Raw genomic sequence first — 112547 nt, 5'->3', positions numbered from 1 at the left:
TCGCAATCAAAAACCAAGACCGCGCCTTGGCGTTCTTTCATCTGGCATTCGTTCTGTCGCGATTGGGCTTCGGATCGGTTGCGGCCGTAAGACACAATGCTGACAGGGCCGCGCACCACGCGATCTTGATGTAGTGCAAAAGGGTTCAATTGATAGACTTGCACAGGCTTTTCCAGCCGCAACAAAGCTGCGTCGTGCGATATATTGGCATAGCTGGACGCCGCGCGTGGATTGAACTTTGGGTGGGCCGCAACCTTGGCCACACGCACATGGGCTGCAGCCTTTCCGTCGCGCAATCCGGCCCTGAAGGTCATGTTTTCAGGTGCGTGGGCCTGTCCTGTGTCCATGTTGTAGACGCAATGGGCGGCGGTCACGACAAGATCATCTTCGATTAAAGTGGCAGAACAGAACCCGCCACCCGCGATGTCCAAACGCCCAACAGCCTGCCAGGCTTGCGCGTTCAGTTCGCTGTCCAGTTTGCGCAATTTCGTGGTTTGTGCGCTGGCACCCGTTGCGGCGATGACCAAGGCCGCGATCCATCCAACCAAGCGCATCATGGTTTGATAAACTTTGCGCCAGTGTCGTTTCGAATGCCGCCAACACGCACACGCCCTGCGTCCGCGGTGGCGATCATTTCGGCTTGCAGGCGTGCCAATGGGGCACCCAAAGCTGTGCCTAAAGACACTTTGTCACCTTTGACTTCTGCTTTGGCGGAAACGACGGACACGATATGCGCCGCACCATTTTCAAAGGTGAAAATGGGGGCTCCGGAAGACCCGAAATCGACAGAACACGACGTCACAAGAACACCTTCCTGCCGGGCCAACACGGTGCAAACTTCTTGCAATGATGGCGCTTCTGCGCGGTCTTTGGCATAGCTGACGACGCCCACCTTATCACCCTTGCGGGGGCGCGCGGCGGTGCCAAACGGGGCAATCTTTGAATTTCGAATGGGGCGGGCCAATTGCAAAAGGGCCAGATCATTGCGCACACGTTCGGATGATACGTCGCCTTCAAACGCATACTCGGGATGCACAACGGCCCGCCGCACATCGCGGTACGCCGACGCGCGACCATTGCGCCACCCTGCTAGAAATTCGATGGTTTGCGGATCGATAGGGGCCCCTGACGCTTTGTCAAACAAGCAGTGGCCTGCCGTCAGAACAAGGTCCGGCGCAATCAATGCACCAGTGCAAAACCCTGTGCCACCAATGTCCAATCGCCCGACAGCTTCCCAGGTTTTGCCTGCATCGGATGTATCGAGGCGGCGCAGCCGTGCATCCTGTGCGAAAGCCGCAGAGGTGATCACCAGAACCATGATGGAAAGAGACATCCAGCGCCGCAAAACCGCTATCCTTTGTTCGTGTTGTCACTGGCTAGCGTCAACTTAAGGCGAAATTAGGGCAAAGTGGTCGGGAATGGTGTGAATAAAGTAAAAAGCGCGGTTACGTCAGGCCGCGCTTGGCACTATCTGAGCATCGGAATTTCCGGCGCTGCATTTGGGCCACGGTCCAGACCCGCTGGACGCGGCCCTCCTGTCGCCCAATCCAGCAATTCAACGGTATGCACCACGGGCACGCCCGCCGCTGACCCGATCTGCATCATGCACCCAATGTTGCCGGCTGCGATTACATCGGGGTTCTTGGCTTCAAGCGTGCGCACTTTGCGTTCTTTCAACTGCTTGGAAATTTCGGGCTGCATCAGATTATAGGTGCCGGCCGACCCGCAACACAGATGCGGATCAGAGGGTTCGACGATGGTGAACCCTGCCTTTTTCAGCAGCGTCTTCGGGTGGGTTTTGATCTGTTGACCGTGTTGCAAGGAACAGGCCGAATGATAGGCTACAACCATGTCCTTATCGGTGCCTGCCTCGATGTCCAAATCCATCAAGACCTCAGAGACATCTTTGGCGATGCCTGCAACTCGCGCGGCATCTGCGGCCAAAGGGTCATTGCGGAACATGTGGCCGTAGTCCTTAACAGTCGTACCACACCCCGATGTGTTGATGACGATGGCGTCCAGCCCGCCATTGTCCATTTCCGCCGCCCAAGCCTTGATGTTTTTGGCGGCGGTCGCGTGGCTTTCTTTCGCTTTGCCCATGTGGTGGGTCAGCGCACCACAGCATCCTGCACCCTCGGCGACCACCACTTCGCAACCCATGCGGGTCAGCAAGCGGATGGTGGCGTCATTGATGTCAGTGTTCAACGCCTTTTGCGCACAGCCCGTCATTAGGGCGACCCGCTTTTTGCGTGGGGCCTGCGCCACAAAGGTCTGGGGATCGTCGTTGCGCGACACGGGCGGGATGTGTTTCGGGGCCATTTCCAACATGGCTTTCAAACGCGGGTCGGGCATAAACCGGGCAAAAGGGCGCCCGATCTTGGCACCCAGCAACGCCACGCGAAAGCGCATCGGATAGGGAAGGATTTGCGCCAAAATCCAACGCAAAACACGGTCGCTTAAGGGGCGTTTGTAGTTGTCTTCAATGTACTCTCGCGCATGATCGACCAGATGCATGTAATGCACACCAGAGGGGCAGGTGGACATGCAGGCCAGACAACTCAGGCAGCGGTCGATGTGCTTGACGGTTTTCTCATCCGGCACACGCTCGTTTTCCAGCATGTCTTTGATCAGGTAGATGCGGCCGCGCGGGCTGTCTAACTCGTCGCCCAACACCTGATATGTGGGACATGTGGCCGTGCAAAATCCGCAATGCACACAGGTGCGCAGGATTTTGTTGGAATGTTCTATGGCAGGGTCTTTGAGCTGCTCTGGTGTAAACATCGTTTGCATATCGTTGCGTCCTTAGCCTGTCATAAAACGGGCTGATGCCAGCCCAAACCACGGCACAGCAGTGCCAAAAGCGCCCAAAACAGCGGTCCAGTTGTGCATTCGCACACTTGGATCCGCCATGCGCAGGCGCTGCACGCCAAGCGCCAAAATTCCCACCCACGCAATCCAGATCAATCCGACGGTGATCCAGGTCAGAGACGGATCGCTGCCCCAGCGCCCTAAAAAGCCAAAGCGTAAGGCAAGGCTGACCAGCAAGGTGCTAAACGAGATGCCCGCCAACAGACGAAATTGCGCCAACGACGGCGCAGGGCGCACCAACCGAAAGAAAATCAACGGGCCCGCGACGAAAACCATCAGGAATATGACGACAAGAGAGTTCACGCGGCCATCAAGCCCGGATTCAAGATGCCTTTGGGATCAAAGCGTTGACGCAACCCTTTGGTCAACATCGCAACGCCAGCCTCTTCGGGATGAAAACGCGGAAATCCGGACCCGCGCACCAAGGTCACATGGCCCTTAAAGCCACGCAGACGGGTCCGCAGGTCTGTGCCTGGCGCCATGCGCAACCAAACAAGGCCACCAGCCCAATCCATAGTCGCCTGTTCTGCCCCTGCAGCGGCGATAACTTGTGCGCCGTCAGAAGGTGCGACCGAAACACGCCAAATGTCACCGTCTTTTTGCTGAAAGCAGACTTGGGCATTTACGTCTTGCCAGATTGCGGAACTGTCTGCGGTGGCGCAGGTGATGTCGGCCCCGAACTGCGCCAGCTGTTTTGTCAATTGCGCGACACGGTATGTCACGGACGCTTCAAACCCCTCTATACGGATCAAGGTGACCGGCGCTGCGGGGTCTTCGGAATGGGCTGCACCGGACACATCGTAAGGAGAGCCCAACGCCGATGCCATCGCTTCAACGGCCATTGCATTGCTGAGGCCGTGGATCATAACGGTGGCCTCGGTTTCAGGGGCCGGCAAGACTTTCAAAGCAACTTCTGTCAGAACACCCAAAGTGCCCCAGCTGCCTGACATCAACTTGACCAAATCATAGCCGGTGACGTTTTTCATCACCCGCCCACCGTTCTTCACGATTTGCCCCATGCCATCCACATAACGCACACCCAAGGCAAAATCGCGGGCAGCACCGACTTGGATACGTCGCGCGCCAGAATTGTTGGTGGCAATAACGCCGCCAATTGTGGGGGTGCCCATGACGCCGGTCAGGCCGCGGTAGTCAATCGGTTCAAAAGGCAGACGCTGGTTTTCAGCGGCCAATGCGGCTTCAACGTCGGCAACGGGGGTTCCGGCCTTCACAACAATGGTCAGTGCGCCGGGTTCATACAGCTCGATGCCACTCATGCTGGCAGTGCTTAAAGCGGCACCTTCCCCTTCAAGCCCGCGGGTGCCACCGCCCTGCACCCAGATTGGCGCATTGGCAGAGGCCACGTAGTCGGCCAGTTCCTGTTCTGTTTGAGGTGTTATCATTTTTCTTTTTTCCAAAAATCCCGAGGGAGATGCGCGGCGCAGGGGGCTGAGGGTGGGGGATCACTCGGCTGCAATCTGCAGTGCTCTGCGGTCTTCTGTAACATTCAAAGGAAACACTTTGGCGGCGTTCAGCAACCACTGGGGATCAAAGACGTCTTTTACCGCCATTTGGGCTTCCAAATCAGCAGGGGCATACTGATAGCCCATCAAGTCGCGCTTCTCGATGCCGACGCCGTGTTCACCCGTCAGGCATCCCCCCGCATCGACGCAAAGTTTCAGAATCTCAGCACCCATTTGCTCGCACAACTCAAGGTCGCCTTCTTTGTTGGCATCGAACAATATCAAGGGGTGCATATTGCCGTCGCCGGCGTGGAAGACGTTGCCGACTTGCAAACCGAATTCGTCGGACAACTCGCCGATGCGACGCAAAACCATTGGCAAAGATGACACAGGGATTGTGCCGTCCAGACACATGTAGTCACTGATTTGTCCAATGGCGCCAAAGGCTGATTTGCGGCCAAGCCAGATTTTTGCGCTTTCTTCCGGGGATTTGCTTTCACGCACTTCCACAGGATCATGACGATTTGCAATATCGACAATAAGGGCCAACTGGTGGTCGATTTCCTGCTCGGACCCTTCGACTTCGATAATCAGCAAAGCATTGCAATCAGGATAACCGGCTTGGGCAAAGTTTTCTGTGGTCTCAATGCACAAGCGGTCCATGAATTCGATGGCCACGGGCAAGACACCGGCTTTGATGATGTCCGAGACACAGGCCCCCGCGACTTCGTTGTCGTTGAACCCGACCAACACAGGACGCGCACCTTCGGGTTTGTGCAAAATGCGCAAGGTGGCTTCGGTCACAACGCCCAATTGGCCTTCGGAGCCACAGACAAGGCCCAGCAAATCCAGACCGGCGGCGTCCAGATGTGCGCCTCCGATTTCGGTCACTGTCCCATCCATCAAAACCATGGTGACGCCCATCAGGTTGTTTGTGGTGACACCATACTTCAAGCAATGTGCGCCGCCAGAATTCATCGCAATGTTGCCTGCAATGGCGCAAGCCAATTGGCTGGAAGGATCAGGGGCGTAAAAGAACCCGTCCTCTTCGACAGCGCCCGTCACGGACAAATTGGTGCGGCCTGTTTGTACGCGTACGTACCGGTCCGCATAGTTGGTTTCCAGAACATCGTTCATTCGCGCGACGCCCAGAATAACGCAGTCTGCTGTTGGCAGGGCGCCGCCAGCCAAAGACGTGCCTGATCCACGGGGGACCACGGGGACGCCTTCCTCATGACAAATGCGCAGTATATCGGACACTTCTTGTGTGCTTGTGGGTAGCACAGCGGCCATAGGCGGGCAGCGATAGGCCGTCAGGGCGTCACATTCGTAGGCGCGGGTTTCCATGGGGTCGTGGATGACCGCATCTTGGGGCAGCACGGATTGCAAACGCTCCACCACACGGGCTTTGCGGGACAATACAGATGCGGATGGAATTGGCATTTCCATGTGGGAATCCTCCAGTTGGTAAAATAATATTACCAATTTTGCGGGATGGCAAGTTTTAAGACGGCGCTGTACACCGCAACCATGACCTGGATTGATCGCATTGCCTTTTTCTCGACATTGGACGTCATCGCTGTCGGATTTCTTTTCAGCGCATGGTTTTTTATCGGAGTGTGGATCGACAACCCGACCAAAGCCAACCCTTCAGTCAGCACACTTATGGCCGGATACAGACGCGAATGGATGCGGCAGATGGTGACACGCGATCCGCGCATCTTTGACGCACAGATCCTTGCCAGTCTGCGCCAGGGCACGGCCTTTTTCGCGTCTACCTCGATGCTTGCTATTGGCGGGACCTTGGCTTTGATCGGGAACGGTGAACGCGTCAGCGGGCTTGCGCGCGAATTGATCCTTGTATCCGATCCTGCGTTTGTCTGGGAAATCAAATTGTTGGTGATTGTGTTCTTTCTAAGCAACGCCTTTCTAAAGTTTGTCTGGTCGAACCGGCTGTTTGGTTACACGGCTGTTTTGGTGGCGTCGGTGCCCAATGATGCGGAAGATTCCCGGGCTATGCCACGTGCGATGCAAGCCGCCGAGATTAGCATAACGGCCGCACGGGGGTTCAATCGTGGCCTGCGCGCCGTCTATTTTGCGATGGCGACAGTGGCTTGGCTGGCGGGCCCGATCACTTTGATTGTGGCCACAACATTCACGTTGGGGGTCATCTACCGCAGAGAATTTGCATCGGCGTCTCGAAAAATTCTGTTGAACACACAAGCGTGACTTTGTCGGGCACTCAATTCTGCTAGGAATATGCCATGAAATACATCCTTGCCGTTCTGGCCCTGACCACAGCCGCCGCAGCAGAGCCGCCGAAAATCACCAAGGTGACAGCCATTGAGCTGGGCGGCACGTGGCGGTTTGACGTGACTATCGCGCATCCCGACACTGGATGGGACCATTATGCGGACGGGTGGCGTGTTCTGGACATGAACGGCAAAGAACTGGGCATGCGGGTTCTGGGCCACCCCCACGTCAATGAACAACCCTTCACCAGATCGTTGTCGGGGGTGGCTGTTCCCGAAGGGACAAGGCAGGTGCAAATTCAGGCCCGGGATTTACCCGGCGGATGGAATGAAACCACCACGATCGTGGACCTCAACTAAACGACTAGGCTCAGGACCCATTAATCTTAATGGGTCCTGAGCCTAAGCAGCGTTTATTCGCCGTAGGGTATCCAGATGTTCTTGACCTCTGTCGCAGCCTCCAAAAAGGCTTTTCCGGCACCGGCAGAGCCAAACCAATCGCGACCCATGCCGTGATTGACCCACGTCCGTTTCAGGTTGGTTGCAGCACCTGTTTCGATTTCTGCGGACAGATCAGAAGCGGAAAATGACCACACGGCATCCACACCCATATGGGTGGCCAATGCCCCGGCCATATCACCATGTGGACCCGTCAGAATGTTCACGACACCCGCAGGCACATCGGATGTGTCCAGCAATTGGTAAAAGTCTGTCGCAATCAGGGGATAGGGTTCCGACGCGGCCAAGATCACGCGGTTGCCCATCGCAATCGCCGGCGCCATGCACGACACCAGCCCCAACAGGGGCGGCGCGTCGGGGCAAAGTGCTCCTATAATGCCTACGGGTTCTTTCATTGCCAAAGCGACGCCCCGAATAGGGACGCCATGCGCTTGCCCATCAAACTTGTCTGCCCAAGCAGCATAGGTGAACAGGCACGAAATAGCGGCATCGACTTCCTTGGTGCCGCCTTTGCCACCTTGTGCGGCATTTAAGGCGTCGGCAAAACCCTCGCGCCGCGCAGATAGGTTTTCGGCCAGATAATACAGGATTTGGGCGCGTAAATGTCCCGTCGTTTTTGCCCAACCTTTGGCTGCGATGGCCGCTTCGACTGCATTGCGCACATCTTTGCGGTTGGCTTGCGGGACATGTCCGATCAGGGTGCCATTCTTGGCGTAGCTGGGGGCAGAGTATCCGCTGTCGGGACGCGTTTGTTTGCCGCCAATATAAAGCTTGGCCGTGCGGTCCAGACCTTCGGGGCCGCCCTTGCCTGTGTTCGGGGATACGGGCTTGAGCGGTTTATGGGGGGACACGTCTTTTGTGTAGGCTCCCAAGCCCTCCCAACCGCCTTCGCGGCCAAATCCGCTGTCGCGCACTCCACCGAACCCTGCGGCCGCGTCAAACATATTGGTGCCATTCACCCATACCACGCCAGCCGCCAGTTTCGGGGCTACATCCAATGCAAGATTGATGTTTTCCGACCAAACAGAGGCCGCAAGACCGTAGCGTGTGTTATTGGCGACCTCGACAGCCTCAGTGGGGGTGCGGAAGGTTGTGGCGACCAGAACCGGACCAAAAATTTCTTCCTGCATAAGCGTGTCTGCGGGATGTAGGCCTGTGATCAGCGTGGGTGGAAAGAAACTTCCGTTGGTTGGCATATCAACAGCGGCCTGATGCATGTGACCGGCAGAGTTGGCGTCGACCATCGCGGTTATGGCATCCAGCTGCGCCGGATCAACAATGGCGCCCACGTCGATGGATTTGTCCAAGGGGTTGCCGATACGCAGCTTGTCCATGCGGGCGCGCAGTTTGGTGTAGAAGGCGTCAGCTACGGGTTCTTGCACCAAAAGGCGTGACCCTGCGCAACACACTTGGCCCTGATTGAACCAGATCGCGTCCACCAAACCTTCGACGGCGGAATCGAGATCTGCGTCATCAAAGACGATGTAGGGTGATTTGCCTCCCAACTCCAATGTCAGGGATTTTCCGGTGCCTGCAGTGGCTTGACGAATGCGGCGGCCCACAGCGGTTGATCCTGTGAATGCGATCTTGTCGACGTCCGCGTTGACGATCATTTCGCCGACATCACCGTAGCCAGTCACGATGTTTACGACACCTTTTGGCACACCAGCTTGCATGCAAATATCGGCAAACAACAAGGCGGTCAGTGATGTATATTCCGCAGGCTTCAAAACCACGGTGTTGCCCATTGCCAAAGCGGGGGCGATTTTCCATGCCAGCATCAAAAGCGGAAAGTTCCAAGGCACAATCTGGCCGCAAACGCCCAAAGCCGCGCGACCTGGTAATTCGCTGTCCATCAACTGGGCCATGCCCGCGTGGTAATAGAAGTGGCGTTGCGCCAAAGGCACGTCTATGTCGCGGCTTTCGCGGATCGGTTTGCCATTGTCCAGCGTTTCAAGAACAGCAAACAAGCGGCTGTGTTTTTGCAAAAGACGGGCGATGGCATAAAGGACACGAGCGCGGCCATGGCCACCCAAAGCGGCCCATTTGGGCTGGGCTTTTCGGGCTGCCGCCACGGCGCGTGTGACGTCTGCGTCGGTTGCTTGGGTTAGGGTTGCAAGCACGTCGCCCGTGGCCGGGTTTTTGCTGTCGAACCCTGCGCCGGGATCTGTGAACGCGCCATCAATGAAATGACCGAATTGTCCGCCTTGATCCACGATCCAAGCCAAAGCTTCGGATGCGTTTTCAGGGGCGGTGCCGTAATCCATGGTTTCAAAAATCTCTTTGACGCTCATTTTCTCAGGTCTTTCGTGTGGTTGGCTGGCGGTTTCTTTGAAAGAAACCGCACCGGAAAAATGCAATTTTTCCGCAGCCTAGCCCATGGGGTTTCGGTATCCGGCAGCATAAGCGCCAGTCAGGTGGTGGTCCAGTTGCCGTTCTATGTCGCCCAACAAAGACGACGCACCGAACCGGAACAGATCAGGTTGAAGCCAGCGGTCGCCAAGTTCTTCCTTGATGAGGGCAAGATATGTGATCGCGTCCTTGGCCTTTGAAATGCCGCCTGCGGGTTTATAGCCTACACGGTATCCTGTGCGATCAAAGTAGTCGCGGATCGCACGCAGCATCACCAGCGTGACCGGCAACGTCGCATTGACGCTTTCCTTGCCCGTGGACGTCTTGATGAAATCGGCCCCCGCCATCATGCACACAAGTGACGCACGCGCCACATTGCGCAGGCTGCCAAGTTCGCCCGTTGCCAAGATGGCTTTTACATGCGCATCACCGCAAGCGTCCCGCATTTGCTTCATTTCATCATAAAGCGCGTGCCAGTTGCCTGTCAGGACATGTCTGCGCGAAATGACAATGTCGATTTCATGGGCACCGGCTGCCACGCTTTCCTTGATCTCTTGCAGGCGCAGATGAAACGGGGACAGCCCTGCTGGAAAGCCTGTCGACACGGCAGCAACCGGAATACCCGTGCCTTGCAACGCCTGCACCGCGGCGGGGATCATCTCGTGATAGACGCAAACCGCGCCAGTTGTTAGCCCGTCCATCCCCAAGGCTTGCAACACTTCGGCCCGCACAGGGTGTTTTGCTTTTGCGCACAATCGTCCCACACGCATTTCAGTGTCGTCGCCCGACAAGGTTGTCAGGTCGATGCAACTGACAGCTTTCAGCAACCAAGCGGCCTGATGTGTCTTTTTCACGGACCGTCGCGCGGGCAATGCCGCGCAGCGCCGTTCAATCGCAGAGGTGTTGGCTTGCACCCGCGCCACCCAATCCAGATCCAGCGCCATCCCCGGATTGCGCGGTTCTGTCACCTGCGGCAAGTGTGCGGTGTGGGTTTGCGTCTGGGCGTGTTCTGATGTGGTCAAAGCCATGGATGGCACCTTTTCCCTTCAGGGTTTGCGGGCGAAACGATCCCTCTCAGGTGGCATGCGTCACCTTTAAGTGCAAGGCGTTGCATAAAAACGCAGCGCGACGTCAGCGGGTTTACCCGAAAAACGCCGCCTGCACAAAATCTGCACAACTGCCCCCCAAACCTTACGCAACCCGCCTGTCATGTCATCCCTCAAAGACGGATCAAAAAGGACAGGGACATGAAATCATTCGCCATAAGAGGTGTGCCACATACCATGCAACAAGATGGTTGGTGGTTGTCGAGCGGCCCAAAGGAACAAAAAACCGACGGCGCGACCATAGACAGCTCAAAATTCGGGGGGTGGTCGCGACTGTTGCTGCTTTTGGTGCTGATTGCCCTTGGGGACATGCTGTTTTGGAAGGTCACGCCCGGCGTGTCGCTGGCAGCCTTCGCTGTCATTCTGGTTCTGGCCGCGCTGTCCCTGATCCAACCTGCTTTGTCAAAGCGTCGGCTGGCGATCATTGGCATGGGCACCGTGTTGGCTGTTTTGCCAGTCATTGAGCTGGTTCAGCCCTTGTCGGTGTTGATTTTGGTTGTTGGTGTGTCAGCTGTTCTCAGCATCGCAGCCGGGGTGCCATGGCACCGCCTGCAGACCGCTACACTGCGGTTTTGGGTTGTGGGGTTCGGACAAACCACGCGGGATATATCGCATGGTGCCACACGTGTCAGCGCCCCGAAATGGAGCACAACCCGTGCCCAGGCCTTTGCGATTGGATGGGCGCTGCCTATCGGTTTTGGTGTGTTGTTTTTGGTTCTGTTTGCACGGGCCAATCCGCTCTTGTCCGACGCGATTGAGGCGCTTGTGCCAAACAGACTGCCGGATCTTGATGTATGGCGCTGGGCGCTTTGGCTGACTGTGGGGGGGATTGCATGGCCTTGCCTGATCCTGTGGCGGTTGAAGGAGCAGTTGCGCCGCGATGGGCCTGCAAATGTTGCGCTGCCAAAGTCGAAACTGATCAACGGTCAGGCTGTTTTGCGGTCCTTGTTGATCTTTAATCTGATGTTTGCGGTTCAAACTGTCACCGATGTCGCGGTTCTGGCCGGGGGCGCTTTGCCCGAAGGCATGAGCTATGCGACCTATGCGCACCGCGGCGCCTACCCTTTGCTGATCACGGCGCTTCTTGCTGGCATTTTCACCATGATCGCCCGACCCTTTGCGAAAGAAATTCCGCTGGTGCGTGTGCTGTTGTTGGTGTGGACGCTGCAAACGCTGGCTTTGGTTCTGGGATCGGCAGTGCGTCTGGACGCATATGTCGATGTTTATGGATTGACCCGTTTGCGGTTGGCCGCTGCCGTCTGGATGGTGCTTGTCGCTGCAGGCCTATGCGTCACGTGGGTGCAGGTGTGGCGGGGCGAGGTCGCGGCATGGATGTTGGTACGTGTTGGTGTTCTGGGGATTTGCGTGTTGTACGGCGCATCGTTGGTCAGCTTTGACAGGGTGATTGCGACGCACAATTTGACCCATGACGTCAAGCTGGACACACATTACCTTTGCACTCTGGGCGAGGCTGCTGCCCCTGTCATTGCGCGCTACACGCTGCGCCAACGCTTTGACGGGTGCCCCGATTACGCGTCTCCCATCACTTTTGTGGCGCAGCCCCGCGACATTCGGGAATGGGGCTTTCGGAATTGGCGGGTGCGCCGTAGTCTGACCGCGAATGCACCTGAAGGCCTGTTACAATGACCCATTCCATTCTGATCGTGGATGATGATCCGGAAATCCGCCAAGTGGTGCGCATCGGCCTGACCCAAGCGGGCCACACCGTAGAAGAGGCAGGCGACGGGGCCGAAGGGCTGGCCAAAGCGCAATCCGGTCGCTTTGATTTGGTGGTGCTGGATATTGGGATGCCGCGCATGGACGGCCTTGAGGTATGCCGCACCCTGCGTCGAACCCACACAACGCCGATCCTTTTCCTAACGGCCCGAAACGATGAAATTGATCGGGTTCTGGGGTTCGAGCTGGGCGGAGACGATTATGTGGTCAAACCTTTTTCGCCACGTGAATTGTCGGCACGCGTGAAAGCCATCCTGAAACGCAGTGGCGCGGTTGATCCTGTGACCGAAGCGCCAAAGGGGGTGCAGCGCGGTTGCTTGACGCTGAATGCGGATCGGCACTTGTGTGCGGTTGCGGGTGTGCCTGTCGCGTTGACGGCACGTGAAATGGCGCTGCTGGCGCATCTTATGGCCCATCCTGACCATGTGTCGGCACGGCCCGCTTTGACGGATGCGATGTATGGCATGAACATCCATGTCAGTGACCGTACAGTTGACAGTCACTTGCGCAATCTGCGCGCCAAACTGTCCGCAGCCGGATGTGCGGATGCAATTGAAACGGTACATGGCGTTGGCGTGCGGATGGGTGCATGCAGCGAATAACACGCAAATGGCGCCCCCCTTTGGCACTGGTGATTGGTGGCGGCCTTGCGGGGGTGCTGATGACCCCGTTGGTCGCAATCGTGTATTACCGTGTTTTTGGCAACATCATGAGCGCCAAGGAAGTGGCCCTTTTGGTGACGCTGATTGCGGTGGTGGCGACCAGTATTCTGGGCTTCTTGTTGTGGCGTTTGGTGCTGCGCCCTGTTTATGCGCTGACACGGCATGCCAGCGCGTTGAAAACCGGACGACGTGATAGCGCTGCCCCCGAACATTTCGGCACGCCTGAATTTCACGCTTTGGGTAAAAGCATCATGGATATGGGCGAAACGCTCCACAATCGTGCGGAATCTATGCGCGCGTATGCCGACCACGTGACACATGAGTTGAAATCGCCACTGACCAGCATTCAAGGGGCGGCCGAGCTTTTGGATGACGCGTCGTTGCCTGAAACAGACCGCGCGGCTTTGACAGCGACTTTGATCACATCCAGCAAACGCATGGCCGCTTTGCTGGATGATTTGAGACACCATGCCAAAGCAAGCCAGCAGGCCGGCCCCGGAGAGGCCGGTTTGCAAGATGCGCTGCCCGTGATGCCGGGTTTGGACATCCGCGTCGAGGGGGCTGATCCGGTGCCAATGCCTTTGGATGATCTAAGTGCGGTTCTTGTGCAGCTGGCGCAAAATGCGGCGGCGCATGGTGCAGATACGCTGGATATCTTGTGGGAAGGCGGACATATGGTCTTGGCGGACAATGGTCGCGGTATTGCGGCAGGCGACCGCGCCCGCGTGTTTGATCCGTTCTTCACCACGCGGCGGCCTGATGGGGGCACAGGCATGGGTCTGAGTATCGTGCGCAGTTTGATCGGGGCGCACGGTGGGCGTATTGAAGTTTTGTCGCCAGAAAACGGTGCCTCATTTTTAATCACATTTGACTGATCTTTTGGGCGCACACCGCAGTGTGAATGAGAATCGTTCGCAAAAACTTGACAAGTTGCAAATGACTCGCATATTCATTCCAAGTAGCCTTGGAGGTCACATGCACACCCGTCGCCAGTTTCTAGCTGCATCAACTGCAGCAATCACCGCCTTCTCGACCACGTCTGCCTATGCTGCAGGGCCGTTGTCAGTTGTTGCGACAACAGGAATGATTGCGGATGCAGTGCGTCGTATTGCGGGCGATGCAGTGACTGTGAAGGCCCTTATGGGACCAGGTGTTGATCCACATGCGTATCGTCAGACACGCAGCGATATTGCGGCCATGGCGCGGGCCGATTTGGTGTTGTGGCACGGATTATACCTTGAAGCGCAAATGGAAGATTTCTTTGGTGATCTGGGACGCAAGCGCATGGTGGTGCCGGTCGCAGAAGGTTTGCCAAAAGATCAATTGCTGGGCCACGACGATTACGAAAACCGTTTTGACCCCCACGTGTGGATGGACCCGTCCATGTGGATTGGCGTTGTGCAAGCTGTTGCCGAGGCTTTGGGGGAAGCCCGCCCTGATCTGGCGGGAACATTTAATGCCAACGCAAACGGCTATATGGAAGAGCTAGAGGTTCTGGCAGCTTATGGCACCGAAACTCTGGCTTTGGTGCCTGAAGAAAAACGCGTTTTGCTGAGCGCCCACGACGCCTTTGGCTATTTCGGGCGGGCCTACGGGTTTGAAGTGATCGGAATTCAAGGGATTTCCACGGAATCCGAAGCCGGTTTGAACCGCATCAGTGCCTTGGTTGATATGTTGGTGGCGCGGAAACTGCCTGCCGCATTTGTCGAAACGTCTGTGTCGGATCGCAATATTCGCGCGTTGATCGAAGGGGCCGCCGCACAGGGCCACACCGTCAAAATCGGTGGCGAACTTTACAGCGATGCCATGGGGCCTGACGGGTCTTACGAAGGCACATACATTGGCATGATCGACCATAACATGACAACGATTGCGGGCGCTTTGGGGGCCACGGTCGATCCCGGTGGAATGTCGGGAAAACTGGGACTGGAAAGCTGATATGAGCGTGGAACTCGCCACTTTGAACGGTCAACAAGCCGACCGAAACGCCCGCAATGACAGCCCTTTGGCTGTGCGGGGGCTGACGGTATCCTATGGTCAGAAACCTGCAGTTTTTTCGGTTGATATGACTGTACGTGCCGGTGCTATGACGGCGATTATTGGACCAAACGGTGCGGGCAAGTCGACGTTGCTTAAGGCGGCTTTGGGTATTTTGCAGCCCCTCGCCGGCACGGTCAGTGTCATGGGCAAAACGGTTGCCGACATGCGTGACAGCATCGCGTATGTGCCGCAACGTGCCAGCGTTGATTGGGATTTCCCCACGCGCGTGATCGACGTGGTCATGATGGGGCTTTACGCCCAGTTGGGACTTTTGGGGCGCGTGCGCCAAAAGCACCGCGATCAGGCGATGGCGTGTTTAACCCGCGTGGGCATGGCTGATTTCGCAAAGCGCCAGATCGGGCAACTGTCTGGCGGGCAACAACAAAGGGTCTTTCTGGCGCGTGCCCTTGTGCAAGATGCAGACTTGTACTTGCTGGATGAACCTTTCGCAGGGGTCGACGCTGCGACGGAAAAAGCCATCATCGATGTTCTGAAAAGCCTGCGCGACGCGGGTAAAACCGTTGTCGTTGTGCACCATGATCTGTCGACAGTGACCGATTACTTTGACGACGTTTTCCTGATCAACACCAAAGCGATTGCGCATGGGTCGGTCGAGACAACGTTTACACAAGAAAACCTCCAAACGACGTATGGTGGGCGTTTGGGCGGTGCACAAATGGACGCTTTGTCTGGTACTTTAGGGTAGTCATGATTTCGGACGCATTGTTATTGGGGCTTGGCTATAACGCCACGCTTGTGACGCTGGGCGCCATGCTGTTGGGTATGGCGGCTGGCGTCGGTGGCACGTTCTTGTTCCTGCGCAAACGCGCCCTTGTCAGTGATGCCGTGTCACACGCGACGCTGCCCGGCGTGGGGCTTGCGTTTATTATCATGGTGGCGCTGGGCGGTGACGGGCGATCTTTGGTGGGGTTGCTATTGGGCGGGGCGGTGTCTGCGGGCATCGGATTGTTGTGTGTCAGTTGGTTGTCCACACGCACGCGGCTGGCCGAAGACGCGGCCATTGGGGCCGTGTTGTCGGTGTTTTTCGGATTTGGCATCGTTATTTTGACCGTGATCCAATCCATGAGCGCGGGACGCCAAGCTGGTTTGGAAGGCTTCCTTTTGGGATCAACCGCTGGAATGTTACGCACCGACGCGATTGTTCTGGCGGGATCGGCGGCGCTGACGTTGTTTCTGGTCTTGGTGCTGCGCAGGCCTTTGACGTTGGCTGCGTTTGATCCCGAGTACGCAAGCGCATCGGGCCGCAACGTGACCCGGATTGATTTGGCTATGATGGGCATCGTTTTGGCGGTGACTGTTGTAGGTTTGAAAATTGTCGGTCTGATCCTGATTGTGGCTTTGCTGATTATTCCGCCTGTCACAGCACGGTTCTGGACGGAACGCACCGATCATGTGGTGCTGATTGCGGGGCTTGCAGGCGGCGTCTCCGGGTATGTTGGTGCCGCAACGTCTGCCGCGCTGCCGAATGTGCCGACGGGTCCTATTATTGTGTTGGCCAGCTTTGCGTTGTTTGCCTTATCGCTTCTGTTTGCGCCCGGTCGCGGTGTTTTGTCTTCGTTTCTACGCCACCGGACGTTCCAAAAACGGGTGCATTTGCGGCAAGGATTGCTTGCGCTGGCCCAGAACCAACCCATTTACGAGGGGCTGACGATGCGTTTGCTGAAGCGGGCCGGTCTGGTTTTGGCCGATGGTGTGCCCACAGACGCAGGTCAGGCGCGGGCGGCCAAGGCCATGCTGGACGAAGCGCGGTGGACAATTGTGCGCGGGGATCAAAGCTATGAGGCCGCAGCAGTTTTGTATGATGGGCTGACAGATCTGGAAACGCTTTTGACAACGGATCAATTGCGCGACGTGGATGCGCAATTGGCGCGCCCGCAAGGGGTCGGGGCATGAGCGGCGCAGAGTTTGTCCCCCTGTCTCTGACCCCGATGCTGATCGGTATTTTTGTGGCGATGGCCTGTGCGCTGCCCGGCAATTTCCTGTTGTTGCGCAGGCAGGCATTAATCGGTGACGCGATCAGCCATGTGGTGTTGCCGGGGATCGTCGTTGCCTTCTTGCTGAGCGGTATGGTCGCGGCGCTTCCCATGTTGTTGGGCGCAGCAGCAGCGGCGGTCATCGCAGTTGCGGCGATAGAAGCGATACAACGGTTGGGCAAGATCGAACCGGGGGCCGCCATGGGGGTTGTGTTCACCACCATGTTCGCAGGCGGGGTGTTGCTTTTGGAGCAGTCCGACACCAGCAGCGTGCATCTGGACGTGGAGCATGCCCTGTTTGGCAACTTGGAAAGTCTGATCTGGCTGGATGCTTTGGGATGGTCGTCGCTGCTGGATCTGGACGCACTTTCCGGGCTGCCGGTTGAGCTGCCGCGTATGGCAGGCACGCTTGTTTTGGTGGGGCTGTTTATCGGTGTATTCTGGCGGCCGCTGAAAATCTCGACCTTTGATGAAGGGTTCGCCCAGACCATTGGTATGCGCACACGGCCTTTGGGGCTGGCTTTGGTGGTCGTTTCCGCCATCGCCGCAGTGGCTGCATTTGATGCAGTGGGATCGATTATCGTGATTGCGATGTTCATATGCCCCCCTGCCGCTGCTCGTATGATGACAAACCGGTTGGAAACCCAGGTGGCGTGGTCGATGTTGTTTGCGCTGCTGGCTGCGGTCGCGGGCTATGTGTTGGCGGGCTACGGGCCGTTGTGGCTGGGGTTTGACGCGTCTGTCAGCGCGGCGGGGATGATCGCGACCATGTCGGGGGTCAACCTTGCGCTGGCGGCAATCCTGGGACCCCACCGCAAACGGTCCTAGAGTCCTGACCCCAGGACCGTGATCGAGGGCGGGTCCCAAGTGTCGGCGCTTGCCAAACGGAGAATTTTCTGGCCCTCTGCCCCCAAGCCAAAAAAGGAGAGCCTGCCATGAAAGACGACAACTTCCTGCGCGCCAATAATGCGCAACACTTGTGGCACCCCATGGGGCACCCGGGCGCGGCAAAAGACAATGCGCCGACGATCATCACAGGGGCCGAGGGCTCTGTCATCAAGGACATCGACGGGCATGAAACGGTGGATGCCGTTGGCGGGTTGTGGTGCGTGAACCTTGGCTATTCCAACGATGTGGTCAAAGATGCCATTGCCAAGCAACTATATGATTTGCCCTATTATTCGGCCTTTGCAGGCACATCCAACCCCACCGCGATCGAGGCGTCTTATGCGGTGCGTGAGTTCTTCGAGGCTGACGGCATGGGGCGGGTGTTCTTCACCTCGGGCGGGTCGGATTCCGTCGAAACCTGCCTGCGTCTTGCGCGGCAATATCACCGCATCAAGGGCGCCCCCAACCGCACCAAATTCCTGTCCTTGAAGAAGGGGTATCACGGCACGCATTTTGGCGGGGCTTCTGTGAATGGAAACAACCGGTTTCGCATCAACTATGAACCGTTGATGCCGGGGTGTTTTCACATGCCCAGCCCATACACGTATCGCAATCCGTACAATGAAACGGATCCCGATGTGTTGGCCCAAAACATTGCAGCTGCCATGGAAGATGAAATTGCGTTCCAAGGCGCAGGCAGCATCGCCGCATTTATCATGGAGCCTATTCAGGGCGCGGGTGGTGTGATTGTTCCTGGGCAGCATTTCATGAAGCTGATGCGCGAAATTTGCGACCGCCACGGAATTTTGATGATTGCGGACGAAGTGATTACAGGCTTTGGACGGTCTGGCGATTGGTCCGGCAGCACCCACTTTGGCGTGCAGCCTGATATGATGTGTTGCGCAAAAGGGATCACTTCGGGGTACTTCCCGGTTGGCGCGGCCTTGATGTCGGAGGCTGTGGCAGAGGTGTTTGAAACATCTGGCGAAGACGGTGCGATTTTCCACGGCTACACCTATTCCGCGCATCCGGTTGGGGCAGCCGCTGTGACAGCTTGTCTGTCTGAAACCTTGCGTTTGGACACAAAGACCAATGCCGGTTTGCGGGGCACACAGCTGTATGATGGATGTGTCAAATTGATGGAGAAATACGATATCATCGGGGACGTCCGCGGTGGGCATGGGTTGATGACAGGGCTTGAACTGGTGTCGGACCGCGGCGCCAAAACCCCCATGGACATGGCCACGATGAAGCGCATTCATGCAGCGGCGTATGATGCGGGCGTTATGGTGCGTTTGGGCGGCAACAACATCTTGATGTCGCCGCCGTTGATCATCACCGAAGATGAAGTGAACCGTGTTTTGACGGGGTTGGATGCGGGCTTTGCAGCGGCGTAATCAGGTGCGGCAAGCCACACCTTACGGCGTCTTTGCAGCCTTTTCAGCGCGTTAACCAAAACACCAGAAAGGCGGGCTAAACCCCGCCTTACCTTGCTGGTCGAATCGCGTCTTTGCATGCTACATATCGGGGCATGGCCGCAATTGACCCCAACATCAGCGAAAACCGCCCCGTAATCCGCCAACTTGACGATGCTGCGATCAATCGCATCGCTGCGGGCGAAGTGGTCGAACGTCCTGCCTCTGCTGTTAAGGAGTTGGTGGAAAACGCGATAGATGCCGGTGCAATGCGCATCACCATCGACGTGGCGGACGGTGGCAAGACCCTGATCCGCGTCACGGATGACGGCTGCGGCATCGCTGGCGATGATTTGCCATTGGCACTGTCACGCCATGCGACATCAAAAATCGACGGATCGGACCTGTTGAACATCCACACTTTTGGCTTTCGGGGCGAAGCCTTGCCATCTTTGGGTGCCGTCGGGCGTTTGAATATCACCTCGCGCGTGCCCGGGGCTGCAGCCTTCGAGATCAATGTCGAAGGTGGACATGTTGGCGACGTGCGACCTGCTGCTTTGAACGCGGGTACCGTGATCACCTTGCGGGATTTGTTCTATGCTACGCCTGCGCGGTTGAAGTTCCTGCGTACTGACCGCGCCGAATCCCAAGCCATTGGGGACGTGATCAAGCGCCTTGCGATGGCCGAGCCATTTGTGCGCTTTGAGCTGCGCGATGTCAGCGGCGACGCCCCCCGCACGACCTTTCGCGCCGAAGCGGAAACAGGGGATATGTTCGACGCGCTGCACGGACGACTGGCCACGGTTTTGGGCCGCGAATTTGCAGACAACAGCCTGAAAATAGACGCAGAGCGTGAGGGGCTGCATCTGACAGGATATGCTGCGTTGCCTACCTACTCGCGTGGTTCAGCCGTGGCGCAGTATCTGTTCGTCAACGGTCGCCCGGTGCGTGACAAGTTGCTGGTGGGTGCGTTGCGTGGGGCCTATTTCGATTTTCTAAGCCGTGATCGTCACCCTGCGGCGGCCCTGTTTCTGGATTGCGACCCGACGCTGGTGGATGTGAATGTGCACCCGGCCAAATCCGAAGTGCGCTTTCGCGATCCGGGGCTGGCGCGTGGATTGATCGTGTCCGCGCTACGACATGCTTTGGCGGATGCTGGGCATCGGGCGTCGACCACTGTTGCGGGTGCCACTTTGGGGGCGATGACACCAGAGACCTCGGCCGGGCGTGTGTATCAGATGGACCGTCCCCACGTTGGGTCGCGTGTCACACCCCACGAGACGCAAGCGCCCGGCTTTGCAGAGATGCGTCAAGATTACAGCGGTCAGGTTATGGCTCCTGACCCTGTGCCAGATGAGGCGCCCCAAGACCTGCCATTGGGCACGGCGCGTGGGCAAGTCCACGAAAACTATATTATCGCCCAAACCGCACATGGCATGGTTATCGTCGATCAACATGCGGCGCATGAGCGGTTGGTTTATGAAAAACTGAAACACCAGATGGCGGAAAACGGGGTTGCAACCCAAGGGCTGCTGATCCCTGAAATCGTTGAACTGTCCGAAGGCGACTGCGCCCGATTGCTGGACGTTGCGGATGACTTGGCGCGCTTTGGATTGGGGATTGAACCCTTCGGTGGCGGTGCGATTGCCGTACGCGAAACGCCTGCAATATTGGGCGAGGTCAACGCGCGTGCGATGATTTTGGATATTCTCGATGAATTGGCGGATCAAGGCAGCTCAAACATGGTGCAGGCCAAGGTAGAAGCGATCCTAAGCCGAGTGGCCTGCCATGGGTCGATCCGGTCTGGCCGCTGGATGCGGGCCGAGGAAATGAATGCGTTGTTACGTGAAATGGAAGCGACCCCGCATTCCGGTCAATGCAACCACGGACGCCCCACCTATGTGGAGCTGAAATTGGCAGACATCGAACGGCTATTCGGGCGCACATGATTGAAATTGCAGGATACGCTATCAGCCTTTCTGACGGCGTGATCTGGGCTGTGTTGGCCATTCCAGTCCTTATTGTGGTTTTGCTTTTTATGGCGGTTTCCGCGGCAAGACGCTCTGCGCGGGCGGCAGAGCCTTTGGCACAGCAGTTGGGCTATCTGGGGCAACATGTGCAGCAGTTGTCTATGGGGCAAGCCCAGTTACAAGGGGGTTTGCAAACGGTGTCTGACACCCAAGCCAACACGCAGACGCAAGTGATCCAAACCATGGAAGCGCGCTTGGCCATGGTTCAACAGCAGATGACGGACCGTCTGGCGGAAAATGCACTGAAATCGGCAAATTCCTTGGCCGAGATGCAAGAACGGATGAACGAAACCCTGCATGGGTCGTCAAAGCAAACGACCACCAGCCTGACGCAGTTGCAAGAACGGTTGGCCGCGATCGACAAGGCACAAGACAACATCACCAAATTGTCCGGGGATGTCCTGAGCCTGCAAGACATCCTAAGCAACAAACAAACACGTGGTGCTTTTGGGGAAATTCAACTGAACGATATTGTCGGCAAAGCGCTGCCCAGCGACAGCTATTCGCTGCAAACGACGCTCAGCAACGGAAAGCGGGCAGATTGCTTGATCAAGCTGCCGAACCCGCCCGGGCCTATTGTGATCGATAGCAAATTCCCTCTCGATGCCTATGAGGCAATGCGCAAAGCAGAGACTGACATTGATCTTAAACAGGCGGTTGCGCGGTTCAAAACCGATGTAAGAAAACACATTTCGGATATTTCCGAAAAATACATCATTGATGGCGAAACAGCGGATGGGGCGTTGATGTTTCTGCCTTCGGAAGCCGTTTATGCAGAACTGCACGCGAATTTCCCCGATCTGGTGCGGGCCGGTTTTGATGCGCGAGTCTGGATCGTGTCGCCCACGACATGCATGGCAACGTTGAACACAATGCGCGCGATCCTGAAAGATGCCCGCATGAAAGAACAGGCAGGGGCCATTCGCACAACTTTGAAACACCTGCACCGTGACGTCGAGATTGTGGTGGAACGTGTGAACAAGCTGAACACACATTTCGGTCAGGCGCGTGCTGATCTGGACGGAATTTCCACGGCGGCGGAACGGGCTGGCAAACGCGCAGCCAAACTCGATAATTTTGATGTCGAAGAGCTTGAAGCCGCGCCTGCAAACGTGGTTCCATTGACGCAGGGCGACGCGTAAGACGGATTAGGAGACGGACATGGACTATTGGATGAAAGAAAAAGGCTACGCTTAACGCGTCACCCAAGATTGCTGCCCATCGCTTTGGCCCGGTCCGTCAACGCCTGCATTGCTTGGATGTAGGGGGCGGGCCCATGGCTGATGCGGGCCACACCCAGTGCTGCAAGCGCTGCGATTGAATGGGTGTCGTCGCTGCGCATGACATTGACGGGCAGGGGGCTGGCGGCACAAATTTGTTCAATCAGGGCAGGGTCCGTGACACCCGGCACAAAGAACCCGTCAGCCCCTGCATCGGCATAAGCCTTTGCGCGGTCGATCAGATCCGGCAAGCGCGTCATCTGGGTTTCAAGGTCACTGCCATCAAACATCAAATCGCAGCGTGCGTTGATAAACAGGTTTTGTTCCACGCCGCGCAATCCATTGATTTTGGACGCTTGCGCCTCGCGTGTTTGAAGCGTTTTGCCACCGATGATGCGGTCTTCGAAATTGATGCCAATCGCTCCGGCCGCAACCAACCTTTGCAGATTTTCAAACAGCCCATTGTCTGTTTGCGCGAAGCCGGCTTCAAAATCGACAGTCAGCGGCAAGCTAATGGCGTCACTGATTTGAATGACAGTTTCAAGGAAACGCGCAAACGGCATGTTTTGCCCGTCTTCGTATCCTTGGGCCTTGGCAACCGCCCAACTGCCCGTTGCGATGGCGGGCGGGTTAGCCTTGGCCACGGCCACTGCGCTGCCTGCGTCCCAAATGTTGCAAAGAACCAAGGGTCGTCCCGGAATGTGCATGGCTTTGAAATCAGTCATAGATATTGCCTTTCAAGGTCGATGAGTTTTCGTTTCCGCCACACGCCGCCGCCATATCCGGTCAGCGCCCCGTCAGCGCCAATCACACGGTGGCAGGGGATTAAAATCGCGATCTGATTTGCGCCGTTGGCCCGTGCCACAGCCCGCGTCGCGGTGGGGCGCTGTATGGTTTCAGCCAAAGCGGCATAGCTTCGGGTGTGCCCCGCCGGAATGGTTTGCAGCGCCCGCCAGACGTCTTTGGTAAAGGGTGTGCCGTGAAGCGCCAAGGGTGTTGTGAATGTAGCATTCTGGCCGCCAAAGTAAGATTGCAACTCTTGTTTGACCTGTTCCAAGGGCGGGGTGCTGCCAATCGCGACACCGGATTTTGTGGATGTCACAAGGCGCTTAAGCTCGGCCGGTAGTGCCTTGCGATCGGCAAATTCCAACAGATGCAAATGCGTGTTGTCCGCTACGCCAATCATGGGGCCGAGTACTGTTTGAAACCAATCGGCTTTCAGCAGTGCCGATTTTTGAAACCCGCCGGGGGGCAGGCCGATCATCGCGGCGAAGGCTTTGCGAAAAGCAGAAGGGCTGTCAAAGCCGGCTTCCAATTGGGCGTCGATGACGCGGCCACCGTCCGCCAATGTGGTGAAGCCTGCTTGCAGTCTACGTGCGCGGGCAAGATCAAGAAAAGTCGTGCCAAAATGCCGCTTAAAGGCGCGCCGAATGGTAGAGGGATCATGCCCAAGTGCCTTCACATCAGTCTCGGACCAGCGCCGCGTGGGGGCGTTGTCCAATCGTGTCAACAAATCCTGCACTGCCGGATCGTCCGGCACCAAAGCGTGCATGGGATGGCACCGATTACAGGGACGAAAGCCCGCGTCGATGCAGGCGGTCGGGCTGTCGTGGAAACTGCAGTTTTCGGCTTTGGGTTTGCGGGCAGGGCACGTCAGGCGGCAAAATACGCCAGTTGATCGCACGCCAACAAATGCCCGCCCGTCATAGGCGGGATCACGGGCAATCAGTGCGTCATACAATGTGGCGTCTGAGGGAAGTGTAAACAGCATGAAAGAAGCCTAGACCAAGGGCCCAGGCTTCGCCGCCCCAAATCGGGCGTTTATTCAAATTTTCTCAAGTACGTTAGATGCGCAGGAACCTTTGGGCGATTTTCGGTAGCAAACCTTTGAATTCCAGCGGCGCATCTGTCACGGCCAGACAGATACAGTCTTCGTGAATGTCGGCCACCGGCGTGTGGAAATGATCGCTGTCTGCCGTTTCGACATCACCGCGTGCAAAGTAGTCGTCATCGTCCTGAAAAGCACCCTGCAAGACCATAGTCATTTCAGTGCCTTTATGACCATGGTCAGGCATCGCAGCCCCCGCGGGAATGAACAAAAGCCGCGCAGACGCGTCTTTGGAGGTCGGTAAAATGGCTTGCTTGACGCCAAGGCCAACCGGTTTCCAACGGATCTGATCCAAATCACCGCCGACGTAATCCTGCAGCGGTGCTGGCAACATACCTTTGGGGCGTGTGACTTTGATTTCCTCTGTCGGACCACCGGCGATCAGCGCCATGGTGGCGGCGAACGATGCCGTATCCATGGCGATGTCGACATCTGGCGTGTCCAGAACTTCGCCGCCTACGGCGTCAAAGCTAGCCAGATGCGCACGGCACGTATCACACAAAGACAAATGCGTGGCGACCATCAGATTGAAAGCCTCTGGCAGGGTGCCTGCGGAATAGGCCATCAGGATGTCGTCGGTCAGGTGGTGTTTGATGTTACTCATCGTTTTAACCATTCATTTCAATACGTGGCGCAAGCGTTCCAGCGCCAACCTAATTCGCGATTTGATCGTGCCAAGGGGCAGACCGGTTTCAGCGGCAATTTCACTGTGGGACAGATCCCCGAAATACGCCTTTTGTATTAAATCCCGCTGTGCTGCGGGCAGGTCGGCCAAGGCGCGACCCAGTAATTCGCTTTCTTGCTGCAACGCCAAAACGTCGGCTTGATCGGGTTCCTCTTCGGGACCCCATGTCAGTTCCTCAGGCTCTGGTCGGCGCTGTTTGCGCAGCACGTCGATCTTTCGGTTCCGGGCGATGGTAAAAATCCATGTCGCCACGGACGCCCGGCTTGGGTCGAACATATGCGCTTTGTGCCAACAGGTCGCCATGACCTCTTGGGCGCATTCTTCGGCCAAGGATGCGTCTGACCCCGACTTGATCAGGAACCCTTTCACGCGGGGCGCAAAATGGGCGTAAAGCTCGGCGAAGGCCGCTTTGTCCTGATTGTCGCGGATGCGGGTCAAGTGTGAGACCCACAACAAACGCTTTTTTGTTTTGTCTTCGTTGTTCACACGCACTTCGCCTGTCACAGCCCCACGGGCCATTGGTCGATAGGATGACGGTGTCGGTTCCGCCACCGATGAAGTTTGTAAACCCGCTAACATGACAAAGATACGAGGCCCACATCCAATTGGATCACATATAGATTTTTGCGTTTTTTTGCATCCATTCGTGGCGTTGATGCGTACATCTATGTAAATCTGGCTAGACACATTGCCGCAGCGCAGAAGAAAGACCAACTGAATGCCCTTTGAAAACGCCCCGCCCGCCCCTAAGTCGCATCGTCGCAAAGTTGCTGTTATAGGCGCTGGTATTTCAGGCATGGGCGCTGCTTACATGTTAAGCGAGACGTCGGATGTGACGCTGTTCGAGGCCGAAAACCGCATAGGTGGTCATGCCCGCACACGCATGGCGGGGCCGAACATGGACCAACCCGTCGATACCGGGTTCATCGTCTTCAATTATGCCAACTATCCGCACATGGCGCAGCTTTTTGATGAACTTGATGTGCCGGTTGTGAAAAGCAACATGAGCTTTGGGGCGTCTATCGGTGGCGGTCGGTTCGAATACGCATTGGCCAGCCTCAATGGTTTGTTCGCCCAACGCAAAAATGCGTTGAACCCAAAGTTTCTGGGGATGATACGCGACATTTTCAGGTTCAACAAAAATGCGTTGCGCGTCGCCCAAGACCGCAGTCTCAGCGTCGGAGACTTTCTAAAAGTTTTGGGCACAGGCGATTACTTTCGCGACTATTACCTGCTGCCGCTGTCTGGTGCCATCTGGTCGACACCGACCCAGAAGATCATGGACTTTCCGGCCCACGCCATGATCCAGTTCTTTGAAAACCACGCATTGCTGGGCGCCACGGGACAACATCAGTGGTACACTGTTGAAGGTGGTTCGATCGAATATGTGCGCCGCCTTGAGGCCGCGATGCTGGGACGCGGTGTCGACATTCAACTGTCTGCCCCCATTCAATCTGTGCAACGCATCGATTCCGGTGTGCGCATTAAAGCGCAGGGCGTCGACTGGGCTGAGTTCGACGATGTGGTGTTTGCCACCCATTCCGACGATACATTGGCAATACTGGGCGATGATGCAGGTGCAGGCGAACGCGCGGCGCTGGGTTCAATCAAATACCAGCCAAACGACATCGTTTTACATTCTGACGAAAGCATCATGCCACACCGCCGGGCCACATGGTCGTCCTGGGTTTACACCGAAGACGCGACTGTGCAGGACGATACCATTGATCTGACGTATTGGATGAATTCGCTACAACCCATCAAGCTGGATCAGAATTTCTTTGTGACGCTCAACACCAAGCGACACATCGACCCCGATTTGATTTATGACCAAGTCACCTTGCGCCATCCGGTCTATGATGCAGCGGCATTGGCAGCGCAAGACGCGGTGCGTGCTATGAACGGTGACAACAACACATGGTTTTGTGGGGCTTGGATGCGTCATGGATTTCACGAAGACGGCTTGGACAGTGCGGTAAACGTGGTTCGTGCTATGCAAGCCCGTGATACGTTGGCTTTGGCGGCCGAGTGACCCGCGGCATTGATCATATTTCAGGCCAGACGTTTCATGGCCGCAAAGGCGACGTGGACAACGCGTTTCGCTATTCCATCGACTATGTGCTGCTGGATGCAGAGGCCGCATTGGACACGCCGTCCTTGTTCAAGCGCAACGGGCGTGGCGTTGCAGGTCTTCATGACAGCGATCATGGCGGCCCGCCCAAACACGGGCGCGGGGCGCGGTGGGTTCGCGATGTGCTTGAGGCGCACCAGATCAATGGTGTCGCTCGCATCGAACTTTTGGCCCAGCCCCGTTTCTTGGGGCATGTGTTCAATCCGGTGAGCTTCTGGCTGTGTCGTCGTGGGCAAGACGACGCGCTGATTGCGGTGATCGCGGAAGTGACCAACACCTTTGGCGTGCGTCACTCCTATCTGGTGCATCACCCCGACATGCGCCCGATTGCCCCTGAAGACCGGTTGGGGGCGGTCAAAATCCTGCATGTGTCGCCCTTTCAGCCCGTTGAGGGCGGTTACGAATTTCGCTTTGACATTACAGAAGACCGTATCGGTATCTGGATCGACTATTCGCGTGCTGGCGGCGGTTTGATTGCCACGCTGACAGGCAAACGCCGCCCCTTATCCAACGCCAGCATTTTGCGTGCCTTGCTGCGTCGTCCCTTTGGGTCGCGCCGTGTTCTGGCGCTGATCCATTGGCAAGCCATCAAGCTTTGGGTGAAAAAAGCAACCTTCAGACGGTCACCGGAACCACCGAAACAAGAGGTGTCGCGGGGATGACCTCAACCTCTGATCATGTCACTGAACGCAGCCCGCTGCGCTTGCCGTCTTACGCTGTGTTTGCAGCGCTTTTGGCGGCGGCGGGATTGCCGATTTATATCCATGCGCCGAAGTTCTATGTCGATGAGTACGGCGTGTCTTTGGCCGCTTTGGGGGCCGTTTTGTTCGGCTTGCGCTTGCTGGATGTGGTGCAAGACCCGCTGTTCGGGCGGGTGTCAGAAAAACTGCGTGACCGGCGCGCGCTGGCCGTTGGGATTGGCTGCGCGGTGATGGGCGGTGCGATGGTTGGCCTGTTCGCGGTCACGCCGCCGATTGCGCCGCTGATCTGGTTCGGTTTGATGCTGACGCTGGTGTTTTCGGGGTTTTCCTTTTTGACCATCAATTTCTATGCACAAGGCGTCATTAAGGCCGACCAACTGGGGGGCAACGGACACTTGCGTTTGGCGCGGTGGCGCGAAACCGGTGCTTTGCTGGGGGTGTGTGCCGCCGCGATTGCCCCTGTTGTGTTGGGTGGCGTGATTGGTGCCCCCTTCGCGGGATTTGCAGTGGGATTTGCGGTTTGGGCGGTGTTGTCTGTGGTGATGATGCAGCACGAATGGGATTCCGGCACCGCGGCGCGGTCGTCGGGGTTTCGCGTGGTGTTGCAAGACACAGTGGCGCGGCGGCTTTTGCTGATCGCTATGGTGAATGCCGCACCTGTCGCCGTCAGTTCCACGCTTTTCCTGTTCTTTGTGGAAAGCAGGCTGGATGCGCCCGGGCTGGAAGGGCCATTGCTGTTGTTGTTTTTCCTGTCGGCCGCACTGGCATCCCCGATCTGGAGCTTTCTAGCGGAACGGATTGGCGCAAAGCAGGCGCTGCTGTTTTCGATGGTCGTGTCGATCGTGTCGCTGGGATGTGCGATGTTTCTGGGCGCGGGTGATTGGCCATATTTTGCAGTGATCTGCGTTGTGTCGGGGGCAGCCCTTGGGGCAGATTTGACGCTTTTGCCTGCAATCTTTTCCAAACGAATGGCCAAGATTTCGCCCTCTGCCGCCGAAGGCTTCGGGCTTTGGGCGTTTGTGTCGAAATTTACCTTGGCCTTTGCCGCTGTCACCCTTTTGCCCGCGTTGGACGCGGTGGGGTTTCAAAGCGGTACAGCGACCAATTCAGTGCAAGCCCTTGGTTTGCTTTCCCTACTTTATGCGGCTGTGCCCTGTGCGCTTAAGGCCGTCGCAGTGCTGCTTTTGGCAGCCACCAACCTCGAGGAGACCTGACAGATGGACGGTATTTTCTACGTGATTGCAGGGGTGGCTATTGTGCTGCTTTTGAACTGGGTGCGACAGCGCTATGCAAGTTTTGTGGCGCAAAGCCCCGATGACTATGCGCAAGACGATACGCAATTTGATGTGCGCCAACACCTGAATGGCCCGATTGTGTGCGAAGGGGTCATCTACGGCCCGCTTGGTCGCGTCACCAGCCGGTTTGTTGGCGAATTTGATTGCGAATGGACCGGAAATTCAGGGGTGATGCGCGAACATTTCCGCTATCATGACGGATCCACGCAAGACCGTCAGTGGAACCTGTCTTTGGGCAACGACGGGCGCATCAAAGCCACGGCCTCTGATGTGGTGGGCGAAGGCATGGGGGTGCAATTGGGCGCTTCTGTGCAGCTGAAATACCGCTTCCAATTGCCAGACAGCGCGGGAGGCCATGTTTTGGACACCGTAGACTGGATGTATCTGGCGCCGAATGGAACCATCGTGAACCGGTCGCAGTTCCGTAAGTTCGGGATCAAGGTTGCAGAGCTGGTGGCCACGATGCGTCCCGCAGAACAAACCATCAAGGAGGCGGCATGACATCCGAGTGGCAAGGCAAACGATATTGGTTGGTGGGCGCAAGCGACGGGCTGGGTGAAGCTTTGGCGCGCCTTCTCAGCAGGTCCGGCTCAGAGGTTGTGCTCTCTGCGCGTTCTGAAGACAAACTGGCAGCGATCGTCGCGGATTTGCCAGGCAAAGCGTCTGTTCAGGTCATGGACATTTCAGACGATGACAGCGTCAAGTCGGCGGCAAAGGCTGTGGGGGACGTGGACGGCGTCGTGCTTCTGGCCGGTGTTTACTGGCCGTTTGGTGCAAAAGACTGGAACGCCGACCAAGCCACTGCAATGGCAGACATCAACTTTACAGGCTTTGTGCGTGTCTTGGGGCAGGTTGTGCCGCAGATGGTTTCCAAAGATGCAGGGCACATCGTCATTACCTCAAGCCTGACGGGGTTCCGCGGCTTGCCCGGCAGCATTGGCTACACCGCGTCAAAAGCGGCAACAATGTCTTTGGCGGAATGTATGTATGCCGATTTGCGTAAAACGGGTGTGCGTGTTCAAGTCTGCAATCCGGGCTTCATCAAAACGCAACTGACCGACAAGAATGATTTCAACATGCCCTTCATCATGGAAACCGACATGGCGGCGCGCGAGATGTTTGAACACATGAACGACACTGCGTTCAAAAAGAGCTTTCCAAGGCTCTTTTCGCTGGTGTTTCGGGGCGCGAATTTCTTGCCGGACTGGCTGTATTACCGCATCTTTTCCTAAAGCCCGCAAAGCATCGCAATCAAAAGTCGACAGCGATGCCTTTGCGTTCCCAATCCCCAAAGCGCACGGGTTCCGGCCCGTCACGCCCACCCAGTTCTGTGGGCAAATCAAGACCTGCGTCGGCTTTGCGGCGGGCTTCGGCCTCGGCCAAAGCGCGTTTGGCGGCGTCTGGCAGGGCCTTTTGGGTTTTGCTGTCTTCGCTCATGGGGTGGGTTCCTTTGCGGCTGTCCCCTTGATATACGCCGGGTCTTGGCGGGGGCAACCCGTGACACATGACATATAAGGGTTGAGAAATGTCTGACACAGGTGTGCAAGCGCGGCGGGCGGCCGTTTACGTGTTGGATCAGGTCTTGGGCGAAGGGCGATTGATGTCCGAGGTGCTTGGCGCAGGTACACTGGACAAGCTGGACGCAAGCGATCGCGCCCGTGCGCAACGCCTTGCAACCCAAACGCTGCGCGGGCTGGAACGTGCGGATCGTGTTCTACAAAAACACCTGCAACGCACGCCCCCCTTGATGGTGCACAATGCCCTGCGCGTCGGCGCGGTAGAACTGTGTCAGGGCGAAGCGGCACACGGCGTTGTCAATGCGATGGTTGAGCTGGTGTCCAAACACAAGCGCTACGGCAAAATGAAAGGTCTGACCAATGCGGTGCTGCGCAAGGTTGCGGCAAAAGGGCCAGAAGAGTGGGGCAAACTGCGCGCCCCGCGCTTGCCCAAATGGCTGCGTGGTCCGCTTGCAGACGCTTGGGGGGCAGAGGCAATGGGGCACATCGAACAAGCCCATTTTGCAGGGGCGCCGTTGGATGTGACTGTGAATGGTGACGCACAGGCATGGGCTGAAAAACTGGGCGGCTCCGTTTTACCCACGGGGTCCGTGCGCGTTACAGATGCGCGTCAGGTTTCTGCAATGGAAGGCTACGACGCGGGCATATGGTGGGTGCAAGACGCAGCAGCCGCAATCCCCGCGCAGGTGCTTGCGCCGCAATCGGGGATGCAGGCGCTGGACCTATGTGCGGCCCCCGGTGGCAAAACCATGCAGATGGCGGCCATGGGCGCAGAGGTGACATGTGTAGATATTTCCAAAGGTCGCATGGCGCGGGTGCAGGAAAACCTGACCCGCACCGGCCTGAAGGCCCGCGTCGTTGTGCAGGATGCTTTGACGCTGGACGGGAAATATGATGCGATTTTGCTGGATGCGCCGTGTTCGGCCACAGGCACAATCCGTCGTCATCCGGACTTGCCACATGCCAAGGACGGATCGGAATTCGGGGCTTTGATTGATCTGCAAGCGCAGCTTTTGGACCATGCCGCAACACTTCTAAAGCCGGGCGGACGACTGGTCTTTTGCACCTGTTCATTGTTACCGGACGAAGGCGAAGTGCAAATCGAAGAGGCGCTTGAACGTCATGCCGACCTGTCCATTGATCGTGACGCATTGAAGGTGGATGGTGTCGATCCAAGCTGGACGACCCAAGAAGGCGGGTTGCGTTTACGTCCCGATTTCTGGACGGATCAGGGTGGCATGGACGGGTTCTACATCGCGGCGCTTCGCAAGGCGTGATCCAATCCCTGCCGATGCAAAAAATCAGGCACACGAAAATCAGTGACTTAAATTTGATCGCCAGCTAAAGTGCAGCCAAACGCCATCAGAGCGTGAAAAGGCAGAGCACTATGTCCAACCCAAACGGTTTTAAGGCCCGCAAGGCCCGTTTGCTCAATCGCGTTCATGCGCGGTTGGCGTCGCGTGCGGTGGCGGCCAAAGGTTTTACATCGTCGCCCGAACCCCGCACCATTGGCAGCTTTGCCCGTGGGCGACAGCTGATTGCGGGCAATTACCTGTTTGCGGGATATCTGATCGAAGCCCCCGACGCGTCGCTTTGGCAGTTGAACACCCCTGATCCGGCCTATGATGCAGAGATGCACGGGTCTGCATGGATGGACGATCTGGCCGCTGTTGGGGACGCAAAAGCGCGCAGCAAAGCACAAGCGTGGATATGGGACTGGATACAGCGCTATGGGCGTGGCTCTGGCCCCGGATGGACGCCTGATCTGACGGGGCGGCGTTTGATCCGATGGATCAATCATGCGCTCTTTTTGTTAAGCGGTCAGGATGGGCAGGCCTCCGAGGCATTTTATCGGTCTTTGGCACAGCAAACGCAGTTCTTGTCCAAGCGCTGGCACAGCGCCAGCCCCGGCTTGCCCCGTTTTGAGGCGCTGACAGGATTGATCCATGCAGGGCTGTCGTTGCAGGGCAAGGAAGCGTTGGCGGCCCCCGCCATCAAGGCTTTGGCCCGCGAATGTCGCAACCAAATCGATGATCAAGGCGGATTGCCCACCCGCAATCCCGAAGAATTGCTGGACGTGTTCATGTTGCTGACATGGGCTGCGGCGGTGGTTTCGGAATCAGGGCAAGACGTGCCCGAAGCCCATACCGCAGCCATCGCGCGGATCGCACCCACGTTGCGGACCCTGCGCCATGCCGACGGTGGTTTGGCGCGGTTCCATGGCGGTGGGCGCGGTATGGAAGGGTGGCTGGATCACGCTTTGGCATCTGCAGGGGTGAAAGCGGTGCAAGTGGACGGGCTTGCCATGGGATTTGCGCGACTGTCGGCAGGGCGCACGTCGGTGATCGTGGATGCAAGCCTGCCGCCCAAAGGCAAAGCATCCCATGACGGACATGCGTCCACGCTGTCGTTTGAACTGACGTCTGGGCGCAGGCCGTTGATCGTGAACTGTGGATCGGGGGAAACCTTTGGCGCGGAATGGCGCCGCGCCGGCCGCGCGACCCCGTCCCATTCGACGTTGTGTTTGGATGGCTATTCCAGCGCACGGTTGGGCGATGCGGACCGCAGCAGCGCACATGAAGAACTGGTGGACGGGCCAAAACATGTGCCCATCGAAATGAGTCAGGCCCCCGACGGGTTGCGTTTTCAAGGGGGGCATGACGGCTTTGCGCCGGTTCATGGCCTGACACATGCACGCACATTGGAAATGACGTTCGATGGCCGCGCGATGGCAGGCGAAGACATGCTACTGGCCATGGAAGACGGCCCAAAACGCAAATTCGACGCCTCAATGGACGCCGCGCGACTGGCGGGCATCCCCTACGAGATACGCTTTCACCTGCATCCCGAAGTGGACGCGACGCTGGATTTGGGCGGTTCTGCCGTGTCTATGGCGCTCAAAAGCGGGGAAATCTGGGTTTTCCGCCATGAAGGCAAAGATAATTTGTCCCTTGATCCAAGTGTTTATCTGGAAAAAGGCAGATTAAAGCCACGTGCGTCACAACAGATCGTTCTATCTGGTCGTGCGATAGAGTATGCCACGCGCATCCGCTGGTCCTTGTCCAAGGCGCAGGAAACTGCCATTGGCATTCGCGATCTGAGCCGGGATGAACCTGACTACTCTGAATAACTTCCAAAGGACGCCTTTTCTATGACCGATCTGTACCCCATTCGCCGCGCATTGCTTTCAGTCTCCGACAAAACCGGATTGGTTGATTTTGGCAAGGCGTTGGCCGCACGCGGGGTTGAATTGTTGTCGACGGGGGGCACGGCCAAAGCGTTGCGCGACGCGGGGCTGGACGTAAAAGATGTATCCGAAATCACGGGCTTTCCTGAAATGATGGATGGACGCGTCAAGACGCTGCACCCTGTTGTGCATGGCGGCTTGTTGGCGCTGCGCGACAACGATGCCCACGTGGCGGCGATGGACGCGCATGACATCGGGGCCATCGATCTTGTTGTCGTCAACCTCTATCCCTTTGAGGAGACGTTGAAGCGTGGCGCAGAATACGCCGAGATGATCGAAAACATCGACATTGGCGGTCCGGCGATGATCCGCTCTGCTGCCAAGAACCACGGCTTTGTGAATGTGGTTGTTGATGTGGAAGACTACGATGTGGTTCTGGCCGATATGGCCGCCAACGACGGGCAAACGACCTATGCCCTGCGCCAGCGCTTGGCCCAAACGGCGTATGCGCGCACCGCGGCCTATGACACAGCGGTCAGCACATGGATGGCCAGCCAGATCGGCGACACCCCACGCCGCCGCACCGTTGGTGGCACATTGGCGCAGACTTTGCGCTACGGCGAAAACCCGCATCAGGCGGCTGCGTTCTACACAGACGGATCAGAGCGCCCGGGCGTTGCCACAGCTGCACAACATCAGGGCAAAGAGCTGTCCTATAACAACATCAATGACACCGATGCAGCGTTTGAACTGGTGTCTGAATTCGATCCCGCCAATGGCCCGGCAGTGGCCATCATCAAACACGCAAACCCGTGCGGCGTTGCAACCGGTGATACGCTGGCGCAGGCATATTCCCGTGCATTTGATTGTGACCGCACGTCGGCTTTCGGTGGCATTATCGCGCTAAACCAGCCGTTGGACGGCCCCACAGCGGAAGAAATTTCTGCCATTTTCACAGAAGTGGTGATTGCGCCGGGTGCGGATGATGCGGCCCGTGCTGTGTTTGCCAAGAAAAAGAACCTGCGCTTGTTGACGACGGACGGTTTGGCGGATGCCAAGGCCGCTGGACAAACCATCCGTCAGGTGTCGGGTGGCTATCTGGTGCAAGACAAAGATAACGGATTCATCACGCGTGATGATCTCAAGGTCGTGACCAAGCGCCAGCCGACGGAACAGGAACTGTCCGACCTGATGTTTGCGTGGACTGTGGCCAAACACGTAAAATCCAACGCCATCATTTACGTCAAGGACGGCGCCACCGTGGGTGTGGGGGCAGGCCAGATGAGCCGCGTAGACAGCACGCGCATCGCCGCACGCAAGGCGCAGGATATGGCCGAAGCAATGGGGCTTCCTGCGCCATTGACCCAAGGGTCTGTCGTCGCATCGGATGCGTTTTTCCCTTTTGCGGATGGATTGATTACCGCCGCAGAAGCAGGCGCCACGGCCCTGATCCAGCCTGGTGGCTCCATGCGCGACGATGAGGTGATTGCCGCCGCAGACGAAGCCGGCCTTGCCATGGTCTTTACCGGCATGCGCCACTTCCGCCACTAAGGACAAAACCCGATGCGCCTGATGTTTCTCTTTTCCATGATCGCCTTTCTGGCGGACCAAGCCAGCAAATACTGGGTGGTCCATGTTATGGAAATTTGGAAACGTCCTGACATGTTGCCGGTGATCCCACCGGTGTTGAACTTCAGCTATGGCGAAAACCGGGGTATCAATTTCGGGCTGTTTGCCAGCGATAACGACGTGATGCGTTGGGTGTTGATCGGGTTGGCTGTGGTTATTTGTGTGGCCGTGGTCTTTTGGATGCGCAAACGCAGGCAGCCTTTGATCGTTCACGCAAGCGCGGGGTTTTTGATCGGCGGTGCGCTGGGCAATGTCGTGGACCGCATGTGGTACGGATATGTTTTGGATTTTCTGAACACATCGTGTTGCGGGTGGGTGAACCCCACGGTCTACAATGTGGCGGATGTGTTTATTGTCGTAGGCGCTTTGGGTATGATCTTTTTTGCCAACGAAGGAAAAGACGACCCGAAGAAGGGGCGCAAAAAGGGGGCGTGACATATGTGCCCGGACTGCGATATTGAGAAGCGACAGGGAAGTGGAAGGTAACGGGATGCGTTTTGTAGTGACTGCTGTGCTGATGCTGGCCATCACGGGGTGTGCCAACACGGGCCTGCGTGATTTGCGTGGCTCTGGCGATGGGCCGGATGAATTCATCATCAATCCAGCAAAGCCGTTGGAAACACCTGAAAGCTATGCCGCGTTGCCAGCACCCACGCCGGGCGCGAACAACATTACCGATCCTACACCCTTGCAAGACGGGGCCATTGTCGTCGGTGGGCGCAGGACCTCTGCCGCAGCGGCTGTGCCTGCACGCGACGGCGCAGTTGTCAGCCACGCCAGCCGTTTTGGTGTTACGCGCGGCATCCGTTCCCAACTGGCCAGCGAAGACGAAGATTTCCGCAAACGTCGCGGTCGGTTGACGCAATACCGGATCGTTCCGGTGGACCGTTACAATCAGGTCTACAAACGTCAGGCCATTGATCCCGATCGTGTCGCAACACAGTACCGGCGCGCCGGTGTGCCAACCCCTACGGCCCCCCCTTCAAATTAACTGTGCCTGTTGTCTGGCATTTGGACCTCACATTTTTGACAGTGCGCTTGAAGCATGCCCCGCAAGACGTATCTTGTGATCCATGACGCACACCCATTCTAAAGGATCGCCTATGACCCTATTGCGCGCTGCCCTGACTTCGCTGGCATTATTGACGCCTGTGGCCGCCACCTCAGCCGAAGACCAAGTCACAACGTTCACCTTGGACAATGGCATGCAGGTCGTTGTGGTTGAAGATCACCGCGCCCCTGTTGTGCAACATATGCTGTGGTACCGTGCAGGGTCTGCTGATGAGCCTAAGGGATCGTCTGGCGTCGCGCATTTTCTGGAACACCTTCTGTTCAAGGCCACCGATAAAATGGAAGCGGGTGAATTTTCGTCCGTGGTTGCGGCCAATGGGGGGCGCGACAATGCGTTCACCAGCTACGATTACACCGCCTACTACCAGCGTGTCGCAGCGGACCGTTTGGAATTGATGATGTCTATGGAAGCCGACCGGATGCGTAACATCCGTTTGACGGAGAAGAATATTGAAACCGAACGCGATGTGATCATCGAAGAACGCAACCAACGCACTGAAAACAGCCCCCGTGCGCTGTTTTCCGAACAAATGAATGCAGTGCAATATCACAACCATCGCTACGGTGTGCCTATTATCGGGTGGATGCACGAGATGGAAACACTGGATATGGACGACGCACTGTCGTTCTATGAAATCTACTATTCTCCGAACAACACGATCCTTGTTGTGTCGGGGGACGTTGAACCCGAAGACGTGCGCACGCTGGCTGAAAAGCATTATGGCGTCATCCCTGCGAACCCCGATTTGCCGACGCGCCTGCGCACGGAAGAACCACCGCAAACCGCAGAGCGCCGGTTGATGTTCCGTGATCCGCGTGTGTCACAAGAATATGTGGCGCGTAGCTATCTGGCGCAAGAACGTGATGCCGGGGCGCAACAAGAGGCGGCGGCCCTTACATTTTTGTCTGAAATTCTGGGCGGTGGCACCACGTCGTACCTGACTGAAAAGTTGCAGTTCGACACGCAAACCGTGGTATTTTCGGGGGCGTTCTATCGCGGTACTTCACTGGACGACACGACCTTTGATGTCATTGTCGTGCCATCGCCCGGCGTGACCCTGCAAGAAGCCGAAGACGCAATGGATGCAGCCCTTGACCAGTTCATGATTGATGGCGTGGACCCCGAACAGCTTGAGCGGTTGAAAATGCAGCTGCGCGCTGAACAGATTTATGCCCGCGACAATGTCGACGGGATCGCGCAACGCTATGGCTCGGGACTGACATCGGGGCTGACGGTCGAGGACATTCAGGCATGGCCTGATGTTCTGGACGCTGTGACAGGTGAAGATATCATGGCTGCAGCCAAGCGGGTATTCAACCGCGAAGCCTCTGTCACCGGATGGCTTATGAAGGAAGAGGGAGCAAACCAATGAGGGTCCTAAGCATTCTGGTTGCAGCCATGTTGTTGGCGTTGCCTGCACGCGCCGAAGTCAAAATCGAAGAAGTTGTGTCGCCGGGCGGGATCACCGCGTGGCTTGTCCAGGAACCCTCAATCCCGTTCATGGCGCTTGAACTGCGTTTTCGAGGGGGGGCGTCACTGGATCGCGATGGAAAACGGGGCGCCATTAACCTGATGACGGGGCTTTTGGAAGAAGGGGCCGGCGATCTGGACAGTCGGGGTTTTTCCAAGGCCGTGGAAGGCTTGGCTGCAAGCTTCGGATACTCTGTGGGGCCGGACAGGCTGTCTGTATCGGGACGGTTTCTGACCGAAAACCGGGACGAGGCGATTGCGCTTCTTCGGGCATCTCTGATCGAACCCCGGTTTGAACAAGCCGATATTGACCGTGTGCGCGAACAAGTGCTGACGGGCATCCGGTCGGGGCTCAAGGATCCGGACACGATTGCCGATGCGGCGTTTGCAGAACTGTCTTACGGCGATCACCCTTACGGCAGCAATCTGGACGGCACACTGGACAGCGTTGCTGCCCTGACACGCGATGACATCGTGAATGCGCATAAGGACGTGTTGAACAAAGAACGCCTGTATGTGGGCGCGGTGGGCGACATCACACCAGAGGAACTTGGGGCGTTGCTGGATACGCTTTTGGGGGACTTGCCAAAAACCGGCGGGACTATGCCGGAACGGACAGATATGATGGCGCCGGGCGGGGTGACGGTGATTGACTTCAACACACCTCAGTCTGTGGCTGTGTTCGGGCAAAAAGGGATCAAACAAAGTGATCCGGACTTTTTTGCCGCAACACTTCTGAACCAGATCCTTGGGGGCGGTTCATTCGAATCGCGACTGATGGAAGAGGTGCGCGAAAAAAGGGGGCTGACCTATGGGGTCTACTCCGCGCTCGCACCTCGTGATTTGGCCGAATCCTACGTGGGACGGGTTGCTTCCGCAAACGAACGGATTGGTGAAGCAATTGACGTGATCCGTGATGAATGGGCGAAAGCGGCAGAAAACGGCGTAACCGCGGAAGAACTGAAAAACGCGAAGACCTATATGACGGGGGCGTACCCGCTGCGGTTTGACGGGAACGGACCTATCGCAAAAATCATGGTGGGAATGCAGATGATCGGGCTTCCGATCGACTACATCGCGACACGCAACGACAAGGTGGAAGCCGTGACATTGGAAGATGTAAAACGGGTCGCAGCAGAGCTGTTAAAACCGGAAAGCCTTCATTTTGTTGTGGTGGGAAAACCGGTCGGTGTGGAAAACACGACAGACAACTGAGCTTCCTTTCGCCGCAAATACTTTGGGGAGCGCGAGGGGCAACGCCCCTCGTCCAAAGGGATCACGTCGCGCGACAGCGCGGCCGGTTGATTAAACTCGGGTGGTCAAACGCGGTGGTAGGGCAGGCCCGCCAGTATGGAAGCGGACCGGTATAGCTGTTCGGCCAACATGACGCGTACCATCATATGGGGCCAAACCATCGCGCCAAATGACAACAAATGATCCGCGTCGTTGCGCAGACTTTTATCAATGCCATCGGCGCCACCGATGATCAAAGCCAGATCAGAACGGCCCGTGTCGCGCCATGCCCCCAAACGCTTGGCGAACGCGGGTGAGGTTTCGATTTTCCCACGTTCATCAAGACAACAGATGACAGCGCCTTTTGGCACGGCGCGGCGCAAAAGTTCTGCCTCTGCGCCCATGCCCGCATTTTTGCGATCTTCAACTTCAATAACACGCGCAGGGCCAAGGCCAAGGCCACGGCCTGTGCGATCAAAGCGTTTGATGTAGTCGGAAATCAGGTCCGCCTCAGGGCCGCCACGCAAGCGGCCCACAGCGCATATATGAACACGCATCTATTTGCGATCAGTGCGTGGTTTCGGCTCCGGTGCCCGGCATCCACATCTTTTCAAGCTGGTAGAATTCGCGCACTTCCGGGCGGAACACATGGACGATCACATCGCCTGTGTCGATCAAAACCCAATCGCCGGTTTCTTTGCCTTCCATACGTGATGTGCGGCCAAACTCGGATTTCAGCTGCTCCACCAGTTTTTCGGAAATGGCGGCCACCTGACGGGACGACCGGCCAGAGCACACGACCATGTAATCGCCGATTGCCGTCTTGCCACGCAGATCAATCTGCACAACATCTTCGGCTTTATCGTCGTCTAAAGATTTTAAAATCGCAGCCAGTAGCAAATCACTTGTGGCTGTTTTGTAGCCTGCCGTCATTGCGGCAGCCTGCGCGTCAGTGGCCGATGCCACCTCGGATTGGATTGACAGGACATTGTCCTCCTAAGAACCGCGCCGTCAGAGCCCCGGCGCTGGGATAGGGAATCATACCAAGAAGAACCTTAAGGTTCAATGACAGTGACCTAAGCTGCCGCGCACATATGCGTTTTTGCACCATATGCCGCACGCCACATCGCGTGCAGATGCAAAAGAGGCGCGCGTGAAAACCTATGGGCTTCTTCCCAAACCCGCCCGTTTTGCACAAAATACCCAAGTCTGGCTTCGGCTGCCAACGCCTTTCCGTAGGCTGAAGGGTTCGGCAAGCGCGCAGCAGGCAAATGCGCCAAATCGGCAGGCTTGGCCCGTTCAAACAGCAAAGCGCTGTCGTCTTGGGACAGATTCACACAGCGCGTGCCTTCTGCTGCGGCCATCAGGGCCAGCCTCGCAGAGCTTGCACCAAGGTCCATCAAGCTGATGTCGTCGCGCAAAGGGTCGGGTGCGCCCGTGCCATAAAAATGGGTGGGGCCCGTTTTGGCATAGACCATATCGCATCCAATAAAGGCCATCACCCGTGGACGCAAAGCGTGCAGCGCCCAGTAACCGGCTGTGAACGCCATGGTCGCCCCCGCATAGACAAACCCGCCGTACGCATTTTGGGCCGGAACGAACTGGTCGGCCTCGATACGTCGTTGGGAGGGCTGCAAGGTTGGGGGGTGCCGGTCTTTCGGGAAATCCTCAGGATAGATCAGCGCATTCCAATCCGGTCTGATCCGCCACGCGTTGTTGATGGCAATGATCTGGTCAAAGCCGAACCATTGGGTGCAGTCGACAGCATTAGGTCCGCTGCCAACAATGAGGACGGTGTCGTTTTTGAATTGGGGCATTTGAAGCCCTCCGCGCAATTCATAGGACCCCACGAGATAGGCCTGATAGGCTCTCAAGCAAGTTAATCCTTTGCACAGAACGGGACATATGGCGGATTTTGGCGCACATACAAAATGCTGTTGCGCTTGGCGGTCTGCAAATCCTGCTCCGAGACAATGGCTTCGACCCCGCCCACCAATGGATCATCCAGTGAGATTTCGGTGGCACATATCCGTGCCAAAACAAGGTCTTCGGTATGATATTTGGACAGGTCCACATCCAGCCCCAATCCGATGATCCGCAGTGCTTCGGCATTGGGGGTTTCCACCAGAACATCTGCGCCCGGTCCCGCGATAATAGAAAGCGATCCGCGTTTGCCTTTGCCGCCAAAACTGGAAATATTCTTGGCGTCGACCTCAAATTTGGCACGATATCCGCGCTTGGCTTCGACATCTAACCACGTCAGATCAAACCGCAACCGCGTTGAAAAGGGCCCATCAAACAGCATCGATCTTGAATGGCCTCGCCCCTTTACGGAGGTTTCCAAGGCGATCACATCATTGTGGATCAACGTCATTATGGCCGGAGTTGAAGGATGCGACCTTACGTTTAACCGCATCTCTTTCATACGCAGGCTGTCAGCAACCCAAGCGATTGCGCCTAACCCCGCCAAAACCAGTGCCGCCAAACATGCCCAAACCTTGATTTGTTCAGTCGATGGCATCGGCACTGTCTTTCAACACCTTCACTTCGCGCTGCGGGAACGGAATGGAAATGCCATGGTCCTTGAAGGCATCCCAAAGCGCCAGATATACGCCGCCGCGGATGTTGGTCAGCCCGCCCGTGGGGTCTTTGATCCAGAAACGCAGGATGTAATCCACCGAACTGTCACCAAAGCCTACGATATGGCACACGGGGCGTTTGGGGTAGTCCAGCACGCGGTCCACTGTTGTTGCGGCCTCAATGGCCAGTTCGCGTACCTTGTGCGGGTCATCGCCATAGGCAGTGCCAAAGAAAATATCGAGCCGCACGTAGTCATTGGAATGGGACCAGTTCACCACTTGGTTGGTGATCAAATCCTCGTTCGGGATCAGGTATTCCTTGCCGTCCCGCGTGACGACGGATGCGTAACGCGCACCCAGCGTTTGTATCCATCCAAAGGTTTCGCCTAGTGAAATCACGTCGCCGGGTTTGATCGACTTATCGAGCAAAATGATCACGCCCGACACAAGGTTCGAAATGACTTTTTGTAAACCAAAGCCAAGGCCCACACCGATGGCCCCGGTCAGGATTGCAAGGCCCGACAGGTCGATGCCGACCGAATTGATGCCCACAAAGAACGCAATGCCATAGAGCAGGATTTGCACCGCTTTGACGGCCAGAACCTGCATTGACGGGCTGATGTCTTCGTTGCGCCGGATTGTGGTTGCGGTGGTGTTTGATACCAGCCGCGCCCCTGTGAACAGGATGCCAATAAGAACAACCGCCGACAAAAGCGTCAGCACAGAAATGCGAAAATCCCCGAAACTTATGTCCAGATTGTCCAGAAACTGGGTGAAATCATCTGACAAATTCAGGTAATACAGGGTGACGTAGATCCACAAACACCACGTCACCAGCCGGCGCAAAAAACGGTTGCGCACAAACCGCGTCGCAAAGCCGATCACCAACCAGGCGATGGCCAAAGTGCCTGCCAATCCTATCAAATAGGACCGTGAGGGCCATGTGACGGCCTGCATAACGGCCCAAATGCCCCATGCGAAAAAGCAAAACCAGATCAATCCGAGGCGCCTGCGGATCTGTACGATCATGCGCAGTTGCCATGTTTTCCAACCGTCACGGTTGCGCACAAAGTTTTGCAGCCAGATGTCGGAGACCTTGTGCAAGCCATAGGCCAGCACCATCAATCCCAAAACGATCAGCACTTGATATAAACGCCATCCGGGCACCAGCAAGCTTTGGGCGAAGTTGCTGGCGGAGATAAGCAAAGAGCTGAATTGCGCCATGAAGTCGATTGTTGCGGTCTCGTCGTTGCCCATATGCACCCCTTACTTTGTCAAACTTTGCATGAATGGCGGATGTGGTGCAATCCACACCCTTGCGAGACTCGGCCTGTCGCTGTATCCCACAACTATGACACAGCTTTTCGATATCTGTGATCGCGCCCGACTGCGCGAACGGTTTTACGGCGTCACCCACACGGTGTTGGCGCGGCTATAGTGGTGCGCCACAGGCACACCTTACCCCACCCCACGACTGTTTACCTATAAAAGGGAGAGGACCACATGTCCCCCAAAACGCTCTATGATAAAATCTGGGATGCGCATCTGGCGCATGAAGCCGACGACGGCACCTGCTTGTTGTACATCGACCGCCACTTGGTCCACGAAGTGACAAGCCCACAGGCCTTTGAAGGTCTGCGCATGACAAACCGTAAGGTCCGCGCACCCGAAAAGACTATTGCGGTTCCGGACCACAACGTCCCCACCACGCTGGACCGTGCCAACGCAGCCACTATGACCGAAGACAGCCGTGTTCAGGTTGAGGCGCTGGACAAGAATGCCAAGGATTTCGGCATTCACTACTACCCTGTGTCCGACGTGCGTCAGGGCATCGTGCACATCGTCGGCCCCGAACAGGGTTGGACGCTGCCCGGCATGACCGTGGTGTGCGGTGACAGCCACACAGCCACCCACGGCGCGTTTGGCGCTTTGGCCCACGGCATCGGCACATCCGAGGTCGAACATGTTCTGGCGACCCAAACGCTGATCCAGAAGAAATCCAAAAACATGAAGGTCGAAATCACCGGCAAGCTGAAGCCCGGTGTGACCGCGAAAGACATCACCATGGCGGTCATTGGCAAGACCGGCACCGCGGGCGGCACTGGCTTTGTCATCGAATATTGCGGCGAAGCAATCCGCGATTTGTCCATGGAAGGGCGCATGACCGTCTGCAACATGGCGATTGAGGGCGGTGCACGCGCGGGTCTGATCGCACCGGACCAAACCACATATGATTATTGCATGGGTCGCCCCCACGCCCCGAAAGGTGCGCAGTGGGAAGCGGCGCTTGACTGGTGGAAGACGTTGTATTCCGACGACGATGCGGCATGGGATGAAATCATCACCATCAAAGGCGAAGACATCGCACCGCTTGTCACTTGGGGCACATCGCCCGAAGACGTTTTGCCGATCACGGCCACTGTGCCAGCGGCGACCGACTTTGACGGCGGGAAGGTAGACGCGGCGCAGCGGTCTTTGGACTACATGGGCCTGACACCGGGCATGGCTTTGTCAGATATTGAAATCGACACGGTCTTTATCGGGTCCTGCACCAACGGCCGGATCGAGGATTTGCGTGCCGCAGCCGAGGTGCTGAAAGGCAAGAAGATCAAGGTAAAACGGGCGATGGTTGTGCCGGGATCGGGTCTTGTGCGTGCGCAAGCCGAAGAAGAAGGGCTGGCGGACATCTTCAAGGAGGCCGGTTTCGAATGGCGCCTTGCGGGCTGTTCCATGTGCTTAGCGATGAACCCTGATCAGCTGAAAGAGGGCGAGCGCTGCGCATCGACCTCAAACCGCAACTTCGAAGGGCGGCAGGGCTATAAGGGGCGTACTCACCTTGTGTCACCGGGGATGGCTGCTGCTGCGGCCTTGACGGGTAAACTGACTGACGTACGGGACTTGATGTAAGCGGATGGGGCAACACCGCCCATATACTGCGTCAGCTGGCCTTGCGCAATTCGCTGCCGGACTTCAGCACTTCGCTGCCGTCGTTCTGTTCGATCTTGTAGGCCGGTTCGTCGTCGCTGGCGTTGCGGGTCACTTCGGTGCCCGACAGCGTCAGGGTGATCTTTTGGGTATAGCGCTTGACGACCTTGCCTGTGCCCGTGCCGTTGCCCCAATCCCATTCTACTTCCGTTCCCTCACGATATGACATCAAACATCCTCTTTTTGTGCGGCTTATGGGCCAAACACGCGGACAGCAATTTGGTTCCACGTCCCGTTTCCCAGCCCCGCACCAACCAAAGGAAAAACCATGGATAAATTCGACACACTGACGGGCATCGCGGCGCCGATGCCGCTGGTCAACATCGACACCGATATGATCATCCCAAAGCAGTTCCTGAAAACCATCAAACGCTCGGGCCTTGGCGCGAATCTGTTCGACGAAATGCGCTTTGATCGCCAAGGCAACGAAATCGCGGATTTTGTGCTGAACAAGGACGCCTACCGCGAAGCAGAAATCATTGTGGCCGGTGACAACTTTGGCTGCGGGTCTTCGCGCGAACACGCGCCATGGGCCATCAAGGACTTTGGTATCCGTTGCGTGATCTCTACCAGCTTTGCGGACATCTTTTACAACAACTGTTTCAAAAACGGCATCTTGCCCATCGCACTGCCAGCCGAGGCCGTGGACGTTCTGATGAAAGATGCAGAGAAAGGGGCGAATGCCCGTATGTCCGTGGACCTCGAAGCGCAGACTGTGACCACATCAGATGGCGAAGTGTTCAGCTTTGAAGTCGACGCGTTCAAAAAGCGTTGCTTGTTGGAAGGCTTGGACGACATTGGTTTGACCATGGAAAAAGCTGCGTCCATTGATGCATTTGAAGCGACGGCGTCACAAGCACGCCCTTGGGTCTAAAACGATCCGACGCTTTGGCGCGTGACATCTCGAAACGTGAAAAGGGCTGCGAAAGATCGCAGCCCTTTTTGGGTTTCACGCCCGGGAGAAGACAAATGGCGTGGCCCGAAAGCAAGCTTTAGAAGGCCAGGTTGCCATCATTGTTGCCCAAGCCCTCGATCTCGATGGATGTGGATTGGCTGTTGCCATTTCCATCACGGCACAAGGCGGTCAAAAACACGCCAGCTGTACCTGTGATCTGGATGTCGATGTTGCCGCAGCTTTTTTGAAAGCTGCTTGCGCCGCCGCTCCGGGTCAAAGTGCCGTTTTCGTTACTGATCCCCGGAACGACAATGGATGTCTGGTTGGGAGCGCCGGCTGCTGTCAAACAGGTGGCGGCGACACCGGCATCGGAACCCAGATAGGCGAATTCGATGTTGGAACAGGTTTGTTGGAAGGTGCTTGGCGCGGCATAGGCTCCGCCTGCGGCACAGACAAAAGCAGCGGTCAAAAAGAAGTTTTTCATAATCAAAGTCCTGAATGTTGCAAAAGTAGCTTTTCGAAATTGCAAAGAAAATGCTTTGCATGGCTCACGCTACGGTGGAAATCGCAACACGTATAGAGTGTGTGGATGGATTTTCAGGAAATTTCGTAAATCCCAGTGAAAGAGTGGTGCATTCGAATGTTAACCCTGCAGGGCCGATTTTGAAGCCGCTGTTGTGGCGGATGCGGCGCAGCCCACAATATATAGAGGCGGTCCAAAAAGCGCCGCAAAGTTGATGTAATATCGCACCACCCCCTCCCTGAAAATGCCCAACCTGTGAGTAGAAATTAACCAATCAGCTTGAGCCGCCAGCCGATACAAGGCACAAATGAGGCAAGAATGAGGCAGCCTGCCCTAATCGGCGCGGGATCAAGTTGGAACAAGATTGCGGCACGTATCGCATCTGGCCAAGTTGAAGGGATCGAAAAGTGATAGCTCGAACATCAGGCGCTTTTGCGCGTGGATTCTTAGTTGCAGTGCTGATTGCATTGCCCGCGTTGGTGTTGCCCAACGTGCAGGCTGACAGCTCACAGATTGTGTTGCTGACAGCGATGCTGGCTGGGTTCCTGACCTTTGCGGAATACAATTCCAAATCTCCGTCGATCGTAGAGTTCCGCGATGCGGCCCCGTTCAACAGATTGCGTTTCACAGCGTTGTTTGCGACTGTTCTGGTCCTGTCCTTGATCATCAAAGGGCAGGCTTTGCCGTCCGGCTTGACCAATGCATTGACGTCTATCGGGCTGATTATCGGCAATGCGATCGACTTTCCGTTTTCTCCGGTACGTCTTGTCGTGCTGATGCTGTCCAACGATGTTTCTGAACAAACCGTCAGCAATGTACGCACGGCTGCGGGCCTGTCTTATCTGGTCTCGCTGTGCGCTATGACGTGCTTTCTTGTGATGGTTCGTGTTTTGGGGTGGCCGTCGCGCAAGGGCGCGTTCAACGTTTGGATCAATCTGCCCATGTTTGATCCCACGGCGGGCGGCGACGTGGTGACACGGTTGCGCCGTGACGCACGATTCAATGTTGCTGTGGGGTTCTTGCTGCCCTTCTTTATTCCCGCGGTGGTCAAAGCGGCCTCTGATCTGATAAGCCCTATCACATTGGAAAACCCGCAAACCCTGATCTGGACAATGAGCGCATGGGCCTTTCTTCCTGCCAGTATGATCATGCGTGGTATCGCCATGGGCAAAATCGCGGATATGATTCAAGAAAAGCGTCGCCGCACTTACGCGCAGGAACACGCAGATGGATTGCAGCCTGCCTGATTGCTGCATGGCCGTTTGCGTCCCTTGCGGACGGCCCGTTGCGCGTTGCCACCTACAACACTGAACTTGAACGCAAGGGTCCGGGCCTGTTGTTGCGCGACATCGCCAAAGGTGATGATCCTCAGGTCAAGGCCGTCATCGAGGTTATCAAAGCCGCCGACGCTGACATTCTGGTCCTGCAAAACATCGATTATGATTTGACGGGCGCTGCGCTTGAACAGCTTGTCAGGCGGCTGGACGACTACCCCTACAGCTTTGCGCGTCTTCCCAACACAGGTATGGGCACGGGCCTTGATATGGATGGCGATGGACGGCTGGGCGGCCCACGCGACGCCCAAGGCTATGGCCGGTTTTCAGGGCAGGGCGGTATGGCCATCTTGTCGCGCTACCCCATCGTTGAAGCTAAGGTGCAGGATTTTTCGGAGCTACTTTGGACGGATATTCCCGGTGCATTGCTTCCCGAGGTGGACGGTGCGCCGTTTCCAAGCGCCGAAGCCGTTGCCGCACAACGTTTGTCTTCAACCGCGCATTGGGTGGTGCCGATAGATACGCCGTTGGGTGTTGTGCATCTGTTGACCTTTCACGCCACACCTCCAGTCTTTGATGGTCCCGAAGACCGCAACGGGCGGCGCAACCACGATGAAATTATCTTTTGGCAGCAATACCTTGATGGCGCATACGGCGATGTCCCGTCTGATCGTTTTATCGTCATCGGTGACGCCAATCTGGACCCCTTGGATGGCGATGGTCTAAAACCCGCAATCCGAAGCCTTCTGCGTGACCCGCGCCTGCAAGATCCGTCACCCACAGGGGCCGCAGGCACCGACACCGCCGACTGGAGTGATCCGACCCCGGGCAACCTGCGCGTCGGCTACATCCTGCCCTCAGCCGACTGGCAGGTCGTGGACCGCAGCGTTATGTGGCCATGGCCTGACGATGCGTTTTGGGACGTCGTGCAAGAGGCCAGTCGGCACAGGTTGGTTTGGGTAGACTTGAACGGGGGCTAAACCAATTCGTGCAGTTTTTCCAAGCAAGCAAGCTAGGTGGTTGATGTCGGTAGTATGAGTTCAATCAGGGTACTTTGGACCACCACAGAAAATGCACTTCGTAAAGCCAAGCTCTTTCAGCTTTTCAACATGGGCATCGTAATTTGTCTTCCCGCCGGGTCCAATTTTGATGAACCCTGGTTCCCACTCTTCTTCCCACGGATTATACCTTGCCTCAAAGCAACCTAGGTCGTTACAGTGCAATTTGATTTTTTGATCGCCATTCTTGAAGGCGCCGGAACCGGCGATTGACATGGTCGCGGAACAGACAACAAGAATTGCCGTCAGCAGAGTACTTGAATATACATTCTTCATCTATTTCCCTTTATCCATTGAATGCTTTTTGCAAAAAAGACAGCTGTTACGCTGCATTTTGCAAGTTTTAAGTTCAAAAAAGCAAGCTGATCGTTTCGGAGTGAAAACAAAGCGGAGAGGTGGACTGGAACCACGACCCAAAACTTGACCCCACACCCCCCACGCGCTACCCCGCCTCAAACATTTACAAACCGGAGTAGCCCACATGTCCAACCCTTCGCTTCTGATCCTGCCCGGTGACGGCATTGGCCCCGAAGTCATGGCCCAAGTGAAACGCATCATCGATTGGTTCGGGGCGAACCGTGATCTTGGCTTTGACGTCTCTGAGGACCTTGTGGGCGGCGCGGCCTATGACAAACACGGCACGCCGTTGCACGACGACACGATGGCGAAAGCGCTTGAAGTGGATGCAGTTCTTTTGGGCGCTGTAGGCGGCCCGAAATACGATGATCTGGATTTCTCCGTAAAGCCCGAACGCGGCTTGCTGCGATTGCGCAAAGAGATGGATTTGTTTTCCAACCTGCGCCCTGCACAGTGCTTTGACGCATTGGCGGATTTCTCGTCCCTGAAAAAAGACATCGTGGCTGGCCTCGACATCATGATCGTGCGCGAACTGACATCAGGCGTCTATTTCGGTGAACCGCGTGGCATCATCGAAGAAGGCAACGAACGTGTGGGCATTAACACCCAGCGCTACACCGAATCCGAGATTGCCCGCGTGGCCCGTTCCGCCTTTGAACTGGCCCGCCGTCGCGGCAACAAAGTGTGTTCGATGGAAAAAGCCAACGTCATGGAAAGCGGTATCCTGTGGCGCGATGTGGTCATGGAAATCCACCAAGCCGAATACGCCGACGTGGAACTGTCCCATATGTATGCCGACAACGGCGCCATGCAGCTGGTTCGTGCGCCCAAGCAATTCGACGTGATCCTGACAGACAACCTGTTTGGTGACATCTTGTCCGACTGTGCTGCGATGTTGACCGGATCGCTTGGCATGTTGCCATCGGCCAGCCTTGGGGCGCCTGCGGCGAACGGGCGTCCAAAGGCGCTTTATGAACCCGTACACGGCTCTGCCCCCGACATCACAGGCCAAGGCAAAGCGAACCCGATTGCCTGCACACTTAGCTTTGCGATGGCGTTGCGGTATTCCTTTGATCAAGGCGATGAAGCCACACGTCTGGAACAAGCGGTGGAAAAAGTGTTGGCAGATGGCGTGCGTACCGCGGACCTTATGGGACCGGAAGACGGCACGCCAGTTTCCACCACCGGCATGGGCGATGCGATTTTGGCGGCGCTGGACGCAAGCCTGTAATCACACATCAAAGGTATGACAAAAGCGGCGGGATTTCTCCTGCCGCTTTTTGTTTGTGAAAAAGCTCTAGGTGGAATTGCCCGCTGCAGGCTATCCAGAGGAAACTTTGCGCCCAGGACGATTTGACATGAGTGATTTGCTGACCCCACGGCCCGCTGGCTGGCATCCTCCAGCCCTTGCCCCCGACTACAAGTCGTCGCGGCTGCGGTCCCCTCAGAACAAGCCTTTGCGCATGCCAACAGGCCCTGCAGAGCTGGCGGGACCGACGTTTGGCCATGACTTGATAGGCCCAAACGATCACAACATGATCATTAATTATACGGGCGAGATGGCTATCGGGCCACGGTTGATCGTTCACGGCCGCGTTCAAGACGAAAACGGCCAACCTGTGACAGGTGCTTTGATCGAGGCATGGCACGCCAATGCAGGCGGGCGTTATCGTCACAAAAACGAAGGCTACCTCGCGCCGCTGGACCCGAACTTTGGCGGATGCGGTCGCACCATCACCGACGATCAAGGCCACTACCGCTTCCTGACAATCCAGCCGGGCGCCTACCCCTGGCCCAACGGCCCCAACAGCTGGCGGCCCGCGCATATCCATTTTTCGCTCTTTGGTCATAGCTTTGCGCAACGCCTGATCACCCAGATGTATTTCGAAGGCGATCCGTTGATTCCATTGTGCCCCATCGTGCAGGCAATCCCGTCCGAACAGGCCGTGAATACGTTGGTGGCACGCCTAGATATGGACGCCAATACGCCCATGGACAGCATCGCCTACCGGTTTGATATGACGCTGCGCGGCCGCGACCAGACGCATTTCGAAACCAAGCCGGAGGGCAGCTGATGACGCGCGAATCCCCATCCCAAACGGCAGGACCCTATGTTCATATCGGGCTAACCCCGAATTATGCCGAGGTGCATGGCGTCTTTGAAGCTGACCTCGGGTCGCAAATGGTAACCGACGACACGCAGGGCCACCGGATCAAGATCACCGGAACTGTGTTCGACGGTGCAGGCGACGCACTGCGCGACGCGCTGGTCGAGATCTGGCAGCCGGGATCAAACGGTAAATTCGCAGGAGATCCCAAAGCGGACCCGCATTTTTCTGGATTTGGGCGCTGCGCCGCGGATTTGGAAACCGGGTTGTTCAGTTTTGACACAATCATGCCCGGTGCAATTCGGGGGAATGCTCCGTTCATAACGGTTTGGATCGTGGCCCGTGGCATTAACCTTGGGTTGCACACGCGGATGTATTTTCCGCACCAGTTTGCAAATGCCAATGATCCGGTTTTAAGCCAGCTGGATGAAGATCGCCGCGCCACGCTTATTGCGACCCCGACCGACGACGGGTTCAACTTTGACATTCACCTGCAAGGGGTCGGGGAAACGGTGTTTTTCGACATCTGAACCGGATCGGACGGGTCACGGTCGCAAGCTGCGTTCACGGGACACTGATCAAATGTGATTGGTACGTGTTGTACTTTTTGCCGACTGTAATTCAACGCAGTCGCCGCGAAAGGTACCCCAATGTTGTTCAAATGCCGTTTTCTGGCTCGTCTCACCGTTTTGGCGTTGATGACGGGTTTGCCGTGGACGCACATGGCCTTTGCGCAGTCTTCGACTGTGCCCGACTACATCATTGCTGAATTCGGCCACCCCCCCGCCGTGCCAACAGGCCCTTTGTCGCGCGACGTGAAGTTTGCCGTCAAAGTCGCCTTTGTGGACAGCGTCAAACAATCCTACTGGGGGCGGGATCAAGATATTGCTTTGGCCACCGTGACGGCATCCAAAGACCCGCGCCTTGCGTGGATTGTGGCCGATCTGATGCGGTTTTCGTCGGGTCGCCAATTGACAGAGGCGCTGACGCAAACTGCGGCTGCTTTGTTGGATATTGACCCGCCACGGAGAAACGAGTGGGGCGTCGTCACCGACAAGTTGATCGCGTGGGATATTCCAGCGCCGCCCAATTATCTCAAAACGAAACGCGCGATCTTCACCAGTTTTGTGCCGGGGTGGAAAAAGATTTTCACCAAGGGCGATATTGACTGGCGGCATGTGTCGTGGGGTGGTGTGCCCATTGATGCGCGGCCCTATGACACCACGGACGAGGCCTGCAACTGCATTCCTGCCGCAGACAACCCCCAAGTCAGCAGCGCTGATGAGGCCACATGGTTGAAAGACAAAGACATTGTGTTCGGCATCGAAGTGAATGGCGAAACCCGCGCCTATCCACGGCGCATCATGGAAGTCCGCGAAATGGTGAATGACACGCTGGGCGGACGTGATCTGGGCATTCCCTACTGCACGTTGTGCGGCGCGGCGCAGGCTTACTTCACAGATGAATTGCCCCTTGGGGTAAAACGGCCTGTGTTGCGGACGACGGGGCTGCTGATCAGGTCCAACAAAGTGATGTATGACATCACTTCGAATTCGGTGTTCGACACGTTTCTGGGCAAGGCTGTGACGGGGCCGTTGGCGCGAAAGAACATTGAACTGGAACAGGTCAGTGTCATCACAACGGATTGGGGCACGTGGAAGAAAGAGCATCCCGAAACAACTGTCTTGGTCGAAGCATTGGCGCTTGGGCGGGATTTTGATTTCCGTAACACACGTGATGCAGATGGGCCTATTTTTCCGGTGGGCGATGTTGATCCGCGCCTTGGTGTGCACGAAGACATCATCGGCGTTGTGACAGCATCCGGCAAACCCGTGGCTTTTCAACGCAGCAAAGCCTTTGTCGCGCTGAAGCGTGGGCAGGCAGTTACTTTCGAAAATGTGCGCCTTACTTTGGATGGTGGCGGCATTCGTGCAGTCGATGCAAATGGTGCCGATCTTGGCAGCCATCAGGCATTTTGGTTTGCGTGGTCGCAGTTCCATCCCCGCACGCATCTTTGGGCGGGGTAGGGCGCATATCGCCCGCCTTGCATAGATGGCCCCCACGCCTTACATGGCAATCCCATGAACACAGGCACAAAATCTGACCCCAACTACAAAGTGATCGCCGAAAACCGGCGGGCGCGGTACGACTATGCCATCGATGATGACATCGAATGCGGCATCATCCTTGAGGGGTCCGAGGTCAAATCCATGCGCGTGGGCGGCACCAACATCGCCGAAAGCTATGCGGCGGTCGAAGATGGTGAGCTGTGGTTGGTCAACAGCCATGTCGCGCCCTATGCCGGCGCCAAGACATTCAAACACGAAGAACGTCGGCGGCGCAAATTGCTGGTGTCGAAAAAGCAGATGTCGGATTTGTGGAACGCCACGCAACGCAAAGGCATGACGCTGGTGCCGTTGGTGATGTATTTCAACCATCGCGGGTTGGTGAAGATCAAGCTGGGCATCGCCAAGGGCAAGCAGAACCACGACAAACGCGCGTCCGAGGCCAAGCGTGACTGGTCGCGTCAGAAATCGCGGCTTATGAAAGACCATGGCTAAAGTGGCGCGTTCAGGCCTGCGGACATGAGTGATGCGCGGATGAAAATGGTGCTGGTTACCCCCGAAATCCCTTACAACACGGGCGCGATCGGGCGCACGTGTGTGGCGCTGAACCTTGAGCTGATCCTGATCAAACCCTACGGGTTTTCGCTGGACGAAAAGTCGGTGCGACGCGCAGGAACGGATTATTGGAAACATGTCACGCTAAGCGAATATGACGATTGGCATAGCTTTCTGACAGCGCGGCAGCCTGCCCGCGATCAGCTATATTTCTTTGAAGAACACGGTGCGCAAACCATCTACGCCCCGACATATGCCCAAGACGCTTATTTGGTGTTTGGGTGTGAATCCGCCGGGCTGCCGCGCAGTATTCTGAATGATATGGACGACCGCGTCTTTAGCCTGCCGATGCTGGACACACGGGTGCGATCGTTGAATTTGGCGAATGTGGCCACAGCCGTGATTTATCAGGCGATGCGCCCGCAATTGGGCGGTTAAGGCTGCATTATTGCATAATACTGCAAATATTTCCCCATGACGCATGTGCGGTGCATAAGCGATACCCGCACAGCACTTTAGCGTGGGGGACGTGGGGTGCGCCTAAATGAATACCCCCAAAAGGGAACAAAAGTATGGAACTTATCATTGGTCTTTTGTCAGGCGCCGTTGGTGGCAACGTGGCTGGCAAATTGTTGGGCAGCCTGAACCAAGGCACCTTGATCAATTCAATCGCGGGTGTTGTGGGCGGCGGGCTTGGCGGCACATTGCTTGGCATGATCGGCGCACCTGATTTGGCGGGCGCTGCAGGCGGCGCGGGCGGTCTCGATTTCGGGGCCATCATCGGTCAAATCGCAGGCGGTGGCGTCGGCGGTGGTGTCGTGTTGGCGATCGTAGGCTTTGTGCGTAAAGCGATGGCGAAGTAAGCACCATAAATCAAAGCGCTGGCCCATCTTTGCGGGATGGGTCAGTGGCGCCGAAGAAATATTGAAATTAGATGCGCAACATGTTTGCTTGATCCCATTGAAAGAGGGGATTTGTGCATGCACCGTTTAATTCTTCGTTGTTTGATCGCTTCTGTGTTGTGTTTGGGATTAGGTTTGGCCAATGCGGGCCACGCTCTTGATGCGCAGTTCCGTTTCGAGACAAAATATAAAGGTAAGGCCCAGATTGTTTTGCTTGGGGTGCCAACCTCTCAAATCAGCGCGGCGCTGGAAACGCGCAACGGGCGACGGATGATCCCCGAATACATGAGCACTTACGTAGATTACAAAAACCAGACCTTCATGAATTTGGTGCTTTTGGAAGATGACAATCGCGGATGGGGCTTTGAGTGGGGCAAAACAAAGTCGCAGATGAGGGAATATTTCATCAAAAAGCGTGATGACGGATATTGCGCCACCAATCTGGGCGTTTACCCGAAGAATGGCGAAATCCTCTATGCGATGGTGCTGAAAGCGCCAGAAAAATGCGATAAACAATCTTTGCATTGGGTGCGTGGACCGGATGCTTTGAGTAAGGTTGTGGATACGGATTTTCAAAGCGACTACCGAATGGTCACGGTGTCTGCATTTGCGCAAAAGAACACACTTTATGGCGCGGCGATTACACAGATCCCCAAGGTGGCAACCAGCTATGACCTTTGGGATGATCTAACCCGCCTGCGGGTGCGTCACGCGTCTGTGTCAAAACCGGAAAACGGCTACACGCGGCTGCTCAAAGACCTTTCCATTGTGCATAACGGCCACAAATGGCTTTACCTTGCAAGCTGGCAAGACAGGCGCGGAACCGGGTTCGGGGCGCAGTTGTGGGATGCGACAAAAGCCAGCTACACAAACAGCCAATTGCGTGATCTGGTGGCCAAGAATGGCCTAAAGATCATGTCCGTTGCGGGATATGTTGCAGACGGCGAAGTCCATTCGTTTCGGATCATGTCGATCAAATAGCGACGAACAAATAGCAACAAATCCTGCCTTCAACCTTGCCTCAGGCGGGGTGCGGCGTTAGTCAGAGACGCATTTCTTCAGCAGGAGAGAATCCATGGCAGACGATCCTAAAACGCTTGTGTCCACCGAATGGTTGGCACAACATCTGAAGGACCCGGATTTGCGAATTCTGGATGCGTCTTTGTACATGCCCGACATGAAACGCGACGCCAAAGCTGAATATAACGCCAAACACATTCCCGGGGCGCGGTTTTTCGATATTGATGATGTCAGTGACGGGCGGTCTGATCTGCCCCACATGGCGCCACCCGTAGAAAAGTTCATGTCGCGCATGCGTGCGATGGGTGTGGGTGACGGACATCAGGTTGTGGTCTACGACGGGGCCGGCATTTATTCTGCGGCGCGTGTCTGGTGGCTGTTTCGTCTGATGGGTCAAATGAACATCGCGGTGCTGGATGGCGGGTTGCCCAAATGGGAAGCCGAAGGGCGCGAAATCGAAGATATGCCGCCTGTGATCCGCGACCGCCACATGACGGTGCGCTTTCAAAACCACCTTGTGCGCGATGTAACACAGGTGTCGCAGGCGTCAAAACTGGGGTCGATCCAGATTGTGGACGCACGGGCGGCCGGACGGTTCCGCGGCGAGGCACCTGAACCGCGCGAAGGGCTTCGTTCAGGGCATATCCCCGGATCACGCAGTGTTCCCTTCACCACGCTTTTGAACGTCGACGCCACGATGAAAACACCGGATCAAACACGCACGATTTTTGAGGCTGCTGGCGTGGATCTGGACAAACCTATTATCACCAGCTGCGGGTCGGGCGTGACTGCCTGCGTGCTTGCGCTGGCACTGGAACGCATGGGGCACGATCAGTGGTCCCTGTACGATGGATCTTGGGTCGAATGGGGAATGTTCCCCACAGTACCCGTCGCAACCGGAGACGCATAAGCGATGTTCGAAACCCTTCAGGCGCAACCCGCTGACAAAATTCTAGCTCTTATGGCGCAGTACCGCGCCGACCCGCGCGAGACGAAAATCGACCTTGGGGTCGGTGTCTACAAAGACGCCACGGGGCTGACGCCTGTGATGAAAGCGGTCAAGGCTGCGGAACACAAACTGTGGGAAGAACAAGACAGCAAATCCTATGTGGGCCTTGCGGGCGACCCTGCCTTCGGGGACGCGATGGTGGAACTGGTTCTTGGGGACAGTGTGCCCCGCGAAACGGTTGCGGCGGCTGCGACACCGGGTGGCACAGGTGCCATTCGCCAAGCGTTCGAACTGATCCAGATGGCGCGTCCCGATGCACGTGTGTTTCTGTCTAACCCGACATGGCCAAACCATCCGTCGATCCTGAAGTATCTCGGGATGGAGATCGTCGATTACCGCTATTTCGATGACGAAACCCGTGGCGTCGATTTTGATGGCATGACTGCCGACCTGAAAACGGCCCGCAAAGGCGATGTGGTCTTGTTGCATGGCTGCTGCCACAACCCGACAGGGGCCAACCTGAACGCGGTGCAATGGCAGGAGGTCATCAAGGTTCTGCTTGAAACCGGTGCGACGCCTATGGTCGACATCGCGTACCAGGGATTTGGCGACGGTCTGGAAGAAGACGCCGCCGCCACGCGCGCCGTGGTCGCCGCTGTACCCGAGGCCATCGTGGCTGCCAGCTGTTCCAAGAACTTTGGCATTTACCGCGAACGCACCGGCATCTTGATGGCCGTGTCCAAGGATATGTCAGCCAAGGGCCTGAACCAGCAAACGCTTGCATTCCTCAATCGGCAGAACTTTAGCTTTCCGCCGGACCACGGCGCGCGTGTTGTGACGATGATCCTGAATGATCCCACGCTGAAAGCCCAATGGATCGAGGAACTGGAATCCGTGCGCGTCGCTATGTTGGGATTGCGTACGCAGTTGGCAGGGGAATTGCAGCGCCTGTCCGGTTCAGACCGTTTTGGCTTTTTGGCGGACCATCGCGGCATGTTCTCGCGTCTTGGCACAACGCCTGAGATGGTTGAAAAACTGCGTGTGGATGCGGGCATTTACATGGTGGGCGACAGCCGCATGAACATCGCGGGTTTGAACGCGGAAACTGTGCCTGTTCTGGCCAAGGCTATTGTGGACGCTGGCATCTAAGCCGGCATTTTCGATCCCACAAAAACAATTGAAGCGCCGGTAGGAATGTCTCCTACCGGCGCTTTGTATTTGGGGTTAGACTAAACCTGCCAATTTCGCAAAAGGGTCGCGGCCCGCGTCTTTGTGCCATTCGTATTCGCAGCTGACGGCCAGCCTATCGGCGGTTTCCATGCCGTAAAGGTCGGCCATCACGGCAAGGGCCATATCCATGCCAGCTGACACGCCTGAGGATGTGAAAAATTTGCCATCCTCGACCCACCGCGCCTCTTTGATCCACTGCACGTTTGGCGCCAAAGGCACTGTTGCGTTGAAATCCAGTTTGTTTGTAGTGGCACGGCGCCCGTCCAGCACACCCGACATGCCCAGCAAAACAGTGCCGGTGCAAACAGCCATGACACGCTCTGCCTTGGCCGAGGCATCTGCAATCCATTGTAGCAAGGCAGGGTCCTTGGCCGCATCCAGTGCCGTGTCGCCACCGGGGATCAGCAGCAAATCGTAGTCGTCGCTTTGGTCAAGGGTGGCATCGATGACGATGCGTTGGCCATGCACGCTTGGCACCGGGGCCGCGCCTTGTGCGACGGTTATGATTTTGGTCTGGCCTGTAAAGCCGCCCAGCATTTCGATGGGGCCAAAGTAATCAAGTGTTTCAAAGCCGGGAAAAACCAGCGCTGCCAAAGTTCTCATGATGGTTCCTTTTCTAGGGGATGCTTACAAGTCGGCGCATTCGGGGTGGGCTTTGACGAAACGCTTTGAAGAGGCGGGGTGCTTCGCCAGATGGTGCGCGGGGCGTGTGGGGCGCCGCAACAGTTCGCCGCCACAGTTGGGACATTGGTTTTGAAACCGTGTGTCCGCGCAATCCTTGCAAAACGTACACTCAAACGAACAGACGCGGGCGTTTGTGCTGTCCGGGCCAAGATCTGTATCGCAACATTCGCAATTTGGTTTGAGGGCAAGCATGATGTGGTCCTTTTCCGTTGATCTCTACCCCTAGACTACAGGCAATGGGGTTGGCATAAATGACAATATGACCTCACTTTATGCCAAGTCACTGGGCGACACCGCCCCTCCGCGTCACGTAGTGTTTGTGGTTTATCCGGACATTGTGCTGCTTGATCTTGTCGGACCGCTTCAGGTGTTTACCCATGCGCAAGCGTACCAAGGCTCTGGCCCTGCATATAAAACAGCGGTTGTGTCTGAGGCAGGGGGGCAGGTGGACACAAACACTGTCCTGCCCATCGACAGTGACCCGATTGCCAACTGGGTGTCGGCTGACGCCCCTGCAATTCACACGCTTGTGGTGATTGGGGGGGACGGTGCGGTGCCGGCGTCCCGTGACCGCCGTATCACGGACCTTGTGCGGCAGCTGGCAGACCGCGCAACACGGGTCAGTTCGGTGTGTTCCGGGGCCTTGGTGCTGGCAGCGGCGGGCCTTTTGGACGGTCGCCGTGCCGTAACGCATTGGGAAGATTGCGATGCGCTGGAACAGGGGTATCCAAAAGTGCAGGTCGAAGTGGACCCGATTTTTATCAAAGATGGGCATGTTTGGACCTCTGCGGGGATTACGGCGGGGATCGATATGGCCTTGGCGATGGTGGAAGAAGACTTGGGCAAGGCATCTGCCATGGCGATGGCGCGATCACTTGTCACGCCTATGGTGCGGTCCGGCGGGCAGTCGCAATTCAGTCAGGCGTTGCATCAGCAAAGCCGCGATGTTGGGGGGCGGTTTGCGCAATTGCATGCCTGGATCGCACAAAATCTACACCGCACCGTGCGTGTCGAAGACATGGCAGAGGTTTGCAACATGAGCGGACGCAGTTTTTCGCGGCGGTACACGGCCACGATGGGGCAATCGCCAGCCAAAGCCCTTGAGGTTTTGCGGGTTGAGCGGGGGCGTGACTTGCTGGCGACAACAGACAAAAGCATTCAAACGATCGCGGTGGATTGCGGGTTTTTGGATGATGAACGCATGCGTCGCGCATTTTTGCGTCATCTCAACACCTCGCCATCGATGTATCGCAAACAATTCCAACCATGAGGGCTGTTGTAGGGGGGCCGTTAAACACAAAAAAGCCCGGGCGCGGTTGAGGCGCCCGGGCAGTTGGTTCTCCAAGAATTCTGAGAGGAAGGAGCCTCAGCCTTTTGAGAATTCCGGATAGGCTTCCATGCCCAGTTCTGTTGTATCGAGACCCATGATCTCTTCCTCTTCGCCGACACGGATGCCCATGGTGGCTTTGAGAACCATCCAGACGATGCCGGATGCAACCACGGTGAAGATGCCGACAACCAGGATGGAATATAGTTGCACCATCAAAGACGCGTCGCCGTTTGTGATGACTACGGCAATGGTGCCCCAGATGCCTGCAAACAAGTGCACAGGGATCGCGCCGACAACATCGTCAATCTTCAGCTTGTCGAGGAAGGGAACCGCAAAGACCACGATCACACCGCCGACGCCGCCGATCAGGGTCGCCATGCCCAAGGAAGGGGTCAAAGGTTCAGCTGTGATAGACACCAGACCGGCCAACGCGCCGTTCAGGATCATCGTCAGGTCAGGCTTTTTGTACAGCACTTGCGTCAGGATCAGCGCGACCAATGCGCCACCCGCAGCAGCGGCATTTGTGTTGGCAAAGATGCGGCTGACGTCTGCAACATCGCCCACGGTGCCCATCGCCAGCTGCGATCCACCGTTGAAGCCGAACCAACCCATCCACAGGATGAACGTGCCCAAAGTGGCCAGCGTCAGGTTGGAACCCGGCATTGGAATGGTTTTGCCGTCTTTGTATTTGCCGATGCGTGGTCCAAGGATCAACGCGCCAACCAAAGCGGCCCAGCCACCAACAGAGTGCACAACTGTGGAACCCGCGAAATCAAGAAAGCCCATGCCGTCAAGGAAACCGCCGCCCCACTTCCAAGACGCTTGGATCGGGTAAATGACAGACGTCAGCACGATAGTGAAAATCAGGAAAGGCCACAGTTTGATCCGTTCCGCCAAAGCGCCGGATACAATGGATGCGGTGGCAGCACAGAACATCAACTGAAAGAAGAAATCAGACCCTGTGGACGCATAGCTGTAATCGTCTGCCGCGTCGGATGTAACGCCAACCGCTTCCAGAACGCCGGGGCCAAATACGCCTGACAGCACACCTTCCACAGACCACGTGCCAAGTGGGTACATCAGGTTGTAGCCGATCAGGTAGTAGAACACCGTGGCCAGTGAAAAGAGGCCCATGTTCTTGGTCAACTGCATGGTGACGTTCTTGCCGCGCACAAGGCCCGCTTCAAGCATGGCAAAGCCAGCGGCCATAAAGAACACCAAAAAGCCGCCCACAAGGAACAACAGTGAATTCAGAATAAAGACGGTGTCCGTGGATGCGTTCACGCCTGGTGTTGGGCCGTCCTGGGCCAAGGTCAGTGTCGGCAGTGCGACAAGCGCAGCGGCACCGACAAGAGGTTTAAGTAGTTTCATTTTCGTATCCCTTTCACGCGGCGCTTAAAGCGCGTCTTCGTTGGTTTCGCCGGTGCGCACACGCACGGCCTGGCTCACATCAAGGACGAAAATCTTGCCATCGCCGATTTTGCCTGTGTGGGCTGTTTTGGTGATCGTTTCGATGATGCCGTCCACGTCGTCTGCCGCCACAACGATTTCCAGCTTCACCTTGGGCACGAAATTCACGGCGTATTCAGCGCCACGGTAGATTTCGGTATGGCCCGATTGTGATCCAAAGCCTTTGATTTCGGTGACCATCATGCCGCGCACACCAGCTTCGGTCAGCGCCTCGCGCACCTCTTCCAGTTTGAATGGTTTGATTGTTGCTATGATCAGTTTCACGAACTGTCCCCTTTTTACGCCAATTTGCGATTTGGTTTTGATAACGACAGTTGTGCGGCACGCAGGGGGTTAGGGAATGCAATATGGGTAAATGTGGATCAGGAATTCCGGTACTCTGCATAAAAAATGAACAAAAAATCATTTTTGACTAAATAATATGCAAAAATATGATGAAGATCTGCGAAAATCCGCCCCTGTCTTTCTGCGATGCAACACGATAGTGTGACCAAAACACGTATAATGTGGGGGCCGGGCAGGTCTGAATATGAGTGATTCACGTAAACCAAAGAAGCCTTTGGTGGCTGATAGACGCTATTCGAAAGCGCCGAAAAAAGCCGCGCCGAAAAAGCCCGCACCACGCAAAACCACAAAACGACGCAAGGCTGCGCCCAAGCGCACAGGCGTGTCCGGTTTCATCGTAGGTCTGTTTCGCTGGGTCTTGCGCCTGATTTGGCTGGTCACCTCCCGCGCAACAATCGTGGGTCTGATCATACTGGCTTTGGCCGTGGGCTATGTTTTTGCAACGCTTCCCAATGTGAACGCATTGCTGGATGGGCGTGCCCGTGGGTCTGTAACCTTGCTTGACCGCGACGGTAAGGTCTTTGCGTGGCGCGGTGACCAGTTTGGCGGCGTTGTGACGGCCCAATCGGTGTCGCCGCATTTGCACAACGCGATTGTAGCGACGGAAGACAAACGCTTTTATCGCCACATTGGCCTGTCGCCGCGCGGTATCGCCAGCGCTGTGCGCATTAACCTTGCCGCTGGCCGTGGGCCTTTGTCGGGCAACGGTGGCTCCACGATCACGCAGCAGGTGGCGAAATTGCTGTGTCTGGGTGAACCCTACGATCCGTCCTCGGGCCAAACTGAAAAGCAGTATGAAGCCGAATGCCGTCGTGGCACGCTACAACGCAAGGCTTACGAGGCGATCTATGCTTTGGCGATGGAAGCCAAGTATTCAAAAGCCGAAATTCTGACGATCTATATGAACCGCGCGTTTCTGGGTGCGGGGGCGCGGGGGTTTGAAGCTGCAAGCCAGCGTTACTTTGGGAAATCCGCCGCCAACGTAGACCCGTCCGAGGCCGCGATGCTGGCGGGATTGTTGAAAGCCCCCACGCGCTATGCGCCCACAAACGATCTTGAACGCTCGCAGAACCGGGCGGCCACAATTTTGCGCCTGATGAACGAACAAGGCTATCTGACCAACGCGGAACGGGCCGTGGCGGATGCCAATCCCGCCAAGCTAAGCGCGGCGGCAGAAGCCCGTGCCGGTGGGTATTTTGCCGATTGGGTGATGGATTCCGGTCCTGAATTTTTCACACGCAACACCACCGAAGATGTCATTATCAGAACAACCTTTGACCAACGTATGCAAAAGGCGGCTGAAGACGGGTTGAAGTGGATTTTCGACAACAAAGTGCGTAAGGGGTCGCAAGCCCAAGCCGCCATCGTCGTCATGAGCGCGGATGGCGCTGTGAGGGCCATGGTGGGGGGGCGCCAAACCAAAGTCGTGGGCGCCTTTAACCGTGCCACAACGGCGCTGCGCCAAACAGGGTCCGCCTTTAAGCCTTTCGTGTTCGGGGCTGCGTTGGATCTGGGCTATTCGCCAATGGATTTGGTGGATGACGCGCCTTTGACCTTGGATATTCCCGGGTCTGGCCCATGGTCGCCGTCCAACTATGATCGCAAGTTTCGCGGTCAAGTGACGTTGACCGAAGCATTAAAGCAATCATTGAACATTCCGGCTGTCAAAATATCCGAAAGCGTCGGGCGTGATCTAGTGCGCCGGGTTGCTGTGGATTTCGGGATCGGCGACGAGAATTTGGCGCAAGGACCTGCTTTGGCACTGGGCGCTTCGGAAAGCACATTGATTGACATGACTGGCGCTTATGCGGGCATCCTGAACGGCGGGTCGGCGGTAACACCTTACGGCTTGGTCGATCTGCGGCTGCTGGGTGACGATGCGCCGCTTATGGACATTGCGGGCGGCATCGAAGAGCGGGTCATTCAGGTAGATTCAGCGCAACAGTTAATCTGGATGATGGAAAAAGTGGTCAGCGAAGGCACAGGCCAACGGGCCCGTTTCGGTGATCGCCAGATTGCAGGCAAAACCGGCACGACCCAAGCCGCACGCGATGCGTGGTTTATCGGGTTTACCGGGGATTACGTGGCCGGTGTTTGGATGGGCTACGACAACAACAAACCCTTGACGGGTGTAACGGGGGGCGGCCTGCCTGCCGACATCTGGCGCGAAGTGATGCAACGTGTGCATGAAGGGGTGCCACCCACTGCACTGCCGATGCAAGCGCCCGCTGCTGCGACGCGGCCTATAGATCCCACGCCACAACGCCCCCGTTCAACCGAGGGGATCATCAACAATCTGCTACGGGATATTCTGGGCGGACGGGCCACGGGGTCTGGTAGCTCAGCGCCATCGCCCAACGCCGGAGATCGCTAACGAAAACGGCGCACCCAAGGGTGCGCCGCGTTGTTTCGATGTTGGTCCGATTGCTGTGGTTTAGACCTTAGCTCAATTTTTTCAGATCACTGATCATTTTGTCGATGTCACCGCCGTTGCGATCAATCATGGCACCAATTTCAGTACGTTCCGTCAGCAACAGGTTCACGCCTTCGATGAACATGTTAAAGAACAGGTCCTTGCCAGAACGGTCAGACACCTGAAACGTCACCTCAAAGGGGGATTGGCCGCGCAGCTTGGCGGTGGTCGAAACTTCGTACCAGGATTTGACGCGACGCACGCCTTTGACTTGCAACTGGCCACCGATGAATTCACGGAAACGGCTGCCGTATTTGTTGGCGACGTAGGATTGAAACGCTTTGGAAAATGCGCGTTTCTGGCCCGAAGACGCCCGACGGCCATCAACGCCCATGGCGTAGGCGGAAATGTAGGACGTATCGGAATACCGCGCAAAAATGCGTTCAAAGTCGCGGATCATGCTGCTTTCGGATTTACCGGACGCGATGACTTTGTTGATGTCGGCGACCAACGTGTCGACCAGCACTTTGGCGCGGGCTTCTGTCAGTGCGAATGCAGCAGTCGGCACAAAGGGGGCCAAAGCGAAGGTTGCCACGACGGCGGCGGTGAAAGAACGACGGTTCATGTTTAAAACCCTTCAGTGTCCAGTTCAAATGGATCGATTTCAGAGCTGGCATCTTCTTGGCCAAGCTCGAATCGACGGTTCTGCAAATAGATCAACCGTGCCTGCGCATAGCTGTCTGCGCTTTCATATAGGATGGAATCGACCGTATCGGAATAGCGACCCCTATCGCTTAAGCGTGATGCCACCGATGCACCGGTGCCGTAGTATTTTTCGGGGCTGTCCACAGTGTAGCTTAGAGGGTTGGTAAACAGGTCGACGACCTTGCCGACGGTGTCGCGTTGTGTTGACGGGCCCAATCCGGGCAATTCGACATACGCGCCTTCGCCAACGCCCCATGTGTGCAGCGTTTCGCCAAAGTCGGTGTCGTGGTCCGGCATGTTCAATTCATCTGCCGCGTTGATCAGACCGCCGACGCCCACGACGGTATTGACCAAAAAGCGCGCTGTCGAAACGCCGGCGCCTTTCAAGTCACCCTGAAGCAGCGAATTCACAACAACACTTGGTTGGCCAAGGTTCGTCGCGAAATCGCCCACGCTGTCTTCGATTTCGTCCGGCAAAACTGTAGAATACCCACGTGCTGCCGGGCGCACCAACGCGCGGTCCAATGATCGGTTGAAGGCATGCACTTTGCGGTTGGCTTGTTCATGCGGGTCATTGATGCCGTCAGCGCCGACGCCACCGGGTTGCGATGTGGCGCATGCAGACACAGCCAACACTGCACACAAAGCCAGTGCTTTGCGCGTGCGGTCGGGGGATAAAACTGTTTTTGGCATAGAAACTCGCATCAATTTCACTCTCCACGCAGGGGATTATCGCCTAAGTAATGTTTTTGGGCATAATGCCCAGATGCCTCTTCGGCTAAATATGTTTATGTGGCACTTGCGTGACAGGGTGTACACAAGGCACATTGCCATAAAACGCATAAATGCACACTAATTACAGGCGAAAAAGTGCCGATGCAGAGCAAAGTTATTCAACAGGGCCGCGCGGAATTGCGCGAGGCCCGTAAGCAAAGTCGCAGATTGTATTGGACCGTTGGCATTTTCAGCATGTTTGCGAATCTGCTTATGCTGACAGGCCCTATGTATATGCTGCAGGTTTATGACCGCGTTTTGGGCAGCAAATCCGAAGAAACTTTGATCGCTTTGTCGCTGCTTGTGGTCTTTTTGTACGGGATCATGGGCATTCTCGATTTCACCCGGGCGCGGATAATGGCGCGGGTCGGCGCCAAATTTCAGGCAACTTTGGATCGTCGGGTGTTTGATGCAGTTGTGCGCAAATCGGCTGTCGCGCCAGACATGCAAACGCAATCCGGACTTGCGGATCTTGAGGCAGTGCAACGTCTGCTGACGTCGCCGGTTCTGATGGCCTTTTTCGATTTGCCGTGGACGCCGATTTTTATCGCGGGGATTTTCCTGTTTCATCCGATGCTGGGCTGGATGGCTTTGGGCGGGGCCGCCGTTTTGATCCTGATCGCGTTGGCCAACCAATTGCTGTCGCGCAGGCCACAAATGAATGCAGGGGTGGCGGGACAACAAGCGTCAAGCATGTCTGACCAGATCCGCATCGAAGCCGAAATGGTGCAAGCCATGGGCATGCGTGATGCTGCGTTTTCGCGCTGGCAGATCGCACGCAACAAAGCGTTGACGGGGCAGATCAAAGCAACAGACGTCAGCGGTGGTTTTTCGTCACTGACCAAGACGCTGCGGCTATTTTTGCAGTCGGCGATGCTGGGGCTTGGGGCCTATCTAGTTTTGCAGGACCTTATGACACCGGGCGCTATGATTGCCGGTTCGATCTTGCTGGGACGCGCGTTGGCCCCTGTTGAAATGATGTTGAACCAATGGCCTGTTGTGCAGCGTGCGTCAAAAGGCTGGGACACTATGGCAGAGCTATTGGGCACAGTGCCGCCGGAAAGCCACCGCACGCCATTGCCCAAACCCAAAGCGCGTTTGGTGGCCAAGGCGCTGACCATCGTCGCACCCGGTCAAAAGCAAGCGTCGTTGCGGGGGCTGAACTTTGAACTGCCCCCAGGCAAAGCGCTGGGTGTGATTGGGCCATCGGGGGCGGGTAAATCGACCTTGGCCAAGGCCGTAACGGGCGTGTGGCGTCCTGCGGGCGGCTCTATCCGTTTGGACAACGCAGCCCTTGAACATTATGCACCGGACGTCTTGGGTCAGCACATCGGTTATTTGCCACAGCGCGTGCAATTGTTCGACGGGACCATCGCCGACAATATTGCACGGTTGGCAATGAAACCGGATGCCGGAAAAGTCGTGGAAGCCGCAAAAAATGCCGCCGCCCATGAAATGATCCTTGAACTGCCCGATGGCTACGATACCCGCCTTAGCACCGCGCAACAACGTTTGTCGGGCGGGCAAATGCAGCGCATCGGCCTTGCGCGTGCGATGTATGGCGATCCGGCAATTCTGGTGTTGGACGAGCCGAATTCGAACTTGGACAATGTAGGCAATGAGGCCCTGAACCAAGCCATTCGCGCCATCAAGGCGCGCGGTGGGTCGGTGATGATTATGGCGCACCGCCCTGCAGCCATTCAGGAATGTGACCTGCTTTTGGTCATCGACAACGGTATGCGCACGGCGTTTGGTCCAAAAGACGATGTGTTGAAATCCATGGTGAAAAACCATCAGCAGATCCAGAAAGCACCCGCCGGTGCAGGAGGTGTCACATGACCGAGCAAAAAAATCCTTGGTCGGCGGTCGTTCCGGCCTCTGTTGGTCTGTTCGCATTGGTCGGGTTGTTTGGCGGGTTTGTGTTGTGGGCCACCTACACGCAAATCGCCGGTGCAATAATTTCGCCCGGCCGCATCGAAGTTGACCAAAACCGGCAAGTTGTGCAGCACCAGATTGGCGGGATCGTTGCTGAGATTCCCGTGACAGAAGGGGATACGGTCAAAGCGGGCGATGTTTTGCTGCGTCTGGATGACCAGCAGGCGCGGTCACGATTGGCCATTCTGGAAGGGCAACTTTACGAATTACAGTCCCGACGTGCCCGCCTTGAAGCGGAACGCGACGGGTCAGAGTCCATCGACTTTGACGCGGAACTGTTGGCCATTGGCGCAGGCAACGCTGAAATTCAGGAACTGATCGATGGGCAAAGCAATCTGTTTTATGCCCGCAGGGATTCTGTTGCGGGTGAAATCTCTCAGCTGGAAAAGCGCAGATCGCAGATCGGCAATCAAATCGACGGGATCGAAGCCCAAGAAGTGTCGCTGTCCAAGCAACTTGACTTGATCACGCAAGAGCTGGCCAGCCAGCAATCCCTTCTGGACAAAGGCTTGGCGCAGGCTGGCACAGTTTTGAACCTGCAACGCCAATCCGCCAGCCTTGATGGCCAAATCGGTGAATTGATTGCCAACCGCGCGCAATCCGAAGGTCGCATGACCGAAATTGACATCGAAGTTTTGAAGCTTGGCACCACCCAACGCGAACAAGCCATCACGCAATTGCGTGATCTGCGGTACCGCGAACTTGAACTGATCGAACAACGTGCCTCTACGTTGTTGGAAATCGAACAACTTGATATCCGCGCACCCGTGTCCGGCATCGTTTATGGGATGCGTGTTCAAACGCCCCGGTCCGTTATTCGCGCGGCTGATCCGGTGCTGTTTCTGATCCCGCAAGACCGCCCGTTGTTGATCGTATCGCGTGTTGATCCATTGCATATTGATCAGATCACTGTCGGCCAGCAGGTGAATTTACGCTTTTCCGCGCTGGACCAACGCACCACGCCCGAGCTTGTTGGACAAGTTACGCTGATCTCGGCGGATGCCTTTGACGACGAGGCGCTTGGGATCGCATACTACCGGGCGGAAATCACGCTGAATGCGGGGGAATTGGCGAAACTGAATGAAGGAGACGTGTTGATCCCCGGCATGCCTGTCGAGGCGTTCATTCGCACCGCAGACCGGTCACCGCTTGCGTATTTGGTGAAACCGATGGCCGATTACTTCAATCGCGCCTTTCGGGAATCCTGATTGCAAATCGACCTTTCCGTTTGCGCAATGGCGCGGTAGCGTCCGCCGCAAAACCACAGCCCCAAACAAGGAATCTCTCTATGTCTATCGAAGCACGTCTGAATGAACTTGGTGTTACTTTGCCCGAAGCCGCCGTGCCCGCTGGCAATTACGTTCCCTACGTTGTGGTGGGCGATATGGTCTACATTTCTGGGCAAATCTCGGTGGATGGCAGTAGTTTGATCAAAGGCACGCTGGGGGACACTATGGAAACGGGCGCTGGGGCTGCCGCTGCAAAAGTGTGCGCGTTGAACCTGATCGCGCAATTGAAAGCGGCCTGTGGCGGTGATCTGGACCGCGTTGTGAAGGTTGTAAAACTGGGTGGTTTTGTAAACTCTACCCCTGAATTCACCGAGCAGCCGCAGGTGATCAACGGTGCGTCCGACTTCTTTGTTGAGGTCTTCGGGGACGCAGGCCGCCACGCGCGCGCCGCTGTGTCTGCCCCGTCTTTGCCTTTGGGTGTTGCTGTTGAAATCGAAGGCACGTTCCAGATCAAATGACACCACGGTTGCATCTCGAATTCCTGTCGCGCCCATTGGCGCACAGGGCTTTGCACGATGTTGGCAAGGGCCGTCCGGAAAACAGCCGTGCAGCCATCGTGGCGGCCATGGATGCGGGCTATGGCATCGAAATTGACCTACAGCTTAGTGCCGACGGGCAGGCCATGGTGTTCCATGACGATGCTTTGGACCGTTTGGCCAAAGCCACAGGACCGGTGCGCGCCCGCAGTGCCGCAGAACTGGCCGAAACGATTTTGATTGGCAGCGCAGAAGGCGTGCCCACCTTGCAAGAGGTGCTGGCGCTTGTTGGGGGCCGTGTGCCTGTTTTGATCGAGTTGAAAGATCAAGACGGTGCCATGGGGACAAACATCGGTGCCCTTGAACGCGCCACGGCGCAGTGTTTGGCGGGTTATAAGGGGCCGGTGGGTGTCATGTCGTTCAATCCCAACAGCGTGGCCTGCATGGCCGAACTGCTTCCTTCAATGCCGCGCGGCATTGTCACCAGCGCTTATGATGTGACGGATTGGGCGCCTTTGCCTGCGTCCGTCTGCGATGCGCTGCGTCCGATCCCCGATTTTGACAGGGTTGCTGCGTCATTTGTCAGCCACGAAGTCTCTGATTTGGACCGCCCACGCGTTGCCGAATTGAAAGCCCAGGGGGCGGATGTCTTGTGTTGGACGGTGAAATCGCCGGATCAGGAAAAATTAGCCCGTCGTATTGCGCAGAATATCACCTTCGAAGGCTATCTGGCGGCGACCGCGTGTTGAACAGTCGCTGCATCGCCACACATAAGATGATATGAACACGCAGCCTTCAGACAATGGTCAACACGAGGTGGAAATCTCGGTTGTGCCCAAAATATCCGATATCGGTCCGCGCGATTGGGACGCATGTGCTTGTCCGGAAGAGGCAGATGGTGGTCGGCCGCATGATCCTTTCACCACATACCGCTTCCTGAGCGCTTTGGAATTAAGCGGGTCCGTCGGCGCAGGTACAGGGTGGCGACCCCAATATCTGGTTGCGCGGATGGCCGGTCAGGTGATCGGGGTCGCCCCGCTGTATGCCAAATCCCATTCGCAGGGCGAGTATATCTTCGACCACAATTGGGCCCATGCCTATGAACGGGCTGGCGGGCGATACTATCCAAAACTTCAGGTCGCGGTGCCGCATACCCCCGCCACAGGACGACGGTTTCTGGTGCATCCTGATTTTGCCGAAGCCGGGTTTTCAGCGCTTGTTCAAGGGGCGGTGCAGCTGGCACAGAACAACCGTATTTCATCTGTGCATGTGACGTTTTGCACGGCTGATGAAGCCAAATTTGGCAAAAACATGGGGCTGATGCCACGCGTGACGCAGCAGTTTCATTGGCTGAACGACGCATACGCTGGCTTTGACGGGTTTCTGGCAACGCTCAGTTCACGCAAACGCAAGAATATCCGAAAAGAACGCACGCAGGCCCAAGGCTTTGGCGGAGAGATCGTGCGGTTGACTGGCGACCAGATACAACCGGAGCATTGGGATGCCTTTTGGGTCTTTTACCAAGATACAGGCGCGCGCAAATGGGGCACGCCTTATCTGACACGGGCGTTTTTTGACCTCGCCCAAGAGACACTTCGTGATGATATGGTTCTGGTGCTGGCGAAACGCGATGGTCAATGGGTGGCGGGTGCGCTGAACTTTATGGGGCGAGACGTGCTGTATGGTCGCTATTGGGGGTGTATAGAACAGCACCCCTGCCTGCATTTTGAACTGTGCTATTATCAGGCCATCGATGCCGCGATTGATTATGGGTTGGGACGCGTCGAAGCGGGGGCGCAGGGTCAACACAAATTGGCGCGCGGGTATTTGCCGACACAAACACACAGTTTGCATTGGGTGGCTGACGAAGGTTTTGCAAATGCTATTGGTGACTATCTTGAGGCCGAACGCGAAGCCATCGAGGAAGGAATCGAGATTTTGACGGACTATGGGCCGTTCAAAAAGGTCCAGATTGAGGAGCAGGAATAATGGAACGACTTAGCGAAGAAACACGCGGCACGCTTTTGTCACCCTTGATTGACGCGGGTTGGTCGGTGCAACCGGATCGGGACGCCATCGAAAAAACGTATAAGTTCGCTGATTTTGCCGATGCCTTTGGGTGGATGACCAAAGCGGCGATCTGGGCGGAAAAGTGGGATCACCACCCCGAATGGTTCAATGTGTACGGTAAAGTCAAAGTGGTTCTGACAACCCATGATGTGGATGGGCTAAGCACCTTAGACATAAAGCTGGCTAGAAAGATGGATGGTTTGGCGGAATAATAGCCATCGGGGTCTATCGTTGTGATCTTCAACTTGGGAAAATCCGTTTCATTTCGCGGTCAAAGTAGGCCCATGTCATAGATGCTTTGTTCCCTGCATAGCCGTGATAATGGGATTTGCCGGTAGAGTTGGGCAAGCCCGCCCATATTTTCGCAAGGTTGTTCATGAATGTATGCCGCTTCATCTGGCCTTTGCTGACTTCAATCAAACCCGCTTCGACCAAAAGCACATCGGCAAGCTTGTCCTGAACATCGGGCGTAAACCGCACATCCGGTGTTAACCCCAATCTGCTGGCAAGGCTTTTCAATGTTGGTGGAATGAACTGATAGCGTCCGATGGCGTGTGGTTGTCCGGGGGTGTCGCCTATCCATTTATAGATTTCGCCCAATGTCATTTGGGTCGGCCGTTTTGAAGGTTTGATTTTTGCCCCGTATTGCACGGCATCGTATTGCTTTGATCCGGCTTCGGCCTTTGCAATCAGGTGGCGGACGCGGTCGACCTGGGTGCCATTGCGCGACAGGTGTATGGTATCGGACCGCAGCGATTGTCGTTTCGGGAAAGGCGCGAAAAAACTGGCGCCTTCTTGGCCGATGAAGAGGGACGCGGTTTGAACGCGATCTTTCGCGGCATCACCACTTGGCAAAAGCGCACGTCGTTGTGCCCCCACAGCGTCCATAGGCATCAGCGAAAAAGTATCAGTGGCCCCCAAATTTGGAAAAACCGCAGCACCTAGTCCCAACATTAGCATCAACGCTATACGCTGTATCATGCACACCTCATTCTGACAGGGCATTTGTTCCCCTTATGTGCTTTGATTATTGATATTTCGTTGCCTGACGCCGCGTTTAGCGTGACACGGGGCATCCATTCGGGTGAATGACAGGTCAACACAGCAACCAATGAGGCCGCCATGTCTGCTTATCCACATCTTCTTGCCCCTCTGGATCTGGGCTTTACGACTCTCAAAAACCGCGTGTTGATGGGGTCTATGCACACCGGCCTTGAAGAAACCAAAGACTGGAACCGTGTTGCCGAGTTTTATGCCGAACGCGCCCGCGGCGACGTCGGGTTGATGGTGACGGGGGGGATCGGCCCAAACCTTGAAGGGTCGGTTTTGCCGGGTGCCGCAATGATGACGACGCAAGCGGACATCGACAACCATTCCATCGTGACCAAGCGCGTGCACGACGCAGGCGGCAAGATCGCCATGCAAATCCTGCATGCAGGCCGCTATGCTTACGGTCCGAAATGCGTGGCGCCTTCAGCCATTAAATCGCCAATCTCTCCGTTCCCGCCCACGGAACTGGACGAAGAGGGCATTGAAAAGCAAATTCAAGACATCGCGGACACCGCCAAACGCGCACGCGAAGCGGGCTATGACGGGGTCGAGATCATGGGGTCGGAAGGCTACTTCCTGAACCAGTTTCTGGTCACACACACCAACAAACGCGAAGACCGTTGGGGTGGATCATACGAAAACCGCATGCGCCTGCCTATCGAGGTTGTGCGCCGCACACGCGAAGCTGTAGGCGACGATTTTATCATCATTTATCGTCTGTCCATGATCGACTTGGTGCCCAACGGCTCAACCCACGACGAGGTCGTGCAACTGGCCAAAGAGGTCGAAAAAGCAGGTGCCACGATCATCAACACGGGCATCGGCTGGCACGAAGCCCGCATTCCCACGATTGCCACCTCCGTGCCCCGCGCGGCCTTTGCATGGGTCACGAAAAAGCTGATGGGGCAGGTGAATATCCCTGTCATCACATCCAACCGCATCAACACCCCCGAAGTTGGCGAAGAGGTTCTGTCGACAGGGTGTGCCGATATGGTATCGATGGCGCGTCCAATGCTGGCGGATGCACATTTCGTGGCCAAAGCGGCCGCTGGAAAAGGCGCACAAATCGCGCCTTGCATCGGCTGTAACCAAGCCTGTCTGGATCACACATTCGGTGGGAAAATCTCGTCTTGCTTGGTGAACCCGCGTGCGTGCTATGAGACAGAGTTGGTTTTGAACGCGACCGATGCCAAAAAGACCGTTGCCATTGTGGGTGCGGGGCCAGCTGGTCTGTCAACAGCAATGGCCGCGGCTGAACGTGGCCACACGGTTACTGTGTTCGACAAGTCGGACGAGATTGGCGGCCAGCTGAACATGGCCAAACAGGTCCCCGGCAAAGAGGAATTCTGGGGGCTGGTCGATTGGTACCGCACCATGATGGACGAGATGGGCATTACCGTTGAATTGAGCCGCGAAGTCGGTGCGGATGATTTGACAGGCTTCGATGAGGTCGTGATCGCAACCGGCGTTATGCCGCGCGATCCGGGCATTCCGGGGCAGGACGGTGACAACGTACTAAGCTACATCGACGTGCTGCGGGCCAAAGCGCCAGTGGGCAAAAAGGTGGCAGTGATCGGCGCGGGGGGCATCGGGTTTGACGTGTCTGAATATCTGGCCCACGAAGGCGAAAGCACGACAGTGAACCTGCCTGCTTGGATGACCGAATGGGGCGTTACAGATCCAGCAGAGCACCGCGGTGGATTGGCGCCAGAGGGGCCGCAACCGCATGCGCCTGCGCGGCAAATCACACTGTTGCAGCGCAAAGCGCAAAAGCACGGCAAGAACTTGGGGAAGACCACGGGCTGGATTCACCGCGCCGCGCTAAAGATGAAGGACGTGGAATTTGTGGGTGGCGTGAACTACGAAAAGATCGACGACAAGGGGCTGCATGTGTCCTTTGGCGAAGCGCGTGAAAACCCGACCCTGATCGAAGCCGATACAATCGTAATGTGTGCCGGACAATTGCCCGAGCGGTCGCTGGCCGATGCGCTTGAGGCCAAAGGGATCAACGCCCACGTGATTGGCGGCGCGGATGTCGCGGCTGAACTGGACGCCAAACGCGCAATCGATCAAGGCACGCGGTTGGCTGCGACATTGTAAGCGACCCCACATTCGGGCAAAGTGGCGTAAAAACAGGACGCGCCCATGCCCATTTGTGCTTTTGACATTTCATCTGACGGGGTCGCCCGTCCGGTGATGGACATTGACGACCGCGCCGCAGTGCCCGCACGGGGCTACCGCTGGGTGCATTTTGATCGTGCGGATTCTGATCTGGATCACTGGATTGCCGACAATGTTCCCGAATTGCCCGGTCAAGCTTTGTTGCAGTCCCAGACCCGCCCGCGGTGTGATCGACAAAATGACGGGCTCATCCTGAATCTAAGAGGTGTTAACCTGAATGCGGACGGCCCCGCCGACCAGATGGTTGCGGTGCGTTTGTGGGTGTGTGCGCAGACCATTGTTACCGTGCGGATGCGCAAGGTGTTCGCTTTGGATGATCTGCGTCAATCATGTGCTGATGGCACTGGCCCCGATAGCATTGCTTCGTTTTTGTTGTCGTTGTCGGAAAAGCTGATGGGGCGGGTGCAGGATGTGGTGTTCGGTCTGGCAGACCGCGTGGAAGACATCGAAGACACCCATTCAACTGCGCAGGGCTTGCCCGAGGACATGGGCGATCTGCAACGCCAAGCAATCCGGTTGCATCGTTACCTGAGCCCGCAAAAAGCCGCGTTGCACAGGTTGACGGACGCGGTCGGGGATTTGTTCGCCGCGAGCGCGCATCAACAGGCACATCAACGCGAAGTCAGCAATCAAACCACTTTGCTTGTAGAAGAACTGGAAGCGTTGAAGGGACGATTGGCGGCGGTACAGGATCAACATGACAGCGCCCATAACGCTGCGCAAAATGGCCATGCCTATGTCTTGTCAATTGTCGCGGCGGTGTTTTTGCCGTTGGGTTTTTTGACGGGGCTGTTCGGGGTAAATGTGGGCGGGATGCCCGGTTTGGACAATCCACTGGCGTTTCTTTGGTTGTGTTTTGTGATGGTGGGATCGGCTTTGCTGGCTGTTGTGATTTTGCGTCTCAAAAAATGGATTTGAAACATTTGCTCACGACTGTTTTTCTTTTCCGGGTTCTGTTTCTATGGTTGGACTGATGCAAAGGGGCATTTAAAATCGCAGTTTCTCCACATACCGAAGTGCAAGACGGCATGAACGTGGTTTTCCCGCGTCTGTGGCGGTATTGCATGTCGTTGACGGGACAGCGCGATTGGGCGGATGATCTGGCCCAAGTGACGTGTTTGCGTGCCATTGAACAAGCCAGCAAGTTTCAACCAGGTACACATCTCGACCGATGGATGTTTCGCATGGCCCAGCGGGTGTGGCTGAACGAGCTGCGGTCGCGCAAAGTGCGCATGGGCGCAGGGCAGGTTCCTGTCGAAGATGTAGACCTTATCGACACAAAACCGGATTCCGAGACGAATATTTTTGCGCGTGACGTGTTATCTCAGGTAATGGGGTTGCCCGAAGCGCAGCGACAATCGGTCTTGTTGGTCTATGTGGAAGGCTACAGCTATAAAGATGCCGCCGAGATTATGGAGATCCCGATTGGCACAGTCATGAGCCGCCTTGCAGCCGCGCGGCGTGTGATTACATCTTCTATGCCCACTGAGGTTTCGGCGGGCGCAACAGTCGGTGAAGGAACCGGGACATGACGTTGAACGCACAGTTCACGGATGAACAACTGACGGCTTACCTTGACGGGGAAGCCGCGGATGACCTGTGCGCAGCTATTGATGTAGCTTTGGAAACGGACGAAACACTTGGCGATCGTTTGGTTGGTTTGGATATTCCCATGGCCGAACTGGACGCGGCGTTTGCCGGTTTGTTGGCAGATGCCCCTGCGATGCCGCCTTTGGACGCACCAAGTCAGACGCCCGATGTGCCGGAACCTGCCAACCTGAACCGTGGTATAGGTTGGTTTGGCGGTATGGGACTGTTCGGCACTGGCATTGCCGCGGGCGTTGCGATGATGTTGTTTGTGGGCACAGGTACCACGCCAGAGCCTGCGGCTCCGGGCTGGAAGGCCGTCGTCGCAAGCTATCAGTCACTGTACACGCAGCAAACCGTTGCAGGTTGGACACCCACGCCGGAACAGGCCCAGACGCAGCTTGCCAACGTGTCGCAGTTGGTTGGCGCGGATTTGACAGGATTGCCTGCGATCGAAGGGCTTACGTTCAAACGTGCCCAAATCCTTGGCTTCAATGGCAAACCTTTGGTGCAGATCGCCTTTGCCCGTGCCGATGGTACACCCGTGGCCCTGTGCATCATCGCGGCCAAATCCAAAGAAGCCAAAGCCATGCAGGCTGAAACATTGGGTGGCATGGCTGCGGCCAGTTGGAATTTGGATGGTCGCGCGTATCTGTTGATAGGGGGCGACGCGCAGGCCGCGACCCAAAGCGAAGCGGATGCATTTGAAGCCTGGGCTGCCACTGTGGCAGATATTTAGACCCATAGTGGCGGCTTTCCGGAGTTTGGGTTAATACGAATTCATTTCGAAAAGGTTCGTGCCGGGTGCTTATTGTATAGGCCCGACGCGGTCTCTGTTTCTCGTATCCTTCCGGCGCGCCTAAAATAGAATAGCCCTACAAAACATGATGGAAACGATGCGTGGTGGATTTCTTAGCGATCAAGAAACACACTGTTCCGCTGTTTCCCTGCCATGAACGATCCCTGTAAATACCCCCGTATTATCCCACCATTGCCCTGATCCTGCCCAGATTGACCCCGATACATATCCTCAAGAAAACGAGCAGATAATGAATTCGGAAGGACAGGCCAAATGGACCGTCTCACAGAAATGGAAGCCTTTGCCACAGTCGTGGATCAAGGTGGATTTACAGATGCCGCCAAGAAAATGGGGATTTCCAAATCCGCAGTTTCCAAACACGTATCTAGCCTTGAAGCCCGCCTTGGTGCGCGGCTTTTGAACCGCACGACACGCCGTGTGTCGCCCACTGAAATCGGCCTTGCCTATTACGACCGTGCCCGCCGCGTTCTGAACGATGCAGGCGAAGCGGATGCTTTGGTGACATCAATGCAATCTGCGCCTTCGGGCTTGTTGCGCATATCGGTGGCCACAGATTTCGGGGTCAATCACCTGTCTCCGGCGTTGTCAGAGTTCCTTGAGGACTTCCCGGACATCACCGTCAACATGGTGTTGAACAACCGCTACGTTGAACTGATCTCCGAAGGCTTCGATATGGCCGTGCGCATCGGTGAGCTGGAAGATAGCACCCTGCGTGCACGCAAGCTTACAGAAACCACCAAACGCATGATCGCCTCACCGGCCTATTTTGAAAAATACGGTCGCCCCGAAAAGATCGATGACTTGAACGATCACAAGCTGTTGCATTATTCAAACCAGTCTTCTGGAAACATGTGGAAACTGACGGCCCCGTCAGGCGAAAAACGCCAAGTGCGCACGGCGGGCTGGTTGTCGGTGAACGACGGACAATCCTTGCTGAATGCGGCGATTTCCGGTCTCGGCATCGCGTATTTGCCAAGCTACCTTTATGCCGATGCGATGGCGCAAGGATTGGTGGAAGATGCCATTCCGGAGTTGCCGATGGAAACCCAAGGGATTTATGCAGTGTACCCTCCGGGGCGCTTCACACAGCCTAAGGTACGCGCATTCATCGATTTCCTGGTCCATGCGTTTGCCGAAAAAGGCCCGTCGCAGTGGTAATTTGAACAACGAGATTTCTTTTCCGTCCTCCCCAAGGAAGAGAACAAACTGGCCCCGGTGTTGCAGCACCGGGGTTTTTTCATGTCTCGGATGCAAAGGGCTATCAGCAGAAAATCTTACCCCGCAGGCAGAACAATCGCTTCGACCCGCCGGTTTGTTTCGCGGCCTTCTTTGGTCAGGTGGGTGGCGGCAGGCGCTAAATATCCCATGCCTTCTGCATCCAGCCGCGCGGGATCCACGCCATGTGCTTCAATCAGTCGTTGCCGCACGGATTGGGCGCGTTTTTTAGACAGCGCGATGTTTCCGGTCAGGCCGCCCACGGAATCTGTGTGCCCGACAAGGGCCATCCGAATGTCGCTGCGTTGCGCCAGTAAACCTGCCAGATCTGCAAGGATTGGAAAGGGTCCGGCCCCAAGATCAGATGTGCCTGTGGCAAAATCCAGCTCTGTCAGGACAAGCGATCCTTTTGCGACCAGACTGTCTATCCCTTCCGGGGCGGTTAAAGCGGTGTTCAAAACAGGTTCGGGAATTTGCCCTGTGGCTTGCACCGACGTTTTGCTTGCGATGTCACCCGCCTGAATAACTTGTACATGGGCCACGGTTTCAGATGTGCTTACAAACAGACCCACCACGTTTTTTGGCGCACTGACCGGGCCAAGATGCGCTGCCAAGAAGCGGTAGGCGCGGATATTCACATACATGTTGGGCGCAGGTAAAACTTCGGTGGCAAACCGGAAATCAAACCCCCCGCAGGTGTTTTGCGTGCAATCCAGCGCGACCTCGTAGCCCGCGTCGACCAATTGTTCGCGCAAGGGCGCCAGCACTTGCAGCGGTGTCAGCCCCGGTGAGGAAATGCGCCATGCGGCCCTGCGCACTTCGCCCTCAACCGTGACAGATGGAATGCCCGCAATGCCGAATGGCGCTAAGGGCAATGTGTAGCCATCCAGCTTGGAATTGCGTTCCGCCGTTAGTCTGGCGTTTGCAGGCAGGCTTAGGTCCAGCGCAAATGCCGCCGGGGCCGGGGCGCAAAGCAACGCCAGAAGGGCGAGCGCACGGATCATCTATGCTGGCTGTGATATGGGTCGTTGGGGCGCATGTCCGTGGCACTGGCCACGCGATTGGTCATGTTGAAGAACCCAACGACGGAGGCGATGTCGAAGATGTCACGATCCGAAAACCCCTGATCGCGCAATCCTTGTCGGTCGCTTTCGGATGTTTTGTAGCTGGCCACTGTCAAGTTTTCAGCAAAGGTCAAAACCGCCACCATACGCGGTTCTAGGTCAGCGACACGCCAGTTCATCACCAACTGTTCGCCCAGCATCGGATTGCCCGACAACTGCCGCACAGCGGCACCATGTGCTGTCAGGCAATAGTAACATTTGTTGATGGATGACACGACCACGGCGATCATTTCGCGTTCCAGCTTGGTCAACCCGCTGTCGCCCAACATCAAGTCGTTGTACATGGCTGTGAACGCATCGAATTTGGTCATGTCGAAGGTGTATGCCTGAAGGACATTCGGCACCATGCCAAGTTTTTCCTGACAGATATCAAAGTATTTTTGCTTGTCTGCGGGCATCGGATCGACCGGCGGCAGATCGAGGGCAGTGGGTTGTGTTTTGGTCATTTTATTGCTCCATCTTTGCCCTGTAGTGATAACCACCTGCAGGTTCAAAACCTAATTTCCGGTAGAGGGCATTGGCCCCTGTGTTGTCTTTTGTGGTCAACAAAGCCAGCGTATCGGCCCCGTGCAATTGACCCCAAAACGCGGCTTGGCGCATGATCCATTGGGCCACGCCTTGACGGCGCTGATGGGGTAGAACTTCGATGGCATGCACCATAGCTATGTGTTCGTGCAGCCCAACAAAACCCGCGCCTGCCGGTTTTTCATTCCATCGCGCCAGAATCGCTGTTTTTTGCGCAGCGCGGCCCATGACGGCCAAGCGTTCGGTGCCGATGCCGCCTTTGGCCCAGATCTCGGCCATGATGGCTAGCGGTTCCCAGATGCAAAAGGTCGTCACACGTGGGATTGGTATTTGCGTCAATCGCGCGATGGGTATGGTATAAAGCACCGTTGGATCGTGCTTTACGTAGCCGCGTTGCGCCAGTTGGGCGTCCAGCGCGTCTTCGTGCGGGCGTAGCATGAAACGCGGGGTCTGGCCGATGTCGCGCATCGCCTGTTCTGCTGTATCCAGCGCCGCATCATCCACAGCGGCGTTCGCCGTGGCCGCCGACACACGGCTGCCCCCGCCCAGTCCCTCACGTACAGTGACGCCCCCCACATCAAAGCGACGTGCCGCAGGCCATGTGGCGTCCAGTGCCGCGAAATAGGGGGCAAGATCGGTCATTCGGGAAAGGCCGCCGCCAGCTTTTCCATCGCTTCGGACAGCATTGCCATGTCGGTGCCACGCATCACGATATTGGCGCCATATTTGCCGTCTTTCTGGTAGGGGTAGCTTCCCATGCTCAGCGCCGGATAGGCATTGGCCAGTTCGCCTAAAGGACCAGCAATATCGCCTTCGCCCCGTTCAATACGCAGTGTTTTGGAAATCAGCGGATCACCGCCCGTCAGCGTTGGCAAAACACTGGCAACCATCGCCTGAAACACCGCAGGCACACCCGCCATCACGTGCACGTTTTGAATTGAAAAGCCCGGCGCCACGGACACAGGGTTGTCGATCAACGTGGCACTGTCGGGGATGCGTGCCATGCGCAAGCGCGCGGCGTTCAGGTCGGTGCCTTGCTTGTCGTAGTGGGCTTGCAACAAAGCCCGCGCATCGGCGCGAATGTCGATGGGATCATCAAAGGCCGCTGCGATACAGTCAGCGGTGATGTCGTCGTGAGTCGGGCCGATGCCGCCTGACGTGAACACCGTGTCATAGGCGTCTGACAGGGCTTTGACTGCCGCGACGATGGCGTCCGGATCATCGGAGACCACCCGCACTTCGCGCAGATCAATGCCGCTTTCGGTCAATTGCCCGGCAAGATGATGCATATTGGCGTCGCGGGTACGACCGGACAGGATTTCGTCGCCGATCACCAACATGGCGGCAGTGGGGTTTGGCATGCAAAGCGCTCCTTGAAGGGGTCTGACCTTGGGTATAGTCCTGCGGCCATGCGCTTTCAAACCGAACTTGTCCCTGCCCGCCTTATTCGCCGCTACAAACGGTTTCTTGCGGATTGCGTATTGGACGATGGCCGCGAAGTTGTGGCCCATTGCGCCAACCCCGGATCAATGATGGGACTTGCGGATGAAGGCATGAAAATCTGGCTGGAACCCAATGATGATCCCAAAAAGAAGTTGAAATTCGGGTGGCGGTTGGTCGATCACGAAAACGGGCATTTCACAGGGGTGGACACGTCAGTGCCCAACCGCGCCTTGAAAATGGCATTGGAAAACGGTGAAGTCGCGGCGCTCAGCGCCTACAAAACCGTGCGCCCCGAGGTTAAATACGGTGAAAAATCCCGTATCGATTTTTTGTTGCAACAAGACGGGCTGCCCGACGTCTATGTCGAAGTGAAATCCGTGACCCTTTCACGCACAATGGGCCAAGCTGAATTCCCCGACAGTGTGACAACACGCGGGACAAAGCATTTGGCTGAATTGACGCAAATGGTGCGTGACGGCCACCGCGCTGTGATGCTGTATCTGGTGCAGCGCACGGATTGCACCACATTCACACTCGCAAATGATATCGATCCCAAATATCACGCTGCCTATCTGTTGGCCCGTAACGCAGGTGTTGAAACGCTTTGCATCGGCACCAATATCACCCCCGACAGCATTACTTTGGACAGTCCGCTATCCATTGGCATCTAGGCACACCCGCGTTAAACACACCAAAAGACATCACCCGGAGCACCGCGATGAACACCGCAGACCGTGGCCGCCTGACAAAAGACGGCATCCGCATTTATGACCCTTCCGATTCCGCAGGCATGTATGCCGCTGGGGCATTGGCCGCGAGAATTCTGGACGACATTGCCGCACATGTATTTGTTGGCCAAACAACAGGCGCAATCGACAAAGCCATCGAAGAAATGGTCGATGCGGCGGGCGCCACCTCTGCCACGATCGGGTACAAAGGGTACAAGCACGCGTCGTGCATTTCCATCAACCACGTGGTGTGCCACGGCATTCCGGGCGATAAACGTCTGAAAGACGGCGACATCGTCAATATCGATGTGACAGTGATTGTGGATGGCTGGTTTGGTGACACATCGCGGATGTATGTTGCCGGCAAACTGCCGCGCAAAGCCGAACGGTTGATCCAAGTCACGCATGATGCGTTGATGTTGGGTATCGAGGCCGTGAAACCGGGCAACACCTTCGGCGACATAGGCTTTGCAATCCAAAGCTTTGTGGAAAGCCACCGCATGTCTGTGGTGCGTGATTTTTGCGGGCATGGTTTGGGCCGTGTCTTTCATGCGCCGCCCAATGTGTTGCACTACGGCAAGCCGGGCAACGGCGCAGTGCTGGAACCGGGAATGTTTTTTACCATTGAACCTATGGTCAATCTTGGCCGTCCGGAAACCAAAACACTTGCAGATGACTGGACTGCCGTGACACGCGATAAATCGCTGTCGGCACAGTTTGAACATTCAGTTGGCGTGACCGAAGACGGCGTTGAGATTTTCACGCAATCCGCGGCAGGCACGTTCCACCCGACCTATGGCCAAAGCTGACGCAACTGCGCAGGCCGCCGCCTTGTTTGACGGCGGCGCATTTGAAACGGCGCTGGGTGCGTTGGTGGGCTATGCCACCGAAAGCCAGGTCGCGGGCAATCATGCAGTGCTGGATGCCTATCTGGACGATGCGATCACCCCGCGTCTTTTGGCGCTTGGCTTCGACGTTGAAAGACACGCGGGCCATTTCCTGATCGGGCAACACATTGAAGACCCCGATCTGACCACTGTGCTGATCTATGGCCATGGCGATGTGACCCATGGTCAAAAAGGGGCATGGGCCGGTAACATGGATCCGTTTGCTTTGACGGATGCAGGCGACAGATGGTTTGGTCGGGGGACGGCCGACAACAAAGCCCAACACCTGATCAACCTTATGGCCCTCGAAGCGGTTTTGGAGGCGCAAGGCAGCCTTGGGTTCAATGTCAAAATCTTGATGGAAATGGCGGAAGAGGTCGGATCACCGGGTCTTGAGACGTTTTGCGCGACACACAGCACCACGTTGAAAGCGGATGTATTGATCGCGTCGGACGGGCCGCGTTTGCAGGCGGAGACGCCCACGCTTTTCATGGGGTCGCGCGGGGCAATTGATTTCGATCTAAGCGTTGATCTGCGCGAGGGTGCGCATCATTCAGGCAATTGGGGCGGGCTGTTGGCGGACCCCGCGATGATTTTGGCGCAGGCCTTGGCAGTGATCACGGATGCCCGCGGCCAGTTGCTGATTGAGGCATGGAAACCCGACAGTTTGTCGCCAGCTGTTCGCGCGGCGCTGGACGGTTTGCCGATCGAGATGGCGGATGGTCCGGTTGTTGATCTGGGTTGGGGTGCCGTCGATCTAACGCCTGCGGAACGGGCGTATGGCTGGAACAGCTTTGCGGTCCTTGCGATGCAAAGCGGTGTCCCGGACGCGCCCCAGAATGCCATCAGCGGCAAGGCGTCCGCGCGATGTCAGTTGCGGTTTGTGGTGGGGACGGATGTAGACCAAATTCTTCCCAGCCTGCGCAGCCATCTTGATGCACATGGCTTCCACGCTGTCACGATCATCCCCCGCGAGGGGCATTTCCCCGCAACCCGCCTTGATCCTGATGACCCTTGGGTCAAGCGGGTGGCGACATCCATCACAGATACAACAGGGAAGGTGCCGCATATTTTGCCCAACCTTGCCGGATCGCTGCCCAATCATTGCTTTGCAGATGTATTGCAGCTGCCCACAATTTGGGTGCCGCACAGCTATCGCGGCTGCAATCAACATGCGCCCAATGAACATGTGCTGAAATCTACCTGCCGCGATGCCTTGATCCTGATGGCAGGATTGTGGAGCGATCTGGCAGCCTAAAGAAGTTCCAACAGGGTCACATGGGTGTCACCGTACTTGCGCTGGTCCAGCAAGGCAAACCCTTCAGGGGCCAACATCGGTGCGCTTTCTTCCCAAACGAGTGTGGCATTTGTGGCAAGCCAACCGCCTTCTTTCGCGGCCTGCAACGCGCGTTGCCCCATGCTTTTTCCGTAGGGCGGATCCAGAAACACCAGATCAAATGGGGCTTCAGGACAGGGCCCCAGCTTGGTCGCGTCCATGCGCATGACGTGCGTTTTATCGGCGCAGCGCAGCTTGGCGATGTTTTCGGCAACCAGACGCTGGCCGACACGCCCGTTTTCCACGAATGTGACGCAAGACGCCCCACGCGACAGGGCCTCAAGGCCCAAAGCGCCAGTGCCTGCAAACAGGTCCAGAACCCGTGCCCCGTCGATCACATCGCGGCTGGTCAGGGCCGAGAACAGGCTTTCGCGCACGCGGTCCGAGGTGGGGCGCAAATGCGCACCCTTGTCGCCCTTGCCCAGATGGGCCAGCGCGGTGCTGCGCCATGTGCCTGCAATGATCCTCAAGACTTCAGCAAGGCCTTCATGTCGGTGTCGGGGTCAGCGATAATTTTGGGTGCGGGGGATTTGCCCGCCTCGATCAGGCGCTTGCCGATCATGTAGCCACGTGGATCATTGGCCGCGTCCACGGCCAGCAAAGTGTCGGCCTTATAGTACCAAAAAGAGGTCGCACCGTCGCCTTGGCGGGTCACAACGCGGTCGTATCCGGTGTTCAGCCCCGCGATTTGCAGTTTCACGTCATACTGATCCGACCAGAACCACGGTTTTGCAACATAGGCCACGTCCGCGCCCATGATGTTGGACGCCACACATTCGGCCTGATCAATAGCGTTGGGCACGCTTTCAAGGCGGATGCGGCCCTTGCCGTAGGGAAAGGACGCGCAATCGCCTGCGGCCCAGATGTGGGGATCGCTGGTGCGGCCATGGGTGTCGGTCTTGATGCCGTTTTCGATGGTGACACCGGCCATATCGGCCAGCGCGGTTGCAGGCTGGATGCCCACGCCCACAATCACAAAGTTCACGTCCAATACAGTGCCATCGCTCAACACTGCGCCTGTGACAGCGCCTTCACCGGTCAGCCGTTCCAGACCAACGCCCTCGCGGATGGTGACGCCATGGCGTGTGTGCAGATCGCGGAAGAAATCAGAGGTTTCGGGAGCGGCAACGCGCTGTAGGATACGGTCGGCCATTTCCACCAATGTCACCTGCAACCCCAGCTTGGAAGCCACGGCCGCGGCCTCAAGTCCGATGTAGCCGCCGCCGACAATCAGAACCTTGGCCCCTTGCGTGAAACGGGGGGCCATCGCGTCCACATCCGCCAAATCGCGGACCACGCAGACGCCATCCAAAGCGCCGCCGATGCTGGCGGGCAGGCGGTTGGGGATAGAGCCCGTGGCCAACACAAGATCGTCGTAAGGCAAAACGTCCTGACCGGCTGTGACTGTCTTGGCCGCTGCATCAATCGCAGTGACGCGGGTGCCCATACGCAGATCAATGTCATTTTCGGCATAGAAGCTTTCGGGGCGCAAAAACATGCGCTCCAGCGCCATGTCGCCCAGAAGATAGGCTTTGGACAATGGGGGGCGCTGATAGGGGGGAACAGGTTCTTCGCCGATCAGGGTGATGGATCCTTCAAACCCGCCATTGCGCAGTTTCGCGACACAAGATGCTCCGGCTTGACCGGCTCCGATAACAACGATTTTGCGCATTTCGATCCCCTTCATGCCAATTCTGCTGGCAGCCTTATGTCCCTGACCCTATATCTGCACCACAGACAAATTCAATTCCCTAGAAAGGTTCTACCCATGGCGATCAAGCAAGGCGACACGCTTCCCGACACAACATTGGTCGAAATGACCGCCGATGGGCCAGCGCCCGTGAAATTGTCCGACAAAACCAAAGGCCGCAAAGTGGTGATTTTTGCTGTGCCGGGCGCCTTTACCCCCACATGCCATTCAGCGCATGTGCCAAGCTTTATCCGCACCAAGGACCAGTTTGACGCCAAGGGCGTGGATGAAATCATCTGTGTGTCGGTGAATGATCCCTTCGTGATGAACGCATGGGGCGAAGCAACGGGCGCTACAGCGGCGGGCATCACAATGCTGGGCGACGCAGAAAGCGCGTTCACAAGCGGCATTGGCATGGACTTTAGCGCACCACCTGCGGGTTTGATGGCGCGGTCCAAGCGGTATGCGATGCTGGTCGACGACGGTGTGGTGTCGCTGCTTCAGGAAGAAGAAAACCCCGGTATGTGTGAAGTATCAGCCGGCGAGGGCCTGCTTGCCTCTATGTAAGCGTGCGCTTTGATCCATGACACAGGCCCGTCCCACAAGGGATGGGCCTTTTTTCATGGGGACTCCCCTGATAAGTCTGCGCAAAAGGAACATGATATGACGCCCGAAGACATCGCAAAACTTCCCTACCGCCAAAATGTCGGCGTAATGGTCTTGAACGCCCAAGGTCAGGTTTTTGTGGGGCAGCGCAAAGACAACGCTGTTGCGGCTTGGCAAATGCCGCAAGGCGGGATCGACAAGGGCGAGGATGCACGCACAGCCGCCTTGCGCGAACTGGAGGAAGAGACCGGTATTTCCCCCGATCTGGTGACGATCGTGGCACAAAGCGAAGACTGGATCCCTTACGATTTGCCCCATGCCCTTGTGCCCAAATTGTGGAAAGGGCGGTACCGCGGTCAGGAACAAAAATGGTTTCTGATGCAGTTTTCGGGCACCGATGCAGATGTAAACATCCAGACAGAGCATCCAGAGTTTTCGGCATGGCGCTGGCTGGAGTCTGCCGATCTGGTGAACAACATTGTACCCTTCAAGCGCGATGTTTACGTTAGGGTTGTCGAAGCTTTCAAAGAGTATCTGTGATGCGGTTCATTGCCTTTCTGATTTGTCTTATGGCGCCGTTGCCTGCGATGGCCTTGTCTTGTGCACGGCCTTCCGTGGAACGCAGCTATGGGCAAGCCGCCAAGGCAGAAGAAGCCTACGTCGTGGTTAAAGGCCGACTGACCTTTGATGAAAGCAAGTTGCCCAAGGCAAACATGCAAACCCAAACCGCGCCGAAACGGACTGTGATCAAAGCCCGCTTTCAGGGTCATGCACTAAGCGGTGCAGATTTTTCGACCAGTTTTGATGCCGCATTAAACTACGAAGTGCGGTGTTTGGTTGTGTGGTGTGGTGGTGGACAAAGCGGCGAAGACATCATTGCGTTTGTTCAGAAAACACCGTCCGGTTACACCCTTGAAATGGGGCCATGTGGCGGGTGGGCTTTTCCAGCCACGCGCAAAAATACCATGGCTGTTTTGTCTTGCGCACGCGGGTCGACTTGCACGCGCTGAACGCTAGTCAAAGATAGGCACATGGGGCGCGTGGTTGCGCGTAAATCCTGCAGTGCCTTTGATTCGGTTGTCGGGGGCAATTTCGATCTGTTGGCGCATGGGCGTGAACCCGGAGCGGCGGTAGAAGGACAGCGCTTGCGGGCTGTCCAACGTGCAGGTGTGCACATGAAACAGCGTGATGGGTTCGGCCCACGCCATCTGGATCGCATGCGCCATCAATCCGCGCCCGACCCCTTGGCCGATCAAGGTATCCGTCAGTCCGAAAAAGGCAAGCTCACAGGCGCCATCGTGGCGGAAATCCAGTTCAAGCAGGGCTTCGTCCTGTCCGTTCACAGACAAGGTAAAGATGCGCACTTTGGGGTCGTGTATAATCGCTGCCAGGTCCGCATCCGACAACTCAAGTCGTGAAAACCACAGCCAGTCCGCGCCGACGCGGCGATAGATGTCGCGGTACCAGTCCAGTGTCGGGGATGGCACTGCGCGCAATGTGATGCCGTCTGGCAGGCACACCTGTGTTGTTGCGGGTTTGGCATGCATTTCCAGATGGGTGACGACCATCGCAAGGCGCCCCGCAGGCACATCATGATAGCCGTCTGTCAGCATCAGACCAGACCTTCAGCCTTGAAGACATCCATCATGTCGCGTTCGGGACGCGGCCCGATGTGACTGATCACCTCGGATGCGCAGGCATTGCCCATGCGCCCGCATGTGTTCAGATCGCGTCCTGTGGCCAGCCCGAACAGGAAGCCTGCAGCGAATTGGTCGCCTGCACCCGTGGCGTCCACGGGAACAACCGTTTGCACAGGCACGTCTACGCGTTCGTCGCCACGCACAATTGTGACGCCTTCGCCAGAGCGGGTGCAAACCACCAGCGGACACATCGCGGCTGTTTTGGCCAGGGCTTCTTCGACGTCGTCGGTTTCAAACAACGACTTCATTTCAGCTTCGTTGCCGATGACAAAATCAAGTTCTTCCCCGATCATGCGCAAAAAGTCCGCGCGGTGACGGTTGACGCAGAAAGGGTCAGAGATTGCGATGCCAGCCATACCGCCGGCTTGGCGTGTCAAACGGGAGGCTTGCAAAAATGCTTCTTTGCCTGCGTCCTTATCGAACAAATATCCCTCAAGGAACATGATTGCGGTGTCGGATGCCACGTCCTCTGGTACGTCGTCGGGGCCGAGCTCTGTTGAGATGCCAAGATAGGTGTTCATCGACCGTTCCCCGTCCGGGGATACAAAAATCATGCTGCGCGATGTGGGAAGATCATCGTCTTCGACCGGCGTATTTACGAAATCTGTGCCATCTTCGATCATGGATTCAGCGTAGAATGTGCCCAAGATGTCGTTGCGGACCCGACCGATGAAGGCGGTGGGCAACCCAAGCGAGCCTATGCCTGCAATCGTGTTGGCAACCGATCCACCGGGCGTTTGCACGCGGCTGGCTGGCATCGTTGAAAAAAGTGCGGCAGAGCGGTCCTTTTCGACCAGCTGCATGATGCCTTTTTCGATGTCGTTTTCTTTCAGGAAGCCTTCGGAACATTGGGCGATTACGTCAACAACGGCATTGCCTATGCCAACCACTTGATACTTCGTCATTCAGTTTTGTCCTCAAATACGCAGAGATCGCGGATGATGCAGGTGCGGCACATGGGTTTGCGCGCCTTGCAGTGATAACGCCCGTGCAGGATCAACCAGTGATGGGCATGAAGCTGAAAATCAGCGGGAATATTGTCTTCGATGGCACGTTCTACCGCATCAACGGTTTTGCCGGGCGCAATCTTGGTGCGGTTGCCGACACGGAAGATATGGGTGTCCACGGCTTGGGCGGGCTGGCGCCACCACATGTTCAGCACAACATTGGCCGTTTTGCGTCCCACACCGGGCAGCGATTGCAAAGCGGCGCGGGAATTGGGAACTACACCGTCATAATCGTCTACCAATATCTGGCTAAGCTTTATCACGTTTTTCGCCTTTTGACGAAACAGGCCGATGGTTTTGATATGCTCTGTCAGCCCTTCAAGCCCCAAATCCAGCATCTTTTGCGGTGTATCCGCGATCTGGAACAATGCGCGCGTGGCTTTGTTCACACCAACATCTGTAGATTGTGCTGACAACGCAACGGCGACGACAAGTGTATAGACGTTGACGTGCTCCAGCTCCCCTTCGGGTTCCGGGTCAGCGTCCTGAAAACGCTCAAAGATCGCGCGGATCGTGTGGTAGTCCAACTGCTTTACCATGCCTGTCCTATGCCTGTTTGGCGGGTGTGCTGCAAGCGTTTGGGACAATTGCGCATATTTCGGGTCGCCGGGTGTGTGCCCTTTGCCTAAGTTGGGGGCATGACACAGAATGATGAAAACACCTGCGGATACCATTACGGCGTGATGCGTCGCGCCATCGAGGTCATCGACAATGCCGAAGAGGCGATTGGCCTTGATGCGCTTGCCACCCAAATGGGCATGAGCCCCGCCCATTTCCAGCGTGTGTTCAGCCGCTGGGTGGGTGTCTCGCCCAAACGCTATCAACAGTATCTGACGCTTGGGCATGCCAAAACACTGCTGCGGGACCGGTCGTCGACAATGGATGCGGCACAGGGCAGCGGATTGTCGGGCACAGGGCGTCTGCATGACCTTTTTCTACGTTGGGAAGCCATGAGCCCCGGGGACTATGCGAAAGGCGCAGTGGGGCTGACGATCTATTGGGGGTGGTTTGAAAGCCCCTTTGGTCCAGCCGTTGTTATGGGAACAGACCGTGGCATTTGCGGGTTGGGTTTGGCGGCTGAGCTGGGCGAAGAAGAAGCGATGCAGGATCTGTTGCGGCGGTGGCCAAACGCCACATTTGTTGAAGATCCCATGCGGTTGCGCCCTTGGGTGTTGGCAGCCTTTGGCGCAAAGGATGCGACTTTGGAAAAGGCCCCATTGTTTTTGATTGGGGCACCTTTTCAAATCAAGGTTTGGGAAGCGCTTTTGACCATTCCGTCAGGCCACGTCACCACCTATGGCGACATCGCCGAGCGCATCGGCAACCCCCGCGCCGTGCGGGCCGTTGGCACCGCGGTGGGCCGCAATCCGGTCAGCTGGCTGATCCCCTGTCACCGGGCATTGCGCAAATCGGGCGCCTTGGGGGGATACCATTGGGGGCTGCCAATGAAACGGGCTATGCTTGCCTTTGAAAGTGCGCAGGCAGAAGCCTGATGCAAGATGCCCTTTGGGCAGCCCCACAGGCCATCGCTTGTGCGGCGGCCTGCGGGGCGGATAAGGCCTAGTAACACCGCCTTTGCGCATATGCCGCGTTCAGTTTCGACAATTGGGTGCGTGCATCCTGCGCCGTCAGATCGCCTGCCAGACTTTCAAGCCCGCCTTCCAACCGCTCCGATGAGCTGTCGCCCGCAAGAGAGTCAATCGTCCCCAAAAAGCTGTCGAGCGTGGCGTCTTTTTCAACCTGCGTGAAGCGCCCGATTTCGCGGGCCAGTTCCGTGCAGCTCATGCTTTCGATGGGTTTGTGGTAGGTGGGTTCGTCACAGGCGCCTAGGGCCAAAGCCGCAGCCATTGCGGCTGTCAGTATCAAAGCACGTTTCATAGTCGATTGTCCTTACTCAGAGTATCCGTGGCGATGCGCCACATAAAAACCGGCTGTAAGGCAAACCGGCCCTGTCACTGCTTCAGCGTGACGGGCCGGACAAAAATTTCGGGGCGCCTTGGTCTTAGTGGATGGTGGATGTGTTTCCTTCTTGAGGCTGGAGGCCGCGGGGATTGCTTTTGCGGTAGGCGGACGGGGTTTGCCCTGTGACCTTTTTGAAGGCGGTGTAGAAGGACGATCTGGCGTTGAATCCGACGTCATAGGTGATGGATTGGATCGGTTCATTGGTTTGAACCAGCAAATGCATCGCGTCTTTGATACGGTGACGGTTGACGAAGTCGAAAAAGTTCTCGCCCAAGGCCTCGTTCAATGTTTGCGAGATGTAGTTCGGAGATGCCCCCACATGCCGTGCCAGATCCCAAAGCGACAGGTTCGGGTTGTTGTGAAGATGGTCCACTTCCATGGCCACTTTCAGTTTGCGGGCGATGCGGGCCGAGGCCTCTGGGCTAAGGGCGGATTTTTCGTATTTTGCGTCCTCACCGCTGTCTGCTTGTCCTTGCGGCGTGTCCGGAACCAACCCGGGTTGCTGGCGTAGCCCCCAAAGCGTGATCGTTAAAAAGACAGCCAGCCCCAACACGCTAAAAAACGCGGTTGGCAGCGCATTTGGCCACAGGCCCAGAACGTTGTTCAGGTCCAGAATTTGCGCGACCCAGAACAACAAAGCCAAAGTGCCGATCATAAAAATCCAGTTCAATTCGGTCTGTTCAGTGCTGGCATAAACATCTTTCAGGCGCTGCCGGTACTGGACAAGCCGCCGGATGATCCAGAACAGATACACCGCAATCTGAACATGGATCGCAAGTTCCAGAAGGCCGATCACCACGATAAACACAACAGGCCACCCAAGGGACAGAATAAGGTCATCGTCAAAGACACCCGCTTGAAGATCAGCGGGCAACCATGCCACGGCCAGTCCGGCAATCACCGCCAGCAGCGGCAACAGCATGTGCGCAAACAACCGGTTTGGCCGACTTTGGGATGTCGATGTAAGGGTGAAAACATAGAACCACAAAAAGGGCGTAAAACACAGTGCGCTGGCCAGGTTGAGAACAACCAGCAACATGTGTGTTTGGGGGATTTGCGTCGCATCCAGCAGACGCACAAACGCGGAGGGTATGTTGTTCAAAGCTATGACACAAAGCCACAATGCAAAACTACGATAGGTCCGCTTAAAGTGCCTTTGCATCAGGCAAAAGGCTACTCCGAACAGGGCGATGGCAAGCGTCGCGATTGCGACGGTTTCGTTTACAAGATCATTCATTCGGGCAGCCTTGCCTAGAACATTTGGTGTGGCCAGAGTTTGACGTCCTAACGCTTAGGGCCGGACAAAACAATGAAGCCAGCCTGTCGAACAGTTGCGCTGTCTTTTGGGCAAGATGCCGCCGATTTGATTTTCCCCTTATTCAGTCAGCGTTAAGTTGCCATATATAACGACATGACAACGACGCTCCGCCCGAACGGGGCTGCATCACATGAAGGCAGTACGATATGATTTCTATGAAAACTCCCGCAATCGCCATGCTTTGTAGCGCTTTGGCTTTGACCGCTTGCACCGACCCCGCGACATTGGGCGTGGACGCGAATGACCCTAACCGCCAAACCAAACAAGGGGCCGCAGTGGGTGCTGCAGCCGGTGCGCTTTTGGGCGCGATCGTCAGTGGCGACGGGGACCGCACGAAAGGCGCGATCACAGGGGCCGTTGTTGGCGGTGCTGTCGGAGCGGGCGTCGGCTATAGCCTTGATAAGCAAGAAGCCGATTTGCGCCGTGATCTGGGCAACGACAATGTGACCATCAACAACACGGGCGACCGTTTGATCGTGACGCTGCCTCAGGATATTCTGTTCGCGTCGGGCAGCTTCAATGTGCGATCCGACTTGCGGCGTGATCTCAATTCGGTTGCGGGCAACTTGCAGGCCTATCCGAATTCCACGATCCAGATTGTGGGACACACAGACAGCGACGGCGATGCTGCATCCAACCAGCAGCTGTCGGAACGGCGCGCCAATGCTGTGGCAGACGTTCTGCTAGACGCAGGTGTACCTTTGTCGCGCATCCAGACCTTCGGGCGCGGCGAAAACCAGCCTGTCGCCAGCAATTTGGACGCCATCGGCAAATCGAAAAACCGCCGCGTCGAGATCGTGATCCTGCCAAACGCAGTCTAATCGCGTGACGCGCACAGGCAATGTGCGGCGGTTGCCGCGCATTGCCCCTTGAATTGCCACTCGTATCCTTCATCTTGCATATCAAATGCTTGTGAAAGGACATGTTTATGGCAACCGTTAAACTTCTTGGAATCTCGGGCTCTTTACGCAAAGACGCCACCAACTCGATGCTGTTGCGCGAAGCTGCGCGACTGTTCGGGGACTGCACCTACACGCAGGCAGACATCAATTGGCCCCTGTATGATGGCGACGATGAAGCCGCGTCCGGTGTGCCTGCCGCAGTTGAAGCCGTGGCCAAGCAGATTGCCGACGCCGATGCCGTGTTGATTTCGACACCCGAATACAACAAAGGCCCGTCTGGCGCGTTGAAGAATGCATTGGACTGGATCAGTCGTGCTTCTGTCAAACCTTGGGGCGGCAAACCCGTAGCCGTTATGTCCGCTGCCGCAGGGCGCGCAGGCGGTGAACGTGCGCAGATGGTGCTGCGCGGGTTCATGGTGCCGTTTCGTCCGCGCATTTTGCAAGGTCCAGAAATTCATTTGGCCGGCAGTTCCAATGCCTTTGATGACAATGGCCAGCTTACAGGCGAGATGTATATCAAGGATCTAACCGCTTTGATGGAGGAACTGCGGGCAGAGATCGCGCGTTGAGCCCTGATTTCGATCCCGAAGCCATTGAACACGTGTCTGACGTTATGGACGTTGCGCGCGCAAACGCGCTGCATGCCACTTTGGGACATGATTTGAAGGTTGAAGACGGGGGCATTTTGCCTCCGTTTTTCCATCAGGCGTATTTTTGGCAACCTGAACCGCCCTCAGCATTGGGACGCGACGGTCATCCTAAGGTCGGCGGCATCATTCCTGATTTGGGTTTGCCGCGCCGTATGTGGGCAGGGGGACGGCTGGCGTTTCACACGCCATTGGTCGCGGGGGTAAAGGCCACGAAGGTGACACGCTGCGAAACGGCGCGCCAGACCACGGGCCGCACGGGCGCTTTGGCGTTTGTCACCCTGCGCCACGAGGTCTGGCAAGGCGATGAATTGTGCGTCATGGAATGGCAGGACTTGGTCTATCGTGCCGATCCAAGCCCCGATGCAGTGCGCCCGCAAGCGCCTGTCGCGCGAACGGATGCGCAAAGCGCCGAGGGTGTCGGGTTCGACGCCACGCAGTTGTTTCGCTATTCCGCATTGACCTTTAACGGGCATCGTATTCACTACGATTTGCCTTATGCCCGCGATATTGAAGGCTATGACGGGCTGGTCGTGCATGGCCCGCTTTTGGCCCAATTGCTGATGTTGAAAGCCCAACGCGAGCTGGGTGATTTGGCGACATTTTCCTTTCGGGCGACGGCACCTTTGATGGATTTCGAGCACGCGAAGCTGTGCCGATCCGGTACCGATTTTTGGGTATCTGGACCTGACGACCGCCAATGTATGGTCGCAAGTGCGACGGCAGCGTCTTAGATTTTGTGCCTCCGGCGGGGATACTTTTAGCGAAAAGAAGTCTCTAAAAAGATGCTGCTGCGTGAAATCCTTCTGGAATCGCATCTTTGTTTTCCAACAAGAGATCAGCCATCACGTCGCCCACCTTGGGTGCCACACCGAAACCAATTTTGAACCCGCCATTTGCAATGAAATGTCCTTTTCGGTTTGGCCAGTGCCCTAGCATGGGTGCGCGGCTTCTGGCTTTGGGTCGCACACCGGCCCAGCGTTCCAAAACGGGGGCGTTTTTCAACACCGGAAGCGCGTGTCGCACCCGCGCTATGATATCGTCAAGTTGCGTGTCCGTTTGGGTTGCGCTGTCATAGTCGCGCTCGGATGTTGATCCGATGCCCACCGTGCCGTTTGCGTGTGGGATAATGTGCAGTGTGTCGACAAACAACTGCGGCGCGTCTTGAGCATCAAAATCCAGCAAAGCGGCCTGTCCTTTGACCCCGTTGCCAACCGGTCTGGTGTTGGATTTGCTTATGTCGTTCAAACCGTCCGCACCGGTGGCCCATACGGTTTGTCCTTGATCGTCACCGTCGCTTTGAATGGTGATTCCATGCGTGTGCAAAGCGGCCACCAAGGCGGCACAGGCCATTTGGGGATGGATGCGTGCGCTAAGGCTGTCGAAAATCAACTGCCCCGTTGGACTTTTAGGGGCCCACGGCCCGCCCGCCGGGATGATCTTCCACTGTGCTTTGCCTTGCCACAAAGCCTGCGCCGTTTGTGCGCGGTTTTGGGCAAGGTGCAATGCGTGTTCATCTGCGATCGGTTGCAAGCGCCCTGTGCGTCCGTAACCTGCGCTGTGTCCGCATGCATTTTCGACCTCTGCCCAGAAGTGTTCCGCCATCAGCAGGCTTTCCAGTTGGAATTGCTTCTTGGGGTTCCAGTTTTCTGGCACATGCGGGGCCAGCGCACCAACCACCCCTCCGCTGCTGCCGGATCCAGCGCCATTGGGGTCGATCACTTGAACTTTTGCGCCACGCTGAACGCAGCACCATGCCACAGACAATCCGAAAATGCCGGCGCCCCGAATGGTGATGTCTGGCGTTGCCAAAGCAGGCTCCTTTGCTGCAGTGTCGCGGTGATTTGGGGCGGACCATACAGAGGCGCATGATGCAGGACCATAGGGCAGAACTGGAATGGCGCGACGGCGGTGTGCCGGTGTCGAAACGCTTTGATGATCCGTATTTCAGTCTCGACAACGGGCTGGCCGAAACACGCCATGTTTTTCTGGAAGGAAACGGCATTTCCGCGCGTTTGTGTGACGGGTTACACATTGCTGAACTGGGATTTGGAACCGGTTTAAACCTGTTGACCACAGTTTTGGCGTGGCAGGTGTCGGGCGCGGACAGCCCATTGCATTTCACCAGCTTTGAAGCGTTCCCGATGGCACAGGACGATATCGCCAAGGCGCTGTCTTCATTTCCCGAGCTGCATGCCATCGCCCCGCAGTTTGTCAAAGCCCTGCAATGGGACACCCCGTTTGAGGTCGTGCCGGGGGTGACGGCCCATGTGATTGTGGGTGATGCGCGACAGACGCTGCCTGAATGGCACGGCAAGGCCGATGCGTGGTATCTGGACGGGTTTTCTCCCGCCAAAAATCCCGAACTGTGGTCGCCCGAATTGATGGGTGATGTCGGCCGCCACACTGTGTCCAACGGCACAGTTGCCACTTACACGGCGGCAGGTTTCGTCCGCCGCGGTCTGGAAGACGCTGGTTTCGATGTGACACGCATCAAGGGGTTTGGCCGCAAACGTCACATGACAGTCGGGGCAATGGTAAAATGAGCACCCAAAGCAACACGGCAGCGGGCATCGGCCTGATGGTGGCGTCGACTTTCGTGCTGGCAATGCAGGACGGTGTTTCGCGTCATTTGGCCAGTGAATACAATGTGCTGATGATCATCATGATCCGCTATTGGTTCTTTGCAGCCTTTGTCGTCACCATTGCGGCCCGTGCGGCTGGCGGCATCAAGCGCGCAGCGCACACCACACAACCCGTTTTGCAAATAGGGCGTGGGGTTTTGTTGGCGGCAGAGGTTTGCGTTGGTGTTTTGGCCTTCACCTATCTTGGTTTGGTCGAAACACTGGCAATATTTATCTGCTATCCTTTGATTGTTGCGGCTTTATCTGGACCGGTGTTGGGAGAACAGGTGGGGTGGCGCAGGTGGGCCGCTATTGGCGTCGGGTTCATCGGGGTGATGGTGATTTTGCGTCCCGGTTTTGGCGTCTTTGAATTGGCGGCGATCTTGCCTTTGGGATCGGCTGTGATGTTTGCAGTGTACGCTTTGGCCACACGCTTTGCGGCACGCAGCGACAGCACCGAAACGAGTTTCTTCTGGACCGGCACAGTGGGCGCGATCTTTATGACGGCCGTTGGGTTATGGGCGTGGGAACCGATGACTGCGCGGGACTGGTTCTGGATGGGGTGCTTGTGCGTGTCGGGCGCCATCGGTCATTGGCTGTTGATCAAGTGCTACGAGATGGCCGAAGCCAGCGCCGTGCAACCCTTTGCCTATTTCCATTTGGTGTTCGGGTCGCTGGTTGGAGTGATCGTGTTTCACGAAGTTATCGCATGGAACGTGGCATTGGGTGCGGTTATCGTGGTCGCGGCAGGGTTATTCACCTTTTGGCGCGAACGGCAGCAAAGTTGATCCAATCAGCTCTTGCGTGAAGCTTTGCGGCAGTGGCGATTGGCCCAGCCTTGCGCGGTAGATGGGCAGGCTTTCGGTGACACGCATCACATAGTTGCGGGTTTCGCGAAAGGGGATGTGTTCGATCCAATCCACAACATCGAAGCCTTCCGCATTGGCGCGTGGGTCTCCATACAGGCCAATCCAGCGCGTTGGTCGGCTGGGGCCTGCGTTGTAGGCGGCGGACATCAGAACCACGTTTCCATCAAAACGCCCCGCCAGCGTTGACAGAAAAGCGGCCCCCAAATCAGCATTGTAATTGGGGTCACTTATCAAACGATTTGTGGAATGTTCCGCGCTGCGCCCCAGTTTTCCGGCCACTTCCTTTGCGGTGGCTGGCATGATCTGCATCAGACCGCGTGCACCAACGCCGCTTTGCACCGATGGGTCGAATTCGCTTTCGCGCCGTGCAATGGCCAAATTCATCTCGGGTGCCATCGGAAGGTCGCGCTGCGCCAAGGGATGCAACGCATAATAAGGAGCAGGCAGGATGATGCCCCGCTGCGCCACACGCTTCCCGATCATCACGGCAATATGCTGCTGATCCATGTCTATGGCGGCTTGGCCCAGTTGCGCGGCTTGGGGGCGGGTCAGATCCTCGGCGTAATGCGTCCAGAAGCGTTCGGCCACATCCAGCTCTCCGGAGGCTTGTAGCAACATGCCTGCCTCGAACAGGGGATGCCTGACCAGATCAGACGTGCGCCAATCGGGAAAGACTTCGGTCCCTCCGAGGGAGGTATCAAATGGCAGTTTGCCACGCTCGGCGGCCAGCAGCCCGTAAAAGGATGATTGGTACAGCGCCGCATTGGCATAGGCGGCGGCGGCCTTTTCGCTTGAGCCCATCGCTTCAAAGGCGCGTCCGCGCCAATAGCCCGCGCGGCCTTTGGAAATGGGGGATGCGATGGCCGTCTCAAACCGGTCGAAATGTGTCAGTGCCGTTTCGGGATCGTTCAGACGACGCAAGGCGATGTAGCCTGCAAGCCATTCCAGATCTGCGAATGCGGAGCCTGTTGTCAGATGGTGTTGTGCAGCCATCCGGTAGGCCAGAGCGGGGTTGCCGTCACGCATTTCTTCGCGGGCCAAAGACCGGCGGCGGTTGGACCATTCTTGTGGATTGCCCAATGTTTTGAGGCTTTTGGATTGCGCCAACAACAGGCTGCGGGCGCTGTCGCGCAGACCGGAGCGTGCCCGCCAGACAAAACGGTCATAGGCAAGGCCCGGGTCAGAGGTGACGCTGTCAGGTAATGCCTGCACAAGGTCGCTGGCGTCCTCGGTGCGGTTTTTCAAGGCCAGCCGGGCGCGGGCCAACTGGGCTTGATCGTCTGTAACCAGATCCAGCATACGCCGCGCATCTGATCCAGACCCATCCCAAAGCATCGCATCCAGTCGCGTCCAGTGATGCGGTTTCAGCACTGCACCATGGGTTGCCAAAAACAAAGCCTGGCTTTCGGCGTTCATGCGCAGGCGGGTCCATGCGGACACAAGCAATGCATCGGCGCTTTCGCCCTGTCCGCGCAGTTTCAAGCTTTGTGCATAGGCCAACACACCGCGCGGTGTTTGCGGGGTGTGGTCTGCAAAAAACGCAGCGACAGCTTGCGGGCCTTCCTGTAAAACCGCAGGCTCTGAACGGCGCAGCAAAAAGGCTTCACCGGGCCAGTCCGGGCGACGATCGAGAAAATCGACAAGCTGCGCATAGGTTCCGCGGCCAGCGCGCAAGCGGTGCCACATGATGACGTCGGATGCGACTTGACCGTCACGGGCCGCAATCTTGGCGGCCTCATCCCAATTGCCGTTGCGCATGGCATCCATGGCCCAGCCCAATGGCCGCGGACGCTCTGCCAAAGCGGGCAGGGTCAGCGTGAATATCATCGTCAGACACAGGATAACGCGCGGGATCACTTGCAATTTTCATCCATGCAGGGCAACAGGCTGTCACTATCCTGTTTATGTGTTTTCGATCTGTCCAAGTTCAAGGCCATGAACAGCTCACCAGGCCAATTGCCGGCCATTTTAGAAAAAAGGAGCGTGAATATGCTTACAGGTTCTATGCCTGCCCTCATCACGCCGTTTCGAAACGGCGAGCTGGATCTGGAAACTTTGAAGAAACTCGTGGAGTGGCACATCGGGGAAGGCACCAACGGCTTTGTGCCTGTGGGCACCACCGGTGAAAGCCCGACACTGACACATGCCGAACATGAGACCGTGATCGAAACGGTCGTCAAAGCGACGGCAGGTCGCGTGCCGGTTATTGCGGGGGCCGGGTCCAACAACACGGTTGAAGCCATCCGTTTTGTGCAATTTGCAGAAAAAGTAGGTGCGGATGCCGCGTTGGTTGTCACCCCTTACTACAACAAGCCCACCCAGCGCGGCATGATCGCGCATTTCACGGCTTTGCACGACTGTGCGGAAATTCCGATCATCATCTACAATATTCCAAGCCGTTCAGTCGTTGATATGACGCCTGAAACAATGGCCGAACTGGCAAAATTGCCCCGTATTGTCGGCGTGAAAGATGCGACAGGCGATCTGGCGCGGGTCTGTGACACGCGGCTTGCTTGTGGTCCTGACTTTGTGCAGCTGTCTGGTGAAGATGCCACGGCGCATGGGTTTAATGCCCAAGGCGGGGTCGGCTGCATCTCGGTCACGGCGAATGTCGCACCAGGGCTGTTGGCGAAAATGCAGGCGGCGACGCTGGCGGGTGACTACGCAGCGGCCTTGGAAATCCAAGACAAGCTGATGCCTTTGCACAAAGCGATCTTCACCGAACCGGGTTTGATTGGCGCGAAATACGCGATGTCCAAGCTGGGACTGTGCAGCGATGAAGTGCGCCTGCCGCATATGGCGCTGACCGATGAAACCAAAGCTTTGGTGGACGCAGGTTTGGCTCACGCCGGACTGTTGTAAATTCGGAAACAATTGACGGAAAAGGCGGGCAGTGTCCCGCCTTTTTTGCGTTTTGCAGGCTTTCCAATCCAAGCTACGTTGTTACACTTAGCGTCAAAGTTGAAGCGTTTTGGGGAACGGTAAACATGTTGTATTTGCTAACGATGATGGGCCTCGCGGCTGGCGCTGCGTTTGTGGGTTCGGGCGGCGATGACGAAATTATCGGGACAGAGGACGGTGACCGCATCGACGGCGGAAATGGCGATGACACCATTTCCGGCAAAGGCGGTGACGACACCCTTAAGGGGGGTGAAGGCGATGATTTCGTCGATGGCAATGACGGCGATGACATTGTTGGTGGCAGTAGTGGCAACGACACGCTTTTGGGGCGCAGCGGAGATGATTCACTATTTGGCGGTTCCGGTAATGACGACATATTTGGCGGACCGGGCGACGATACCGTTTTTGCGGGCTCGGGCGATGATTTAACGCGCGGCGGGTCAGGTGACGATTCGATCAAGGCTTTCGGTGGCGATGACACTATTTTTGGCGGCACCGGAAATGACTTTATCAACGGTAATTCCGACGATGATGAACTCTACGGCAATCTTGGCAAAGACACTCTGAACGGCGGATCAGGTGATGACATGCTGTCTGGTGGGGGCTGGCGTGACCTGCTCAGCGGAGGCGGCGGTGACGATGAGCTGTTTGGCGGCTCTGGGCACGATATGCTTTCGGGTGGCTCTGGAAACGACGCGTTGCATGGTGGTGGTGGCGATGACTTTTTGAATGGCAATGACGGGTTCGACGGCTTGTATGGTGACGCAGGCGATGACACTCTTGTTGGTGGTGACGGTGATGTGCTGAGTGGCGGCACCGGCAACGACATGTTGGTTGTAAACGACGGGGCGTCGGGCAACGGGGACGGCGGCAACGACACGTTAATCTCAAATGGTTCCGACGAAGTGGCTGGCGGCGCAGGTGATGATGTAATCAGCGGCAAAGGCGATTTGGCTTTGGGCGGTGAAGGCAACGACCTTATCGAAGGCGGTAGCGATTTTGATGTCATGGATGGTGGTGCAGGTGATGACACGATTTATGTCGCGGACAACGCAGAAATCAGCGGAGGCAGCGGTGCAGACGCGTTTATTGCCGACCTGACTGCACAGTTCGATTTCAGCAATGCGCACATCACCGATTTCAACCGCTCCGAGGATCAGCTTGTGATTGTCAGCGACCAAGATTTGAGCTTTGAGGATCTGTCGTTTTCCTTTGATGGCAACGGCGAAACCGAAGTCTGGGTCGGTGAGGTTAATCGTGGCCAACAGGTCGCCACTTTGAAGGATATTCGGTCTCCGTCGAGCGGCATGTTTGCCTTTGTAAGGGCCTAACGCACCATCCGGTTGACCCACAGGGTGCGTCCAGCCATTACTTTGTTTACCACATCAAAAGGATGCGCCTCATGAACATTTTGCCCACCATCGACGCCGCCAAAGACGAACTTGTGGCGATTTTTGAAGACCTGCATGCCCATCCCGAAATCGGGTTCACAGAAACGCGCACCAGTGCCATCGTAGCGGACAAGCTGAAAAGCTACGGTGTGGACGAGGTGCATACAGGGTTTGGCGGCACCGGTGTTGTGGGTTTGGTGCATGGTAAAGGCGGCGGCACGCGTCGGATCGGGTTGCGCGCTGATATGGATGCGTTGCCGATCGACGAGACATCTAACCTTGCCTATTCTTCAAAAAACGAAGGCGTTATGCACGCCTGTGGCCATGACGGGCACACCACGATGCTGTTGGGTGCGGCCAAACATCTATGTGAAACACGCGACTTTGATGGCACGGCCGTTCTGATCTTTCAGCCCGCCGAAGAAGGCCTAGGTGGCGCGCGCCGTATGCTAGAGGAAGGACTGTTTGAGCAATTCCCCTGTGACGAAATTTACGGGATGCACAATTGGCCCAGCGGGCAACCCCATACAGTCGGCGTGTGTAAAGGCGAAGCGATGGCGGGTGCTGCGTTCTTTGACATTCACGTCCAGGGCAAAGGCAGTCATGCGGCACGGCCTAGCGATTCCAAAGACGCCCTTATGATTGCGGCCAGCTTGGCAGCCGAAATGAACACGATCCTTGCACGCAACATTCCTGCGCAAGAGGTGTGTGTGCTGTCCGTCACGCAATTGCATGCAGGGGCGGCTTATAACGTGGTGCCGGATACCGCGACACTTGCGGGTACAATTCGCTATTTCAAAGACGAAATTTACGCATTGGCGGTGGAGCGCATGCAGCGCCTGTGTGATGGCTTTGCTGTGGCCCATGACGTGGAAATACAGCTGGACCTGCGCAACGTCTTTGATGTGCTTCGCAATGATGCGACCCTGTCCGATGCATATATTGAGGCTGCGACGGACATCGTGGGGCGTGACAACATTATACAGGATTTGCAGCCCGTTACAGGATCGGAAGATTTTTCGGATATGCTCAAAGTGGTGCCGGGGGCCTACTGCGTTGTTGGCCATGCAGGAACGACAGCCTTGCACAATCCGGGTTTCGTATTGGACAAAGCGATCCTGCCAGTGGGGGCTTCAATAATGGCGAGAGTCGTGGAACGGCGTCTCGCGCAGGGGTAGAATTCAGTGACTTAAGATGTAAGTGATTGTTTCCAAAATAGAAATAATGGTTAACAATTGTTTAACAGATTGAGAAAACTCACAAAGCTGTGTAGTGTGTCCCCACATTTAGGGGGACTATATGCTATATTTATTGGCTTTACTTGGTGCTGCTGCAGGCACCGCTTTCGTTGGTTCAGATGACGATGACCGGATTGTAGGCACCGACGACAACGACGATGTTTCGGGCGCAGGCGGGGATGACATCATTCGCGGTGGTCGCGGGTTTGATTTGCTTGATGGTGCCGAAGGCAACGACACGTTGATCGGACAGATCGGTCAAGACACGCTGATCGGTGGTGACGGTGATGATGAGCTGTTTGGCAATGTCGGCGACGACGTGTTGCAAGGCGACAGTGGCGAAGATCTGTTGGACGGTGGCAAAGGCGAAGACACACTGCGGGGCGGCGACAACAGCGATACGCTGATGGGTTTCAACGACGACGATAATCTGCGCGGTGACAACGGCAATGACAGGCTGTTTGGCAACGATGGCGATGACCGTATTGCTGGTGGTGTCGGTATCGACAAAGCCTTTGGCGGTGACGGCAACGACACAGTAATCGGGGACGATGGCGCAGACTTCTTGCGCGGCGGTGCCGATGACGACCGTGTGTTTGGCGGTGCAGGGGCTGACGTCATTTATGGCGATGGTGGCAATGATGCGGTGTTTGGCGGAAAAGCTGATGATCTTGTCGATGGTGGCTTTGGTGACGACACCGTCAATGGCGGCTTTGGGGACGATACCGTCAACGGCGGACGCGACAACGATGTTGTCATGGGTGGCGCGGGCAGTGACTTTGTTCTGGGTGGTGACGGTGAAGATGTGCTGTACGGCGGTCTCGCGGATGGCACCGATACTGACGCGTCAGATGTCCTGAACGGCGAAAACGGCAATGACACGATCTATGCTGGCGCGTTTGACCAAGCGTCGGGCGGGTTCGGCGACGACGAGATCATCGCGGATCGCGCAGCACTGGTGAACGGCGACAATGGCGATGACCTTGTCACTGGAACCGCAACATCCGTGTTCGGAGGCGAAGGCAACGACACCATCACTTTAAGTGGCGGCGATGAAAGCTTTGTCGACGGGGGCGACGGTGACGACGTGCTGACGCTCAGCGGATTGGTGACGGCAATTGGCGGCGAGGGGATGGATACATTCATCGTCAACGACCAGTTTGAATCCGAGCCCACCAACATCATTTCCGACTTCTCGGTTGAAGAGGACTTGTTGGTGATTGAATCAGAAGAATTGAGCAATGGTGCCGATTTGAGCTTTGAGTATGACGAAGAAGCTGGCGCTATGAATGTCGTGGTGATCTCGGCGGCTGAAGGGTCTTCGGTTGTGGCGCAACTGACAGGTGTTACGGCGGATCAGGTCGAGGACATCAACTTTACCTTTGCTATCGCGTAATCAGCAAAAGCTTTGAAATTACAAAAGGCGCCGGGGTTTCCCTCCGGCGCCTTTTGTTTTGGGGATCTGAGCGCCTTAGCGTTTACCGTAGTAAAGCCCCACCACATGTTCAGCTTCTGCAAAGAACAACCAGCGTGACGCCAGCACACCCGCCACGTGGCTGACAACAGCGACCAGCGCCAGCCAGTGTGTGAAGGTGGCACTCATGATGGCCAGCAGGATCACAGGAATCACGACAGCTAGCACAAACGATATGACACGCAATTTCATGCTGTGTTTACGCCCCACCACATGCACAAATTCGCGCAGCAGGTAGTTGGTGCCGGTATGAGGTGGTTCAAACGCTTGCACTGTGCCGATGTTGCCAAGCCCCGTGGCCGTGGCGATGGTTGTTCCCGAATTGGCAAAGGCTTTGTCGCCTTCGATCCATGTGAAAACCAGAACAAGGCCAGCAACAACCAGCAATACAATGGCCCAAATGATGTGGCCCTTTAACAAGGCGCCGCCAGCAAGGGACAGCGACAGGTACATTGCAGGCGTCAAATGGCTGTTCCATCGCGGGATTGTTTTCATCTGCGCGTAGATCATCGAGGTCGTGTAGACCGTGGCCAGCGCACCAATGGCGCCAAGCCAGCCAAGCGGTTGCCAAACGGCGCCAAAGAACACCAAGCCAAGGCCGTACAGCCCCATCAATACAAGCGTCGCAACGGCGGCAATGCCTTCGCGGCTAAGCCAGCTGGACCGCCATTGGGTGAAAGCTTTGAGGAACCTTTCGGGATGACCAAGGTGGAAGGTTGAAGACAACAATCCGCCAACGGCCATGACATAGGCGATCAGCCAAAAGGCGAATGCCGTCCAACCTGTCGGTGGTGTTGCGTCCAGGCCAAGCCAGAACAAAAGGCCAAAGCCCATGCCGGAAAAGACGGTGAAGATGATAACTGAGGGTGCTGGATGCATCAGAGTTTCTCCAGGGTTTTGTCAAGCCAGCCCAAAAAGCCCTTTGGGTCTTCAGAGACAGGTTCAAGATAGGGCGCCAACACATCAAATTCTGGCAACGCATCTTTGGGACGCGGTGGCAGGTATTGGTTGACGGGTTTGGTGCCTTGTTCGGGCATCAGGTTCATACCGCCGCGTTCTGCAACAAGGATCGACACGTCCGAATTCGGATCACCAAGGTCGCCAAAGTGGCGTGCATTCGACGGGCAGGTCCGAACGCACGACGGAACGCGATCCACTTCTGGCAGGTTGTCGTTGTAAATGCGGTCGACACAAAGGGTGCATTTTTTCATGACCCCTTCTTCCTGATCCATTTCACGTGCGCCGTAAGGGCAGGCCCATGCACAAAGCCCGCAGCCGATGCAGTCCTGTTCGTTGACCAGGACGATCCCGTCTTCGACCCGCTTGTAGCTGGCCCCTGTCGGGCAGACGGTCACACATGGCGCGTCTTCGCAGTGCAGGCAGGATTTGGGAAAGTGGATGGTTTGTGCGGCTGGTTGCACCTTGTCTGATGTCGCCAAAGGTTGCACCGAATAGCTGTGTACGCGGTTCAGGAACGTGCCGGAGACGTCTTTGCCGTAGGCGTTCTGGTCCGACAACGGCGCGCCGTAGTTTTCGGTGTTCCAGCCTTTGCACGAGATCACGCAAGCATGGCAGCCCACACAAGTGTCGAGATCGATCACAAGCCCGAGTTTCTTTTGCGTTTGTGTAGGGAGCGTGGTCATTTGATTTGGCCTTCCGCTTTGTGTTTGTGTCGGACCGGGGCGCTGCCCCGGACCCCGAGGTTTATTTGGCGAGATGAACGGGGGATCATTTGCCCACCTTCCATGCGAGGTTTTTGGGGCCTTTGCCGACGGGGGATTTGATGGGCGGCAGGCTGGGTTGCGATTCCGCAGGGGCGTCTGCTTTTTCGATGCGCACCTTCAGGTCGAACCATGCGGCCTGTCCGGTGATTGGGTCGGAGTTGGCCCAACGAAGCCCGTCGCCTTTGGGTGGCAGCAGTTCGTGGATCAGGTGGTTCAGAAGGAACCCTTTGGTGACTTCTGGCGCGTCCTCTTCCAGTGCCCACGCCCCTTTGCGTTTGCCGATGGCGTTCCATGTCCAGATCGTGTTTTCGTTCAGCGCGGCCATTTCGAGGACTGGGACCGTGATCTCACCGTGTGGCGATGTCACTTTCACCCAGTCTTCGTCTTGAAGCCCGTGTTCACGCATCAGCTTGGTCGGGATGTAGAGTGGGTTATGCCCATGCAACTGGCGGAGCCACGCGTTCTGGCTGCCCCAAGAGTGGTACATCGCCATAGGTCGCTGTGTCAGCGCCGTGATCGGGTATTCGTCGGCCTTGTTGTCATCTTCGTTGGAATACCAGATCGGTAGCGGGTCCATTGTGGCTTTGATCCGGTCGCGCAGGTGGTCGGGTGGTTGGTGATCGCCATGCCCTTCCGCCGCCAATTGGAATTTGCGCATCGGTTCCACGTAAAGCGAGAACAGATAGGGTTGCGGGCTGTCGTAGATGCCCATTTTCACTGCCCAATCCTGATAGGCCACGTTCCACGGTTTGTAATAGTTGGAGCCTTCGGGGATGTGTTCCACAAAGAACCCGCCGTTTTCGATGTAATTGTCCATCTGTCCCGCATTAACGCCACCGCGCCCCGATTGAAGCCCGTGTTCGCCCATACGCCAACCTGCAAGCGGGCCAATGCCCGGACGGCGTTCGTGGTTGACGATGTAGTCAGCGTAATCTTCGTATTTCGCGGTGCCATCATCGTTGGTGAAGCCGGGCAGGCCCATTTTCGCGCCCAACTGGCACAGCACCGTTTGGAAGCCGCGCACATCGCGGTCCGGTTCGATCACAGGCCAGCGGATGGCGTCTGCTGCTGCGTCTGCCTCACAGATGGGACGGTCCAGCAAAGAGATACAGTCGTGGCGCTCTAGGTAAGTGGCGTCCGGCAAAATCAGGTCAGAGTACGCGACCATTTCCGAGGAATAGGCATCGGAATAGATGATCCTCGGGATCACATATTCACCGGTTTCCTCGTTCTTGTCGGTCAGCATTTCGATAACGCCACGTGTGTTCATGGACGAATTCCACGACATGTTCGCCATATACATAAACAGCGTGTCGATCTTGTAGGGATCGCCTGCGTAAGCGTTCGAAATCACCATGTGCATCAAACCATGGCTGGACATGGGATTCTCCCAAGTGAAGGCCTTGTCGATGCGCGCAGGGGTGACGCCGTCCTCGCGATAGGCGAGATCCTCTGGGCCCTGTACGAACCCCAAATGCGGCCCGTTCAGTGGCTGGCCGGGGTTCATACCGGTGTGTGGCTTGGGGTGCGCTTTGGCGGGTTTAGGGTAAGGTGGCTTAAAGCGGAAACCGCCCGGAACTTCGACTGTGCCGAGCAAGATCTGCAATGTGTGCAAGGCGCGGCAGGTCTGGAAGCCGTTGGCGTGTGCCGAAATCCCGCGCATGGAGTGGAAGGAAACCGGACGGCCTGTCATGGTCTTGTGGGTCTCGCCGCGGAAATCAGTCCACTCAATCGGCAGTTCGAATTCTTCTTCGAACGCCACACGTGCGATTTCGGCGGCGATGGCGCGAATACGCTCGGCGGGGATGCCGCAGCGCTCTGCCACGGCTTCGGGGGCGTATTCATCGCTGAGGTAGCGGTCCGCCATCTTGTGGAACACAGGACGGTGCGTGACCCCTGCGACACGGTGTGTGGCTGAAAGGTCTGGTTTGACGCCGGGCTTGTCGAAGGCTGTTGGTTTGCCCGTAACGCGGTCAATGACCAGTTCCTTGCCATCTTCGTCGCGCATCAGAAGGCCAAACTCGGGTGAGTTTTCGTCGCAGTTCACAAGGACCGGTGCGTCGGTGTATTGCGCAAGATAGTTCAGGTCGATTTTGCCCGCTTTCATCAAGCAGTGGACCATGGCGAGGATGAACAAACCGTCGGTGCCGGGTGTAATGCCAACCCAATCGTCCGCCACTGCGTTGTAGCCCGTGCGGATCGGGTTCACCCCAATGACGCGCGCACCGCGCTTCTTGATTTTGCCGATGCCCATTTTGATCGGGTTGGAATCGTGGTCTTCGGCCACGCCAAACAGCATAAACAGTTTGGTGTGGTCCCAATCGGGTTGCCCAAATTCCCAGAACGCGCCGCCCATGGTGTAGATGCCAGCTGCGGCCATGTTGACGGAACAGAAACCACCGTGGGCCGCATAGTTGGGGGTGCCAAAGTTTTGCGCCCAAAAGGACGTGAAGCTTTGTGACTGATCACGGCCTGTGAAGAACGCGAGTTTGGAGGGGTCGTCTTTGCGGATCGGCTCAAGCCAGTCGGCGGCGATTTGCAGGGCTTCGTCCCAGCTGATTTCCTCAAACTCGCCGGACCCACGCGGGCCAACACGCTTCATTGGCGCGCGCAAACGGGATGGCGCATTAACCTGCATGATGCCTGCAGAGCCTTTGGCGCATAGAACACCCTGGTTCACGGGGTGATCGCGGTTGCCTTCAATGTAGGCGACTTTCAAATCGCCCAAAGGGTCCTTTTTCATGTGCACGTTGATGCCGCAACGGCAGGCACACATGTAGCAGGTGGTTTTGCGGATCTCGTCCGAGACCTTCGGGGACAGGTCGATTTTCGGCTGGTTCATGGATGGATCCTTTCGATCAAAGTGCACTGCGCACAAGCGACGTGGCGCCCAGGCCAATCAACAGTGTGAGGCAGGCGGGTCGGTAGTACGGTTGGAAGCGGGGGGTAAACAGGCGTTGGCCAATCAGCACACCCAAGATGCAGGGCAGAACAAATGCAAGGCCGCGCAAACTGGAGGTGGCATTCATTGTTCCAAACCACAGATGCGTGAAAAGGGAGGTGGCCGAGCCAAGAAAAAGGTAAGCGACAAGCGTGGCGCGCATCTTGGCCGGCGCGTCATTGCGGGCCAGCACATAGAGGGCCACCACCATGCCACCGACGCCCGCAAGGCCCGTTGCGATGCCTGCGATCAAGCCAGTCGCGACAGTGCCGGGTCGGCTTGCCAGATGTGGGATGCGTATTTTCGCCAGTTGCAGCAATGCGAGCCCGATCAGCACGACCAGCGCGATTTGCTGGGATGCCGCGGGATCAAGGGTCGTGGTCATGCTTAGGCCAACGATCAGCCCAAGGGCAGAGCCAACCACAAGAGTGATCGCAGCCTTCATATCCGCACCTCCCCAGCCGTGGCGCAGCATCACGAGGGACGCGGCCATTTCGAGCCACCACATGACGGGGATCAATTCAACGGGCGGCAGGATCAGGACGGCCAATGCCAACCCGAAAGCAGAAAGCGCAAATCCGGTAAACCCACGCACCAAACCCGCGACAAAGCAAATCGCCGCAAGGGCGAGTGCGTCTGACGGGGTCAGCGAGAGAGAGGACCAGATGTCACCCATGGGCAGCTTGCAATGCGGTCACAGCGATCATGTGCAGCACGTCTTCGGCCACACAACCGCGGGACAGATCGTTGGCGGGTTTGGCAAGACCCTGCAGGACAGGGCCAATGGCTGTGGCCCCACCGATGCGTTGCGTGATCTTGTAGCCGATGTTGCCTGCGTCCAAGTTGGGGAAGATCATGACGTTGGCATGGCCTGCGACGTCTGATCCGGGCGCTTTGCTTGTCCCCACAGAGGGCACAAAAGCGGCGTCAAATTGCAATTCGCCATCGACGTTCAGGTCTGGAGCCTGCTCTTTCACAAGGGCGGTGGCCTCGGTTACTTTGTCGACTTTGGCGTGGCGTGCGGAGCCTTTGGTGGAAAAGGACAACATCGCAACTTTTGGTGCCTCAGCCATCAACGCCGTGCAAGAGGCGGCGGATTGCTGGGCGATGGCGGCGAGTTCTTCGGCGGATGGGTCAATGACCAGACCGCAATCGGAATAGATCATGCCGCCGCGCCCGGAGGGGTGGCCTTCGGGCAAAACCATCAGGAAAAACGACGACACCAAAGGCGCGGTTTTGGCTTTGCCGATGACCTGCAAGGCGGCGCGCACTGTGTCGGATGTGGTGGCAACAGCACCACCAACGGTGCCGTCGGCGTGGCCGTTGCGCACGAGCATGGCGGCAAAGACAAGCGGGTCTTGGGCCTGCTTTTCAGCGATCTCCATCGACACGCCTTTGTGCTGGCGCAGTTCAAAATAGGATTGTGCAACTTCGGCGGTTAGCGGCGATGTGGCGGGGTCCTCAATGCGGATGTCCTCGGATGGGGCGCTTCCTGCATCGGACAGTTGTTTGGTGATCTCGTCGGTGGGGCCAACAAGAATGATCGTCGCAATCCCAGCGGCCACGGCTGAAACGGCGGCAGCCACGATCCGAGGATCGTGGCCTTCGCTTAGAACGATGCGGGCAGGGGTCGCAGCCGCGCGTGTTTGTAAATTGGTCAACACGCTCATGGTCGCATCCCCTTCCTTATTCTTTTAATACCAGTCACTTAGACCGTTTGCTGCTGCATGTCGTCGGCGCTGATGCCAGCAACTTCAACAGGCTTCTTCATGGCGTCGCGACGGAACGGGTCACCCAATTCCTGGTTGATCATGGCTTCGATCAGCGTGGTGATGCCGTTCTCCATCTGATCTTTGATCGCTTGGGCCAAGGCCGCTGTCAGCTCGTCCTGCGTGCGTGCAACGACGCCTTTCAGGCCACATGCGTTGGCGATGCCGGCGTAGGACACTTGCTCGTCCAGCTCGGTGCCGACGAAGTTGTCGTCGAACCACAGTGTGGAGTTCCGCTTTTCAGCGCCCCACTGGTAGTTGCGGAAGACGATCTGCGTGATCGCAGGCCAGTCGCCACGACCGATGGCTGTCAGTTCGTTGACGGAGATACCAAAGGCGCCGTCGCCTGCAAAGCCGACAACCGGCACGTCAGGGCGACCGATTTTCGCACCAACGATGGACGGCAAGCCGTAGCCACAAGGACCAAACAGGCCCGGTGCCAAATACTTGCGGCTCTCGTTGAACGACGGATAGGCGTTGCCGATCGCACAGTTGTTGCCGATGTCGGAGGAGATGATCGCCTCAACAGGCAAAGCCGCCTGAATTGCGCGCCATGCCATGCGTGGGGCCATCCAGTCTGGTTTCGCAGCACGTGCACGGACGTTCCAGTCTGTGCCGGGATCGTCTTGCTCTTCTGTCATGGAGGTCAATTCCTGAGCCCATGCAGATTTGGTCGTCGCGATGGTGTCTTTACGTGCCTGACGGTCTGTGTCGCCTGCTGTGTCCGCCAGTTTGGCAGAAATAGACGATGCCACTTTGGCCGCGTCACCCACGATGCCGACTGTGACCTTTTTGGTCAGGCCGATGCGGTCAGGGTTCAGGTCGACTTGGATGATTTTGGCGTCTGTTGGCCAGTAATCAATGCCGTAACCGGGCAAGGTCGAGAACGGGTTCAAACGTGTGCCAAGGCACAGAACAACGTCGGCCTTCGAAATCAATTCCATGCCCGCTTTGGAACCGTTGTAGCCCAATGGGCCTGCGAACAACGGGTGGTTGCCCGGGAACGCGTCGTTGTGCTGGTAGCCCACGCAAACTGGTGCGTCGAGGGTTTCGGCCAAAACGCGGGAAGCCTCGATGCCACCTTTGGACAGGATCGCGCCCGCACCGTTCAGGATCACAGGGAACTTGGCGTTGGACAACAGGTCCGCCGCGTCTTGTACCGCTGTTTCGCCGCCCTGTGGCAGTTCAAAGTCGACGATGACCGGCAGGTCGATGTCGATGACTTGTGTCCAGAAGTCGCGTGGGATGTTGATTTGGGCAGGTGCGGAGGCACGCTTGGCTTGCATGATCACGCGGTTCAGCGTTTCGGCGATCCGTGTCGGGTCACGGACTTCTTCTTGGTATGCAACACAGTCAGCGAACAGGTTCATCTGTTCCATTTCCTGAAAGCCACCTTGACCGATTGTCTTGTTCGCAGCCTGTGGTGTGACGAGCAGAACAGGAGTGTGGTTCCAGTAAGCTGTCTTAACGGCTGTTACGAAGTTTGTGATGCCTGGACCGTTTTGCGCGATCATCATGGACATTTTGCCCGTGGCGCGGGTGAAACCGTCTGCCATCATGCCGCCGGATGTTTCGTGGGCGCAGTCCCAGAATTTGATGCCC

Annotated in this window: 114 protein-coding genes (2 of these 114 running past the window's edge); 67 read left to right on the top strand and 47 right to left on the bottom strand. The window is 56.6% G+C overall.

Annotated elements, in window-relative coordinates; genetic code table 11:
- From ASD8599_RS17845 to ASD8599_RS17820, 6 genes are all read right to left on the bottom strand, one after another.
- Positions 1-557, bottom strand: the 5' portion of a protein-coding gene (locus tag ASD8599_RS17845; protein ID WP_108829790.1) for a trypsin-like serine peptidase. Its footprint begins 286 nt before the window's first position; 557 of the gene's 843 nt are visible here — the first part of the coding sequence; it begins with the start codon at positions 555-557; its stop codon lies beyond the left edge, outside the window.
- Positions 554-1333: a trypsin-like serine peptidase gene (locus ASD8599_RS17840; RefSeq protein WP_422664756.1), complete on the bottom strand. Its 780-nt coding sequence runs from the start codon at positions 1331-1333 to the stop codon at positions 554-556. Before ASD8599_RS17840 ends, ASD8599_RS17845 begins: the two co-directional genes overlap by 4 nt.
- Before the next feature lie 134 nt (positions 1334-1467).
- Positions 1468-2790, bottom strand: coding sequence for a glycolate oxidase subunit GlcF (gene glcF / locus ASD8599_RS17835; RefSeq protein WP_108829789.1), 1323 nt, complete (start codon positions 2788-2790; stop codon positions 1468-1470).
- Positions 2791-2802: 12 nt separating this feature from the next.
- Positions 2803-3171: a hypothetical protein gene (locus ASD8599_RS17830; RefSeq protein WP_108829788.1), complete on the bottom strand. Its 369-nt coding sequence runs from the start codon at positions 3169-3171 to the stop codon at positions 2803-2805.
- Positions 3168-4271 carry an FAD-binding protein gene (locus ASD8599_RS17825; RefSeq protein WP_181364531.1) on the bottom strand — a complete coding sequence of 368 codons (1104 nt, stop codon included), beginning with the start codon at positions 4269-4271 and terminating at the stop codon, positions 3168-3170. Before ASD8599_RS17825 ends, ASD8599_RS17830 begins: the two co-directional genes overlap by 4 nt.
- A 60-nt stretch (positions 4272-4331) precedes the next feature.
- The gene (locus ASD8599_RS17820) at positions 4332-5780 is read right to left on the bottom strand and encodes an FAD-linked oxidase C-terminal domain-containing protein (RefSeq protein WP_108829787.1); all 1449 of its coding nucleotides are present in this window, start codon (positions 5778-5780) and stop codon (positions 4332-4334) included.
- An 81-nt stretch (positions 5781-5861) separates the two neighbouring features.
- Here ASD8599_RS17820 and ASD8599_RS17815 point away from each other — a divergent pair, with 81 nt between their 5' ends.
- The gene (locus ASD8599_RS17815; RefSeq protein ID WP_108829786.1) at positions 5862-6560 is read left to right on the top strand and encodes a DUF599 domain-containing protein; all 699 of its coding nucleotides are present in this window, start codon (positions 5862-5864) and stop codon (positions 6558-6560) included.
- Between the two features lie 35 nt (positions 6561-6595).
- Positions 6596-6943: a hypothetical protein gene (locus ASD8599_RS17810; RefSeq protein WP_108829785.1), complete on the top strand. Its 348-nt coding sequence runs from the start codon at positions 6596-6598 to the stop codon at positions 6941-6943.
- 53 nt (positions 6944-6996) lie between these two features.
- On the opposite strand, the gene ASD8599_RS17805 is transcribed toward ASD8599_RS17810, so the two are convergent.
- Both ASD8599_RS17805 and deoC read right to left on the bottom strand, forming a co-directional pair.
- Complete coding sequence (locus ASD8599_RS17805) at positions 6997-9336, bottom strand: aldehyde dehydrogenase family protein (protein ID WP_108829784.1); 2340 nt, start codon at positions 9334-9336, stop codon at positions 6997-6999.
- 78 nt (positions 9337-9414) lie between these two features.
- Positions 9415-10422 carry a deoxyribose-phosphate aldolase gene (gene deoC, locus ASD8599_RS17800; protein WP_108829783.1) on the bottom strand — a complete coding sequence of 336 codons (1008 nt, stop codon included), beginning with the start codon at positions 10420-10422 and terminating at the stop codon, positions 9415-9417.
- 219 nt (positions 10423-10641) lie between these two features.
- Here deoC and ASD8599_RS17795 point away from each other — a divergent pair, with 219 nt between their 5' ends.
- From ASD8599_RS17795 to ASD8599_RS17750, 10 genes are all read left to right on the top strand, one after another.
- Positions 10642-12147 carry a DUF4153 domain-containing protein gene (locus ASD8599_RS17795; RefSeq protein WP_108829782.1) on the top strand — a complete coding sequence of 502 codons (1506 nt, stop codon included), beginning with the start codon at positions 10642-10644 and terminating at the stop codon, positions 12145-12147.
- On the top strand, positions 12144-12839 hold the full coding sequence (locus ASD8599_RS17790; protein ID WP_108829781.1) for a response regulator transcription factor: 696 nt from the start codon (positions 12144-12146) through the stop codon (positions 12837-12839). The genes ASD8599_RS17795 and ASD8599_RS17790 overlap by 4 nt, the downstream gene beginning before the upstream one ends.
- Positions 12827-13774: a sensor histidine kinase gene (locus ASD8599_RS17785; RefSeq protein WP_108829780.1), complete on the top strand. Its 948-nt coding sequence runs from the start codon at positions 12827-12829 to the stop codon at positions 13772-13774. Before ASD8599_RS17790 ends, ASD8599_RS17785 begins: the two co-directional genes overlap by 13 nt.
- A 100-nt stretch (positions 13775-13874) precedes the next feature.
- Complete coding sequence (locus ASD8599_RS17780) at positions 13875-14837, top strand: metal ABC transporter solute-binding protein, Zn/Mn family (RefSeq protein ID WP_108829779.1); 963 nt, start codon at positions 13875-13877, stop codon at positions 14835-14837.
- A 1-nt stretch (position 14838) separates the two neighbouring features.
- Positions 14839-15645, top strand: a complete 807-nt coding sequence (locus tag ASD8599_RS17775; RefSeq protein ID WP_108829778.1) for a metal ABC transporter ATP-binding protein — start codon at positions 14839-14841, stop codon at positions 15643-15645.
- A gap of 2 nt (positions 15646-15647) precedes the next feature.
- Positions 15648-16853: a metal ABC transporter permease gene (locus tag ASD8599_RS17770; RefSeq protein ID WP_108829777.1), complete on the top strand. Its 1206-nt coding sequence runs from the start codon at positions 15648-15650 to the stop codon at positions 16851-16853.
- Entirely contained in the window at positions 16850-17761 is a 912-nt protein-coding gene (locus tag ASD8599_RS17765; RefSeq protein WP_108829776.1) for a metal ABC transporter permease, read from the top strand. Before ASD8599_RS17770 ends, ASD8599_RS17765 begins: the two co-directional genes overlap by 4 nt.
- A 107-nt stretch (positions 17762-17868) precedes the next feature.
- Positions 17869-19218: an aminotransferase class III-fold pyridoxal phosphate-dependent enzyme gene (locus tag ASD8599_RS17760; protein ID WP_108829775.1), complete on the top strand. Its 1350-nt coding sequence runs from the start codon at positions 17869-17871 to the stop codon at positions 19216-19218.
- 134 nt (positions 19219-19352) lie between these two features.
- Positions 19353-21185 carry a DNA mismatch repair endonuclease MutL gene (gene mutL / locus ASD8599_RS17755; RefSeq protein WP_108829774.1) on the top strand — a complete coding sequence of 611 codons (1833 nt, stop codon included), beginning with the start codon at positions 19353-19355 and terminating at the stop codon, positions 21183-21185.
- Entirely contained in the window at positions 21182-22408 is a 1227-nt protein-coding gene (locus ASD8599_RS17750; protein ID WP_108829773.1) for a DNA recombination protein RmuC, read from the top strand. Before mutL ends, ASD8599_RS17750 begins: the two co-directional genes overlap by 4 nt.
- A gap of 59 nt (positions 22409-22467) precedes the next feature.
- Here ASD8599_RS17750 and ASD8599_RS17745 read toward each other — a convergent pair whose 3' ends face one another.
- The 4 genes from ASD8599_RS17745 to ASD8599_RS17730 all read right to left on the bottom strand — a co-directional run bounded on the left by ASD8599_RS17745 (position 22468) and on the right by ASD8599_RS17730 (position 25578).
- Positions 22468-23211 carry an isocitrate lyase/PEP mutase family protein gene (locus tag ASD8599_RS17745; RefSeq protein WP_108829772.1) on the bottom strand — a complete coding sequence of 248 codons (744 nt, stop codon included), beginning with the start codon at positions 23209-23211 and terminating at the stop codon, positions 22468-22470.
- Positions 23208-24257 (bottom strand): bifunctional transcriptional activator/DNA repair enzyme AdaA, encoded by a 1050-nt coding sequence (locus ASD8599_RS17740; protein ID WP_108829771.1) that lies wholly within the window; start codon positions 24255-24257, stop codon positions 23208-23210. The genes ASD8599_RS17745 and ASD8599_RS17740 overlap by 4 nt, the downstream gene beginning before the upstream one ends.
- A 73-nt stretch (positions 24258-24330) precedes the next feature.
- Entirely contained in the window at positions 24331-24978 is a 648-nt protein-coding gene (locus tag ASD8599_RS17735; RefSeq protein WP_108829770.1) for a ChrR family anti-sigma-E factor, read from the bottom strand.
- A gap of 12 nt (positions 24979-24990) precedes the next feature.
- Complete coding sequence (locus ASD8599_RS17730; protein WP_219928875.1) at positions 24991-25578, bottom strand: sigma-70 family RNA polymerase sigma factor; 588 nt, start codon at positions 25576-25578, stop codon at positions 24991-24993.
- Positions 25579-25777: 199 nt separating this feature from the next.
- Here ASD8599_RS17730 and ASD8599_RS17725 point away from each other — a divergent pair, with 199 nt between their 5' ends.
- The 5 genes from ASD8599_RS17725 to ASD8599_RS17705 are packed head-to-tail and all read left to right on the top strand — an operon-like array spanning position 25778 to position 30418.
- Positions 25778-27091 (top strand): NAD(P)/FAD-dependent oxidoreductase, encoded by a 1314-nt coding sequence (locus ASD8599_RS17725; protein WP_108829769.1) that lies wholly within the window; start codon positions 25778-25780, stop codon positions 27089-27091.
- On the top strand, positions 27088-27852 hold the full coding sequence (locus ASD8599_RS17720) for a DUF1365 domain-containing protein (protein WP_108829768.1): 765 nt from the start codon (positions 27088-27090) through the stop codon (positions 27850-27852). Before ASD8599_RS17725 ends, ASD8599_RS17720 begins: the two co-directional genes overlap by 4 nt.
- Positions 27849-29105 (top strand): MFS transporter, encoded by a 1257-nt coding sequence (locus ASD8599_RS17715; protein ID WP_108829767.1) that lies wholly within the window; start codon positions 27849-27851, stop codon positions 29103-29105. Before ASD8599_RS17720 ends, ASD8599_RS17715 begins: the two co-directional genes overlap by 4 nt.
- A 3-nt stretch (positions 29106-29108) precedes the next feature.
- Positions 29109-29687, top strand: coding sequence for a DUF3833 family protein (locus tag ASD8599_RS17710; RefSeq protein ID WP_108829766.1), 579 nt, complete (start codon positions 29109-29111; stop codon positions 29685-29687).
- Positions 29684-30418 carry an SDR family NAD(P)-dependent oxidoreductase gene (locus ASD8599_RS17705; RefSeq protein WP_108829765.1) on the top strand — a complete coding sequence of 245 codons (735 nt, stop codon included), beginning with the start codon at positions 29684-29686 and terminating at the stop codon, positions 30416-30418. Before ASD8599_RS17710 ends, ASD8599_RS17705 begins: the two co-directional genes overlap by 4 nt.
- A 19-nt stretch (positions 30419-30437) precedes the next feature.
- Here the strand turns inward: ASD8599_RS17705 and ASD8599_RS17700 are convergent, their stop codons facing one another.
- Complete coding sequence (locus tag ASD8599_RS17700; RefSeq protein WP_108829764.1) at positions 30438-30623, bottom strand: DUF1674 domain-containing protein; 186 nt, start codon at positions 30621-30623, stop codon at positions 30438-30440.
- A gap of 88 nt (positions 30624-30711) precedes the next feature.
- Between ASD8599_RS17700 and ASD8599_RS17695 the strand changes: the two genes are divergently transcribed.
- From ASD8599_RS17695 to ASD8599_RS17665, 7 genes are all read left to right on the top strand, one after another.
- Positions 30712-31980, top strand: coding sequence for an RsmB/NOP family class I SAM-dependent RNA methyltransferase (locus ASD8599_RS17695; protein WP_108829763.1), 1269 nt, complete (start codon positions 30712-30714; stop codon positions 31978-31980).
- A gap of 110 nt (positions 31981-32090) precedes the next feature.
- Positions 32091-33833, top strand: a complete 1743-nt coding sequence (locus ASD8599_RS17690) for a heparinase II/III family protein (protein ID WP_108829762.1) — start codon at positions 32091-32093, stop codon at positions 33831-33833.
- A gap of 21 nt (positions 33834-33854) precedes the next feature.
- Positions 33855-35441 carry a bifunctional phosphoribosylaminoimidazolecarboxamide formyltransferase/IMP cyclohydrolase gene (gene purH / locus ASD8599_RS17685; RefSeq protein WP_108829761.1) on the top strand — a complete coding sequence of 529 codons (1587 nt, stop codon included), beginning with the start codon at positions 33855-33857 and terminating at the stop codon, positions 35439-35441.
- A 12-nt stretch (positions 35442-35453) separates the two neighbouring features.
- Positions 35454-35954 carry a signal peptidase II gene (gene lspA / locus ASD8599_RS17680; protein WP_108829760.1) on the top strand — a complete coding sequence of 167 codons (501 nt, stop codon included), beginning with the start codon at positions 35454-35456 and terminating at the stop codon, positions 35952-35954.
- A gap of 55 nt (positions 35955-36009) precedes the next feature.
- Positions 36010-36510, top strand: coding sequence for a DUF3035 domain-containing protein (locus ASD8599_RS17675; protein ID WP_108829759.1), 501 nt, complete (start codon positions 36010-36012; stop codon positions 36508-36510).
- 112 nt (positions 36511-36622) lie between these two features.
- Complete coding sequence (locus tag ASD8599_RS17670; protein WP_108829758.1) at positions 36623-37963, top strand: M16 family metallopeptidase; 1341 nt, start codon at positions 36623-36625, stop codon at positions 37961-37963.
- Complete coding sequence (locus tag ASD8599_RS17665) at positions 37960-39276, top strand: M16 family metallopeptidase (RefSeq protein WP_108829757.1); 1317 nt, start codon at positions 37960-37962, stop codon at positions 39274-39276. Before ASD8599_RS17670 ends, ASD8599_RS17665 begins: the two co-directional genes overlap by 4 nt.
- Before the next feature lie 104 nt (positions 39277-39380).
- Here the strand turns inward: ASD8599_RS17665 and rlmH are convergent, their stop codons facing one another.
- The 5 genes from rlmH to ASD8599_RS17640 all read right to left on the bottom strand — a co-directional run bounded on the left by rlmH (position 39381) and on the right by ASD8599_RS17640 (position 43097).
- Complete coding sequence (gene rlmH / locus ASD8599_RS17660; protein WP_108829756.1) at positions 39381-39851, bottom strand: 23S rRNA (pseudouridine(1915)-N(3))-methyltransferase RlmH; 471 nt, start codon at positions 39849-39851, stop codon at positions 39381-39383.
- 10 nt (positions 39852-39861) lie between these two features.
- On the bottom strand, positions 39862-40227 hold the full coding sequence (gene rsfS, locus ASD8599_RS17655; protein ID WP_108830259.1) for a ribosome silencing factor: 366 nt from the start codon (positions 40225-40227) through the stop codon (positions 39862-39864).
- A gap of 143 nt (positions 40228-40370) precedes the next feature.
- Positions 40371-41168 carry a hypothetical protein gene (locus tag ASD8599_RS17650; protein WP_219928861.1) on the bottom strand — a complete coding sequence of 266 codons (798 nt, stop codon included), beginning with the start codon at positions 41166-41168 and terminating at the stop codon, positions 40371-40373.
- A gap of 5 nt (positions 41169-41173) precedes the next feature.
- Positions 41174-41815, bottom strand: a complete 642-nt coding sequence (locus tag ASD8599_RS17645; RefSeq protein WP_108829755.1) for a hypothetical protein — start codon at positions 41813-41815, stop codon at positions 41174-41176.
- A complete protein-coding gene (locus tag ASD8599_RS17640; protein ID WP_181364560.1) occupies positions 41802-43097 on the bottom strand; it encodes a mechanosensitive ion channel family protein in 1296 nt (431 codons plus the stop codon). Before ASD8599_RS17640 ends, ASD8599_RS17645 begins: the two co-directional genes overlap by 14 nt.
- Positions 43098-43376: 279 nt before the next feature.
- On the opposite strand from ASD8599_RS17640, the gene leuC reads away from it, so the two are divergent.
- The gene (gene leuC / locus ASD8599_RS17635) at positions 43377-44780 is read left to right on the top strand and encodes a 3-isopropylmalate dehydratase large subunit (protein ID WP_108829753.1); all 1404 of its coding nucleotides are present in this window, start codon (positions 43377-43379) and stop codon (positions 44778-44780) included.
- Between the two features lie 31 nt (positions 44781-44811).
- On the opposite strand, the gene ASD8599_RS17630 is transcribed toward leuC, so the two are convergent.
- The gene (locus ASD8599_RS17630) at positions 44812-45027 is read right to left on the bottom strand and encodes a hypervirulence associated TUDOR domain-containing protein (protein WP_108829752.1); all 216 of its coding nucleotides are present in this window, start codon (positions 45025-45027) and stop codon (positions 44812-44814) included.
- Between the two features lie 99 nt (positions 45028-45126).
- Here ASD8599_RS17630 and leuD point away from each other — a divergent pair, with 99 nt between their 5' ends.
- Entirely contained in the window at positions 45127-45732 is a 606-nt protein-coding gene (gene leuD / locus ASD8599_RS17625) for a 3-isopropylmalate dehydratase small subunit (RefSeq protein ID WP_108829751.1), read from the top strand.
- 118 nt (positions 45733-45850) lie between these two features.
- On the opposite strand, the gene ASD8599_RS17620 is transcribed toward leuD, so the two are convergent.
- Positions 45851-46237, bottom strand: coding sequence for a CVNH domain-containing protein (locus ASD8599_RS17620; RefSeq protein WP_108829750.1), 387 nt, complete (start codon positions 46235-46237; stop codon positions 45851-45853).
- Positions 46238-46683: 446 nt separating this feature from the next.
- Here ASD8599_RS17620 and ASD8599_RS17615 point away from each other — a divergent pair, with 446 nt between their 5' ends.
- Both ASD8599_RS17615 and ASD8599_RS17610 read left to right on the top strand, forming a co-directional pair.
- Positions 46684-47523 carry a hypothetical protein gene (locus tag ASD8599_RS17615; protein WP_245926096.1) on the top strand — a complete coding sequence of 280 codons (840 nt, stop codon included), beginning with the start codon at positions 46684-46686 and terminating at the stop codon, positions 47521-47523.
- 38 nt (positions 47524-47561) lie between these two features.
- Positions 47562-48530: an endonuclease/exonuclease/phosphatase family protein gene (locus tag ASD8599_RS17610; protein ID WP_245926094.1), complete on the top strand. Its 969-nt coding sequence runs from the start codon at positions 47562-47564 to the stop codon at positions 48528-48530.
- Between the two features lie 60 nt (positions 48531-48590).
- On the opposite strand, the gene ASD8599_RS17605 is transcribed toward ASD8599_RS17610, so the two are convergent.
- Positions 48591-48884, bottom strand: coding sequence for a hypothetical protein (locus tag ASD8599_RS17605; protein WP_108829748.1), 294 nt, complete (start codon positions 48882-48884; stop codon positions 48591-48593).
- A gap of 205 nt (positions 48885-49089) precedes the next feature.
- Here ASD8599_RS17605 and leuB point away from each other — a divergent pair, with 205 nt between their 5' ends.
- The 10 genes from leuB (at position 49090) to ASD8599_RS17555 (ending at position 57714) form a co-directional block, all read left to right on the top strand.
- A complete protein-coding gene (leuB, locus tag ASD8599_RS17600) occupies positions 49090-50196 on the top strand; it encodes a 3-isopropylmalate dehydrogenase (protein ID WP_108829747.1) in 1107 nt (368 codons plus the stop codon).
- A gap of 127 nt (positions 50197-50323) precedes the next feature.
- Positions 50324-51040, top strand: coding sequence for a protocatechuate 3,4-dioxygenase subunit beta (gene pcaH, locus ASD8599_RS17595; protein WP_108830257.1), 717 nt, complete (start codon positions 50324-50326; stop codon positions 51038-51040).
- Entirely contained in the window at positions 51040-51603 is a 564-nt protein-coding gene (gene pcaG / locus ASD8599_RS17590) for a protocatechuate 3,4-dioxygenase subunit alpha (RefSeq protein WP_108829746.1), read from the top strand. Before pcaH ends, pcaG begins: the two co-directional genes overlap by 1 nt.
- A 120-nt stretch (positions 51604-51723) precedes the next feature.
- Positions 51724-53100, top strand: coding sequence for a DUF3179 domain-containing (seleno)protein (locus ASD8599_RS17585; RefSeq protein ID WP_108829745.1), 1377 nt, complete (start codon positions 51724-51726; stop codon positions 53098-53100).
- A gap of 54 nt (positions 53101-53154) precedes the next feature.
- The gene (smpB, locus tag ASD8599_RS17580) at positions 53155-53634 is read left to right on the top strand and encodes an SsrA-binding protein SmpB (protein WP_108829744.1); all 480 of its coding nucleotides are present in this window, start codon (positions 53155-53157) and stop codon (positions 53632-53634) included.
- Positions 53635-53658: 24 nt separating this feature from the next.
- Positions 53659-54132 (top strand): tRNA (cytidine(34)-2'-O)-methyltransferase, encoded by a 474-nt coding sequence (locus ASD8599_RS17575; protein ID WP_108829743.1) that lies wholly within the window; start codon positions 53659-53661, stop codon positions 54130-54132.
- Positions 54133-54266: 134 nt separating this feature from the next.
- Positions 54267-54557, top strand: coding sequence for a hypothetical protein (locus ASD8599_RS17570; RefSeq protein ID WP_108829742.1), 291 nt, complete (start codon positions 54267-54269; stop codon positions 54555-54557).
- A gap of 117 nt (positions 54558-54674) precedes the next feature.
- The gene (locus ASD8599_RS17565) at positions 54675-55577 is read left to right on the top strand and encodes a hypothetical protein (protein ID WP_108829741.1); all 903 of its coding nucleotides are present in this window, start codon (positions 54675-54677) and stop codon (positions 55575-55577) included.
- A 94-nt stretch (positions 55578-55671) separates the two neighbouring features.
- On the top strand, positions 55672-56526 hold the full coding sequence (sseA, locus tag ASD8599_RS17560; RefSeq protein ID WP_108829740.1) for a 3-mercaptopyruvate sulfurtransferase: 855 nt from the start codon (positions 55672-55674) through the stop codon (positions 56524-56526).
- A gap of 3 nt (positions 56527-56529) precedes the next feature.
- Positions 56530-57714, top strand: a complete 1185-nt coding sequence (locus ASD8599_RS17555) for an amino acid aminotransferase (protein WP_108829739.1) — start codon at positions 56530-56532, stop codon at positions 57712-57714.
- Positions 57715-57789: 75 nt separating this feature from the next.
- Here the strand turns inward: ASD8599_RS17555 and ASD8599_RS17550 are convergent, their stop codons facing one another.
- Both ASD8599_RS17550 and ASD8599_RS17545 read right to left on the bottom strand, forming a co-directional pair.
- A complete protein-coding gene (locus ASD8599_RS17550) occupies positions 57790-58398 on the bottom strand; it encodes a DJ-1/PfpI family protein (RefSeq protein WP_108829738.1) in 609 nt (202 codons plus the stop codon).
- Positions 58399-58422: 24 nt separating this feature from the next.
- Positions 58423-58671 carry a DUF1272 domain-containing protein gene (locus ASD8599_RS17545; RefSeq protein WP_108829737.1) on the bottom strand — a complete coding sequence of 83 codons (249 nt, stop codon included), beginning with the start codon at positions 58669-58671 and terminating at the stop codon, positions 58423-58425.
- A gap of 67 nt (positions 58672-58738) precedes the next feature.
- Here ASD8599_RS17545 and ASD8599_RS17540 point away from each other — a divergent pair, with 67 nt between their 5' ends.
- Complete coding sequence (locus tag ASD8599_RS17540; protein ID WP_108829736.1) at positions 58739-59749, top strand: GlxA family transcriptional regulator; 1011 nt, start codon at positions 58739-58741, stop codon at positions 59747-59749.
- Positions 59750-59845: 96 nt separating this feature from the next.
- On the opposite strand, the gene amt is transcribed toward ASD8599_RS17540, so the two are convergent.
- Together amt and ASD8599_RS17530 are read right to left on the bottom strand one after the other, a co-directional pair.
- On the bottom strand, positions 59846-61180 hold the full coding sequence (gene amt / locus ASD8599_RS17535; RefSeq protein WP_108829735.1) for an ammonium transporter: 1335 nt from the start codon (positions 61178-61180) through the stop codon (positions 59846-59848).
- Positions 61181-61204: 24 nt separating this feature from the next.
- The gene (locus ASD8599_RS17530) at positions 61205-61543 is read right to left on the bottom strand and encodes a P-II family nitrogen regulator (RefSeq protein ID WP_108829734.1); all 339 of its coding nucleotides are present in this window, start codon (positions 61541-61543) and stop codon (positions 61205-61207) included.
- A gap of 265 nt (positions 61544-61808) precedes the next feature.
- Between ASD8599_RS17530 and ASD8599_RS17525 the strand changes: the two genes are divergently transcribed.
- On the top strand, positions 61809-63998 hold the full coding sequence (locus ASD8599_RS17525; protein WP_181364529.1) for a transglycosylase domain-containing protein: 2190 nt from the start codon (positions 61809-61811) through the stop codon (positions 63996-63998).
- Positions 63999-64065: 67 nt separating this feature from the next.
- Here ASD8599_RS17525 and ASD8599_RS17520 read toward each other — a convergent pair whose 3' ends face one another.
- Both ASD8599_RS17520 and ASD8599_RS17515 read right to left on the bottom strand, forming a co-directional pair.
- Positions 64066-64662 (bottom strand): MlaC/ttg2D family ABC transporter substrate-binding protein, encoded by a 597-nt coding sequence (locus ASD8599_RS17520; protein WP_108829733.1) that lies wholly within the window; start codon positions 64660-64662, stop codon positions 64066-64068.
- 2 nt (positions 64663-64664) lie between these two features.
- Positions 64665-65435: an MlaA family lipoprotein gene (locus ASD8599_RS17515; RefSeq protein ID WP_108829732.1), complete on the bottom strand. Its 771-nt coding sequence runs from the start codon at positions 65433-65435 to the stop codon at positions 64665-64667.
- Positions 65436-65618: 183 nt separating this feature from the next.
- Between ASD8599_RS17515 and ASD8599_RS17510 the strand changes: the two genes are divergently transcribed.
- The 6 genes from ASD8599_RS17510 to ASD8599_RS17485 all read left to right on the top strand — a co-directional run bounded on the left by ASD8599_RS17510 (position 65619) and on the right by ASD8599_RS17485 (position 71498).
- On the top strand, positions 65619-67355 hold the full coding sequence (locus ASD8599_RS17510) for a type I secretion system permease/ATPase (protein WP_108829731.1): 1737 nt from the start codon (positions 65619-65621) through the stop codon (positions 67353-67355).
- Complete coding sequence (locus ASD8599_RS17505) at positions 67352-68659, top strand: HlyD family type I secretion periplasmic adaptor subunit (RefSeq protein ID WP_108829730.1); 1308 nt, start codon at positions 67352-67354, stop codon at positions 68657-68659. Before ASD8599_RS17510 ends, ASD8599_RS17505 begins: the two co-directional genes overlap by 4 nt.
- 80 nt (positions 68660-68739) lie before the next feature.
- Positions 68740-69198, top strand: a complete 459-nt coding sequence (locus ASD8599_RS17500) for a RidA family protein (protein ID WP_108829729.1) — start codon at positions 68740-68742, stop codon at positions 69196-69198.
- Positions 69195-69965 (top strand): glycerophosphodiester phosphodiesterase family protein, encoded by a 771-nt coding sequence (locus ASD8599_RS17495; protein ID WP_108829728.1) that lies wholly within the window; start codon positions 69195-69197, stop codon positions 69963-69965. The genes ASD8599_RS17500 and ASD8599_RS17495 overlap by 4 nt, the downstream gene beginning before the upstream one ends.
- Before the next feature lie 31 nt (positions 69966-69996).
- The gene (locus ASD8599_RS17490; RefSeq protein ID WP_108829727.1) at positions 69997-71205 is read left to right on the top strand and encodes a GNAT family N-acetyltransferase; all 1209 of its coding nucleotides are present in this window, start codon (positions 69997-69999) and stop codon (positions 71203-71205) included.
- The gene (locus tag ASD8599_RS17485; protein WP_108829726.1) at positions 71202-71498 is read left to right on the top strand and encodes a 4a-hydroxytetrahydrobiopterin dehydratase; all 297 of its coding nucleotides are present in this window, start codon (positions 71202-71204) and stop codon (positions 71496-71498) included. Before ASD8599_RS17490 ends, ASD8599_RS17485 begins: the two co-directional genes overlap by 4 nt.
- A 28-nt stretch (positions 71499-71526) precedes the next feature.
- Here the strand turns inward: ASD8599_RS17485 and ASD8599_RS17480 are convergent, their stop codons facing one another.
- A complete protein-coding gene (locus ASD8599_RS17480; protein ID WP_245926091.1) occupies positions 71527-72267 on the bottom strand; it encodes a lysozyme family protein in 741 nt (246 codons plus the stop codon).
- A gap of 141 nt (positions 72268-72408) precedes the next feature.
- On the opposite strand from ASD8599_RS17480, the gene ASD8599_RS17475 reads away from it, so the two are divergent.
- From ASD8599_RS17475 to ASD8599_RS17455, 5 genes are all read left to right on the top strand, one after another.
- On the top strand, positions 72409-74436 hold the full coding sequence (locus ASD8599_RS17475) for an NADPH-dependent 2,4-dienoyl-CoA reductase (protein WP_108829725.1): 2028 nt from the start codon (positions 72409-72411) through the stop codon (positions 74434-74436).
- Between the two features lie 45 nt (positions 74437-74481).
- Entirely contained in the window at positions 74482-75435 is a 954-nt protein-coding gene (locus tag ASD8599_RS17470) for a zinc transporter ZntB (protein ID WP_108829724.1), read from the top strand.
- 110 nt (positions 75436-75545) lie between these two features.
- On the top strand, positions 75546-76049 hold the full coding sequence (locus tag ASD8599_RS17465) for an RNA polymerase sigma factor (RefSeq protein ID WP_108830254.1): 504 nt from the start codon (positions 75546-75548) through the stop codon (positions 76047-76049).
- Entirely contained in the window at positions 76046-76843 is a 798-nt protein-coding gene (locus ASD8599_RS17460; protein ID WP_108829723.1) for a hypothetical protein, read from the top strand. Before ASD8599_RS17465 ends, ASD8599_RS17460 begins: the two co-directional genes overlap by 4 nt.
- A 333-nt stretch (positions 76844-77176) precedes the next feature.
- Positions 77177-78082, top strand: coding sequence for a LysR family transcriptional regulator (locus tag ASD8599_RS17455; RefSeq protein WP_108829722.1), 906 nt, complete (start codon positions 77177-77179; stop codon positions 78080-78082).
- A gap of 116 nt (positions 78083-78198) precedes the next feature.
- On the opposite strand, the gene ASD8599_RS17450 is transcribed toward ASD8599_RS17455, so the two are convergent.
- Genes ASD8599_RS17450 through ASD8599_RS17435 form a run of 4 tightly spaced genes read right to left on the bottom strand, consistent with a single transcriptional unit; the run spans position 78199 to position 81149 of the window.
- The gene (locus tag ASD8599_RS17450; protein ID WP_108829721.1) at positions 78199-79143 is read right to left on the bottom strand and encodes an OmpA family protein; all 945 of its coding nucleotides are present in this window, start codon (positions 79141-79143) and stop codon (positions 78199-78201) included.
- The gene (locus tag ASD8599_RS17445) at positions 79140-79709 is read right to left on the bottom strand and encodes a peroxidase-related enzyme (protein WP_108829720.1); all 570 of its coding nucleotides are present in this window, start codon (positions 79707-79709) and stop codon (positions 79140-79142) included. The genes ASD8599_RS17450 and ASD8599_RS17445 overlap by 4 nt, the downstream gene beginning before the upstream one ends.
- Position 79710: 1 nt before the next feature.
- Positions 79711-80430: a GNAT family N-acetyltransferase gene (locus ASD8599_RS17440; protein ID WP_108829719.1), complete on the bottom strand. Its 720-nt coding sequence runs from the start codon at positions 80428-80430 to the stop codon at positions 79711-79713.
- Complete coding sequence (locus ASD8599_RS17435) at positions 80427-81149, bottom strand: competence/damage-inducible protein A (protein WP_108829718.1); 723 nt, start codon at positions 81147-81149, stop codon at positions 80427-80429. Before ASD8599_RS17435 ends, ASD8599_RS17440 begins: the two co-directional genes overlap by 4 nt.
- 48 nt (positions 81150-81197) lie before the next feature.
- Between ASD8599_RS17435 and sfsA the strand changes: the two genes are divergently transcribed.
- The 3 genes from sfsA to ASD8599_RS17420 are packed head-to-tail and all read left to right on the top strand — an operon-like array spanning position 81198 to position 84104.
- A complete protein-coding gene (sfsA, locus tag ASD8599_RS17430) occupies positions 81198-81902 on the top strand; it encodes a DNA/RNA nuclease SfsA (RefSeq protein ID WP_108829717.1) in 705 nt (234 codons plus the stop codon).
- A gap of 47 nt (positions 81903-81949) precedes the next feature.
- The gene (map, locus tag ASD8599_RS17425; protein WP_108829716.1) at positions 81950-82768 is read left to right on the top strand and encodes a type I methionyl aminopeptidase; all 819 of its coding nucleotides are present in this window, start codon (positions 81950-81952) and stop codon (positions 82766-82768) included.
- Positions 82755-84104 carry a M20 family metallopeptidase gene (locus ASD8599_RS17420; RefSeq protein ID WP_108829715.1) on the top strand — a complete coding sequence of 450 codons (1350 nt, stop codon included), beginning with the start codon at positions 82755-82757 and terminating at the stop codon, positions 84102-84104. The genes map and ASD8599_RS17420 overlap by 14 nt, the downstream gene beginning before the upstream one ends.
- Here ASD8599_RS17420 and rsmD read toward each other — a convergent pair.
- Positions 84101-84652 (bottom strand): 16S rRNA (guanine(966)-N(2))-methyltransferase RsmD, encoded by a 552-nt coding sequence (rsmD, locus tag ASD8599_RS17415; RefSeq protein ID WP_108829714.1) that lies wholly within the window; start codon positions 84650-84652, stop codon positions 84101-84103. The genes ASD8599_RS17420 and rsmD overlap by 4 nt on opposite strands.
- Positions 84649-85854: an NAD(P)/FAD-dependent oxidoreductase gene (locus tag ASD8599_RS17410; protein WP_108830253.1), complete on the bottom strand. Its 1206-nt coding sequence runs from the start codon at positions 85852-85854 to the stop codon at positions 84649-84651. Before ASD8599_RS17410 ends, rsmD begins: the two co-directional genes overlap by 4 nt.
- Before the next feature lie 96 nt (positions 85855-85950).
- Here ASD8599_RS17410 and ASD8599_RS17405 point away from each other — a divergent pair, with 96 nt between their 5' ends.
- The 3 genes from ASD8599_RS17405 (at position 85951) to ASD8599_RS17395 (ending at position 87488) form a co-directional block, all read left to right on the top strand.
- Positions 85951-86439, top strand: a complete 489-nt coding sequence (locus tag ASD8599_RS17405; RefSeq protein WP_108829713.1) for a peroxiredoxin — start codon at positions 85951-85953, stop codon at positions 86437-86439.
- 96 nt (positions 86440-86535) lie between these two features.
- Positions 86536-87018 carry an RNA pyrophosphohydrolase gene (locus ASD8599_RS17400; RefSeq protein WP_108829712.1) on the top strand — a complete coding sequence of 161 codons (483 nt, stop codon included), beginning with the start codon at positions 86536-86538 and terminating at the stop codon, positions 87016-87018.
- Positions 87018-87488, top strand: coding sequence for a hypothetical protein (locus ASD8599_RS17395; protein WP_108829711.1), 471 nt, complete (start codon positions 87018-87020; stop codon positions 87486-87488). The genes ASD8599_RS17400 and ASD8599_RS17395 overlap by 1 nt, the downstream gene beginning before the upstream one ends.
- 3 nt (positions 87489-87491) lie before the next feature.
- Here ASD8599_RS17395 and ASD8599_RS17390 read toward each other — a convergent pair whose 3' ends face one another.
- Genes ASD8599_RS17390 through nth form a run of 3 tightly spaced genes read right to left on the bottom strand, consistent with a single transcriptional unit; the run spans position 87492 to position 89724 of the window.
- Positions 87492-88091 (bottom strand): GNAT family N-acetyltransferase, encoded by a 600-nt coding sequence (locus tag ASD8599_RS17390; protein WP_108829710.1) that lies wholly within the window; start codon positions 88089-88091, stop codon positions 87492-87494.
- Complete coding sequence (locus ASD8599_RS17385; protein ID WP_108829709.1) at positions 88091-89083, bottom strand: adenosine kinase; 993 nt, start codon at positions 89081-89083, stop codon at positions 88091-88093. Before ASD8599_RS17385 ends, ASD8599_RS17390 begins: the two co-directional genes overlap by 1 nt.
- The gene (gene nth / locus ASD8599_RS17380) at positions 89080-89724 is read right to left on the bottom strand and encodes an endonuclease III (RefSeq protein WP_108829708.1); all 645 of its coding nucleotides are present in this window, start codon (positions 89722-89724) and stop codon (positions 89080-89082) included. The genes ASD8599_RS17385 and nth overlap by 4 nt, the downstream gene beginning before the upstream one ends.
- A 99-nt stretch (positions 89725-89823) precedes the next feature.
- On the opposite strand from nth, the gene ASD8599_RS17375 reads away from it, so the two are divergent.
- Entirely contained in the window at positions 89824-90678 is an 855-nt protein-coding gene (locus ASD8599_RS17375) for a methylated-DNA--[protein]-cysteine S-methyltransferase (RefSeq protein ID WP_108829707.1), read from the top strand.
- Positions 90679-90745: 67 nt separating this feature from the next.
- Here the strand turns inward: ASD8599_RS17375 and ASD8599_RS17370 are convergent, their stop codons facing one another.
- Together ASD8599_RS17370 and ASD8599_RS17365 are read right to left on the bottom strand one after the other, a co-directional pair.
- Entirely contained in the window at positions 90746-91063 is a 318-nt protein-coding gene (locus tag ASD8599_RS17370; RefSeq protein WP_108829706.1) for a hypothetical protein, read from the bottom strand.
- Between the two features lie 124 nt (positions 91064-91187).
- Positions 91188-92384, bottom strand: coding sequence for a helix-turn-helix domain-containing protein (locus ASD8599_RS17365; protein ID WP_108829705.1), 1197 nt, complete (start codon positions 92382-92384; stop codon positions 91188-91190).
- 227 nt (positions 92385-92611) lie between these two features.
- On the opposite strand from ASD8599_RS17365, the gene ASD8599_RS17360 reads away from it, so the two are divergent.
- The 3 genes from ASD8599_RS17360 (at position 92612) to ASD8599_RS17350 (ending at position 94748) form a co-directional block, all read left to right on the top strand.
- Positions 92612-93286 carry a YiaD family glycine zipper/OmpA-like lipoprotein gene (locus ASD8599_RS17360; RefSeq protein WP_108829704.1) on the top strand — a complete coding sequence of 225 codons (675 nt, stop codon included), beginning with the start codon at positions 92612-92614 and terminating at the stop codon, positions 93284-93286.
- A 107-nt stretch (positions 93287-93393) separates the two neighbouring features.
- A complete protein-coding gene (locus ASD8599_RS17355; protein ID WP_108829703.1) occupies positions 93394-93936 on the top strand; it encodes an NADPH-dependent FMN reductase in 543 nt (180 codons plus the stop codon).
- A gap of 44 nt (positions 93937-93980) precedes the next feature.
- Entirely contained in the window at positions 93981-94748 is a 768-nt protein-coding gene (locus ASD8599_RS17350; protein WP_108830252.1) for an HTD2 family dehydratase, read from the top strand.
- Between the two features lie 43 nt (positions 94749-94791).
- On the opposite strand, the gene ASD8599_RS17345 is transcribed toward ASD8599_RS17350, so the two are convergent.
- Complete coding sequence (locus tag ASD8599_RS17345; RefSeq protein ID WP_108829702.1) at positions 94792-95826, bottom strand: NAD(P)/FAD-dependent oxidoreductase; 1035 nt, start codon at positions 95824-95826, stop codon at positions 94792-94794.
- Positions 95827-95885: 59 nt separating this feature from the next.
- On the opposite strand from ASD8599_RS17345, the gene mnmC2 reads away from it, so the two are divergent.
- Complete coding sequence (mnmC2, locus tag ASD8599_RS17340; protein WP_108829701.1) at positions 95886-96560, top strand: tRNA (5-methylaminomethyl-2-thiouridine)(34)-methyltransferase MnmC2; 675 nt, start codon at positions 95886-95888, stop codon at positions 96558-96560.
- The gene (locus ASD8599_RS17335) at positions 96557-97426 is read left to right on the top strand and encodes a DMT family transporter (RefSeq protein WP_108829700.1); all 870 of its coding nucleotides are present in this window, start codon (positions 96557-96559) and stop codon (positions 97424-97426) included. Before mnmC2 ends, ASD8599_RS17335 begins: the two co-directional genes overlap by 4 nt.
- Here the strand turns inward: ASD8599_RS17335 and ASD8599_RS17330 are convergent.
- Positions 97391-99334: a lytic transglycosylase domain-containing protein gene (locus tag ASD8599_RS17330; protein WP_108830251.1), complete on the bottom strand. Its 1944-nt coding sequence runs from the start codon at positions 99332-99334 to the stop codon at positions 97391-97393. The genes ASD8599_RS17335 and ASD8599_RS17330 overlap by 36 nt on opposite strands.
- A gap of 162 nt (positions 99335-99496) precedes the next feature.
- Between ASD8599_RS17330 and dapA the strand changes: the two genes are divergently transcribed.
- From dapA to ASD8599_RS17310, 4 genes are all read left to right on the top strand, one after another.
- Positions 99497-100369, top strand: a complete 873-nt coding sequence (gene dapA, locus ASD8599_RS17325) for a 4-hydroxy-tetrahydrodipicolinate synthase (protein ID WP_108829699.1) — start codon at positions 99497-99499, stop codon at positions 100367-100369.
- 125 nt (positions 100370-100494) lie between these two features.
- Positions 100495-101739 carry a calcium-binding protein gene (locus ASD8599_RS17320; protein ID WP_108829698.1) on the top strand — a complete coding sequence of 415 codons (1245 nt, stop codon included), beginning with the start codon at positions 100495-100497 and terminating at the stop codon, positions 101737-101739.
- 71 nt (positions 101740-101810) lie between these two features.
- On the top strand, positions 101811-102977 hold the full coding sequence (locus ASD8599_RS17315; RefSeq protein ID WP_108829697.1) for an amidohydrolase: 1167 nt from the start codon (positions 101811-101813) through the stop codon (positions 102975-102977).
- Between the two features lie 121 nt (positions 102978-103098).
- Positions 103099-104433 (top strand): calcium-binding protein, encoded by a 1335-nt coding sequence (locus ASD8599_RS17310; RefSeq protein ID WP_108829696.1) that lies wholly within the window; start codon positions 103099-103101, stop codon positions 104431-104433.
- Between the two features lie 75 nt (positions 104434-104508).
- Here ASD8599_RS17310 and ASD8599_RS17305 read toward each other — a convergent pair whose 3' ends face one another.
- The 6 genes from ASD8599_RS17305 to xsc form a co-directional block, all read right to left on the bottom strand.
- Positions 104509-105390 (bottom strand): dimethyl sulfoxide reductase anchor subunit family protein, encoded by an 882-nt coding sequence (locus ASD8599_RS17305; protein ID WP_108829695.1) that lies wholly within the window; start codon positions 105388-105390, stop codon positions 104509-104511.
- Complete coding sequence (locus tag ASD8599_RS17300) at positions 105390-106154, bottom strand: 4Fe-4S dicluster domain-containing protein (RefSeq protein ID WP_108829694.1); 765 nt, start codon at positions 106152-106154, stop codon at positions 105390-105392. The genes ASD8599_RS17305 and ASD8599_RS17300 overlap by 1 nt, the downstream gene beginning before the upstream one ends.
- Positions 106155-106239: 85 nt before the next feature.
- Positions 106240-109077: a molybdopterin oxidoreductase family protein gene (locus ASD8599_RS17295; protein ID WP_108829693.1), complete on the bottom strand. Its 2838-nt coding sequence runs from the start codon at positions 109075-109077 to the stop codon at positions 106240-106242.
- Between the two features lie 16 nt (positions 109078-109093).
- Complete coding sequence (locus ASD8599_RS17290; protein WP_108829692.1) at positions 109094-109852, bottom strand: sulfite exporter TauE/SafE family protein; 759 nt, start codon at positions 109850-109852, stop codon at positions 109094-109096.
- Complete coding sequence (pta, locus tag ASD8599_RS17285; RefSeq protein ID WP_108829691.1) at positions 109845-110846, bottom strand: phosphate acetyltransferase; 1002 nt, start codon at positions 110844-110846, stop codon at positions 109845-109847. The genes ASD8599_RS17290 and pta overlap by 8 nt, the downstream gene beginning before the upstream one ends.
- 38 nt (positions 110847-110884) lie before the next feature.
- Positions 110885-112547, bottom strand: partial view of a sulfoacetaldehyde acetyltransferase gene (gene xsc / locus ASD8599_RS17280; RefSeq protein WP_108829690.1) — the 3' portion only. The gene runs 116 nt beyond the window's last position; only the last 1663 of its 1779 coding nucleotides appear in the window; its start codon lies beyond the right edge, outside the window; the stop codon is at positions 110885-110887.

This window comes from Ascidiaceihabitans donghaensis, assembly GCF_900302465.1.
GTDB lineage: Bacteria > Pseudomonadota > Alphaproteobacteria > Rhodobacterales > Rhodobacteraceae > Ascidiaceihabitans > Ascidiaceihabitans donghaensis.
Note: the sequence above shows the minus strand (reverse complement) of the source record. Positions and strands in the feature narration are given on the sequence as shown.

Coding starts and splice junctions, on each gene's coding strand:
- leuB (WP_108829747.1), top strand. CDS start 49,090: ATGTCCAACCCTTCGCTTCTGATCCTGCCCGGTGACGGCATTGGCCCC.
- ASD8599_RS17500 (WP_108829729.1), top strand. CDS start 68,740: ATGTCTATCGAAGCACGTCTGAATGAACTTGGTGTTACTTTGCCCGAA.
- ASD8599_RS17710 (WP_108829766.1), top strand. CDS start 29,109: ATGGACGGTATTTTCTACGTGATTGCAGGGGTGGCTATTGTGCTGCTT.
- ASD8599_RS17665 (WP_108829757.1), top strand. CDS start 37,960: ATGAGGGTCCTAAGCATTCTGGTTGCAGCCATGTTGTTGGCGTTGCCT.
- ASD8599_RS17300 (WP_108829694.1), bottom strand. CDS start 106,154: ATGACCACGCTCCCTACACAAACGCAAAAGAAACTCGGGCTTGTGATC.
- ASD8599_RS17630 (WP_108829752.1), bottom strand. CDS start 45,027: ATGTCATATCGTGAGGGAACGGAAGTAGAATGGGATTGGGGCAACGGC.
- leuD (WP_108829751.1), top strand. CDS start 45,127: ATGGATAAATTCGACACACTGACGGGCATCGCGGCGCCGATGCCGCTG.
- ASD8599_RS17305 (WP_108829695.1), bottom strand. CDS start 105,390: ATGCATCCAGCACCCTCAGTTATCATCTTCACCGTCTTTTCCGGCATG.
- pcaG (WP_108829746.1), top strand. CDS start 51,040: ATGACGCGCGAATCCCCATCCCAAACGGCAGGACCCTATGTTCATATC.
- ASD8599_RS17320 (WP_108829698.1), top strand. CDS start 100,495: ATGTTGTATTTGCTAACGATGATGGGCCTCGCGGCTGGCGCTGCGTTT.
- ASD8599_RS17705 (WP_108829765.1), top strand. CDS start 29,684: ATGACATCCGAGTGGCAAGGCAAACGATATTGGTTGGTGGGCGCAAGC.
- ASD8599_RS17390 (WP_108829710.1), bottom strand. CDS start 88,091: ATGCTGACAGACGGCTATCATGATGTGCCTGCGGGGCGCCTTGCGATG.
- ASD8599_RS17310 (WP_108829696.1), top strand. CDS start 103,099: ATGCTATATTTATTGGCTTTACTTGGTGCTGCTGCAGGCACCGCTTTC.
- ASD8599_RS17715 (WP_108829767.1), top strand. CDS start 27,849: ATGACCTCAACCTCTGATCATGTCACTGAACGCAGCCCGCTGCGCTTG.
- glcF (WP_108829789.1), bottom strand. CDS start 2,790: ATGCAAACGATGTTTACACCAGAGCAGCTCAAAGACCCTGCCATAGAA.
- ASD8599_RS17440 (WP_108829719.1), bottom strand. CDS start 80,430: ATGACCGATCTTGCCCCCTATTTCGCGGCACTGGACGCCACATGGCCT.
- ASD8599_RS17745 (WP_108829772.1), bottom strand. CDS start 23,211: ATGACTGATTTCAAAGCCATGCACATTCCGGGACGACCCTTGGTTCTT.
- ASD8599_RS17510 (WP_108829731.1), top strand. CDS start 65,619: ATGCAGAGCAAAGTTATTCAACAGGGCCGCGCGGAATTGCGCGAGGCC.
- sfsA (WP_108829717.1), top strand. CDS start 81,198: ATGCGCTTTCAAACCGAACTTGTCCCTGCCCGCCTTATTCGCCGCTAC.
- rlmH (WP_108829756.1), bottom strand. CDS start 39,851: ATGCGTGTTCATATATGCGCTGTGGGCCGCTTGCGTGGCGGCCCTGAG.
- ASD8599_RS17360 (WP_108829704.1), top strand. CDS start 92,612: ATGATTTCTATGAAAACTCCCGCAATCGCCATGCTTTGTAGCGCTTTG.
- ASD8599_RS17740 (WP_108829771.1), bottom strand. CDS start 24,257: ATGCTGTTTACACTTCCCTCAGACGCCACATTGTATGACGCACTGATT.
- ASD8599_RS17795 (WP_108829782.1), top strand. CDS start 10,642: ATGAAATCATTCGCCATAAGAGGTGTGCCACATACCATGCAACAAGAT.
- ASD8599_RS17405 (WP_108829713.1), top strand. CDS start 85,951: ATGGCGATCAAGCAAGGCGACACGCTTCCCGACACAACATTGGTCGAA.
- ASD8599_RS17290 (WP_108829692.1), bottom strand. CDS start 109,852: ATGGGTGACATCTGGTCCTCTCTCTCGCTGACCCCGTCAGACGCACTC.
- ASD8599_RS17410 (WP_108830253.1), bottom strand. CDS start 85,854: ATGCGCAAAATCGTTGTTATCGGAGCCGGTCAAGCCGGAGCATCTTGT.
- ASD8599_RS17820 (WP_108829787.1), bottom strand. CDS start 5,780: ATGGAAATGCCAATTCCATCCGCATCTGTATTGTCCCGCAAAGCCCGT.
- ASD8599_RS17640 (WP_181364560.1), bottom strand. CDS start 43,097: ATGGCGCAATTCAGCTCTTTGCTTATCTCCGCCAGCAACTTCGCCCAA.
- ASD8599_RS17620 (WP_108829750.1), bottom strand. CDS start 46,237: ATGAAAAACTTCTTTTTGACCGCTGCTTTTGTCTGTGCCGCAGGCGGA.
- purH (WP_108829761.1), top strand. CDS start 33,855: ATGACCGATCTGTACCCCATTCGCCGCGCATTGCTTTCAGTCTCCGAC.
- ASD8599_RS17815 (WP_108829786.1), top strand. CDS start 5,862: ATGACCTGGATTGATCGCATTGCCTTTTTCTCGACATTGGACGTCATC.
- ASD8599_RS17525 (WP_181364529.1), top strand. CDS start 61,809: ATGAGTGATTCACGTAAACCAAAGAAGCCTTTGGTGGCTGATAGACGC.
- ASD8599_RS17605 (WP_108829748.1), bottom strand. CDS start 48,884: ATGAAGAATGTATATTCAAGTACTCTGCTGACGGCAATTCTTGTTGTC.
- ASD8599_RS17400 (WP_108829712.1), top strand. CDS start 86,536: ATGACGCCCGAAGACATCGCAAAACTTCCCTACCGCCAAAATGTCGGC.
- pta (WP_108829691.1), bottom strand. CDS start 110,846: ATGAGCGTGTTGACCAATTTACAAACACGCGCGGCTGCGACCCCTGCC.
- dapA (WP_108829699.1), top strand. CDS start 99,497: ATGCTTACAGGTTCTATGCCTGCCCTCATCACGCCGTTTCGAAACGGC.
- ASD8599_RS17465 (WP_108830254.1), top strand. CDS start 75,546: ATGAACGTGGTTTTCCCGCGTCTGTGGCGGTATTGCATGTCGTTGACG.
- ASD8599_RS17555 (WP_108829739.1), top strand. CDS start 56,530: ATGTTCGAAACCCTTCAGGCGCAACCCGCTGACAAAATTCTAGCTCTT.
- ASD8599_RS17520 (WP_108829733.1), bottom strand. CDS start 64,662: ATGAACCGTCGTTCTTTCACCGCCGCCGTCGTGGCAACCTTCGCTTTG.
- sseA (WP_108829740.1), top strand. CDS start 55,672: ATGGCAGACGATCCTAAAACGCTTGTGTCCACCGAATGGTTGGCACAA.
- rsfS (WP_108830259.1), bottom strand. CDS start 40,227: ATGACGGCAGGCTACAAAACAGCCACAAGTGATTTGCTACTGGCTGCG.
- ASD8599_RS17790 (WP_108829781.1), top strand. CDS start 12,144: ATGACCCATTCCATTCTGATCGTGGATGATGATCCGGAAATCCGCCAA.
- ASD8599_RS17750 (WP_108829773.1), top strand. CDS start 21,182: ATGATTGAAATTGCAGGATACGCTATCAGCCTTTCTGACGGCGTGATC.
- ASD8599_RS17435 (WP_108829718.1), bottom strand. CDS start 81,149: ATGCCAAACCCCACTGCCGCCATGTTGGTGATCGGCGACGAAATCCTG.
- ASD8599_RS17385 (WP_108829709.1), bottom strand. CDS start 89,083: ATGACGAAGTATCAAGTGGTTGGCATAGGCAATGCCGTTGTTGACGTA.
- ASD8599_RS17395 (WP_108829711.1), top strand. CDS start 87,018: ATGCGGTTCATTGCCTTTCTGATTTGTCTTATGGCGCCGTTGCCTGCG.
- ASD8599_RS17565 (WP_108829741.1), top strand. CDS start 54,675: ATGCACCGTTTAATTCTTCGTTGTTTGATCGCTTCTGTGTTGTGTTTG.
- ASD8599_RS17470 (WP_108829724.1), top strand. CDS start 74,482: ATGCCCATTTGTGCTTTTGACATTTCATCTGACGGGGTCGCCCGTCCG.
- map (WP_108829716.1), top strand. CDS start 81,950: ATGAACACCGCAGACCGTGGCCGCCTGACAAAAGACGGCATCCGCATT.
- ASD8599_RS17725 (WP_108829769.1), top strand. CDS start 25,778: ATGCCCTTTGAAAACGCCCCGCCCGCCCCTAAGTCGCATCGTCGCAAA.
- ASD8599_RS17350 (WP_108830252.1), top strand. CDS start 93,981: ATGGACGTTGCGCGCGCAAACGCGCTGCATGCCACTTTGGGACATGAT.
- pcaH (WP_108830257.1), top strand. CDS start 50,324: ATGAGTGATTTGCTGACCCCACGGCCCGCTGGCTGGCATCCTCCAGCC.
- ASD8599_RS17770 (WP_108829777.1), top strand. CDS start 15,648: ATGATTTCGGACGCATTGTTATTGGGGCTTGGCTATAACGCCACGCTT.
- smpB (WP_108829744.1), top strand. CDS start 53,155: ATGAACACAGGCACAAAATCTGACCCCAACTACAAAGTGATCGCCGAA.
- ASD8599_RS17700 (WP_108829764.1), bottom strand. CDS start 30,623: ATGAGCGAAGACAGCAAAACCCAAAAGGCCCTGCCAGACGCCGCCAAA.
- ASD8599_RS17455 (WP_108829722.1), top strand. CDS start 77,177: ATGGACCGTCTCACAGAAATGGAAGCCTTTGCCACAGTCGTGGATCAA.
- ASD8599_RS17780 (WP_108829779.1), top strand. CDS start 13,875: ATGCACACCCGTCGCCAGTTTCTAGCTGCATCAACTGCAGCAATCACC.
- mutL (WP_108829774.1), top strand. CDS start 19,353: ATGGCCGCAATTGACCCCAACATCAGCGAAAACCGCCCCGTAATCCGC.
- ASD8599_RS17805 (WP_108829784.1), bottom strand. CDS start 9,336: ATGAGCGTCAAAGAGATTTTTGAAACCATGGATTACGGCACCGCCCCT.
- ASD8599_RS17730 (WP_219928875.1), bottom strand. CDS start 25,578: ATGGCCCGTGGGGCTGTGACAGGCGAAGTGCGTGTGAACAACGAAGAC.
- ASD8599_RS17370 (WP_108829706.1), bottom strand. CDS start 91,063: ATGAAACGTGCTTTGATACTGACAGCCGCAATGGCTGCGGCTTTGGCC.
- mnmC2 (WP_108829701.1), top strand. CDS start 95,886: ATGCAGGACCATAGGGCAGAACTGGAATGGCGCGACGGCGGTGTGCCG.
- ASD8599_RS17695 (WP_108829763.1), top strand. CDS start 30,712: ATGTCTGACACAGGTGTGCAAGCGCGGCGGGCGGCCGTTTACGTGTTG.
- ASD8599_RS17295 (WP_108829693.1), bottom strand. CDS start 109,077: ATGAACCAGCCGAAAATCGACCTGTCCCCGAAGGTCTCGGACGAGATC.
- ASD8599_RS17355 (WP_108829703.1), top strand. CDS start 93,394: ATGGCAACCGTTAAACTTCTTGGAATCTCGGGCTCTTTACGCAAAGAC.
- leuC (WP_108829753.1), top strand. CDS start 43,377: ATGTCCCCCAAAACGCTCTATGATAAAATCTGGGATGCGCATCTGGCG.
- ASD8599_RS17335 (WP_108829700.1), top strand. CDS start 96,557: ATGAGCACCCAAAGCAACACGGCAGCGGGCATCGGCCTGATGGTGGCG.
- ASD8599_RS17375 (WP_108829707.1), top strand. CDS start 89,824: ATGACACAGAATGATGAAAACACCTGCGGATACCATTACGGCGTGATG.
- ASD8599_RS17670 (WP_108829758.1), top strand. CDS start 36,623: ATGACCCTATTGCGCGCTGCCCTGACTTCGCTGGCATTATTGACGCCT.
- ASD8599_RS17675 (WP_108829759.1), top strand. CDS start 36,010: ATGCGTTTTGTAGTGACTGCTGTGCTGATGCTGGCCATCACGGGGTGT.
- ASD8599_RS17785 (WP_108829780.1), top strand. CDS start 12,827: ATGCAGCGAATAACACGCAAATGGCGCCCCCCTTTGGCACTGGTGATT.
- deoC (WP_108829783.1), bottom strand. CDS start 10,422: ATGGCTTTGACCACATCAGAACACGCCCAGACGCAAACCCACACCGCA.
- ASD8599_RS17735 (WP_108829770.1), bottom strand. CDS start 24,978: ATGAGTAACATCAAACACCACCTGACCGACGACATCCTGATGGCCTAT.
- ASD8599_RS17810 (WP_108829785.1), top strand. CDS start 6,596: ATGAAATACATCCTTGCCGTTCTGGCCCTGACCACAGCCGCCGCAGCA.
- ASD8599_RS17545 (WP_108829737.1), bottom strand. CDS start 58,671: ATGCTTGCCCTCAAACCAAATTGCGAATGTTGCGATACAGATCTTGGC.
- ASD8599_RS17840 (WP_422664756.1), bottom strand. CDS start 1,333: ATGTCTCTTTCCATCATGGTTCTGGTGATCACCTCTGCGGCTTTCGCA.
- ASD8599_RS17490 (WP_108829727.1), top strand. CDS start 69,997: ATGAACACGCAGCCTTCAGACAATGGTCAACACGAGGTGGAAATCTCG.
- ASD8599_RS17575 (WP_108829743.1), top strand. CDS start 53,659: ATGAGTGATGCGCGGATGAAAATGGTGCTGGTTACCCCCGAAATCCCT.
- ASD8599_RS17570 (WP_108829742.1), top strand. CDS start 54,267: ATGGAACTTATCATTGGTCTTTTGTCAGGCGCCGTTGGTGGCAACGTG.
- ASD8599_RS17690 (WP_108829762.1), top strand. CDS start 32,091: ATGTCCAACCCAAACGGTTTTAAGGCCCGCAAGGCCCGTTTGCTCAAT.
- ASD8599_RS17315 (WP_108829697.1), top strand. CDS start 101,811: ATGAACATTTTGCCCACCATCGACGCCGCCAAAGACGAACTTGTGGCG.
- ASD8599_RS17550 (WP_108829738.1), bottom strand. CDS start 58,398: ATGAGAACTTTGGCAGCGCTGGTTTTTCCCGGCTTTGAAACACTTGAT.
- ASD8599_RS17495 (WP_108829728.1), top strand. CDS start 69,195: ATGACACCACGGTTGCATCTCGAATTCCTGTCGCGCCCATTGGCGCAC.
- ASD8599_RS17450 (WP_108829721.1), bottom strand. CDS start 79,143: ATGATCCGTGCGCTCGCCCTTCTGGCGTTGCTTTGCGCCCCGGCCCCG.
- ASD8599_RS17475 (WP_108829725.1), top strand. CDS start 72,409: ATGTCTGCTTATCCACATCTTCTTGCCCCTCTGGATCTGGGCTTTACG.
- ASD8599_RS17515 (WP_108829732.1), bottom strand. CDS start 65,435: ATGCCAAAAACAGTTTTATCCCCCGACCGCACGCGCAAAGCACTGGCT.
- ASD8599_RS17330 (WP_108830251.1), bottom strand. CDS start 99,334: ATGATATTCACGCTGACCCTGCCCGCTTTGGCAGAGCGTCCGCGGCCA.
- ASD8599_RS17645 (WP_108829755.1), bottom strand. CDS start 41,815: ATGCCATCGACTGAACAAATCAAGGTTTGGGCATGTTTGGCGGCACTG.
- ASD8599_RS17765 (WP_108829776.1), top strand. CDS start 16,850: ATGAGCGGCGCAGAGTTTGTCCCCCTGTCTCTGACCCCGATGCTGATC.
- ASD8599_RS17505 (WP_108829730.1), top strand. CDS start 67,352: ATGACCGAGCAAAAAAATCCTTGGTCGGCGGTCGTTCCGGCCTCTGTT.
- lspA (WP_108829760.1), top strand. CDS start 35,454: ATGCGCCTGATGTTTCTCTTTTCCATGATCGCCTTTCTGGCGGACCAA.
- ASD8599_RS17365 (WP_108829705.1), bottom strand. CDS start 92,384: ATGAATGATCTTGTAAACGAAACCGTCGCAATCGCGACGCTTGCCATC.
- ASD8599_RS17775 (WP_108829778.1), top strand. CDS start 14,839: ATGAGCGTGGAACTCGCCACTTTGAACGGTCAACAAGCCGACCGAAAC.
- ASD8599_RS17480 (WP_245926091.1), bottom strand. CDS start 72,267: ATGATACAGCGTATAGCGTTGATGCTAATGTTGGGACTAGGTGCTGCG.
- ASD8599_RS17760 (WP_108829775.1), top strand. CDS start 17,869: ATGAAAGACGACAACTTCCTGCGCGCCAATAATGCGCAACACTTGTGG.
- amt (WP_108829735.1), bottom strand. CDS start 61,180: ATGAAACTACTTAAACCTCTTGTCGGTGCCGCTGCGCTTGTCGCACTG.
- nth (WP_108829708.1), bottom strand. CDS start 89,724: ATGGTAAAGCAGTTGGACTACCACACGATCCGCGCGATCTTTGAGCGT.
- ASD8599_RS17420 (WP_108829715.1), top strand. CDS start 82,755: ATGGCCAAAGCTGACGCAACTGCGCAGGCCGCCGCCTTGTTTGACGGC.
- ASD8599_RS17585 (WP_108829745.1), top strand. CDS start 51,724: ATGTTGTTCAAATGCCGTTTTCTGGCTCGTCTCACCGTTTTGGCGTTG.
- ASD8599_RS17540 (WP_108829736.1), top strand. CDS start 58,739: ATGACCTCACTTTATGCCAAGTCACTGGGCGACACCGCCCCTCCGCGT.
- ASD8599_RS17460 (WP_108829723.1), top strand. CDS start 76,046: ATGACGTTGAACGCACAGTTCACGGATGAACAACTGACGGCTTACCTT.
- ASD8599_RS17445 (WP_108829720.1), bottom strand. CDS start 79,709: ATGACCAAAACACAACCCACTGCCCTCGATCTGCCGCCGGTCGATCCG.
- ASD8599_RS17825 (WP_181364531.1), bottom strand. CDS start 4,271: ATGATAACACCTCAAACAGAACAGGAACTGGCCGACTACGTGGCCTCT.